This window comes from Soonwooa buanensis (assembly GCF_900167905.1).
Taxonomy (GTDB): domain Bacteria; phylum Bacteroidota; class Bacteroidia; order Flavobacteriales; family Weeksellaceae; genus Soonwooa; species Soonwooa buanensis.
In genome coordinates this window covers 1-115,343 of record NZ_FUYZ01000004.1, presented here as the reverse complement: position 1 = coordinate 115,343, position 115,343 = coordinate 1, and the positions used below count along the sequence as shown (strand labels likewise).

At 35.9% G+C, this 115,343-nt stretch carries 93 protein-coding genes (1 of these 93 running past the window's edge); 42 read left to right on the top strand and 51 right to left on the bottom strand.

The window, feature by feature from the left end:
- The 9 genes from B5X62_RS07560 to B5X62_RS07520 form a co-directional block, all read right to left on the bottom strand.
- Positions 1–1,091, bottom strand: the 5' portion of a protein-coding gene (locus B5X62_RS07560; protein ID WP_079666813.1) for a nucleoside-diphosphate sugar epimerase/dehydratase. The gene continues 847 nt to the left of window position 1, outside the view; 1,091 of the gene's 1,938 nt are visible here — the first part of the coding sequence; its start codon is at positions 1,089–1,091; its stop codon lies beyond the left edge, outside the window.
- Positions 1,092–1,160: 69 nt separating this feature from the next.
- On the bottom strand, positions 1,161–2,297 hold the full coding sequence (locus tag B5X62_RS07555; RefSeq protein ID WP_079666812.1) for an aminotransferase class I/II-fold pyridoxal phosphate-dependent enzyme: 1,137 nt from the start codon (positions 2,295–2,297) through the stop codon (positions 1,161–1,163).
- A 429-nt stretch (positions 2,298–2,726) separates the two neighbouring features.
- Entirely contained in the window at positions 2,727–3,002 is a 276-nt protein-coding gene (locus B5X62_RS07550; protein WP_144038331.1) for a hypothetical protein, read from the bottom strand.
- 77 nt (positions 3,003–3,079) lie between these two features.
- Positions 3,080–7,762 (bottom strand): YDG domain-containing protein, encoded by a 4,683-nt coding sequence (locus tag B5X62_RS07545; RefSeq protein WP_079666810.1) that lies wholly within the window; start codon positions 7,760–7,762, stop codon positions 3,080–3,082.
- A 611-nt stretch (positions 7,763–8,373) separates the two neighbouring features.
- Entirely contained in the window at positions 8,374–9,381 is a 1,008-nt protein-coding gene (locus B5X62_RS07540) for a LuxE/PaaK family acyltransferase (protein ID WP_079666809.1), read from the bottom strand.
- Positions 9,382–9,423: 42 nt separating this feature from the next.
- Positions 9,424–10,356, bottom strand: coding sequence for an NAD-dependent epimerase/dehydratase family protein (locus tag B5X62_RS07535; protein ID WP_079666808.1), 933 nt, complete (start codon positions 10,354–10,356; stop codon positions 9,424–9,426).
- Positions 10,357–10,419: 63 nt separating this feature from the next.
- Positions 10,420–10,998, bottom strand: coding sequence for a Crp/Fnr family transcriptional regulator (locus B5X62_RS07530; protein ID WP_159447637.1), 579 nt, complete (start codon positions 10,996–10,998; stop codon positions 10,420–10,422).
- 12 nt (positions 10,999–11,010) lie between these two features.
- A complete protein-coding gene (locus B5X62_RS07525; protein ID WP_079666807.1) occupies positions 11,011–11,775 on the bottom strand; it encodes a UDP-2,3-diacylglucosamine diphosphatase in 765 nt (254 codons plus the stop codon).
- A 33-nt stretch (positions 11,776–11,808) separates the two neighbouring features.
- Complete coding sequence (locus tag B5X62_RS07520) at positions 11,809–12,252, bottom strand: 6-pyruvoyl trahydropterin synthase family protein (protein ID WP_079666929.1); 444 nt, start codon at positions 12,250–12,252, stop codon at positions 11,809–11,811.
- A gap of 142 nt (positions 12,253–12,394) precedes the next feature.
- Here B5X62_RS07520 and hppD point away from each other — a divergent pair, with 142 nt between their 5' ends.
- The 5 genes from hppD to B5X62_RS07495 all read left to right on the top strand — a co-directional run bounded on the left by hppD (position 12,395) and on the right by B5X62_RS07495 (position 17,180).
- Positions 12,395–13,525, top strand: coding sequence for a 4-hydroxyphenylpyruvate dioxygenase (gene hppD / locus B5X62_RS07515; RefSeq protein ID WP_079666806.1), 1,131 nt, complete (start codon positions 12,395–12,397; stop codon positions 13,523–13,525).
- A gap of 34 nt (positions 13,526–13,559) precedes the next feature.
- A complete protein-coding gene (locus tag B5X62_RS07510) occupies positions 13,560–14,060 on the top strand; it encodes a hypothetical protein (protein ID WP_079666805.1) in 501 nt (166 codons plus the stop codon).
- A 12-nt stretch (positions 14,061–14,072) separates the two neighbouring features.
- Positions 14,073–15,326: a fumarylacetoacetase gene (gene fahA, locus B5X62_RS07505; RefSeq protein WP_079666804.1), complete on the top strand. Its 1,254-nt coding sequence runs from the start codon at positions 14,073–14,075 to the stop codon at positions 15,324–15,326.
- 108 nt (positions 15,327–15,434) lie between these two features.
- Positions 15,435–16,259 carry a flavin reductase family protein gene (locus B5X62_RS07500; RefSeq protein WP_079666803.1) on the top strand — a complete coding sequence of 275 codons (825 nt, stop codon included), beginning with the start codon at positions 15,435–15,437 and terminating at the stop codon, positions 16,257–16,259.
- Positions 16,260–17,180 (top strand): M28 family peptidase, encoded by a 921-nt coding sequence (locus tag B5X62_RS07495; protein WP_079666802.1) that lies wholly within the window; start codon positions 16,260–16,262, stop codon positions 17,178–17,180. It abuts the gene before it with no gap.
- Positions 17,181–17,269: 89 nt separating this feature from the next.
- Here B5X62_RS07495 and B5X62_RS07490 read toward each other — a convergent pair whose 3' ends face one another.
- From B5X62_RS07490 to dnaE, 4 genes are all read right to left on the bottom strand, one after another.
- Entirely contained in the window at positions 17,270–21,268 is a 3,999-nt protein-coding gene (locus B5X62_RS07490; protein ID WP_144038329.1) for a T9SS type A sorting domain-containing protein, read from the bottom strand.
- Positions 21,269–21,728: 460 nt separating this feature from the next.
- A complete protein-coding gene (locus tag B5X62_RS07485) occupies positions 21,729–23,345 on the bottom strand; it encodes a GEVED domain-containing protein (RefSeq protein ID WP_079666800.1) in 1,617 nt (538 codons plus the stop codon).
- Between the two features lie 613 nt (positions 23,346–23,958).
- On the bottom strand, positions 23,959–26,253 hold the full coding sequence (locus tag B5X62_RS07480; RefSeq protein WP_079666799.1) for a GEVED domain-containing protein: 2,295 nt from the start codon (positions 26,251–26,253) through the stop codon (positions 23,959–23,961).
- 588 nt (positions 26,254–26,841) lie between these two features.
- Positions 26,842–31,491 carry a DNA polymerase III subunit alpha gene (gene dnaE, locus B5X62_RS07475; protein WP_079666798.1) on the bottom strand — a complete coding sequence of 1,550 codons (4,650 nt, stop codon included), beginning with the start codon at positions 31,489–31,491 and terminating at the stop codon, positions 26,842–26,844.
- A 162-nt stretch (positions 31,492–31,653) separates the two neighbouring features.
- On the opposite strand from dnaE, the gene B5X62_RS07470 reads away from it, so the two are divergent.
- Positions 31,654–32,403: a peptidase associated/transthyretin-like domain-containing protein gene (locus tag B5X62_RS07470; protein WP_144038328.1), complete on the top strand. Its 750-nt coding sequence runs from the start codon at positions 31,654–31,656 to the stop codon at positions 32,401–32,403.
- Here the strand turns inward: B5X62_RS07470 and B5X62_RS07465 are convergent.
- The 4 genes from B5X62_RS07465 to B5X62_RS07450 form a co-directional block, all read right to left on the bottom strand.
- Positions 32,400–33,428 (bottom strand): L,D-transpeptidase, encoded by a 1,029-nt coding sequence (locus B5X62_RS07465; RefSeq protein ID WP_079666796.1) that lies wholly within the window; start codon positions 33,426–33,428, stop codon positions 32,400–32,402. The genes B5X62_RS07470 and B5X62_RS07465 overlap by 4 nt on opposite strands.
- A 66-nt stretch (positions 33,429–33,494) precedes the next feature.
- Positions 33,495–34,448 (bottom strand): YpdA family putative bacillithiol disulfide reductase, encoded by a 954-nt coding sequence (locus B5X62_RS07460; protein ID WP_079666795.1) that lies wholly within the window; start codon positions 34,446–34,448, stop codon positions 33,495–33,497.
- Between the two features lie 23 nt (positions 34,449–34,471).
- A complete protein-coding gene (locus B5X62_RS07455) occupies positions 34,472–34,786 on the bottom strand; it encodes a chaperone modulator CbpM (RefSeq protein ID WP_079666794.1) in 315 nt (104 codons plus the stop codon).
- Between the two features lies 1 nt (position 34,787).
- The gene (locus tag B5X62_RS07450; RefSeq protein ID WP_079666793.1) at positions 34,788–35,702 is read right to left on the bottom strand and encodes a DnaJ C-terminal domain-containing protein; all 915 of its coding nucleotides are present in this window, start codon (positions 35,700–35,702) and stop codon (positions 34,788–34,790) included.
- Positions 35,703–35,844: 142 nt separating this feature from the next.
- Between B5X62_RS07450 and B5X62_RS07445 the strand changes: the two genes are divergently transcribed.
- Complete coding sequence (locus B5X62_RS07445; protein ID WP_079666792.1) at positions 35,845–37,086, top strand: dicarboxylate/amino acid:cation symporter; 1,242 nt, start codon at positions 35,845–35,847, stop codon at positions 37,084–37,086.
- A gap of 3 nt (positions 37,087–37,089) precedes the next feature.
- Entirely contained in the window at positions 37,090–37,605 is a 516-nt protein-coding gene (locus B5X62_RS07440; RefSeq protein WP_079666791.1) for a hypothetical protein, read from the top strand.
- A gap of 24 nt (positions 37,606–37,629) precedes the next feature.
- Here B5X62_RS07440 and B5X62_RS07435 read toward each other — a convergent pair whose 3' ends face one another.
- Positions 37,630–38,151 carry a GNAT family N-acetyltransferase gene (locus tag B5X62_RS07435; protein WP_245797170.1) on the bottom strand — a complete coding sequence of 174 codons (522 nt, stop codon included), beginning with the start codon at positions 38,149–38,151 and terminating at the stop codon, positions 37,630–37,632.
- Between the two features lie 121 nt (positions 38,152–38,272).
- On the opposite strand from B5X62_RS07435, the gene B5X62_RS07430 reads away from it, so the two are divergent.
- Together B5X62_RS07430 and B5X62_RS07425 are read left to right on the top strand one after the other, a co-directional pair.
- Positions 38,273–39,820 (top strand): M28 family peptidase, encoded by a 1,548-nt coding sequence (locus B5X62_RS07430; RefSeq protein WP_079666790.1) that lies wholly within the window; start codon positions 38,273–38,275, stop codon positions 39,818–39,820.
- A gap of 85 nt (positions 39,821–39,905) precedes the next feature.
- Positions 39,906–40,298: a barstar family protein gene (locus B5X62_RS07425; protein WP_079666789.1), complete on the top strand. Its 393-nt coding sequence runs from the start codon at positions 39,906–39,908 to the stop codon at positions 40,296–40,298.
- Between the two features lies 1 nt (position 40,299).
- On the opposite strand, the gene B5X62_RS07420 is transcribed toward B5X62_RS07425, so the two are convergent.
- Positions 40,300–40,740 (bottom strand): GNAT family N-acetyltransferase, encoded by a 441-nt coding sequence (locus tag B5X62_RS07420; RefSeq protein WP_079666788.1) that lies wholly within the window; start codon positions 40,738–40,740, stop codon positions 40,300–40,302.
- 22 nt (positions 40,741–40,762) lie between these two features.
- Positions 40,763–41,170, bottom strand: a complete 408-nt coding sequence (locus B5X62_RS07415; protein WP_079666787.1) for a hypothetical protein — start codon at positions 41,168–41,170, stop codon at positions 40,763–40,765.
- Positions 41,171–41,313: 143 nt separating this feature from the next.
- Between B5X62_RS07415 and B5X62_RS07410 the strand changes: the two genes are divergently transcribed.
- The gene (locus tag B5X62_RS07410; protein WP_079666786.1) at positions 41,314–42,009 is read left to right on the top strand and encodes a DUF1826 domain-containing protein; all 696 of its coding nucleotides are present in this window, start codon (positions 41,314–41,316) and stop codon (positions 42,007–42,009) included.
- 50 nt (positions 42,010–42,059) lie between these two features.
- Here the strand turns inward: B5X62_RS07410 and B5X62_RS07405 are convergent, their stop codons facing one another.
- From B5X62_RS07405 to B5X62_RS07395, 3 genes are all read right to left on the bottom strand, one after another.
- Positions 42,060–42,722, bottom strand: coding sequence for a phosphoribosylanthranilate isomerase (locus tag B5X62_RS07405; RefSeq protein ID WP_079666785.1), 663 nt, complete (start codon positions 42,720–42,722; stop codon positions 42,060–42,062).
- A 100-nt stretch (positions 42,723–42,822) separates the two neighbouring features.
- Entirely contained in the window at positions 42,823–44,067 is a 1,245-nt protein-coding gene (locus B5X62_RS07400; RefSeq protein WP_079666784.1) for a chloride channel protein, read from the bottom strand.
- A 276-nt stretch (positions 44,068–44,343) separates the two neighbouring features.
- Positions 44,344–45,120: a hypothetical protein gene (locus tag B5X62_RS07395; RefSeq protein WP_079666783.1), complete on the bottom strand. Its 777-nt coding sequence runs from the start codon at positions 45,118–45,120 to the stop codon at positions 44,344–44,346.
- A 191-nt stretch (positions 45,121–45,311) separates the two neighbouring features.
- Between B5X62_RS07395 and glgP the strand changes: the two genes are divergently transcribed.
- Positions 45,312–46,970, top strand: coding sequence for an alpha-glucan family phosphorylase (gene glgP / locus B5X62_RS07390; RefSeq protein ID WP_079666782.1), 1,659 nt, complete (start codon positions 45,312–45,314; stop codon positions 46,968–46,970).
- Between the two features lie 167 nt (positions 46,971–47,137).
- Here glgP and aceA read toward each other — a convergent pair whose 3' ends face one another.
- Positions 47,138–48,415: an isocitrate lyase gene (aceA, locus tag B5X62_RS07385; protein WP_079666927.1), complete on the bottom strand. Its 1,278-nt coding sequence runs from the start codon at positions 48,413–48,415 to the stop codon at positions 47,138–47,140.
- A gap of 156 nt (positions 48,416–48,571) precedes the next feature.
- Positions 48,572–50,146: a malate synthase A gene (gene aceB, locus B5X62_RS07380; protein ID WP_079666781.1), complete on the bottom strand. Its 1,575-nt coding sequence runs from the start codon at positions 50,144–50,146 to the stop codon at positions 48,572–48,574.
- Between the two features lie 76 nt (positions 50,147–50,222).
- Here aceB and B5X62_RS07375 point away from each other — a divergent pair, with 76 nt between their 5' ends.
- Together B5X62_RS07375 and B5X62_RS07370 are read left to right on the top strand one after the other, a co-directional pair.
- Complete coding sequence (locus B5X62_RS07375) at positions 50,223–51,752, top strand: helix-turn-helix domain-containing protein (protein WP_245797169.1); 1,530 nt, start codon at positions 50,223–50,225, stop codon at positions 51,750–51,752.
- A gap of 104 nt (positions 51,753–51,856) precedes the next feature.
- Positions 51,857–52,501: a ComF family protein gene (locus tag B5X62_RS07370; RefSeq protein ID WP_079666779.1), complete on the top strand. Its 645-nt coding sequence runs from the start codon at positions 51,857–51,859 to the stop codon at positions 52,499–52,501.
- 27 nt (positions 52,502–52,528) lie between these two features.
- On the opposite strand, the gene upp is transcribed toward B5X62_RS07370, so the two are convergent.
- On the bottom strand, positions 52,529–53,179 hold the full coding sequence (upp, locus tag B5X62_RS07365) for a uracil phosphoribosyltransferase (protein WP_079666778.1): 651 nt from the start codon (positions 53,177–53,179) through the stop codon (positions 52,529–52,531).
- Positions 53,180–53,263: 84 nt separating this feature from the next.
- Entirely contained in the window at positions 53,264–54,574 is a 1,311-nt protein-coding gene (gene der / locus B5X62_RS07360; protein ID WP_079666777.1) for a ribosome biogenesis GTPase Der, read from the bottom strand.
- 283 nt (positions 54,575–54,857) lie between these two features.
- Here der and B5X62_RS07355 point away from each other — a divergent pair, with 283 nt between their 5' ends.
- The 6 genes from B5X62_RS07355 to B5X62_RS07330 all read left to right on the top strand — a co-directional run bounded on the left by B5X62_RS07355 (position 54,858) and on the right by B5X62_RS07330 (position 58,923).
- Complete coding sequence (locus tag B5X62_RS07355) at positions 54,858–55,319, top strand: heme-binding domain-containing protein (RefSeq protein ID WP_079666776.1); 462 nt, start codon at positions 54,858–54,860, stop codon at positions 55,317–55,319.
- The gene (locus tag B5X62_RS07350) at positions 55,319–55,747 is read left to right on the top strand and encodes a thiol-disulfide oxidoreductase DCC family protein (RefSeq protein ID WP_079666775.1); all 429 of its coding nucleotides are present in this window, start codon (positions 55,319–55,321) and stop codon (positions 55,745–55,747) included. The genes B5X62_RS07355 and B5X62_RS07350 overlap by 1 nt, the downstream gene beginning before the upstream one ends.
- An 81-nt stretch (positions 55,748–55,828) precedes the next feature.
- Entirely contained in the window at positions 55,829–56,500 is a 672-nt protein-coding gene (locus B5X62_RS07345; RefSeq protein ID WP_079666774.1) for a DUF4290 domain-containing protein, read from the top strand.
- Complete coding sequence (murA, locus tag B5X62_RS07340) at positions 56,500–57,807, top strand: UDP-N-acetylglucosamine 1-carboxyvinyltransferase (protein ID WP_079666773.1); 1,308 nt, start codon at positions 56,500–56,502, stop codon at positions 57,805–57,807. Before B5X62_RS07345 ends, murA begins: the two co-directional genes overlap by 1 nt.
- A 104-nt stretch (positions 57,808–57,911) precedes the next feature.
- On the top strand, positions 57,912–58,472 hold the full coding sequence (locus tag B5X62_RS07335) for an NADPH-dependent FMN reductase (RefSeq protein WP_245797168.1): 561 nt from the start codon (positions 57,912–57,914) through the stop codon (positions 58,470–58,472).
- A gap of 19 nt (positions 58,473–58,491) precedes the next feature.
- Positions 58,492–58,923 (top strand): hypothetical protein, encoded by a 432-nt coding sequence (locus tag B5X62_RS07330; RefSeq protein ID WP_079666772.1) that lies wholly within the window; start codon positions 58,492–58,494, stop codon positions 58,921–58,923.
- Positions 58,924–58,939: 16 nt separating this feature from the next.
- On the opposite strand, the gene B5X62_RS07325 is transcribed toward B5X62_RS07330, so the two are convergent.
- From B5X62_RS07325 to B5X62_RS07315, 3 genes are read right to left on the bottom strand one after another with little or no spacing between them, the layout of a single operon-like run.
- Positions 58,940–60,979, bottom strand: a complete 2,040-nt coding sequence (locus B5X62_RS07325; RefSeq protein ID WP_079666771.1) for a DUF2207 domain-containing protein — start codon at positions 60,977–60,979, stop codon at positions 58,940–58,942.
- 12 nt (positions 60,980–60,991) lie between these two features.
- Positions 60,992–62,932: a DUF2207 domain-containing protein gene (locus B5X62_RS07320; protein ID WP_079666770.1), complete on the bottom strand. Its 1,941-nt coding sequence runs from the start codon at positions 62,930–62,932 to the stop codon at positions 60,992–60,994.
- A 2-nt stretch (positions 62,933–62,934) separates the two neighbouring features.
- A complete protein-coding gene (locus B5X62_RS07315; protein WP_079666769.1) occupies positions 62,935–63,489 on the bottom strand; it encodes a LemA family protein in 555 nt (184 codons plus the stop codon).
- A gap of 100 nt (positions 63,490–63,589) precedes the next feature.
- Here B5X62_RS07315 and B5X62_RS07310 point away from each other — a divergent pair, with 100 nt between their 5' ends.
- Positions 63,590–64,105, top strand: coding sequence for a DUF4833 domain-containing protein (locus tag B5X62_RS07310; protein WP_079666768.1), 516 nt, complete (start codon positions 63,590–63,592; stop codon positions 64,103–64,105).
- On the opposite strand, the gene B5X62_RS07305 is transcribed toward B5X62_RS07310, so the two are convergent.
- On the bottom strand, positions 64,102–64,734 hold the full coding sequence (locus B5X62_RS07305) for a YiiX/YebB-like N1pC/P60 family cysteine hydrolase (protein ID WP_079666767.1): 633 nt from the start codon (positions 64,732–64,734) through the stop codon (positions 64,102–64,104). The two genes, B5X62_RS07310 and B5X62_RS07305, sit on opposite strands and share 4 nt — an antisense overlap.
- A 107-nt stretch (positions 64,735–64,841) precedes the next feature.
- Between B5X62_RS07305 and B5X62_RS07300 the strand changes: the two genes are divergently transcribed.
- Positions 64,842–65,840 carry an isoaspartyl peptidase/L-asparaginase family protein gene (locus B5X62_RS07300; RefSeq protein WP_079666766.1) on the top strand — a complete coding sequence of 333 codons (999 nt, stop codon included), beginning with the start codon at positions 64,842–64,844 and terminating at the stop codon, positions 65,838–65,840.
- 37 nt (positions 65,841–65,877) lie between these two features.
- On the opposite strand, the gene B5X62_RS07295 is transcribed toward B5X62_RS07300, so the two are convergent.
- Positions 65,878–66,333 (bottom strand): DUF1801 domain-containing protein, encoded by a 456-nt coding sequence (locus B5X62_RS07295; RefSeq protein ID WP_079666765.1) that lies wholly within the window; start codon positions 66,331–66,333, stop codon positions 65,878–65,880.
- Between the two features lie 87 nt (positions 66,334–66,420).
- Between B5X62_RS07295 and B5X62_RS07290 the strand changes: the two genes are divergently transcribed.
- The 7 genes from B5X62_RS07290 to proC all read left to right on the top strand — a co-directional run bounded on the left by B5X62_RS07290 (position 66,421) and on the right by proC (position 76,480).
- Positions 66,421–67,617: a pyridoxal phosphate-dependent aminotransferase gene (locus B5X62_RS07290; RefSeq protein ID WP_079666925.1), complete on the top strand. Its 1,197-nt coding sequence runs from the start codon at positions 66,421–66,423 to the stop codon at positions 67,615–67,617.
- Positions 67,618–67,717: 100 nt separating this feature from the next.
- Positions 67,718–68,734: a UDP-N-acetylmuramate dehydrogenase gene (murB, locus tag B5X62_RS07285; RefSeq protein ID WP_079666764.1), complete on the top strand. Its 1,017-nt coding sequence runs from the start codon at positions 67,718–67,720 to the stop codon at positions 68,732–68,734.
- Positions 68,735–68,963: 229 nt separating this feature from the next.
- Entirely contained in the window at positions 68,964–71,621 is a 2,658-nt protein-coding gene (locus B5X62_RS07280; RefSeq protein ID WP_245797167.1) for a TonB-dependent receptor plug domain-containing protein, read from the top strand.
- 53 nt (positions 71,622–71,674) lie between these two features.
- On the top strand, positions 71,675–72,910 hold the full coding sequence (locus B5X62_RS07275) for a DUF4876 domain-containing protein (protein ID WP_079666762.1): 1,236 nt from the start codon (positions 71,675–71,677) through the stop codon (positions 72,908–72,910).
- 11 nt (positions 72,911–72,921) lie between these two features.
- A complete protein-coding gene (locus B5X62_RS07270) occupies positions 72,922–74,439 on the top strand; it encodes a DUF6850 family outer membrane beta-barrel protein (RefSeq protein ID WP_079666761.1) in 1,518 nt (505 codons plus the stop codon).
- A 3-nt stretch (positions 74,440–74,442) separates the two neighbouring features.
- Positions 74,443–75,591, top strand: a complete 1,149-nt coding sequence (locus tag B5X62_RS07265) for a cytochrome-c peroxidase (RefSeq protein WP_079666760.1) — start codon at positions 74,443–74,445, stop codon at positions 75,589–75,591.
- 85 nt (positions 75,592–75,676) lie between these two features.
- Positions 75,677–76,480, top strand: coding sequence for a pyrroline-5-carboxylate reductase (proC, locus tag B5X62_RS07260; protein WP_079666759.1), 804 nt, complete (start codon positions 75,677–75,679; stop codon positions 76,478–76,480).
- On the opposite strand, the gene B5X62_RS07255 is transcribed toward proC, so the two are convergent.
- Both B5X62_RS07255 and B5X62_RS07250 read right to left on the bottom strand, forming a co-directional pair.
- Entirely contained in the window at positions 76,470–76,898 is a 429-nt protein-coding gene (locus tag B5X62_RS07255) for a VanZ family protein (protein ID WP_079666758.1), read from the bottom strand. The genes proC and B5X62_RS07255 overlap by 11 nt on opposite strands.
- Positions 76,898–77,269 (bottom strand): DMT family protein, encoded by a 372-nt coding sequence (locus B5X62_RS07250; protein WP_079666757.1) that lies wholly within the window; start codon positions 77,267–77,269, stop codon positions 76,898–76,900. The genes B5X62_RS07255 and B5X62_RS07250 overlap by 1 nt, the downstream gene beginning before the upstream one ends.
- Positions 77,270–77,342: 73 nt before the next feature.
- Between B5X62_RS07250 and lnt the strand changes: the two genes are divergently transcribed.
- Positions 77,343–79,001, top strand: a complete 1,659-nt coding sequence (lnt, locus tag B5X62_RS07245; protein ID WP_079666756.1) for an apolipoprotein N-acyltransferase — start codon at positions 77,343–77,345, stop codon at positions 78,999–79,001.
- Positions 79,002–79,007: 6 nt separating this feature from the next.
- Positions 79,008–79,844, top strand: a complete 837-nt coding sequence (locus tag B5X62_RS07240) for a hypothetical protein (protein WP_079666755.1) — start codon at positions 79,008–79,010, stop codon at positions 79,842–79,844.
- A gap of 112 nt (positions 79,845–79,956) precedes the next feature.
- On the opposite strand, the gene B5X62_RS07235 is transcribed toward B5X62_RS07240, so the two are convergent.
- The 3 genes from B5X62_RS07235 to B5X62_RS07225 all read right to left on the bottom strand — a co-directional run bounded on the left by B5X62_RS07235 (position 79,957) and on the right by B5X62_RS07225 (position 85,674).
- The gene (locus B5X62_RS07235; protein ID WP_079666754.1) at positions 79,957–80,337 is read right to left on the bottom strand and encodes a hypothetical protein; all 381 of its coding nucleotides are present in this window, start codon (positions 80,335–80,337) and stop codon (positions 79,957–79,959) included.
- Between the two features lie 66 nt (positions 80,338–80,403).
- On the bottom strand, positions 80,404–80,874 hold the full coding sequence (locus tag B5X62_RS07230; RefSeq protein WP_079666753.1) for an Lrp/AsnC family transcriptional regulator: 471 nt from the start codon (positions 80,872–80,874) through the stop codon (positions 80,404–80,406).
- 132 nt (positions 80,875–81,006) lie between these two features.
- The gene (locus tag B5X62_RS07225) at positions 81,007–85,674 is read right to left on the bottom strand and encodes a translocation/assembly module TamB domain-containing protein (protein ID WP_079666752.1); all 4,668 of its coding nucleotides are present in this window, start codon (positions 85,672–85,674) and stop codon (positions 81,007–81,009) included.
- A 4-nt stretch (positions 85,675–85,678) separates the two neighbouring features.
- Here B5X62_RS07225 and tsaD point away from each other — a divergent pair, with 4 nt between their 5' ends.
- Positions 85,679–86,695: a tRNA (adenosine(37)-N6)-threonylcarbamoyltransferase complex transferase subunit TsaD gene (gene tsaD, locus B5X62_RS07220; RefSeq protein WP_079666751.1), complete on the top strand. Its 1,017-nt coding sequence runs from the start codon at positions 85,679–85,681 to the stop codon at positions 86,693–86,695.
- A gap of 99 nt (positions 86,696–86,794) precedes the next feature.
- A complete protein-coding gene (locus B5X62_RS07215) occupies positions 86,795–87,490 on the top strand; it encodes an RsmE family RNA methyltransferase (protein WP_079666750.1) in 696 nt (231 codons plus the stop codon).
- Position 87,491: 1 nt separating this feature from the next.
- Here B5X62_RS07215 and B5X62_RS07210 read toward each other — a convergent pair whose 3' ends face one another.
- From B5X62_RS07210 to B5X62_RS07200, 3 genes are all read right to left on the bottom strand, one after another.
- Entirely contained in the window at positions 87,492–88,151 is a 660-nt protein-coding gene (locus B5X62_RS07210; protein WP_079666749.1) for a TrmH family RNA methyltransferase, read from the bottom strand.
- 105 nt (positions 88,152–88,256) lie between these two features.
- Complete coding sequence (locus B5X62_RS07205; protein WP_079666748.1) at positions 88,257–88,631, bottom strand: DUF779 domain-containing protein; 375 nt, start codon at positions 88,629–88,631, stop codon at positions 88,257–88,259.
- Between the two features lie 362 nt (positions 88,632–88,993).
- Positions 88,994–90,502: an aldehyde dehydrogenase family protein gene (locus tag B5X62_RS07200; protein WP_079666747.1), complete on the bottom strand. Its 1,509-nt coding sequence runs from the start codon at positions 90,500–90,502 to the stop codon at positions 88,994–88,996.
- Positions 90,503–90,750: 248 nt separating this feature from the next.
- On the opposite strand from B5X62_RS07200, the gene B5X62_RS07195 reads away from it, so the two are divergent.
- Entirely contained in the window at positions 90,751–91,674 is a 924-nt protein-coding gene (locus tag B5X62_RS07195) for a helix-turn-helix transcriptional regulator (RefSeq protein ID WP_079666746.1), read from the top strand.
- 119 nt (positions 91,675–91,793) lie between these two features.
- On the opposite strand, the gene B5X62_RS07190 is transcribed toward B5X62_RS07195, so the two are convergent.
- The 3 genes from B5X62_RS07190 to B5X62_RS07180 all read right to left on the bottom strand — a co-directional run bounded on the left by B5X62_RS07190 (position 91,794) and on the right by B5X62_RS07180 (position 96,217).
- Positions 91,794–93,065, bottom strand: a complete 1,272-nt coding sequence (locus B5X62_RS07190) for an acetyl-CoA hydrolase/transferase family protein (protein ID WP_079666745.1) — start codon at positions 93,063–93,065, stop codon at positions 91,794–91,796.
- A 354-nt stretch (positions 93,066–93,419) separates the two neighbouring features.
- Entirely contained in the window at positions 93,420–94,907 is a 1,488-nt protein-coding gene (locus B5X62_RS07185) for a succinate CoA transferase (protein ID WP_144038327.1), read from the bottom strand.
- A gap of 155 nt (positions 94,908–95,062) precedes the next feature.
- Positions 95,063–96,217, bottom strand: a complete 1,155-nt coding sequence (locus tag B5X62_RS07180; RefSeq protein ID WP_079666924.1) for a homogentisate 1,2-dioxygenase — start codon at positions 96,215–96,217, stop codon at positions 95,063–95,065.
- Positions 96,218–96,334: 117 nt separating this feature from the next.
- On the opposite strand from B5X62_RS07180, the gene B5X62_RS07175 reads away from it, so the two are divergent.
- Together B5X62_RS07175 and ybaK are read left to right on the top strand one after the other, a co-directional pair.
- Positions 96,335–98,392, top strand: coding sequence for a TonB-dependent receptor plug domain-containing protein (locus B5X62_RS07175; RefSeq protein ID WP_079666743.1), 2,058 nt, complete (start codon positions 96,335–96,337; stop codon positions 98,390–98,392).
- Positions 98,393–98,556: 164 nt separating this feature from the next.
- Complete coding sequence (gene ybaK / locus B5X62_RS07170; protein WP_079666742.1) at positions 98,557–99,030, top strand: Cys-tRNA(Pro) deacylase; 474 nt, start codon at positions 98,557–98,559, stop codon at positions 99,028–99,030.
- Between the two features lie 294 nt (positions 99,031–99,324).
- Here the strand turns inward: ybaK and B5X62_RS07165 are convergent, their stop codons facing one another.
- From B5X62_RS07165 to B5X62_RS07140, 6 genes are all read right to left on the bottom strand, one after another.
- On the bottom strand, positions 99,325–100,662 hold the full coding sequence (locus B5X62_RS07165; RefSeq protein ID WP_079666923.1) for a UDP-N-acetylmuramate--L-alanine ligase: 1,338 nt from the start codon (positions 100,660–100,662) through the stop codon (positions 99,325–99,327).
- A gap of 38 nt (positions 100,663–100,700) precedes the next feature.
- Positions 100,701–101,300 (bottom strand): response regulator transcription factor, encoded by a 600-nt coding sequence (locus B5X62_RS07160; RefSeq protein ID WP_079666741.1) that lies wholly within the window; start codon positions 101,298–101,300, stop codon positions 100,701–100,703.
- Positions 101,301–101,308: 8 nt separating this feature from the next.
- On the bottom strand, positions 101,309–103,087 hold the full coding sequence (locus B5X62_RS07155) for a sensor histidine kinase (RefSeq protein ID WP_159447636.1): 1,779 nt from the start codon (positions 103,085–103,087) through the stop codon (positions 101,309–101,311).
- Between the two features lie 213 nt (positions 103,088–103,300).
- Positions 103,301–104,104, bottom strand: a complete 804-nt coding sequence (locus B5X62_RS07150) for a lysophospholipid acyltransferase family protein (RefSeq protein ID WP_079666739.1) — start codon at positions 104,102–104,104, stop codon at positions 103,301–103,303.
- 50 nt (positions 104,105–104,154) lie between these two features.
- Positions 104,155–104,784 (bottom strand): NUDIX hydrolase, encoded by a 630-nt coding sequence (locus B5X62_RS07145; RefSeq protein WP_079666738.1) that lies wholly within the window; start codon positions 104,782–104,784, stop codon positions 104,155–104,157.
- A gap of 66 nt (positions 104,785–104,850) precedes the next feature.
- On the bottom strand, positions 104,851–106,206 hold the full coding sequence (locus tag B5X62_RS07140; RefSeq protein ID WP_079666737.1) for a TolC family protein: 1,356 nt from the start codon (positions 106,204–106,206) through the stop codon (positions 104,851–104,853).
- 144 nt (positions 106,207–106,350) lie between these two features.
- Here B5X62_RS07140 and B5X62_RS07135 point away from each other — a divergent pair, with 144 nt between their 5' ends.
- The 4 genes from B5X62_RS07135 (at position 106,351) to B5X62_RS07120 (ending at position 111,030) form a co-directional block, all read left to right on the top strand.
- Complete coding sequence (locus B5X62_RS07135; protein WP_079666922.1) at positions 106,351–107,040, top strand: ABC transporter ATP-binding protein; 690 nt, start codon at positions 106,351–106,353, stop codon at positions 107,038–107,040.
- A gap of 28 nt (positions 107,041–107,068) precedes the next feature.
- Entirely contained in the window at positions 107,069–108,298 is a 1,230-nt protein-coding gene (locus tag B5X62_RS07130) for an ABC transporter permease (RefSeq protein ID WP_079666736.1), read from the top strand.
- Between the two features lie 242 nt (positions 108,299–108,540).
- The gene (locus B5X62_RS07125) at positions 108,541–109,812 is read left to right on the top strand and encodes an ABC transporter permease (protein ID WP_079666735.1); all 1,272 of its coding nucleotides are present in this window, start codon (positions 108,541–108,543) and stop codon (positions 109,810–109,812) included.
- 24 nt (positions 109,813–109,836) lie between these two features.
- Positions 109,837–111,030, top strand: a complete 1,194-nt coding sequence (locus tag B5X62_RS07120) for an efflux RND transporter periplasmic adaptor subunit (RefSeq protein ID WP_079666734.1) — start codon at positions 109,837–109,839, stop codon at positions 111,028–111,030.
- Between the two features lie 74 nt (positions 111,031–111,104).
- Here the strand turns inward: B5X62_RS07120 and B5X62_RS07115 are convergent, their stop codons facing one another.
- Positions 111,105–112,862: an ABC transporter ATP-binding protein gene (locus tag B5X62_RS07115; RefSeq protein ID WP_079666733.1), complete on the bottom strand. Its 1,758-nt coding sequence runs from the start codon at positions 112,860–112,862 to the stop codon at positions 111,105–111,107.
- Between the two features lie 3 nt (positions 112,863–112,865).
- Complete coding sequence (truA, locus tag B5X62_RS07110) at positions 112,866–113,603, bottom strand: tRNA pseudouridine(38-40) synthase TruA (RefSeq protein WP_079666732.1); 738 nt, start codon at positions 113,601–113,603, stop codon at positions 112,866–112,868.
- 522 nt (positions 113,604–114,125) lie between these two features.
- On the opposite strand from truA, the gene B5X62_RS07100 reads away from it, so the two are divergent.
- Together B5X62_RS07100 and B5X62_RS07095 are read left to right on the top strand one after the other, a co-directional pair.
- The gene (locus tag B5X62_RS07100) at positions 114,126–114,620 is read left to right on the top strand and encodes a metallophosphoesterase family protein (RefSeq protein ID WP_079666730.1); all 495 of its coding nucleotides are present in this window, start codon (positions 114,126–114,128) and stop codon (positions 114,618–114,620) included.
- Positions 114,617–115,111: a Smr/MutS family protein gene (locus B5X62_RS07095; RefSeq protein ID WP_079666729.1), complete on the top strand. Its 495-nt coding sequence runs from the start codon at positions 114,617–114,619 to the stop codon at positions 115,109–115,111. The genes B5X62_RS07100 and B5X62_RS07095 overlap by 4 nt, the downstream gene beginning before the upstream one ends.
- Positions 115,112–115,343 lie beyond the last annotated feature (232 nt).

The window sequence follows — 115,343 nt, the reverse complement described above, 5'->3', positions numbered from 1 at the left end:
AGTACAAATACAAACTTAACATGCGGGAATTTTTCTCGCAACTGCAATTCGACTTCATACAATGGTGTTTCAGCTTGATCGACAACAACAACCAAAGAGGGAGAATATTTTGCAACTTGGTTAATAATCTCGGATCCAATAGATCCTGCGCCGCCCGTAATAAGAACCTCACGATTAAAGTGTCTTTTTTTAACCTCCTCGTTATCCAATCTAATAGGTTTTCTGTTGAGTAGATCCTCTATCTGTACAGTCTTAATAAAGTTAGCATTATCCGTACTACGTAATTTTTGTACAGATGGCGCTTTCAATATTCTTAGATCTTTCTCGAGAAGATAGCCTATCCACTCGTCCATAGCTTCTTTTTCAAAAGACTCCTTTACCATGATAACCCCTTCGATATCAAGATCCTCTTTCGTATTCTTAAGAAACCAATCCTTGCTTACAATTGTTTTTCCCAAAATTTTTGGAAGACCAATACCAACCGTGCTATCCTGTGTACTTATGAAACTCACAACATGATAAGGAAGCTTTGGATTATCAAGAATAGCTCTTGCAATAGCTATAGACTGTTCATCAGTACCCAGTACCATGATACGTTTTTTGAGATCACTCCTCGATATCTCTCTCGCAAAATGGAAAACTTCCTTCACGACAAGACGAAACATAAATAAAAACATTGCAGATATCAGAAAATACAATGCTATAAAAGAATTTAATAAAATCTTCTCTCCACGGAAAGTAATAAACGAAAGGTTTAATATAAATAAAACTGCTGCTGTACAAAGACATGACAACATTATTTTTAATAAATCTATAAAAGTAGAATGTCGGATAACGCCTGCGTAAGTTTTAAACAAATACATAAAGAGCACATTGATCCCCACAGTCATTACAGAAACTTGTGTATAATTGAAAACATCGTATGGACGCGACTTCATTTTCATTATCACAAAATAGGTTAGCAATAAAGAAACTATTAATATCGAAATATCAATAATAAAGACTACCCATCTGGGCAAATAGCGTATATCCGAAATATTAATAAGATTATCTCCTGTGTAGATACGCTTTCCTAAGCCTGTTCCTAACATAATTATTTAATTGCAAAATAAAATTAACTTTTCTTTTTTTTAACAGAATCCCTTTACATTAGCTCCTGTTTACACACCAAGTACATTTTGCAAAATAGCTTTTATACGATTTTTTTGCATCATAGTCATATTCGAACCCGAGGGTAAGCAAAGACCGTGCTCAAATAAATTTTCAGCAATACTTTTTCCATAAAATTTACAATTCTCAAAGATAGGTTGTAAATGCAGAGGTTTCCAAAGTGGCCGCGACTCAACACCTTCATTTAGCAATGCCAATCTAATGGTCTCTCTATTACAATTAGTTATCTTAGGATCAACCAATATAGCAGTTAACCAATAGTTTGAAAAATAATCTTCGTTAGGCTCTGTCAAAAGTGATACACCAGGTATATCCTTAAAAACCTCAACATAAAAATTATGATTCTCACGACGTTGCATAATGCGATCTTCAAGAACTTCCATCTGTCCACGACCAATACCAGCACTTACGTTACTTAATCGGTAATTATAACCCAATTGAGAATGTTGATAATGTGGCGCATCGTCTTTAGATTGTGTTGATAAAAATACAGCACGATCACGCTTTGCTTTATCTTTAACAATCAATGCACCGCCGCCCGATGTCGTTATTATTTTGTTACCATTAAAACTGACAATCGACAAATCTCCAAAAGTACCACACTTTCTTCCCTTATAACTACTGCCAAGCGCTTCGGCACTATCATCGATAAGCGGGATGTCGTACTTGCTAGCAATAGCTTGTATTTCGTTGACTTTATAGGGCATACCATAAAGACTTACAGCAATTATGGCTTTAGGTTTTTTCCCATGTTTTATTCGGTCTAAAATTGCTTCCTCTAGAGCGATCGGACAAATATTCCAAGTTTCTTCTTCGCTGTCAATAAATATGGGTTTCGCACCCAAATAGATTATTGGATTAGCGGACGCCACAAAGGTGAGACTTTGACACAATACCTCATCTCCCGCTTGGACGCCTAATAATATTAAAGCCAAGTGGAGCGCAGAAGTACCTGACGAGACCGCTGCAACATGCACACCCTCACCCAGAAAATCTTGTATATCTTCTTCGAAACCACAAATATTAGGACCTAAAGATGTAATCCAATTACCATCAAATGCTTGTTCAATATATTTTTTTTCTGAGCCGCCCATGTGGGGGGACGAAAGCCAAATCTTTTCTTCCATTTAGGACACAACAACATTAATTTTTACTTAATCTTCATTAAAACATTACGTTTCACTTAAAATAGATTGAATATTTTAATGGAAACAAATTTACACTATTACACGATAGTTTTCTAAAAATTTTTAATAATATTTTATAATATTTTAACGTAAGTATTAATAAATATTGTGTATTTTATAACAAATAGTTTATTCACAGTTATTAAAGGTGACAAAAGCCTACAAAAAACCAACATCACCAAGAGCCTATTGCTAGCCCTTTACAATAAAACCTCAACAAGCCCTAAAGCTAATCTATATAAAAGTAATGCTGAAAACAAAGCTATTATTGTCTTCCACTATAATTTCGTTTAGTCATTTTCTTACAGTAGAATTTTATATCATAAATAAAAAAATCCGAAACCTAGGTTTCGGATTTTATATAAACTATTAAGATTTTAGTTGTTGTTGTCGATAGCCATAATATGCAACGAGACCAATTCCTAATAACATAAGCCCTGGGATATAGTCATCGATAGGCGCATCTCCAGCATTACCTGGATTCTCACCATCATCTTCTCCATTTCCACCAGCATTAGCTGTAGCATCTGTATTAGGAGCTTGTTGTTCGACATTAGCTTTATTGAATCTATTATCTTGATCAGCATATTGTGCTGAACCTAGAAAACCAATGGTGATAAAACAAAATAGGATTAATCTATTCATTTTCTGAAAATTATTTCGGTGTAAAGATAAAAAATACATTTTAATTATCACACGTATTATTAATTTGCGCTAAAAATTTATTTTAGAACTTTCTTAACCTCAACATTTTGACCGCGACTAATCTTTAATAGATACGCCCCGTTAGATAAAGTCTCATGTGATAATTTTTGCTCTTTAGCAGCCTTATCATTGACTTGAATCAATCGACCATTCATATCATACAATTCAACTTTTGTAATAGCATCCGCTTTCGACAACACGACAAAAGCATCACTTGTTTTGTAAACAATAACAGCATCTTTGGACTGTGTATCTACAGTTCCTAAAACTGCGCCCGGTTTGTAGACAATCTCAAAACGCGTATCGTTACTGCTAGCGCTAGCATCAAAACTATAAGCCTCAGTCGTTAGGTCGATATATTTATTAAGCACTTTATCGTGTAGATAAATATTTTGTCCACCTTCGAAGACGCCATCTTTCTTAATAACTTTTATCTTATGTGTACCAGCTTTGTAATATTTAGCACCAAGCTTAACAGCATCTGTATCTGCAAAACCTCCTTTTCTACTTTGGATCGCTTGCTTGTATTGGTTATCACTTAACGAGTAGAATAGATCGCTATTGTTAGCATCCAAAATCGAAGTATCATAGATATCATTATTGTTTGTCGCCAAATCGTTATATGCGATTGCAATGGTGTTAACAATAGCACCCGGTGTTTCTAAAGCTAACCAAAAACGATCTTTATTGCTACTATTTTTATAATACGGTGTATTTGCATGTGCAGAAGCTAAACGTTGACCGTTGTTAAACTTAAGCACCTTGTCACCGCTTGTGTTGGCTCTCACCATAAAACCTTGTCCTGGCTTAACAATACCATCCGGAATTTTTGTAGGATCACCACCACTAGCAGCCCCTGTTGCTGGCACCCCCAATTCGGCATCTAGATTATAGATTGCATAATTGTTACCACTATAACTGCTACCTTGCTGCCATGTTATATTATTGTTAGTATTATCCCAAAATCTTACAAGATTCGTAATATTCTTGATACCTGAAACATTAGATGATGTATTGTCAGCATATAAAATGTTAAGATCCAAGTTAGACGGATAAGGATTACCAACCGCGTTAAAACGATTGCCTTCTACACTTAAAACTAACGGAACACTCGGCTCACCATTATTAGGCACACCTTTAAAGACTGCAGTAACAGCACCACTCGCATTATCCGCTAAACCTTTTGCAGAATAGCCTTTAGCAAAGTCCGAAGTTACGTTAGGGTTTACAATTGGCTTAAAGATATCACTCTTGGTGATATACTCCATCACCGTACCAGCTGGCACAGAACCAGCCGTACCGTATAGCTCATATAATTTTTGAGCTTTAACTGGCGAAGACCAAATATTGTATTGAGTAGATGGGACAGTTGCTTCACGATTTACAATTACATTACCGTTATTAACAGCATCCGTATCTTGCATTAATGTCGAATTATTTTCTAAGGTTAACAAAGCACCTGCAGCTACATTAACACCTTTTTTAGCAACCAAGACATTATTAGCTGCCACATTATTATTTGTTCTTGGAAGTTTTAACTCACCTGCTACAACATTAACGATATTATTAACCGTTGTTGTACCTGTTGCAGTTTTAACACCAGAACCTGAGATTGTTAGGTTATAATATGTTGAAACTGGAACCGCTCCAGTTCCATCTACTGCTATAAAGTTTTGATCCCCTAAATTTGCATATTCAACTACACCATTAAATGTTATTGACTTCATCGATATAAAAGGATTAGCGCCCTTCAACACCAAATGTCCATTTAGCGTAAGATCTCCACCAGCTTTCGTACCTGTTGCCTGAAACACCTTATTATTAGTACTAGTAGCTGAACTAATAACTGTAGCCCCAGATTCAATAGAAATATTTGGACTAATTGATGTACTTGTTCCCTGGTCTACAGATATAGTATTTGTCTTAGCATCAACATTACCTGATACAACTTTAAGGTCAGAAAACTTAACACTTGTATTAAGAAATAAGGTTTCGCCGTTATTCATGTTAATTTCAACGGGCATAAATCCAGAGGCTGGAGCGGGGGTTGTTATCATTGCACCCCACTCACCAGATACAGTTAAATTCCTTGAAGTGCCAACAACATTTAACCTACCACCAGTATTCGCCGTAAAAGGATACACACTATATCCATTAGTAGATGAAGTCCCAGGAATACCTCCAATACTAGCATAATAAGTACGAAGTTTACCATAAAGATCTAAGCTGTATACATCTAAGATAACTTTACCTAAAGTTGGGTTACTTGAGCTTGTTCCTTTAGAAATATGCAAATCTTTACAAGATTCATTTTGGGTCAATGTAACATTATGACTAGACTGTATGTAAACAACGTTATTCGCCGCTGGTGCACTAGTAGCCTGTGTCCATCCAGTTAATCCATCAGATGAAGCAAACCATGTTGTAGGATCATTCCAATTACCAGATTTATTTGAACGATAAACATCTTTATTAACCTCTACTGTAAGGTTCATTTCCTTATCCGTTGCTGCATTATAATTATCACTTCCAGCTTGTGATGCCTTAATTACAGTACTACCAATTGCCACCAAATGAATTTGATTATTAACCACAGTTGCAACAGCAGAGTTAGAACTCGTATATGTAATTGGATTTGCAGACGAAGTTGAAGTCGCTGGAGAAAAGTCTGGATTCCCTAAATATTTTGTCAATGTACCTAGCATCGTTATAACCTGTTCTGCTTTAGTAATATCTCCTAAAGCAGTAGCATCACTCAAAGTGCTATAGTTGTTTTTAAGACCACCATTGTTACCATCTGCAGTTGTATAAACTATATTTGCTGTTTTATCGACACCTACATTAGCATCAGTGTAATTACCTACTGCTGTTACACCTAACGTTTCTGAACCTACCAAACCTGTTATAGTTCCTAATGTAATTGTCCCCGTAGTTGTTGTACCATCATATGTTTTTGGAGCAATTATTGGTGTTGATATTGTAATGTTTTTAACAATAATATTGGCTGTTTTTGTTGGTTGGGTTAAGGTATAGTTAGAAGCTTTTGTACCTACCAGTGAAAATCCATTAATAGTAACTATCTTATCATTTCCTACATTTTTAGTATCAAAGGTTCCTGTAGCAGTACCAACCAATGAGACATCATCACTATCAACAACGCCTCCCAAAGTAGCAGTGCCTCCTATTGTAGCATCATTGTTTCCATCATAAGTTTTATTTTCTACTGTAAGATTTTCTACTGTGAGAGCTTTTTTAACAACATTACCAGATAAGCTAACATCATTACTTGTAACACCACTACCACTGTATGTAATTGCAACAATATCATTACTGCCATTATCATATGTACCAAAATCAAGACCTTTCTTTAATCTAACTTGAATAGTTTGACTTGTACCTGCATAGTTATTAAGTGTTATACCATTATCTGCATATGAATGCCATGACACACCATTGTCAGAAGAAATCTCCCAATGATTCCCAGGCAATAAAGAAGCACTACCCGTTCCACTTAAGCCAGCCCCTGTCAAAGTAAAGCTTTGTACTAGGGATGGTCCACTACCATATATATATGTAAAGCCTGATAAAGTTGCAGGTGTCGCAGTAAGCTTTGCACCAGTAACACTCGCATTTAAAACCAATTCTTTGATAATTGTAAACGGAGCCGTTGTACCAGTATATGTAAAAACAATTTTATCGGTGTATGTACCAATACTTTGATTAGCCTTTAATCGAACTTTTAAAGTTTTATTAATTGTCCCAGAAACAATTGGTAATTCTTCCCAATTGGTATAAGTAGTTCCTCCGTCAATAGAAAACTCAAAATGCTCAGTAGCTGAATTTGAATATGATTCTAAAATTGCATCAACATATTGCTGTGCAGAAATTGGCGTTAAATTACTGCCATTTATCACAACATCTTGACTAGTTGATGCTGGAGAATTATTAATCGCGACAAAACTCAAAGGGCCTGCAGGCGTAACATCAAGAATTGAAGTAGTTGCAGAACTCCAAGACAAGCTGACATCATCTATCGCACTTGTAGGCCTTCCTCCTGTACCAGTTGAAGCAGACAGTGCTACAATACGAATCCAAACATTTTGAGTTACATTGCTAACAGCAGCAGGTAAAGCTACAGAAACATTTGTACTTCCCCATGTAGAAGATGTTGCAAATGTAGTAGGCACTGTAGTCAAATCTACAAAAGATGTAGGGTTATTTCCTAGCCCATATTGCACTTTCCAAGTTACTGTACGTCCCGTTGCAGCATCCAAAGATTGCATTTTAAAACTAAGATTAAAATTACTCTTCCCTGTTGTATTCGCTATACGCAACATAAACGAAGCCCCAGGATCTCCAAAAGACCCAGATTGACGAACGCCTAATGCTCTATTTGTACTATTCTCTTGTTGAATCTCTGTAGATGTAGAAACAAGACTAGTTGCAGAAGCAAAGTTTGCAAATTGCGAAGCGGTTGAAGACCATTTTGTTTTAGTCGTAGTTAAAGTAGCAGACGTACCTAATGTTGTATTTGTAGCTCCGTTACTGATAGTCCAACCAGTAGGCAACCCACTTTCTATACCATCAAAATTTTGTTGATAAGGTGATGTTCCCAATGTTAATTGCCCCCAACCTTTTACTGAAAAGGACGCCAATAGAACAAAAAGAAATAGTTTTAAAGAATATAAATGTGTTTTCATATATCGTTGTTTATAACGGGCGATAAAGATATAGCTTTTATGCAATAAAAAGTATCTATAATTATAAATTTAACAATATATTGATGCAATAGCGATAAATAGGACTTTTATTTAATATTATTTATGGATTAATCTTTAAGTCCTCATACTTTGCACACTAACTTCCTCCCCAAAAACCTTAGCTAGCAAAGCTTTTCTTCTCCAATAGGTCAATAGTTAATTGCGATATTAGCAAGAATACGCGTACTGACAAAACATCAAACAAAAGAAAGTGCTTCTTTTAGTAACGCAGGATTCTGCAAAGTAAGGCAAGAAGTCAACAAGCCTTTCAGGGTTTTGAAGCCTGAAAGGCTTATTAACCATCATCGCTAGAATCTACTTTTCAAATTGTAGATTACCAAACTGTAAAGGAAGATTAAACTATTTTTGATGCAATTTCCACAAAATAAAATGAGTGTTAGTTTTCTTATCCCAACTTCAGACTAAATAATTATCCCGAAACTGCGGCCGGGATGGAACGGCCTGTTGGAGCTCGCGCCGCAGGCGCGGGCCATTGCGTTGGCGTGGCGCAGCGACTAGTGACAGCCCGAAATGCCGCCCAAATAAAAATGTTAAGACACCAAAAGACTGCAGCCGCGAATGTCGGAATGGTCGATTCTGCCCAAAACTTGGAAGCTTTTGCTAAGCGTTTTTGAATTTGGATTTTCAATGATTTTTCCTAAATCTTGCGTCGCAATAAAGCTGCAAGAATGGCGGTTGGCAAGGTCGATAATGTTGATCGCACCCATCCTACCCGACTCCATATACGACAACGGATCTTCGGTATTTCTCACCAAAATGCGCATCCATTTGGGACAATCGTAGATATTTTCGCCCATCGAATAAGCTTGAGATAGCAATTCGGTCATCGAATATTCGGAGTAGATTTTGTCGGTTTTAAATGCTTTTTGGAAAATCGACAACAACTCGTCTTTTGTCATTTCTTCTTTACGACCTTTCATACCGCCGGTTTCGATAACGATAAGATTTTCGGTAGAATTAAGTTGCAATTTCTTAGATTCCAATGTGTCCAAAAAGTCCAACAAGGCAAACGAAACGCCGAAAAGAATAACTTTTTTATCGGAGGTTTTATTTAGAATTTCGAATAAATCTTCGTGATTATAAAGAAAATAACCGTTCTCTGGTTTGCCCGATTTTTCGATAAGATAGTTGACCATATAGATCAACGACGAATTGTCGCGCTCCAAATAACTCGGCAACAAACCTAAAAAAATGAAATCTTCGGGCTTTCCTATAAACTGATCAAAGCTTTTGTAAATGCTTTCTTCGTACAAGCCAAAATCCGCAATCCAATGTTTGGAGAGATTCATCTGCGTCGTCCCCGAACTTTGAAAATACTTTTCAGCATGTTTTTCGATATCGAGAACTTGATGATTTTTGAACATTTCGATGGGCAGAAAAGGAATCGCTTCCAAAGTTGTCACCGTTTCGGGGTTGATGTTGAGATAATCTACAAACTTTTTGTAAACCTCAACATGCCAATATTGAAATCGAAAAGTCTCCAAAGCTGCTTCTAGAAAATCAGTTTCGGATTGTATATTGAAAATGTCAGTCTTCATAATAAAATCAATGCGATACAAATTTATGAAGATTAAATGGTTTTAAATTTTAGAAGCAGAACTTTTTACAATTTCTCTGATGCCTTCGTGATAATTAGTTGGCGAAAAGTTAAAGGCTTTATTAAATTTTGAACTGTCAAACACATAATTTTGATTATTTTGATACTGCATTTCTTTCAATTCTTCAATGTCTTTAGAGAACCAACCGATTATTGTTAACAACAATGGTGAAAGACGCATATACTTTGGTTTCACATTCATTTCTTCTGCAAAAATATTTACGAAATCTTTCCCCGTTAAGGCTTCGTTAGAAGTCGGAAGATGCCAAACCTGACCGTAAGCATCGTCTGTATTACCTAATATCGCCAAAGCTTTTGCGGCATCCAAAGTATATGTAAAGTTGTGAATTTTGTTAGCGTCTGACTGCCAAAAAGCACTTTTAGATTTTTTAAAATTATCATGAATCAAAATATTTAAAAAGCCATTTTTTGCATTCGGTCCATAAAAATCAGCACTTCTCCCAACAAGGATTTTCAAAGATTTTTCTCGTTGAGCTTTGTTAAGCATTTCCAAAAGTTGTGCGCGCACTTTTCCTTTTCTTGTTGTTGGAGCGATTTGACTGTGTTCGGTCATATTTGGAATTTCGGTTTTAGCATAAGCATATACATTATCCAAAAACACCAATCGCGACTGACTTGCAACACAAGCTTCGATTACATTCTTCATAATGATCGGCCATTGCTTTTCCCAAACGGCAATATCATAAGGAAGCCCCACCGCGAGGTAAACAATTTCAGAATCTTTTGTAGCTAATTTAACTTGTTCCGAATTGAGAAGATTACAAACGAATAATTCATCATTGTCGTTAACCTTCTGGGGATTTCTACTAACTAATCTAATTTTTTCTGTGTAATTTTTCAGTTCTTTTGCTAAAGAAGTTCCGATGTCTCCTCCTGCACCTAATATTGTTTGCATATCTTAATTTTTTGTAAAATTAGGAGGCGATTGGTGCTCAAAAAGATGACTTCGGTTAAGATTTTAGGATTTTGCCAAACGCTTTCTGATTCGGCTAAGACTCTCGGGTGCGATGCCCAAATACTGCGCGATATAGCGCTGCGGAATGCGTTGTAAGATTTGCGGTTTATCTTGAATAAGTTCTAAAAATTGCTTTTCCGGAGAAAATGATAGGAGTGATTTTGTTCTTCTAATGCTATCTGCTGCAACATTTTCCACCACCACAGAAAAGAATTTCGCAATGTCGTCTGACTTTTTAATCGCTTCCACCAACTTAACACAATTGGTCACTAAACAAATGCAATCTTCTTGCGCAATAATTGTTGAATGAGAAGGTATTTGTCTTGAAAAACTTTCTAAATCGGTTAAAAATTCATTTTCAAAACTGAAATTACAAATCTTCTCATTTCCATTTTCATCGATGTAAAATTGTCGAAGAGCACCTTTTAAAATAAAGAAAACCTCATGTGATACCTTTCCAGATTCCAAAAGAATTGTATTTTTTTTGTATTCCTTTTCTTCAAAAATGCTTAAAAACAAGTCTGCTGCTTCTGGAGAAAATTCAGAAGTTTTTTGAATAGTTTCTATTAAAGGATGCATCATCATACCACAACTTTATTCTTCAAAAGTTTTCAAATGGAATTCGCCATCAAAAACACCATAAGTAAAATAAGAAATCCAGTCGCCCAAATTGACATATTTGGCACCTTTCGGCAAGTCCAAAACCATCGGCAAATGGCGATGTCCATAAATGAAATAATCGATATCTTCGGTCTCTAACTTCTTTTTAGAATAGACAATCAAAAACTCTTTGTCCTCGCCCAAAAACGCTTTATCTTCCTCACCAGAAATCATTTTATTCTTTTGCGACATATACAATGCAACACGCATAGCAATGTCTGGATGCAACCATTTGAAAGCCCATTGTGCGATAGGATTGGTAAACAATTTTTTCATCCTTTTGTAACCTTTGTCGCCAGGACCAAGTCCATCGCCGTGTGCTAACAAGAAACGTTTGCCAGCAGCCGAAAAATATTGTTTTGAAAAATAAACCGTACAACCGATTTCTTCTTCAAGATAGTTTTTCATCCACAAATCGTGGTTGCCGACAAAGAAATAAATATCAATTCCTGAATCTTTAAGCTCCGCCAACTTTCCTAAAACACGAACATAACCTTTCGGAATAACGTATTGCCACTCATGCCAAAAATCGAACAAATCGCCCATTAAAAATAAGACTTGAGCATCTTTCCTTATATCGTTAAGCCAACGAATAAAGCGCTCTTCCCGAATCTTACTAGATTTGGGATCTGGCGCACCAAAATGTTGATCCGATGCAAAATAGATTTTTTTGTCTGGTGAAAGATTAATTGGCGTCATTCAGGAATTCGAAATACGATTTTAAAACTAAAATTAATTTTCTTCAGCCAACCATTCTCCATAAGAATTTTCGGTCTCGTGGAGTTTTAGATAAGCTAATTCGATAGTGTTAGGAAGTTTATTTTTGATTTTTGCAGCGATGTCGTACAACATATTTTCGCAAGTCGGCTGGTAATCGCAAAAGATAACTTTGTGTCCTTCGTCTTCTAACTTTTGACCAAGGTTTTTGTGTGGTGAAGCGCCATTTACCAAAACAGCATGATCCCAAACATCAACCACTTCTTCTTTTACAATTTTTTTAATATCACCAAAATCGACCACCATTCCGTTTTTTACATTATCCAAATTATTGATAGGATTTCCTTTTACAGTAACGAAAAGTTTGTAAGAATGACCATGCATATTTTTGCATTTCCCATCATAATTATAAAGAACATGGGCGGTCTCGAAAGTGAAAATTTTTGTAATACGAATCATATTGCAAAGATAAGCATTTTTAGTTTCAAGAATATTGGAATTCTGTTGCATGAAGCATTCGAAATTTTATGAAAAATTGGGTTTTTCTAAAAGTTTAAAAATTTGTAATTTGGCGAATAATATTTAAAAGTAGAAAAGAGACATGTCAACATTAACTTTTGCAGAAAAAATTGCGCAAGCAGAAAATTTCCTTCCTATTAACGGAACGGATTATATCGAATTTTATGTAGGAAATGCTAAACAAGCAGCCCATTTTTACAAAACAGCTTTTGGGTTTCAATCTGTTGCTTATGCAGGTCCAGAAACAGGTGTTAGAGATCGCGCTTCTTATGTTTTGCAACAAGGAAAAATCAGATTGGTTTTAACAACTGGTCTTAAATCGGATTCTCCAATTAACGAGCATGTTAAAAAACATGGCGACGGTGTTAAAATCTTGGCTTTATGGGTTGATGACGCTTACAAAGCTTTCGAAGAAACTACAAAAAGAGGTGGAAAACCTTACTTAGAGCCAACAACCATTACAGATGAGTTTGGTGAAGTTAGAATGTCTGGAATTTATACTTACGGTGAAACTGTTCACATGTTTGTAGAAAGAAAAAATTACTCTGGACCATTCATGCCTGGTTATGAAAAATGGGAGAGTGATTACAATCCTGAAGATGTTGGTTTACTTTATGTTGACCACTGCGTTGGAAATGTAGATTGGGACAGAATGCTTCCTGTAGTGAAGTGGTATGAAGATGTGATGGGATTTGTAAACATTCTATCTTTCGATGATAAGCAAATTAATACAGAATATTCTGCATTAATGTCAAAAGTAATGTCTAACGGAAACGGTTTCGCAAAATTCCCAATTAACGAGCCTGCGGAAGGAAAGAAAAAATCTCAAGTCGAAGAATACTTAGATTTCTATGAAGGAGAAGGAGTTCAGCATATCGCTGTTGCTACAAAAGATATCGTTCATACCGTAACTGAACTTAAAAAGAGAGGTGTTGAGTTCCTTTCTGCGCCGCCAGAAGCTTATTACGACATGATTCCTGAAAGAGTAGGAAGTATTGATGAAGACATCAAAAAACTTCAATCTTTAGGTATTTTGGTGGATTGCGATGAAGAAGGCTATTTACTTCAAATTTTCACAAAACCTGTAGAAGATCGCCCTACTCTTTTCTTCGAAATTATCGAAAGACACGGCGCTCAAAGTTTTGGAGCTGGAAACTTTAAAGCCCTTTTCGAAGCTTTAGAAAGAGAGCAAGAGAAAAGAGGAAATCTTTAAAAATAAATAAAAAGCTTTGTCTTATCTATAAAATATGACAAAGCTTTTTTACAAAAAAAACACTTTAATGAAAAAACTTCTTTTATTATGTTCATTAATATTTGCTACGGCTTACGTTAATGCACAGAATTACAGCATGCTAAATGACATTATCGAGAAAATCGAGAAACGAACAAAGCAGCAACAGAATGCGGTGGACTATGACATCCATAATAAAAAATTTGTTCTAGTCAAGAGCTTTGAGGATCACGATGAGCGTCACATTGTTGAATTTAATAATGATAATTCGGTGACATTAATAGAACTGTTTGATGATAAAGAAACAGGTCAGACTGCATCCAACATCTTTACTGGAGATTTTGTCAGAAAAAATAATGTCGTATCTATAAGAGCGGACAAATTAGAAGGAAAAAAAATTGGTCTCCCACTAACGTATACTTTGTATTTGATGAATGCAAAAAAAGTATGGTACCTTAAAGATTTAACTAACGAAAGCCGCTGGATTGAAAACTCCAAGCTTGGCAAGAAAAAATAAAAATTAACGATTATGAAATCATTTGTAGATTACAGTCATGACAGTGACTTTTCTATCCATAATATTCCGTTCGGTGTAGCGGTTTTTAATAAAGAATATATCGCTTGTGCGACAAGAATCGGTGACATCGTTATCGATTTAGCAAGTCTCCATGATTTTGGCTATTTCGAAAACATCAAAGGTCTAGACGAAAATGTTTTTGAAGCATATACCTTAAATGAATTTATCGAATTAGGTAAACCAATTACCAACGATGTTCGTTTAAAAATTCAAGAATTATTATTAGAAGGTTCGGCTTTAGCAAACGATGAAAAAACGAAAGAGGTTTGTTTCTTTGATTTGGACAAAGTACAAATGATGATGCCTGTACATGTTCCGAATTACACGGATTTCTACAGCAGCATTCAACATGCAACCAATGTTGGGATGCTTTTCCGCGATCCAGCCAATGCTTTATTACCAAACTGGAAACATCTTCCTGTAGGTTATCATGGTCGCGCTTCTTCGATCGTTGTTTCTGGTGTTGACATCCAACGTCCAGTTGGTCAAATAAAACCACCAACTGCTGAAAAGCCTTTCTTTAGTCCAAGTTTACAATTAGATTTCGAATTAGAAATGGGGTTTGTTGTGAACAAGAATACTGAACTTGGTGAGCACATCCCAATGGAAGAAACAGAAGATGCTATCTTTGGAATGATGATTTTCAACGATTGGTCGGCTAGAGATATTCAATCTTGGGAATATGTTCCGTTAGGTCCATTTTTAGGAAAGAATTTCGGGTCAAACATTTCACCTTGGATTGTTACTATGGAAGCATTAAATCCTTTCAGAACTGAATCTCCAAAGCAAGATCCAGAAGTTTTAGATTATCTAAAATTCGAAGGTGACAAAAACTACGATATTAATCTTGAAGTTTATCTAAAGCCAGAAAATGGCAAGGATAACCTGATTAGTGCTAGCAACTACAAATTCATGTATTGGAATATGTGCCAACAATTAGCGCATCACACCGTTAATGGTTGTAATGTTGAAGTTGGCGATATCTACGCAAGTGGAACGATTTCTGGTGAAGATCCAAAATCTTATGGATCTATGTTAGAATTAACTTGGAGAGGTCAAAATCCTATCAAATTATCAAACGGCGAGGAGAGAAAATTCGTTGAAGATAACGATACGATTACGATGAAAGCTTGGTCTGAAAAAGATGGCATTCGTGTAGGATTTGGAGAAGTAACTTCTAAAATTTTACCAGCTAGAAAGATTTAAGTTTTTTATCAATACGTTAACCACAAAAGCACTTTACATCTTAATCTTATTTTGTGGTTTAAAATATTTCAAAAACAATGTTTTAAAACCTTTTGTGGTTCAAAAAATATGAAAACATTAACACCATCGGACCTTACAAGTCCACAACTGCAATTGGTGATGCAGTCGGCAATTGCGCCACGACCAATTGCTCTGGCCAGTACAATTAACGCAAAAGGAGAAATCAATCTTTCTCCTTTTAGCTTTTTTAATATGTTTAGTACCAAGCCGCCGATTCTCATTTTTTCGCCGAGTCGTCGCGTTCGTGACAATACGACCAAACATACGCTTCATAACTTGTTAGAAGTTCCTGAAGTCGTTATTGGTAATGTTAATTACGATATGGTGCAACAAGTTTCTTTGGCGAGTACAGAATATGAGGACGGCGTTAACGAATTCGTGAAATCTGGTCTGACGATGAAGCCTGCCGAATTGGTAAAACCACCGTTAATTGCAGAATCACCTGTTAATTTCGAATGTAAAGTTTTAGAAATTAAATCTTTGGGCGAAGTTGGCGGTTCAGGAAATTTGATTATTTGTGAAATTGTAAAAATTCATATTCAGGAACAATTTTTTGGAGATGATGGCAATTTAGATCAAAACAAACTCGATTTAGTGGCGAGACTTGGCGCTAATTATTATTCGAGAAGTAATGCCGATAGTCTTTTTGAAGTTCCAAAACCTTTAGTAACAAAAGGTATTGGATATGATCAATTGCCAGAAGTTATTAAATCTAGTACTATTTTCACAGGAAATAATCTTGGGATGTTAGCCAATGTTGAAGAACTTTCTGGAACTAATTTTTCTGGTGAAGAAGCTGTACACATCCTTGCACAAGAGCAATTGCATCAAAATAAAATTGCAGAAGCTTGGGAAATTTTAAAACTTGATTAAATGAAAAAAATATCGACTTTAATTTTAGCTTGTTCTACAAGTTTAATATTCGCGCAAACGATTTCTGAAAGCAGAATCAAAGACATTGTAACAACGCTTGCTGCCGACAACATGAAAGGCAGAAAAGTAGGAACACCCGAAAATGAAAAAGCGGCGGAATATATTGCGGAACAATTCAAAAAAAACAAATTAGATTATTGCTATGGCAAATCTTATTTGGTTCCGTTTCATTATAATGACGAGATGTACTTCAATGTTTGTGCGATTAAAAAAGGAAAAACGGATAAAATAATAGCATTCGGAGCACATTTTGATCACATTGGCGAACGTACAACTGGCGAGGACAAAATCTATAATGGTGCTGATGACAACGCCAGCGGAACCTCTGCCGTTATTGCACTTTCCGACTACTACAAAGATCGAAAAGACGATTACAGTTATATGTTTTTAGGTTTTAATGCTGAAGAAATAGGATTGGTCGGTTCTGACAATTTATCGAATAATGCAGAATTCAAAAAGTATCTTCCAAATATCAAAGCGCTTTTCAACTTCGAAATGATTGGTACAACGTCAGAATTTGGAGCTAACAAAATGTTCATGACTGGTGATAATGTTTCGGATTTAAAAGATATTCTGAATCAAAATGCAGTTGGCGATTTCAAAATTGCTGGTGATCCTTATCTCGATCAAGGTCTATTCTATCGTTCTGACAATGTTGGTTTTGTTAAAAAAGACGTTGTTGCGCATTCTTTCTCAACGGTGGATATGAACCATCAAAATCATTATCATAAAGTAAATGATGATATTTCTGTTATCGATTTTAAAAACTTAACAGACTTGGTTAACAGCTTTGCAAAAACTTTAGATAAAACTTTACAAAAAGATTTTAATCCAAAGTATAACGATAAGCTTGAAAAATAAAAAAATGTCACTCAAATTTGGGTGACATTTTTTGTTTTGAAATACAGAAGAATATTATTCGATCTACTTAATTCTTTTAATAACACAAATTATTTGCTGAATTTCTTAGTAAGAACGCGATTGTTATTATCCGACTTCAAGACGTAAATTCCTTTTGGAAATGTACTGGCAGGGATTATTAATTCTGAAGAATTAACTTCTTTAGAAAAAATTAAAACACCAGACATGTTATAGATTTGAAGCTTGCCTAATCTTGATTGTGATTTAACCACAATATTCTCAACATCTGCAAAAATCATCAAATCTTGTCTTGACAAATCTGCACTTCCAAGGAATGTGCTAGGCTTGTAGACAATTTCGAAACGTGACTCATCATTACTAACAGCGGCGGATACTTGAAAGCTATAAGTTTCTTCGCTAATGTCTGTATAAGAATTGAGTAATTTGTCATGTAAATAAATCTTTTGCTCATTTTCGAAGATTCCAGTTTTCTTTATAACTCTGAAACGATGCTCACCAGCACTAAAATATCTAGCTCCTAACCTAATCTCATCGGTATCTATGAAAACTCCTTTGCGACTTTGGATAACTTGCTTGTACAGATTATCACTTAAAGAATATAATAAATCGCTTTGGTTAGGATTAAGAATTGTTGTATCATAGATATCATTATCGTTAGTTGCTAACTCGTTATATGCAATCGCAGCAGTAGTAAAAATAGCATCTGGTGTTTCTAAAGCCAACCAAAAACAATCTTTATTCGGGATTTCATTTTTAAAATATGGTGTACTTGCATTAGCAGTGGACAATCTTTGAGTGTTTTTAAAATTGAGAACATGATTACCACTTGTATTAGCGCGCACAACAAAACCTTGGCCAGGTCTAACAATGGCATCTGGAATTTTCGTTTGATCACCATTGGTAGCAGCGGTACCAGGCACTCCGACGCCAGCATCTAGATTATAAATTGCGTAATTCTGACCTTGATAACTACTACCCTGTTGCGAATAGGCGGTATTGTTGGTATTATCCCAAAAGCGAACAAGATTAGTAATATTTTTGATACCGGATGGGTCACTTGACACGTTATCATTATACAAACTATGTAAATCCAAATTCGATGGATAAGGATTACCTACAACATTAAAACGATTACCAGTAACACTTAAAGGAATCGATATATCGCCATTATTTGGTACTCCTGAAAATTTTGCCAACACATCATTGGTCGAAAGACCAACAGCGGAATAGCCTTTCCCTTGGGCAGATAGCGTCCCTTGCGCTACAGGTACAAAATAATCTGTAGTTGTATTATAAGCCATCACTTTACCAGCTGGAACCGAATTTGCGCTTCCATACAATGCGTACAAATCTTGATTGACCACTGGTGATGACCAAATATTGTATTGATTGGCTGGCACATGTGCTTTTCGCTGGACATTAATATTGCCACTATTAACTGCATCAAAATCTTGCATTAGCAAAGCATTATTCTCCAAGGTTAATGTCCCTCCTGAATTTTGAATACCTTTTTTAGCTACCAAAACATTAGAAGCGATATTATTTGCTGTTGCTGGAAGCACCATATCTCCACTTTCTAATGATAATACATTATTGACAATGCTTGTTCCTGTAGCGTTCTTTAGACCACTTCCCGATATTTTTAGATTCGCATAATTTGCCCCAGATGGAGTTGTTGTTGCCACTGCGTGTGTAATGGTTTGCGCGCCATTTCTAGAATATTCTACCGTACTATTATTATGCAAAACAATATTTTCTATATCGTTACTAATAGAAGTATTTGTCGCACCACTAAAACCGTCTTGATCACCAGTTTTGAACAAGCCGCCATCTTCAACAGTTAGCGTTTGAGTACCAATAGGGCCATCGATGGTTTGGGTATTAATCCCAAACTCTCCATTATTTTTAACTATAAAACTACCTTGATTGCGTAAGCTGATAGTTCCCGAAGTGCTCCATACGTTTTTGCCTGTCACTTCAATGTTGTAATAAATCTTAGGTCCACGAATTTTTTGTTCGCCTGCATTAGCATTATTAAATTCTATAACACCGCCTGTCAAATCATAAGTACCAGAGAGTCCTGGGTTGAAATCAGTTTTTTGTAAACGATATCGTCCTCCTATCATTTTGAGGGCTCCTAGATCTGTAGTAATAGGATTAACATCCGTAGCATCTGTAAAAGAACCCGTGCTGTTGTCAAGGACAATCCCTTTTCGGATTTCTAAGAATCCATTACTATTGATTCTTTTAAGTCCATTGGGTTGAAAAGTAAAAATATCTGAAAAAAGATCAACGATTACTTTTTTCGCAGATGCTGCACCAGGAAGTCCATTACCCGAACTTTGATTATCACGACCAATATACTTATAAGTAGCATCTCCAGAAAACACTCTTGTTGCTGCTGTCGCTCCAATCTGAATATTTCCGGTGTAAGCGTCTGCATTTGTAATCCCTTGTGGTGAAGTAATAATTAAAGTTCCGCCTGATTTTAATTCAAAACTTTGTGATATTTGATTTGATATTCTCGATATATTATTTGCCGTTAAACCATTTAGTCCAAAATCTAAAGAGCCACCATTTAAAACACTAACTTTGGTATTAGTCCCAACTTGCCATTCTTTAAGAAGTCGCACATTGGCATTGGCATTAATATTAAAAAAGAAGTTTTGTAAATCATTATTTGTGGTATTGGCGTTAGAAGAAATAGTTTGAACCGCATTGCTTGGGTTACCAACAAAATTGAAATTAACATTAACATTCCCCGCGTTTGTATTAACTAAATAGGAGATTACTGGACCTGAAGATTTCTTAAAATTACCGCCAAGATTAACCGTTGATGTATTGGGATCAGAAGTATTATTACTCATATTGAACAAACCTCCGGTAAGATCAAAATTACCTTTAATATTTAAAGTAGCAATTTTATTTCCTGCTTTCGCGAGAAGAATAAAACTTCCTGAATCTTTTTTGATGAAATTCCGATTAACTGTTAGCGATTTTGATCCATTGGCTGTTTGCATTTGGGTAACACCAGTACCACTAATAGTTAGGTCTCGTCCAACTATTATATCGCCACCATTCAGGGACATTTCATTAGTACCAGATGTATTATTTTCTACACTTAGATCATTGTGTGTAATTTGATAGTTGCCCGTGGGAAAAACTTGCTTCCAATTATGATTCGTTTTTATTGTTAAATTTCCGAATTTTGCAGAAACAGAATCATAAACATTGTTTGAAATATCTGTCGAATTAGTAAACAATAGATTATCATCCCATTTCGAAATTATAACATTTGAGTTTTCATGAAAAACTTCTACACCACCCCATAAATTTGGATTGGCTTCAGTAATAAGTAGATTCGCATTATTTTCGACCTCAAATAATGCAGTAGAATTGATACTTGTAATAGAAGCTGTGTTACTAAAACTAAGACTAGAACCAGATCGAACAATAAGTTGACTATTAGCGTTTAAAGTAATTTTTCCAGAAATGGTCAAATTACCAGAAATTATTTCCAAAGTTTTTCCAGAAGCAATTCCCAAACCAGTACCATTATCGCTAGAAAACACTCGAGCTGATGTATTAATATAGATATTATTATACAGTCTTCCTCCAGCGACATCTATAGAACTACCGCTTTCCAAAAAAATATTTTCTGGCGTCCAAGATGCTGTTTGTGGAGACACTGTTGCAGTCTGCCATCCACTGCTTCCGTAGACTTGCCAATTGTTGGGAGAGTTAAAAAAAATTGAAGCTATGGAATTGGGCACAGTTCTAAAATCGCCATTCTGAGGTGTAACTAATGTTTTATAATTGTTTTTATTAAAATTTTTAAAATCCCCAAAATACTGGTTAACCGAAAAATAATCAATGGATTTCTGAAAATTATTGGAAAATGATTTCTTCTTTAGATCGCTAAAAGAGTCTTGCTGAGCGTTTACAGCTTTGTCATTTTCTATTGATTTTAATTCTCTGAAAGCGCCTTGAATATTGAGCCAAGGCAATAGTATACACAAGGCTAACAAATAGGCAAATGCTCTATTGTTAATAGAAATAGTTTTCATCGTGTTGGTAGTTTTTAGTTTGATTAAACTTAATATATATTCAATCAACACGAAAATTAAAATTAAAAAAAAACTAAAAATACTTGTTTTCAGTGATAAATATTACACTTATTGTCAATTTAACACAATATTACGTTCAGCGATTTACTTTTAAGCTGTACTTGTCTTCGCTTCATTAATTTTTATAACTTTTGCGTGAGGGATCGACGTGGAAATCCTTTGGGTTGGCGCGAGGCGGCGGAGCGAAGCGGAGCCGTCCGAGCGTCAACCTCAAAGATTGAAACAAAGAGCCCGACCCGAGGATTTTGCGCAAAAGAAAACCTCATAGGTTTCAGAAACCTATGAGGTCAGCCTTGGCAAAAAATACGAGGGACACGCCCAAACAAAAATATGCGATAATGTCTTTAACAAAAAAAGCCGACTTCCTAGGAAGTCGGCTTGTATGAAGAAGTTCTAAAAATTATTCTTTAATAACTTTAGTTGTTTTTACTTCACCGTTAGAATACTTGATGTTTACGACATAAACACCTTTATTCAAATGTGATAAGTTAAGCTCTGCTGCTGGCTTAAGCTCTGCAACTGTTCTTCCAGAGATATCAGAAACGATTACAGAAGTCGCATCTTTAACATCAGAAATCTTTAACACATCTTTGAATGGGTTAGGATATACTGTTACATTTGACTTGTTGATATCATTAACAGCAAGATATTCATCTACCATTACATTGTAATCTTCTATTTGTCCATAATTTTGATCAGAACAAGGATCCACTAGCCCAACATTAGTTAGTAAAGAAGTTGATGCAGCTACAGTTGAATTACCTATGTATGATTTTTTAATTCTCATTCTAGTATTTCCTAATTTAGCTTCCATTGGTACTGCAATATTTCCTGTATTAGAAGTCGATTGTACTGTACTACCTGTCGCCGTTTGCTTCATCGTTACAAAACCGCCATTGGCTGCGCTAGTAAAATAAGTTTCATCTGCGCCAAAAGCACCATCTTGATTCCAATCTATAAATACAGTTACTGCATCTGTATATTGTCCTCCAACATTACCTTTTACAATAATTGGATAAGCGTTACCTCTTCTTACGCTAGCATATGTATCGCTAGACTTTAAAAAGAACTCATGACTATCAGATCCATCAAGAACATTGCTGCTTGCGTTGTTGATACCTGCAAAATCAACATTCGAGATAGGATCAACACTTTCATACGTGCTCAAAGGACCACAATATGGTAATGCTGAATTTTGTCCAGTCGTAAAATTAAATTCTGCACATACAGCCGTTTCCCCATTATCGTTAACGGATGTAACTCTATAGTAATACTTTGTATTCCCATCTAAAGGTCCTTGGAGACCTACACTAGTACCAGTTATAGGTGCATTATTAATTAGCTCTGACCCTCCTGGTGTCAATCCTAATGAAAACTTATAAGAAGCTGCACCAGTTGCAGGCTTCCATGTAAAAGTAGGTCTAACCAAAACATCGTCAGCACCATTCGCTGGACTTAATAAAGTAGTACATGCTGGAGGAAGCGGATTAACCTGCTTCACTACAAGATCATCAAAATAGATTGTTGAATTTGCAGATCCACTACGCGTGAAAGCCAACCCGAATCCATAATTAATAGTTGTATCTGTCAATGTTCCTTCTGGAATAACAGCTGTAATAGTTTTGCAATCGGCTGCACTTGATACAGTAACAGGACTACCTATGTATGTAATTGACCAAGTATTAGGGTTGCTAGGATCTGTAACATATGCATAAAACAATTGTGCAGTACCTGTTCCTGTCCCTGTAGTCTTCTTATATCCTGACGAAACTGTAATCTCCTTACCATTTGTATACTGTCCAATAGCTCCCATCTGCATCCCAACTGCAATCAACGAAGCAGATGTCGTAGCATTTTGAATTGAGGGCGCAGCCGTACAATATTGGGAATTACTTATTGCTGGAGAACCACCAAACAATAGTACACCAGCGGTTGTTTCCCAACCTTGCTTTAGATCAAACTGTGCACTCGCACCAATACCTAAGACTAAAAAGCCCGAAAGTAAAATTTTCTTCATAATTATTTAATTTAAATTGTGTTGACAAAAATATACTTTAAGACAACAAAAGCAAATATTAATTAATACAAATCATTAACAAATATTAAAAAATTTAATATAAATCAATGATACTCGCATTTTAACATTTATTAAAAAAAAATTAAATAATATAAAATCTATAACAAAAATATAAAACAGATAAATAATTCTTAATAAACATAAAATTACACAAAAAATATCTTACTCATTTTCAGAACTTATATCCCAAAACACACTTAAGAAGATTTCGTGGTTCAAAAAAACACCATCCAACCCGAATTTGCCCCTCTATCATCTATTTTTTCAACACACGCACACAACAAAACAATGATCAAATGCAATACATGACATTACAAATCGACAATGCATTTTTACCAAAATAAAGTCAATACATCTAACAGTTAAGAGACGGTCACAAGACGGTCAAACCCACATCAAAGTCTTTATAAATGAAGAAAATCCTAACAAACACATCGCCGAGACGATCAAAATAAAGAAAACAAATCTCGATTCTAAAACCAAAAAGACAAATATTAGCAAAAAAAAGCCGACTTCCCTGGAAGTCGGCTCATATTTAATAATCTAAGAAAAATTATTCTTTAATAACTTTAGTAGATTTTACGTCACCATTAGAATACTTAACGTTTACGATATAAACACCTTTATTCAAATGTGATAAGTTAAGCTCAGATGTTGGTTTCATCTCAGCAACCGTTCTTCCTGAAAGGTCAGAAACAATTACAGATGCTGCATCTTTAACATCAGAAATCTTTAACACATCTTTAAACGGATTAGGATAAACTGATAATTTCGGTTTGTTAATATCCGAAACAGCTAAAGTACCTGGCGCAAAAACCTCAACCGTGTAATCTTCAACCTGTCCATAAGTTGTGTTACCACATGGCGCTGGAGCTGTCGAACCAAAACTTAGACGAACTCTCATTCTTGTCGTACCTAGTTTCGCAGTTCCTGGAATCGAAATAGATCCTGCTGATACAGCCGCTGACGGCAATGTTGTCATCTCATCTGCTGTAAATTCGGAATCTTGATTATAGTCAACCCAAACAGCTACTTTATCCAAATCATCATAATTAGCAATATCTACAATTATTGGATACGCTTTACCTTGTTCCACTTTACCCGCTGGCGTCGTTGTAAAATCTTCATAACCTACACCACTAGAAGCAGGAGTCGTATTAGAAGCATTGTTGATACCTGCAAATTGAACTTTAGAAATTCTTTCGTAAGTTGCAGTCGTACTAGTTGCTGTTGCAGCACAATAAAGTTTTTTACCGGTTGTAAATGTAATTTCTGAACATCCTGTAGCATCGCCTAAACTGTTATAAGCTACTACTTTTGCAAAATACGAAGTATTAGGATCTAAGTTTAAAGAATGAGATACTCCCGTTGCAACAACACCATCTAAAACATCATAACTTTCAGACGCTTTACCAACATACACTTTGTATCCAGAAGCACCAACTGATGCTGACCAAGTTAAAGATGCTGGGTTAGGCGCTACATTAATTGCGTTGTTTAATGGCGCTGAAATCGTAGCACATGCCGGAACCGATGTTAAAGGCTCCACATTAATAGTATAATCCTCAACTTGTCCATTCAACATATCAGAACATGCAGTCGCTAAAGCACCATGTAAAGCTGTTGTTGAACTACTAAAGTTATACTTTATTCTCATACGTTTGTGACCATTCGTAACGCCAGCAGGCACAGCAATATTACCAGTCAGATTAACAGTTGCCCCAGTACCACCAACAAAATTAGCTGGCGTTGTGAAATACTGTTCACCCGCATCATTAAAATCACCATCATTATTCCAGTCTACCCAAACTGTCATACCAAATCTGTTAGCACCCAGACCAGTTCCTGTAACATTAAGAGGAAAACTTAAACCTGGAGAAGCCGGCATAATTGTACTTGTAAAATCCTCATAAGCTGGAGAACCTGGCGTAGCCGCTGATGTTTTGGTAACACCGTTAAAAGTTACAGAAGATATTGGATATGTATTTGCTGGATCAGTAGAAATGATTGGTCCACAATACGCAATTGTCGAATTAGTATTGAAACTCATCTCTTGACATCCTTCTGCATCACCGTTTAAGTTATAAGGCACAACTTTGGCGAAAAGATTTGCGTTAACTGGCAATGATGTATCTAGAGAAGTTCCTGCAACCACAGTATTTACAACATCAGAAGCTCCCGAAGTAGTCCCTATTGTCACTTTGTAACCAATTGCAGTTGGTGTATGAGGCCAAGCCAATTTAAGGTTACCTCCATTAACAGTAGAACCTGCTGCTGGAGCATTAATAGTTGTACAACCAGGCACCGTCGCCACAGATTCTTGTACAAAATTAATATCATCGACAAAAATATTACCCGTTCCGCTACTTTTTACAAACCAAACTCCGATACCAACTTCCTTACCTGGCGTCAATGCTCCAGAAGGAATTTCGCCAGATAATGGCATACAAGTCGTAATTGCAGACGTTGTAACATTCATCGTTGCTCCAAACGGCGTAACAGTCCACAGTCCGCTAACATCGTCTTTCACCATGTAAGCTAAACTAATTGTACCTGCTACTCCTGCTGCTTTTTTGTACATTGCAGTAACATTAGCTTTCTGGCCGTTATTAGTTTGCCCACTAATACCATTAAACTGAATCATAAAACCAGTACTTGTCGTTGTACTAGCTATAGCTAGTTGCCCTCCAAAGCCACCAGAGCAAGCTGCAGCTGCAGCTTGAGTACCGCCTCCAAATTGACCATAAATTGCACCTGAAAAATCATCTTCAAAGCCAGCATTGTAGCTAACCTGTGCAACAACTCCCATGCTTGCCATTGTCAAGCACGATAGTAAAATTTTCTTCATAAAAATATAAATTAAGTTATCGCCTCTAAAATATCATTTTAATAACAATAACCAAATATTTATTAATTGAAAAACACCAACACAACACAAAAAACCATCTCATAACAACCTAAAATAAAGATATTAACAATTTTATAAAAACAAAACAATAATATTAAATCTATATAAATAAAACATTATTAGTTAAAATATCTCAAAAATACAACATCCAAAGTGAAACAATCTGCTGGTTTTATGGTGTAATTTTTAAATTTTACCAAAAATTCAAGGCAAAAGCTAGACTTTTAAAAATTTCGAAAGTTTTTATACAAAACACCCATAAAAAACACCCATCCTAAAATCTGGATTAATGTTTGACTTTCTGCGCAGAATCCCGCGTGAGGGATCGACGTGGAAATCCTTTGGGTTGGAGCGAGGCGGCGAAGCGTAGCGGAGCCGTCCGAGCGACAAGCCCAAAGATTGCAACAAAGAGCCCGACCCGAGGATTTTGAGAAAAGAAAAGCCTCATAGGTTTCTAAGAACCTATGAGGTTTGGCCAAGGAAAAATACGAGGGGCACGCCCAAATATTTTTAACCGAGATTTATGTTTTAGTTGAGGAAAACTTCGTAATTGTTGACATCATGAATAATACTCAGTAACTCATCATTAATCTTGATCCGATGCTGCATAGACACCAATTCTATAACGCTATTATCTTCTGGATTTTTGACACAGAAGCTTAACTTTTGATCGCCATAATCGTGTCCCAAAAACGAGTTTTTGAAAAAGTCTATATCGGTCTGACGAAGACTATCGAGACTCACAACCACCGACATGCTTTTTGCAAACTTGTCAAAAGCTTCCTTCAACTCGATAACGTCATTAACATTAACGAAAACTCGACCGTCTTTAACTTGCGCAAATTTTATCTTTAAAATAACAAAACGTTGAACTTCTAATTTCTCTTTTAACTTCATATAATCGCGGTCGCCCAAACGGAAAGAATACGATCCGGTGTAATCTTCCAACGTGACAAACGCAACCTTCTCACCACTTCTAAAACCTTCCTGCACGCGATATTCGGTGATTAATCCTGCAACAGAATATTCTTTACCAGTATCTTTATCACGGTTGCGCCAATCTTTTTTGTCTTGTTCTGGCTTTGCTAGTTTTGGAAAAACATTGTCTTTAAAATAATCCAACTCATCAAGATTAAAGAAGTTAAAACTTCCTTTTGGTTCAGCATTTTTAGTTGAAGCTTCCACCAATTCGGATTCGCCATCGTGGTCTTCAACATCGATTTCAAAATCGATTTCCTCCACCTCATCTTTATCATCTTCTGCGGTCAACAAAGCTGGATTTTCTTGCGGAACATCGTCATTTTGACTTTCCAACACTGCTTTTTTCGACAACACACCTTGGATAAACTGAAACTGATATTTGAATTCGTCCAACGGATGCGCCGACAGATAGAATCCAATACTTTCTTTTTCCTTATTCAGCGTGTGCATATTTGGCCATTCTGCGCAAGGCAGAAGCTTTGGTTGTTCTATTTTAACCTCATCTGCAAAATCTGCAAATAAAGAGTTTTCCATTTCATTTTGACTTTCTTGGAAGCTTTGTCCATAACGCAATAACTTTTCAAGATTGGTTTTTCCGACTTGGTCAATATCAAAATATTGTCCACGATGGTAATTATCAACACCATCAAAAGCGCCAGCAATTACCAAACTTTCCGCCACTCTTTTGTTAACTTGCGATGCTGGTACACGCTCGAAAAAGTCATATATATTCTTGAATTTTCCTTCTTGTCGAGTTGCACAAATCGCTTCACTTGGACCTTCTCCAATTCCCTTAATCGCACCTAGACCAAAACGGATTTGACCTTTTTCGTTTACAGCAAATTTATACTGCGATTCGTTAACATCTGGCCCCAAAACATCAACACCCATCGCCTTACAATCTTCCATGAACATGGTGATTTGCTCGGTATTGTTAATGTTATTACTCATTACACTCGCCATATATTCAGCGGGATAATTGGCTTTTAGATAAGCCGTTTGATAGGCGATAAAGGCATAACAAGTGGAGTGTGATTTGTTAAAAGCATATTCGGCAAAGGCTTTCCAGTCATTCCAAATTTTCTCCAAAGGTCCTTCATCAAGATTGTTTTTACGTCCACCTTCGATAAATTTTGGATACATCTTGTTAAGAACATCGATTTGCTTTTTACCCATCGCCTTTCTCAAAGTATCGGCTTCACCTTTGGTAAAATTCGCCAACTTCTGTGACAGCAACATTACCTGCTCTTGGTAAACGGTAATTCCGTAAGTTTCCTTTAAATATTCTTCGGTTTCGGGCAAATCATAAACAATCTCCTCGATACCATGCTTACGGTTAATAAAGTTTGGGATATATTTAATAGGACCTGGACGATACAAGGCGTTCATTGCGATAAGATCAGCAAAAACCGTAGGCTTCAGCTCACGCATATATTTTTGCATCCCTGGACTTTCATATTGGAAAATCCCAATCGTACGACCCTCTTTAAATAGTTGATAAGTTTTGGCATCATCCAACGGAATCAAATCTGGATCGATATCGATATCATAACGTTGTTTCACCAACTTAAGGGCATCTTTAATAATCGTCAAGGTACGAAGTCCCAAGAAGTCCATCTTCAAAAGTCCTGCACTTTCCGCCACCGAGTTATCAAACTGAGATACTAAAATATCAGCATCTTTTGCCGCAATGGTCACTGGCACAAGGTTACTAACATCTTCAGGTGTAATAATTACCCCACAAGCGTGAATCCCCGTGTTACGAACGCAACCTTCCATCTTTTTAGCACTCGCCAAAACTTGGTAACGATCATCATTAGGATCATCCAAAACCATTTTCATCTCGTCCACCAAAAGCTGTTCTTCTGGTTTCAGTTTATCATATTTTGAAAGGGCCTTTGCAATATTCATTCCTGGTGTTGACGGAATTAATTTCGCAATATTATTGGTATCAGGTATTGGTAAATCTAAGACTCTTCCAGCATCTTTAATCGCAGACTTCCCTCCCAAAATTGAGTAAGTAATAATCTGTGCAACCTGCGTTTTACCATATTTTTCAACAACCCATTTGATAATTTTATCTCGACCTTCATCATCAAAGTCAATATCAATATCGGGCATTGAAACCCTTTCTGGATTTAGGAAACGCTCAAAAAGTAAATCATATTTAATAGGATCAACATTCGTAATTCCGATGCAATAAGCTACAGCAGAACCCGCCGCCGAACCACGACCAGGACCAACCCAAACGCCCATATTTCGAGCTTCGTTACAGAAATCTTGTACAATCAAAAAGTAACCTGGATAACCCGTATTCGCAATAACATCCAATTCAAAATCAAGACGTTCTTTAATTTCGTCGGTGATACCTGTTTCGACATAACGTTTTTTAGCCCCTTCATAAGTTAAATGCGTTAGATATGCCATCTCGCCACGCTTGCCGCCATCAACATCGTCTTCAGCATGGATAAATTGCTCAGGAATATCAAACTTAGGAAGTAAAACATCACGCTTCAATCGATAAGGCCTGAACTTAGCTAAAAAATCTTCGTAAGCTTCAAAAGCATCTGGATAAGCCATAAATGCCTTCTTAACATCGTCACTATTTTTGATATAATATTCTTGTGTGCTAAGACCTTTTCTTTTTCCAAAACCTTTACCAACAGGCGTTGACAACTTTTCGCCATCTTTGATGCACATCAAAATATCTTGGATATTTGCGTCTTCTTTGTTGGTGTAATAAGTTTCGTTTTGGGCTAAAATTTTAACCTCATATTTTTCTGCTAATTGTAAAAGGACTTCGTTAAGGTGCTCTTCTTCTGGCAATTCATGGTTCTGAAGCTGCACATAAAAATCATCTCCAAATTCGTCTTTCCACCATTTGAAAAGCTCCTCCCCTTTTTGCTCACCAATGTTAAGAATCGCATCAGGAATATCTCCATTAATTCCTGAAGTTAATGCGATAACACCTTCTTTGTATTGCGCAATCAACTCGCGACTAATTCTTGGAACGCCAAAATAAAAACCTTTTACAAAACCAATACTCGATAGTTTTGCTAAATTTTTATAACCTTCAAAATCCTTTGCTAGAAGCACAACTTGTGTTCTTTTATCAGGATCATCTTTAGTAAATTGTTTTTGCTCATAACGGTCTGAGATAAAAAACTCACAACCCAAAACTGGCATTAATGGTTCTTTCGGAGGTTCGGCGTCGTTAAATTCTTCGCCCTTTTCTTCCGCCTCTTGTTTCTTTTCAAGATAAGATTTGTAAGCTTTTTCGCGAGCGCCGTTAACATCTTCCATCGCCGAAACGAATTTGAATGCGCCCATCATATTCCCGATATCGACCATACCAACGGCTGGAAAATCGTTATCCAGCGCTTTTTTAATCAAATCATTAATACTTGACGACGCTTGCAATGTCGAATAAACACTGTGGTTATCAAAATGGAAATACTTGCCAAGGTCAATCTCGTCAAGACTTCCAAAATCTTTTTTCTTGTTTTTATTGTTAAATCCAGCAACCTGACGACGAATAACAATGTCGAAAGGCGCAATTGGATTAGGATGTAATTCTTGATAAAGACGAAGTTGATCTTCAGAAATCTTAAGTAAATCCGCAGGAATAATGCCGATTCTCATCATTTCGAAAAAAACTTGCGCCGTCGCATTAACGTCCGCCGCCGCATTGTGCGCTTCATCGAAACTTGTACCATATAATTTCTCATACAACTCACCCAATTTTGGTGATTTGTAACGACCGTTTCGTCCACCGCCTAACTTACAAAAATCGGTTCCCAAATGCATCGTATCAGCCTTTGGAAGCGCCTGCAATTTGTCCTCGATTTCTTTACGGTAAAACTCAGCACCAACAATATTGTAATCGAATTCCACATTATGTCCGGCACCAACTTTTGACCTTTCCAAAACCGCTTTGAATTCTTCTAAAACTTCCTTCAAATCTCGACCTTCTTCTTGCGCCATTTTGGTAGAAATCCCGTGAATTCTTGTCGCATTAAACGGAATATCATAGCCTTCCGGCTTAATAATATAGTCTTGATTTTCAATAAGATTACCTTCTTCATCATGCAACTGCCAAGCAATCTGCACCATACGCGGCCAGTTGTCCGAGTCTGATAAAGGGGCATTAAAATTCTTTGGTAAACCTGTGGTTTCGGTATCGAAAACTAAGTACATTAATTTGAAATTTTTGCGCTAATTGAGTGTAAAGTTAAGACATAATTTGTCAGAAAAAAAGTAGCAAAAATTTGATTTTATAAAAAAAATATAAAAGTGTTAATCATGGTTAAATATCACTTAAGTTTTAGTTTTAAATTTAATTTTAACAAAAAATATTGCGTGAAAAAAATTCTACTTTTTTGTTTATTACTAAGTTTTATAATTCACAAAGCACAAAACATTTTCGGAACTATTAAACTCAATAATTATCCAGTTGCTGGTGCTTTAATCATCAATCTGTCGAACGAGCGACGCACAACATCGACTGCAGTTGGTTTTTACAGTATAAATGCTAAAATTGGTGATAAAATAAGAATTGTTCGTGAAGGTTATGAAAATATAAATTTCTCAGTTCAAGAGCTTAATACATCTTATGATTTTAATCTCAACCCAATACCAAAAGAAATTGAAGAAGTCGTGGTTACTGCTACGCCAACTGGCGATTTAACCAAAGACAGCGAAGCTTTTGGACGTAGTTTAAAAGATAGACGTGTGAATGATGGTATCCGAAAAACTATGAAACTTAGATCCGAATTCTATGTTCAAAGCTTAAGAAAACCTGGCGATTTTGTACAACCAGTTGGAAAAGGAATTCCTGTTATGCAGGAAATAGACAACAAATGGGCGCTTCCCGATTGTGTCGAATGGCTACACAGCGAACTGACCGACGAATACTTTGCAGAATTCGGTCTCGAAAGTCAAGACGTTAACAGGTTTTTATCATTTTCATTAATGACTATGGACAAAAAAACTTACGCTGAAATCCTAAAATACGGTTATATAAGTCCTTTTAACATGGGACAAATAAAGCAAATTTTCGAAAAAACAATTTTAACTTTTAAGAAAAATCCAACGCAAAAAAAGCCTTAGACGCCGCTAATACTAAGCGAATCTTGTCTTTTCTTTTCAGCTTTTTCTATTAAAACCTGAGCCGCAACCTGATCGCGATTATCTTGCTCTTTAAGAATTTTGTCAAGTTCTGGCTGGATAACTTTAGTAATAGCATCTACCGACATGTCATTAGCCTTTGGATCGTCTATCAAGTTATACCAAGGCTTTCTACCGCCCCATTTGTAATCGCCATATACATAGACTGGCGTCCCATTAGCACGAACTGTTGCACCACCTTTGTTGAGAATCCACGTATCCGCAAAGCCGTACATCCATTTGGCATCTTCCTCCAACATCCTAAGACAAGAGTGCGACGCTGGATAACCTGGCATTTCGTATTGATGCCAACCAATACCTTGGAAGTTGCTGATGTTAAAATTCCATCTTAGTTTCCACTCATCGCTAACTGTTGAAATCGAAACTTCTTTTTTCCAATTTGCAAAATGTAAACCTCTATCTGTTTGCGACGCTTTTTTACCCATCGATGTTGGTCCCCATTTAACAAGGTTTCCGTATTCGTAAACGCCAAAAGCTTGGATAGGATATGAGAAAAACACGAATTTTTTAACATCCTTTAAGACAGGAACATTTCCTGGAAAAGGCGAATATTTTAGAAAGTCTTTTTCGACAACACTAGGCACAACTAAGGTATCAGGACGCATCATATTTTTACGATCGAGTCTATTAATTGCTAAAATCGTATAAAGTTCATCCGCAGAATATTTCTTTTTAAACTCTTTAACCAAAGAATCGTTTTTCTTCATGGCTAAAGCAGTGTAATGAAAATCTTTGTTCGGAATAACAGTTTTAGGAATTTCTTTTTTAACCTCAACTGGCTTTCCATCGATAACAGTATCGACTTTTACGACCTGTTTGTTAGGGTCGGTTGTAGTTGCTGTCGGCGTATTCGAAGAATTATCTGTCGGGACTTGGTCTTTTTTACATTGAATCAATACAAAAATTGGCATTAAAAGCCATAACTTTCCATTAAAACTGAATTTCATAACGTGTTTTTTAACGCTTTTTTAACTTTCAAAAACTAGACCAAATTTTCTAAAAACTACTTTGTATTAAGGATTTGTAATATGTTCTATAATTTTTTTAGCATGAATTCTCGAATTCTCTATAAACCACAAATGTGTATTGCGACCACCACAAACAACGCCTGCCAAATAAAGCCCTTTTACATTGGTTTCCATCGTTTCGGGATTATGAAGTGGAACTTCAGCTTCGCCTTCTAAAATAATTCCAGCATTTTTTAAAAATTGAAAATCTGGTAAATAACCCGTCAATGCTAAAACAAAATCATTTTCGATTTGATGGATTTCACTTTTAGTTTTAAACAAAACATCAGAAGTTGTGATTTCTGTAATTTCGGAATTAAAATAAGCTTTGATACTTCCTTCGGCAATTCGGTTTTCAATGTCAGGTTTCACCCAATATTTAACACGATTTCCAATTTCGGAACCACGGATAATCATTGTCACATCGCCACCTTTTCTATAAATTTCTAAAGCCGCATCCACCGAAGAATTACTTGACCCAACCACGACAACTTTTTGTTGCGCATACGGATAAGGCTCGGTGTAATAATGATGGACTTTCGGGAGATTTTCACCTTCAACATTCATCAAATTCGGAATATCATAAAATCCGGTTGCTATAATCACTTGTTTGGCTATATAACCCGTTTTCGAAGTGGTCACCGAAAATTCATTTCCATTTTTCTGAATCATCAAAACTTCCTCATACAAACGAATATTGAGTTGGCGTTGGCGCGTGATGCCTTGATAATATTCCAAAGCATCTTGGCGGCCAGGTTTGGGAGCGGTTGTTATAAACGGAATTTTGTCAATCTCCAAACGTTCTGCCGTGGAGAAAAACCGCATGTACAAAGGATAATTGTAAAGACTATTTGCAATCGTTCCTTTTTCTAAAATAACATAAGAAAGTTGGTGTTTTTCCGCTTCTATCGCACACGCAATACCAATCGGACCTCCACCAACTATGATTAAATCTAACATTTTTAGACTTTAGTTTAAAAAATTTAAAGAATCTCGTCACTTTCTTCCCAATCGAATCGTTTCACTTGGAGACGTTGCATTAGGTTTCTGTTTTCGGTTTGTAAATGTCGAACTTTTCTCAGCATATCATTGATAATTTCTATGCCTTGCAAGTTGACTTCTAAGTCGTAATGCCAATTCATAAATTTTTCAAAATCCGACAACTCGTCATGGATAATGTATCGAATGCTATTTTCGGTCTGCGGATGCAACAACTCAGAGTCGATAAGCGCATTCACAAAACTGTAATCAACTTTATATATTCTAATGATTTCTTCTATGGATATTCTTTCGTTCATCTTAGCTGTTTTTTAATTGTTCTACCAATTCTTTTTGTTTGTCATTAAGTTCTTTCGGGAAGTCAACTTTATAAGTCACAAACAAATCGCCGAATTGTCCTTCTTTTTTGTAAACAGGAAATCCTTTTCCTTTCAAACGAACTCTCGTATTGGGTTGTGTCACAGATTTCACCTTAAGTTTAACCTGACTATTAAGCGTCGGGATCATAACTTCTCCGCCCAAAAGCGCCGTGTACAAATCGATGGTAATTTCCGTTTCCAGATCATCGCCATTTCTTTTGAATACAGAATCTTCAGCAATATTAAACGTGATAAACAAATCACCATTTGGACCACCATTCATTCCGGCATTTCCATGACCTTTTAACTTAATTTGTTGGCCATCGTAAACACCAGCAGGAATTGTAATTCTTACTTTTTTGCCATTAATTTCAAAAGTCTGTTGATGCGTTTCCGAAGCTTGTTTTAAAGTCAAACTAAGCTCTGCTGAAACATCTTGTCCTTTGAATTTTCCCGAAGAACTTCCTCGACTGCTGCGACCAAAACCGCCGCCAGAACCGCCGAACATCGATTGAAAGAAATCTGAAAAATCTTCACCTTCGCCAAAATCAGCACCAGAGAATCCACCACCGCCACCGTAATTTTGAGAATATTGTCTTTGTTGCTGTTGCGCTTTTTCGTACTCTTCACCATGTTTCCAATTTTCTCCGTATTTATCGTACTTAGCACGATTTTCGGCATTGGATAAAACTTCGTTAGCTTCATTCAATTCTTTGAACTTTTTTTCAGCTTCCTTGTCGTTAGGATTAAGGTCTGGATGGAGTTTTCGAGCGAGTTTTCGATAAGCTTTTTTAATGTCATCTTGGCTAGCTTTTTTGTCTACACCAAGTATTTTATAGTAATCTATATAGGCCATATTGTTCTATGATTTTCTTAGATTTTAATCGCTATTGAAGTGCAATAATTGTTCCTTACAAAGCTTTTTCGATTATAAATTTAGTTAGCATAGCTCAATTTTCAAAAACATATTTAACTTTACTTTTACAAAAATTTTGACAATGCCATTTTTTCAATCCACTTTTTGGAATAGCTATTCTAACATTATTCTTTTGTTAATCGGCATTAGCGTCGGTAGTTGTATTGGTATTTTCTTTCCACAGACTATACATTTCCTAAAGCCTGTTGGTGATATTTTTCTCAACCTATTATTTGTGACAGTTATTCCGTTGGTGTTTTTTGCCATTGTGACTGCCGTATCATCCATCGAACAAGAAAGTAAACTTGGGAAAATCTTATTCGCAATGATGTTTACTTTTTTAACATTCGTGCTAATTGCTGCGGTTTTTAGCTTGGTTGCAGTTTATCTTTTCCCGACAGAAAGACCAACTGGAACTACGGCTGCAAAAGTGGTTGAAAACATTACAGACACCGAATCTTGGGGCGACAGAATTGTACGCTTCTTCACAGTTGGCGAGTTTTATATGTTATTGTCTCGCCAAAATATGTTGGCGCTTTTAATATTTTCATTTTTATTAGGAATATCGATTCGAAAAAGTGATCCAAGCAAGGTTAAAACTTTTAAAAGCTTTATTGAAGGTGGCAACGAAATCATGAAAAACCTTCTACTCTTGGTTATGAAAGCCGCACCAATTGGACTTGGCGCTTACATCGCTTATCAAGTTGGAACTTTAGGTCCGCAATTGGTTGGCTTTTATGCTAAACCTTTGGCTGTCTATTACGGTGCTGGTATCGTTTATTTCTTTGTATTTTTTAGTCTTTATGCTTTTATTGGTCGTGGTCCGCAAGGCGTTAAACTTTTTTGGAAAAACAACATTCTCCCTAGTTTCACTGCAATAAGCACTTGTAGTAGTCTTGCAACGATGCCTGTTAATCTAGACGCAGCAAGAAAAATCGGAATACCAGCTTCCGTTGCGAACGTAGTAATCCCGATTGGGACAACGATTCATAAAAATGGTTCGTCGATATCTTCGATTGTGAAAATATATGTTGCGTTTTTACTTTTAGGCTGGGACTTTTTCACGTTTAATAATATCATCATTGCACTCGGCATCACGGTTTTCGTGAGTGTTGTTGCAGGTGGAATCCCCAATGGCGGTTACATTGGCGAAATGTTAATGATTTCTGCTTATCAGTTACCACAAGAAGCCATCCCAGCGGTCATGATTATCGGCACTTTGGTAGATCCGCTGGCGACAGTTCTTAACTCCACTGGCGATACTGTTGCAGCAATGGTAACTGCTAGACTTATTGGCGAAAAGTATAATCCTCCAATATCGTAAATTATGTTGATTGATGCTTCCAAAATAGATTTAAAAGAAAACATTCCGCTAACCTATCAGGAAAAAGAAGAATGTATGCATCAGGTAAAAAGCCTTAGAAAAGTTGCACCATTTGTTTCTGCATTTGCGGTTGGCACAATAATAATCATGAGATTGTGGGCGAGCGATTGGCGAATTTCTAATTATGAAACTAGTGATAACATTTTATTCTTTAGTGCAATGTTGCTAAGTTTCTTCGCATTGATAGGTATATTCTACCTCTACTCTATTTTTTGGAAAAATAAATTTTTGAAAGATTTTAAAATCGGGAAGCAAATTCTAATTAGCTATATCATTGACAAAGACAGTACCGAAAACGAAACGATGCTAACTTTTGCTTTACCAAACAATAATAAAATTAGATTATCAGCAAGCATAAAGGATTATTCTCACTTTAAGAAAGGCGATTATGTACAAGTATCATTTTTGACACATGACAAATCCATCATAAAAATTTTTAGGTTAAACGAAAACTCTTAAAACAAGAGAAAGAAGTATAAAAAACTAAAAATTTGCTTTTAATTCAAATATTAAATTATCCTCGTTACCGTCGTCTTTTCTGGTTTCGTTTAATTCAAAATTAAATCGCTCTAGCAAAGCAATAGATGACTTATTTTTAAAACTTGTGAAAGCTTCAATCTGATTTAATTTTAAAACATTAAAAGCATAATCAATCACCGCTTTCATCGCTTCGGACATCAAACCTTTGCCATGTAATTCGTGTCTAAGATCATAGCCAACTTCTGCCGTTTTTCTATCTTCCGAAAACTGCCAAAGACAAATCGAACCTAACAATTCGCCACCGTCTTCATAACGCAAAGCCCAAGTTATCGATTGATCATTTTGGAATTGTTCAAAGTTCATATTAATAAAGTCAACAGCTTGCGAAATGTCGGTATAAGGCGCTCTTTTGATATATTGCATCACTTCATGGCTCGAACGCTGCACAAAAACAACGGGCGCGTCATCTAAAGTGTAGGGCGACATAGTTAATCGATCAGTTTTTAAAACAGGAAAAATTTTCATATTCAAGAAAAATATTCGTTAAAAATACAAATTCATTTAAAATAAAAAGCATTCGTTACAAACTTTGTAAGCTCACTTTATATCCTTAACTTGAAAGCTTAAATGTATAAAAGAAAAGTGTATGAAACTTAACATGAAAATGACACTTGCGGCTCTGCTTCTTTCTTCACAAGTTGTAGTAGCACAGCAAAGTAATGCAACCGAAAAACTTGATCCAATTGTCCAAAGTATCGTTAACGAAACCAACAATAATTCGCAATTAGAAAACCTTGCTTTTGAGTTACTTGACGTTATTGGACCACGATTGGTCGGTACGCCAGAAATGGAACAAGCTAATGATTGGACGATCGACAAATTCAAATCTTGGGGCATCGATGCTAAAAAACAACAATTCGGAGAATGGGCATCTTGGCAACGTGGCATCACGCAAGTCGAAATGACGTCTCCTCGTGTAAAAAGCCTAGAATCTATGCAACTGGCTTGGTCACCTGCGACTAAAAAAGCTATCGAAGCAGAAGTAGTCGTTCTTCCGAATGTTAATAATCCTGCCGAATTCACCAATTGGTTAAAAAGCATTAAAGGTAAAATCGTGTTAATGTCGCAATACCAACGTACAGGTCGACCAGATTATCAGGTTAAAGAATTTGCACTTCCCGAAAATTACGAAGCTTATAAAAAACAAAAAGAAGAAGATACTGAAGCTTTCAAAACTTTAGTAAAAAATACAGGTTATGATAACACAACGCTTCCCGAAGCTTTAGAAAAGGCTGGCGCAGCTGGTATTGCTATTTCTAACTGGACTGGCATTATGGGTGCTAACAGAATTTTTGGAGCTAAAACCAAAAACATCCCGATGATCGACATCGCTTTAGAAGATTATGGCATGCTTTACAGATTGGCTAAAAATGGGAAAGCTCCAAAAGTGAAAATCAATACACAATCTAAATCTCTTGGGACCGCGAAATCATTTAACACCATTGCAACAATTCCTGGAAAAGAAAAACCAAATGAGTATGTGATTCTTTCAGCCCATCTAGATTCTTGGGACGGCGCACAAGGTGCAACAGATAACGGAACAGGAACTATTACAATGATGGAAGCCGCTCGTATCCTCAAAAAATATTATCCAAACAATAAAAGAACCATCATTATTGGACTTTGGGGAAGTGAAGAGCAAGGCCTTAATGGTTCTCGTGGTTTCGTGTATGATAATCCCGAAATCATCAAAAATACACAAGCAGCTTTCAACCAAGATAACGGAACTGGTCGTGTTGTAAGCATCCAAGGTCAAGGCTTTGTAGATTCTTACGATTACCTGACAAGATGGATGGCAGCACTTCCGAAAAAGGTTTCAAAAAACATTGAAACGTCTTTCCCTGGAATGCCTGGCGGTGGTGGATCCGATCATGCTTCTTTTGTAGCTGCAGGAATACCTGGTATTTCTTTAAGTTCAAATAGCTGGGGTTATGGTGGTTACACTTGGCACACCAACAGAGACACTTATGACAAAATTATGTTTGACGAAGTTAGAAACAATGTTATCGCCGCAGCAGTAATGGCGTACATGGCTTCGGAAGATCCCGAATTGGTAAGCCGCAAAAAACGTGTTCTTCCTGACGGACAAAAATGGCCAGAGGTGAAAGAACCAAAACGTAAAGGAACTAACTAAACAATACACAATGCAAATCTTCGGGTTTGCATTGTTTGTTTCTAAATATTTTTAAAATTAAATTAGCTTAATAAAACATCAAAAAGTGAAAAAGGAAATCCTAATTGACGGATCAAAAATTTTGGACAAAACCAGCTTGTATACAGAATTAAACAACAAACTAATGCCAAACGAAGATTGGAAATTAGGAGAAAGTCTCGACGCATTTAACGACCTACTATATGGCGGTTTTGGAGAAATAAATGGCAATGAACCCGTTCGGTTAATTTGGAAAGATTTCCTTAGAATGAAAGAACTTTTCGGACATGACTTTACATTAAATTTTTATCACGAAAAACTCAAATACCCTAATAGTTACAATAATAATCTTATTGAAAATTCAATTAAAGAGTTAAATGCAGGAACGGGAAAAACTTACTTTGAAATTATTTTAGAAATTATCGCTGATCATCCCAATATTGAATTGGTTGCAGAATAAATTAAACTTTTTGAAATTCAAAATGTACGAGTGGATAAGGTTTTCCCATACCATCAACTTGACTACGTCCAACTTTCTTATATCCCACTTTCTCGTAAAAACCTATGGCACGAGGATTTTGCTCGTTAACATCTACTTTCAAAATTTTCAATATCTCGACAACATAAGTCACAGCTTGCGTGCCCAGTCCTTTTCCACGCGCTTCATCATGAACAAAAAGCATTTCTAAATTATCATCAGAAACACTAAAAAAAGCATCGATTTGTTTATTTTGCTCCAAAACAAAAACTTGTAATTGTGGTAAAAACTCTGATGGAATTAATTGTTTAAACAATTCAAAATCTTTCTTTTTCAAAAAATCATGCGTTGCCAAAACTGCACTTTCCCAAATTTCCATAATTCGTGGATAATCATGCAGAGTTGCTTGTTTTATATTGTACATTACTGTATAACTTGCTACTTTATTAACTTCCTTGTAATAAAAAACAAAACGGAACGCCAGAAAAATCGGGATGATCCTCCTTCCATAATTCTAAACCTTCAAAAAAAATATGATCATCATTAGCAAGACTTTCACAAACTTCGTTATGAATTTTGAAAAGCAACTCGCCTGTCGTAAAATTAGACGCATTATTCGCTTCCACAAGAAAATCACGCTCGATATCATCATCTTCCTCCTCATTCCAATAAGAATATTGAACCACAATTTTAGGGCAATTAAGTATAATTTCCGACAAATCTACGTTCTCTTTCCCTTTCGAAATCAACTCGTTATAATTGACCAATTCGTTCTCAAAATCCTGTTGAGATGAAAATTTATCTTGATTAAAATTCCAAAAAAGATTTTTTAATAGTTGTTGCGGTGGATTCATTTTTTAATTTCTAATTTGGCTTAAATATAAAAATTAATTTATAAAACTGTCCATGAAGGATATTGTGTTTCAATTAACTTTAAAGAGAAAATATGATTTCTAAAAAGCTTAATTTTGCAGCCTAAAATAGTCGTTAAATAATCATGAAATCGGAGTTTGATCATTTTAATCAAATAAAAACTGTATCGTCTTTTCCAGAGTTGGTGAACACAAAATTTTCTGGGAAAAATAATGCACTTTGTTGGCAAAGACCTCTGGAGGGTAATTTTGAGGAAATTGTCAATCTATTGGAATTAAAAGAAAATATCACAGTGATTTCGGAAGCTGATTTATTAAATTTAAACTTATCGGAACAAGGTCTTCTTGCTCGAGAAATTATCTTAAACGACATCAAACTTTTAAAAGAATTCGGTGCTTCGCCGACGCTCAACCTTCTGAAATGTTATGAACGTGATGATGAGTTTGATTACATCTCAACCGACGTTTATTCGTTTCATGTAGACCGCTCTCCTATTGCAACAGACACATTTTTGTGTACTTATTTTGGTGCCTCTAGCGATATTATTGCTAATGAAGAGGTTGCTCAAAAAATCCAAATTCCTGAAGTTCGAGAAAAATTAAAAACGCTGCACGACGCTCAAGACGGTGATATTGAAAGCTTTTTGGAAGATAATTTTTTTGATCTTCATTATCAGCCAAATGCAGATGCAAAACCTATCAATCTAGAAAATGGATACCTTTGGCGATTAGCCGTTGACCATCCCGAGCAGCAAGTTCCGCCCTGTGTTCATCGTGCTCCAGAGGAAAATGGGCAATTACGTCTTTTATTAATTTGTTAATTTTTTATAATTGAATTTAGGACAACTTTTGAAAGTCAAATTCCTACAAACTAATACTCAACCGAGTTAACTGCTTCGAAAAATGCTTTTAATTTAATAGCATCAAGCTTTCCATCCGTACGAACACTACTACACAAATCAAGGCCAAAAGCTTGTACCTTTTCGATTGCTTCTACAACATTATTTTGATTAATGCCTCCCGCCAAATACAGAGGAATATTAATAGATTCACGGATTTGTCTGCTCAAATCCCAATTGTGTGTACGTCCAGTTCCGCCTAATTCTTTCACTTTTAAATTCGGATTTCCGCTATCCAAAAGTAGAGCATCAACATACTGTGACACTTCAACAGCTTCCCGTACAGAAGTCTCATCGATCACATGAATAACTTGCACAAGTTTAACATGAGGAAGTGCTTTTTTAATGATGTCGTAATCAGACACTTTGAGTGCATCTACAATCTGAATGGTCGTCGTGTTAACTCGTTGATAATGTTTAATAATATCTTCAGCTTTAGTCTCACTGGTTAACAAAAAAGTTGAAATCGGTGACGGAACAGTTTTAGCAATTTCATATATCAAATCATCTGCTATCACGCCAGGACCGCTAGGCATATTGCCAACCAAACCAATTGCCGAAGCACCATAATCTATTGCCATTTTAGCTTCTTCAATACTGCTGATACAGCAAATTTTCACGTGCGGCTTTACCATATTTTTGTTCAAAAATAATGTTTTTAAAAGATATTAATCTTATTTAAAACAAAAACAGTATGCTAACTTTCCAGGCTAGTATATTGATTTTTTTAGAAAATTATTTCATCTGATAAGTGTACACATTATACGGAAGTAGCTTTCCAGCAAAATACCTTGAAATAAAACTCGCCATTAAAAGTGGAAAAAAAAGAACATAGGCATTCGGTGCTAGATTACATACCAAAAACAACGCTGTTAATGGCGCGTAAATAGAGGCTGATAAAGTTGCCGCAGCGCCAACCAACATAAAGTTAAGGTAGATTAAAGAAGTTCCTAAATAATTATTGCAAACATAAGCAAACAAAAAGCCCAAAAAGCCTCCTACCACAATACTTGGAGCGAAAACGCCGCCATCTCCTCCTGCTCCCAAAGTTAGTGCGGATGCTAAAGGTTTTAGAACCACCAATGACAATAAAAACAACATCGAATATTGTGTAGGATGCTGCAACAATGGTGCTAAGGCGTGGTAACTATCGCCATACAAAAACGGAAACACCAATATCATCAAGCCTACTGTAGTTGCACCAAGGTTAACACGAAAAAAATTGTTATTAATACCCGAAAAAAAGTTTTTTAATCGTGTCACCAACAAGGTGAAATACACCGACAATGTACCACCTAACAAACTTAAAACAATGAAAAACGGAAAGGCCGACCATTTCCAATCCGTAATATGATAGTCAAGAAAAATATCTGGTTTCATTACTAATAAAAATCCCCACGCCACCATCGCCGACATCGTGCAACTCACAAAAATACTTTTGTTAAGCTTTTTTGCAATCACTTCGACCGCAAATAGCCAACCGACTATTGGACTTCCAAAAAGAATTGAAACGCCCGCTACAACGCCTGCACAAATCAATTCTAGTTTATAAAGATTTGGTGAAAATCGATTTTGATAAATATTGTTCCCGATTGTTGCACTCGCCACCACAGTAGAAACTTCGATACCCGTGGAACCACCAAAAATTACAGTCAAAAAACCATTAATAAAATGCGATGGAATCTTAAACAAAGGCAAATGATCTTTTCTTTGATCGACAGTTTTGTAGATTTCTGTGATACCTTTATTTTTTCTATTTTTAAAAAAGTACTTTCTTAAAAAATAAATACCCGTTATCCCAATCGTTGGAAAAATGACAAACAGAAACTTCTTTTCAAGCGCTGTTTCGTATAAAAAGTCTTGACAAAATATTGTAATCGTTTTTAATAACAAAGCCAGTATTGACGCTAATCCACCAACAAGCGCACTTGTGATTATTAATCTAAAATAGAAATGTCGTCTTACTTTTTGTCTATCCATTATTCATTTTTCTAAAACAAATTTAGTTGATAGACAGTACTTTTCATAATTTTTATTTTAAAAAATGAAAACCGATGTCGTTTTGGGGATACGACAAAGCGATGGCGTAGATTGCTAATAAGCACTACGCTGTTGTGAAAACATTTGGGTCACCTCCTGTTCGTAATCAGGAGGTTTTTTTATGTCCAAAAGTTAAATTCACCAAATTTTGGTATGATGAATTAGCTTATAAAATTAAGTAAATACTACTTCTATTCGATTATTTTGAAACGCCGCCTACTTTATCATCAACATCTCACTAAAAAGATTCTCCAAATGCAATATCCGTTGGAAAGGACTTTTAACAGCTTTCAACACTTCAGGTCTTTGGATGTAACTATAGCGCGAAGACATATTATGCATATTCGACACGAGGATTAACCAACACTCATCAATCTTATTTCTGTAAAGAGGATATTTAATATTTTTCTTTTCTATAATGTTCAAGATTTTATTCGCGTGCAACTCATCAAACAAAGACAAGTTGTAGTCTAAAACCAAAAGAACGCCCTTATCATAAGGCGTTCTTCTAATCGATGTCACATATTTAGTCGTTTTTTGTTGCATCACAGCATTACAAATATCTTTCACTACTTTTTCTTCATGTTTAGTACCAACAAGTCGAGAGTCTAAACCAAGGTGGTAAATACCACAAGCTTGATCCGAGGTCAACAACCAATCCTCTACCCATCTGAAATATTGATTGATAAGCGCCTCCCTTTTCTTTAATTCAAAATGATTAATAACTTCTGAAATCTCTAAGCCGATACGCTTACCGTTAATTCTCACAATAAAATCTGGACTTTCACCTGTTAGATTTTCGATTTCGATATCGGGATAATGTTGCAGCAAAGTACTTAGGAGAAGCACTTCGGTTTTCTTTTGATAAGCTTCGCGCTCAGATAGTCGCTCGCGGTCAATCTCGCGACACCAATAGCTCAACTTTTCGGCAGCATCTTTATGTCGCAACATACATAAAGCTAGAGATTTTCCAAGATCTTCGGTGAACAACATAACAACCTAGTTTACAATTAATCACATCTTAAAGCTAAGCATTATTTCTGCTAAGTAATTGATTATTAATAAAATTTAATACCAAGACTCGCATAACATTTAATCCTATTTAAACGAAATACAATGCTTTTTCTAAAACTATTTTTATTCTAAATTCTTAAATTTGCCCACTCTAAACAAATGATAACTTAATGGATTTTAGAAACTTTAAGATGCCATACAGCATCAATCCTCAATATTCTAAAAAAACCGCTTACTTCTCTATGGAGTTTGCGATCGATCAATCGCTTAAAATATACAGTGGTGGACTTGGCTTTTTAGCAGGTTCTCACATGCGAAGCGCTTACAATTTAAAACAAGATTTAGTCGGCATCGGCATCCTTTGGAAATTTGGATATTATGACCAAGCGCGTAATCACGACCAAACGCTTAATCCAGTTTGGACTAAAAAAATGTACTCTTATCTTGAAGATACTGGCATCCAATTCCAAATCGAAATCCATAACGCGCCAGTTTGGGTAAAGGTTTGGTATCTTAATCCCGAAACTTTTAAGACTTGCCCAATGTTCTTTTTGAGTACTGATGTACCAGAAAACGATCATATTTCTAAAACAATCTGCCACAAATTGTACGACGCCAACGAGTCTACCAAATTAGCGCAGTATATTTTATTAGGAAAAGGCGGCGCTAAGCTTTTAGACGAAATGAATTTCGAGCGCGATGTTTATCATCTTAACGAAGCGCACGGACTTCCTGCAGCATTTTATCTTTTAAGAAAATATGGTGGCGATCTTTTTAAAGTTAAAGAAAAATTAGTTTTCACAACGCATACGCCAGAAGAAGCTGGTAACGAAAAACACGATCTTGGGCTTTGTCATAACATGTCTTATTTCTGTGGACTTAGCATGAAAGAAGTAAAACAAATCGAAGGTACTGACGACGAAAGATTCAACCATTCGCTTTGTGCGTTAAAGATGGCGAGAGTTGCCAATGGCGTTTCTCAACTGCATGGTGTGGTTTCTCGTGCAATGTGGAATAAATATCCTAACATCTGCGAAATAAAATCAATTACCAATGCGCAGGAATTCAAATATTGGGCGGACAAATTATTATACATTTCTAAAGACGATGGCGATACGGCAGCTTTCGATTTTAGAAAACACTATTTAAAGAAAAGAATGTTCCGCAATGTTGCTGACCAATGTGGTAAATTGTTTGATCCAAATATCTTTACCATTGTTTGGGCAAGACGTTTTGCAGGTTACAAAAGAGCCGATTTGTTACTAGAAGACAAAGAGCGTTTCCGTCGTTTATTAGAGAATAAAGAATTCCCAGTTCAGATTATTTGGGCAGGAAAACCTTATCCAATGGACTATTCAGCGATTTCGACTTTTAATAATTTGGTGGAAGAAAGTAAGAATTACAAAAACATGGCAGTTCTTACAGGCTACGAATTATCATTAAGTAAATCTCTAAAACAAGGTTCTGATCTTTGGTTAAATAATCCCCGCGTTCCTCGTGAAGCTTCCGGAACTTCTGGCATGACTGCCGCAATGAATGGTTCTGTCAACCTTTCTACAGACGATGGTTGGATTCCGGAGTTTGCAAGACATGGCGAAAACTCGTTTGTCGTTCCAAAAGCTGATTACGATAACATGACCACTTTGGAGCAAGACCAATACGATTTGCATAAGCTTTATGATATTTTGGAAAACGAAATCATTCCGACTTATTACAACGACAAAAATAAATGGCGCAAAATTGTAGCTAACGCTATGGACGACGTACGATTCCAATTCAATAGCGATCGTATGGCAGACGAGTATTACAAATTGCTTTACAATAATTAAATTTTAAACATAAATAAAAAGCTAGCAGAATTTGACAACTGCTAGCTTTTTTATTATTTCAGTATTCACAAAAACCCTTTCAGAGTTTTGAACTCTGAAAGGGTTCTACAATTATAATTAAGACTACCTAATCGCTAGAAGCTAGCAGCCATAAGCTAATCGCCTATCTAAAACTGCGCTGTTTCTGTAGAATCTTTCATCGCAACCGTTGCAGCCATTCCGTTGGTAACCACATTTTGTACTTCGTCAAAATAACCAGTTCCCACAAAACTTTGGTGTTTCACCGCACGAAAACCTTTCGCCTGCAAAGCAAATTCTCTTTCTTGCAACTCCGAATAACCTGCCATGCCACGTTCTTTATAAGCCAACGCCAACTCAAACATCGCCGTGTTCAACGCATGGAATCCAGCTAATGTTATAAACTGGAATTTATAGCCCATTTTCGCCAACTCTTCACGGAAGCATTCCATTTCTTCAACACTTAATCGTGCTGCCCAATTAAACGATGGTGAGCAATTGTACGCCAACATTTTATTTGGAAACTTTGCATGGATGCCTTCTGCAAATTGTCTTGCTTGCTCCAAATCTGGATTCGAAGTTTCCATCCAAATCAAATCAGCATAAGGCGCATAAGACAAACCACGATCAATGCCTTGCTCTACGCCATTTTTAACAACATAAAAACCTTCTGACGTTCTTTCTCCTGTAACAAATTTTTTATCTCTATCATCAATATCCGAAGTTAAAAGATCCGCTGCATCAGCGTCTGTTCTTGCAATAATCAAACTCGGAACACCCAAAACATCGGCTGCCAAACGTGCTGCAATCAACTTATTAATCGCTTCTTGCGTCGGTACCAAAACTTTTCCGCCAAGATGTCCGCACTTTTTCGCTGATGACAATTGATCTTCGAAATGAACGCCCGCAGCGCCTGCTTCTATCATTTGTTTCATCAATTCGAAAGCATTAAGATTTCCTCCAAAACCAGCTTCGGCATCTGCAACAATCGGCACCAAATAATCTTTGTCACCGCCATCATTTACCGACTGAATTTGATCTGCGCGCAACAACGCATTGTTTATTTTCTTTACAACCGCTGGAACCGAATTCGCTGGATACAAAGATTGATCAGGATACATTTCGCCAGAAAGATTCGCGTCCGCCGCCACTTGCCATCCAGAAAGATAAATCGCTTCTAGACCCGCATCAACTTCCTGTACAGCTTGGTTTCCTGTTAAAGCGCCCAATCCAGCAACGAAATCCTGAGTATTCAATTTATCCCAAAGTAACTCCGACATTTGCGTTGCAATCGTATAATCGAGTTTGTACTTCCCTCTCAGTTTTAAAACTTCCTCCGCAGAATAAGGTCTTGTGATACCTTTCCAACGTGGATTATTTAACCATTCTTGCTCTAAAATTTGGATTTGTTCTTGTTTTGTTTTCATAATATTTTGTGATTTAATGTGATTAAAATGTTTAGTATTTTGTTTTAAATCTTGAATAAAATCTCCCCTGTCACTCATTTTAGACTGAGTGATATTTATAAATTATCTTTAAAAATTATTTGCTATTCCTTATTAAGAAAAAGTTTATTTAAAAATTTAAGCTAAATATGGATAAGCTTTTAAGGTTAAAAACTCGTCGAAGTTTTCGGAGAAAACCATGTCATTAAATAGTTCCACAGCTAAATCAAATTTTCCACTTTCAAATCGAGTTTCGCCAACATAAGTTTTGATATTATTTAATTCTTCTTTTTGAAGTTTTAAAATCAAATCTTTAGTTACAACTTCTCCACTCTCCAACTTCACCAAATGCTTTAACCACTGCCAAACTTGTGATCGCGAAATCTCCGCCGTTGCCGCATCTTCCATCAAATTGTAAATCGCTGCTGCGCCAACACCCATCAACCAAGATTCGATGTACAGAATCCCGACATTAATATTTTTGCGAAGTCCTTTTTCAGTAATCGTCCCAACAGGAACTTCCAACAATTGACTTTCAGAAATTCCGTAGTCAAACAACTTATGAATCTGATTAGAAGTCGGCATATATTGGTCAAAAACCTCCATCGCAACTGGCACCAAAGCAGGATGCGCTACCCAAGTTCCGTCGTGACCATTTCGCACTTCACGCTCTTTGTCTGTACGCACTTTCTCAAAAGCTTCTTCGTTGGCTTGTGGGTTATCTTTCACAGGAATTTGTGCTGCCATTCCGCCAATTGCAGGCACACGACGCTTATGACAAATTTCAACAACTCTTTTGGTATAAGCGTCCATAAAAGGCGAAGTCATGGTCACTTGATCGCGATCGGGCACTAAAAAATGCAGAAGATTTCTAAATTTTTTGATGTACGAAAAAATATAATCCCAACGCCCACAGTTAAGTCCAGCGCTATGTTCTTTTAATTCAAATAAAATCTCATCAAGCTGGAAGGACGCCGTAATTGTTTCGATAAGAACCGTCGCTTTGATGCTTCCAGAAAGGATTTTAAGATAATCTTGAGCAAATAAAAATACATCATTCCACCAACGTGCTTCTTCGTAATGCTCCAATTTTGGAAGATAGAAAAATGGTCCACTTCCCTTTGTTAAAAGCTTCTTAGCATTTCTGAAAAAATAAATCCCAAAATCTACCAACGAAGCTGACATCGGCTCGCCATCAACCAAAATATGTTTTTCGTCCAAATGCAATCCTCGAGGTCTAACTAATAAAACTGCTGTTTTTTCTTTTAATTGATAGTGTTTGCCGTTGGTTTCGAAATCGATTGTTCTGTTAATCGCATCCGAAAGATTAATTTGACCTTGCATACAATTCTCCCAAGTCGGCGAATTACTATCTTCAAAATCCGCCATAAAGATTTTCGCACCAGAATTAAGTGCATTAATGACCATTTTTCTATCAACTGGTCCGGTAATCTCCACACGTCTGTCATGCAAATCGCGAGGAAGTGGCGCGCACACCCAAGCCGATTCGCGCACGTCCTTAGTCGCATCCAAAAAACTTGGTAATTTCCCACTATCAAATTCTTTTTGAATCGCTTCTCTCTGTTTTAAAAGACGTAAACGCTCAGGATTAAACTTGTGATGCAATGCTAAAAGAAAGGCTTTCAATTCTTCAGTAAATAATTGGCTGTAAGAATCTTGCGCTTCTATTGTTAAACTTTCTAAACTTGTCATTCGTACTTTTTATTTGTGATTGATTTGACAAATCTAATAAAAAAACTTTCACAATTAGCGAACGTTCGCTAATTTTATGAAAAAATTATTATGCCGACAATCGCAATTATTTTATATTTGTTATATGAATGCCGATAGCGACTACATCCGTGTAATTTTTGGACTCAAATTAAGACAACAACGTCAAAAGAAAAATTGGTCGTTGCAAGATCTAGCAAACCAAACTGGCTTGTCGAAATCTTATCTTAACGAAATCGAAAACGGAAAAAAATATCCTAAACACGACAAAATAATCCAAGTTGCCGAAACCTTAGGATGCAGTTTTGATGACTTGGTGTCGACAAAACTTGATCGAAGTTTAGCACCAATTAATGAGATTTTGCAATCGGATGTTTTCAAAGAAATCCCGTTAGATCTTTTCGGAATCAATCGCAACAACCTTATCGGGATGATAAGTGAGGCACCCAAAAAAGTGACCGCTTTCATTACAACGCTCATAGAAATTTCGCAAAATTACAACCTCGGAAAAGAACGGTTTTTCTTTGCGGTACTTCGATCATTTCAGGAATTATACAACAATCATTTTCCTGAAATTGAAGAAAAAGCAGAAGCTTTTTATCAGCAATACAACCTCAATCCTCGCGAACTAAAATCTGCTGAGCTAGAAAAGATTTTAATAGAAAATTTTGGTTATCAAATCCATTCTGAAGATTTTGACAAATTCGGGACTTTGCAACATCTTCGTTCGCTTTACATTCCTGAAAAGAAAAATCTTTTACTCAACCAAAGATTAGACGAAAATCAAAAAACTTTTATTCTAGCGAAGGAAATTGGGTTTCAGGTTTTGGATTTAAAAGCGCGTCCCAACACTTATTCTTGGGTGGACATCAATAGTTTCGAAGAAATATTGAACAATTATTACGCCTCTTATTTTGCTGGTGGACTACTTATTCCTAAAAAAGAATTGGTTAGAAAAACAGCAGATTTCTTTGATCATAAAGAATGGAATCCCACACATTTTGAAGATTTAATTCAACATTTTACCAACTCGCCAGAGACTTTATATTATCGTTTGACCAATATTTTGGCATCCGAATTTGGGATTAAAGATTTGTTTTATTTATGTTTTGTACAAAAGAAAAACAGTCCAAAAGTTCAGATTCTTAAAGAGTTGCATCTCAACCAACAACAAGCGCCGCGCTCTAACGCGATGAACGAGCATTATTGTCGTCGCTGGGTCGCGCTTAAAAATATGGAGCAACTCGAAAGCAGCGATGCGCAATTAACTAACGCACAAATCTCACATTATAAAGATTTTGGATTGAGTTATTTGGTGATTTCGACGTCGCAAAAAAATCCATTTTCTGATGGTAGCAACCGCAGTTATTGCCTCGGAATTTTATTAAACACCAACTCCCTCAAGAAAATTAATTTCGCAAAAAGCGCCAATCTACAGACTGTTGAAGTCGGTGTCACCTGCGAACATTGCAGCATTAGCAATTGCGATGTGAGACAAGCGCCTGCAACACGTCTTGACAAAGAACTTTTCAACAACGATATGAAAAAGTCGATTGATAAAATTAGAAATCAAATTTTAGGAAAATAATTTTTTTAGAAAATCCTCAGTTTGCTTCATTATTAAACCACAAAAGTTTAAATTAAAAAAAAATCTCTACTAAAAATTCTTATATTTAAGTAAAGAATTTTGCCATGTTTTTGGATTTATTTTTTCCGAATCGATGTTTGGCTTGCGAAGAAATTATCTCAGCAAATACAATTCTTTGTGATATTTGTGAAGAAAAACTGAGTTTTAGCCATTTTAAATTTGATTCCGAAAATCCTTTAGCTCAAAAAGCGAAACTCCTTTTTCCTATCGAACAAGCTTATGCTTTATTCATTTTTAAAGAAGAAAATTTAGCACAAAATCTTCTTCATCGACTAAAATATGGCGATCAAGAATTCATTGGAAAACATTTTGCACACTGGATTTTTGACAAAATTAAAATCACAGAAATTGACGAAATTGTCAGCGTTCCGCTTCATCCAAAAAAGTTAAAAAGGCGCGGTTACAATCAATTGACTTTATTTGGAAACGAATTATCAAAACTTTATAAGATTCCGATAAATCATCAACTTCTCAAAAGAAACTTTCACAACAAAGCGCAAGCTCAAAAAGACAAACAACATAGAACCGAAACCGAAAGTCTTTTTTCAGTAATCGAAAATCCTGAAAATAAACACATTCTTTTAATAGACGATGTTTATACAACTGGGAATACGCTCGCAAGCATTGCATGGGAAATCCTCAAACACCCGAATACAAAAGTTAGTATTTTGGTAGTTGCAATGGATTAAAAAAATTTACGATTTACGATTCTAAAATTAGCGTTGTAGTTTTTCGCCGTAAGATAAATCGCCAGCGTCGCCCAATCCTGGCGTGATATAACCTTTCGAAGTTAAAGAAGCATCGATGACACCAACCCAAATTTTAGCATTTGGAAAAGCCGATTGAATAGCATCAACACCTTGTTGACTTGCAATTGCTGCAACAATGTGCATTTCTGTCGGCGTTCCGTTAGTCAACAAATCTTTAATTGCTTCAATCAACGAAGCACCCGTCGCCAACATCGGATCCGCCACAATCAACGGACGACCATCTAGATTAGGACAAGTTAAATAATCTTGTTTAATGGAAAAATAATCGTTAGCATCATGCTTTCGGTAAGCGGCTACAAATCCGCAATCTGCTTTATCAAAATAGTTAAGAACCCCTTGAAATAACGGAACGCCAGCTCTTAGAATCGTTGTAATAACTGGTTGTACTGCAATTTCTTTAGCTGCAACTTTATCCAAAGGCGTGGTAATTTCGACGTCGACTTGCGCCATACCTTTACTAATTTCGAAAGCTGCAATCTCACCAATGCGTTCAAGATTTCGACGGAACTTCATGCGATCTTGTTGTACATCGACATTTCGCAAGTCATTAATCCATGAGTTAACTAAAGAAAATTCTTGGGACAATTCTGTTATCATAAAAGAGGAATTCTTTTTAAAAATATAAATTAGCTTTAAAGTTAAGAAATAAAAAGCCTTCCGAAAAATCGAAAGGCTGATATTTTATTTTTGTCTGAAATAAACTTCAATCGGAACACCCGAAAATCCAAATTCTTTACGCAATTGGTTTTCCGTAAACCTTTTGTAAGGCTCCTTAACATATTGCGGAAGATTACAGAAAAACACAAACTGTGGCGACGGCGTCGGCAATTGCACACAATATTTGATTTTCACATATTTTCCTTTGATAGCTGGTGGTGGCGTATTTTCAAAAATCGGCAACATCACTTCGTTAAGCTTAGACGTTTTGATTTTTTGTTTACGATTTTCATAAACCTCCATTGCTGTATCGACAGCTTTCAGGATACGTTGCTTGGTTAAAGCTGATGTAAACAAAATTGGAACATCACTAAACTGACCAATCTTGTGACGAATTGCAGCCTCGAAATCACGCATTGTATTCGTTTTTTTATCCTCAACCAAATCCCATTTATTGATAACAATCACAATACCTTTACGGTTTCTTTGGGCAATCCCGAAGATGCTCATATCTTGCGCTTCCCAACCTAAAGTTGCATCCACCATGATGATGACAACATCCGAATTTTCGATAGCACGAACCGAACGCATCACCGAATAAAACTCTAAATCTTCAGAAACTTTATTCTTCTTACGCATACCAGCCGTGTCAACCAACACAAACTCGTGACCGAATTTTTTATATAGACTCTGTACAGAATCTCTCGTGGTACCAGCAATATTGGTTACAATATTTCTTTCGTTGTCAAGCAAAGCGTTTGTCAATGTCGATTTACCAACATTCGGACGACCAACAATCGTAATTTTTGGAAGTCCTTCGAAAGGATCATTGTACTCTGTCGTAGGAAAATCCTTAACAACATCATCTAGCAATTCTCCAGTACCAGAACCAGTTGCAGAAGATAAAGTATAATATTTATCGATTCCTAATTGATAAAATTCTGTTGCAGCCAATTCTTCTTTTGAAGAATCAACCTTGTTAATAACGATGTATACTGGCTTGTTCGCTCTACGAAGCATTTCGTAAATCTCTTGATCAGTCTCTGTAAGACCTTCCTCAACATTTAGCATAAATACGACAGAAGTTGCTTCGTCAATCGCTAATTGTACTTGTTTCGAAATCTCTTCTTGGAAGATATCGTCATTATTAACGTCATAACCTCCAGTATCGATCACCGTAAATTCTACACCGTTCCAATCAGATTTTCCGTAATGACGGTCTCTGGTAACACCTGCAGTCGAGTCAACAATAGCTTCTCTTCTTTCTAGTAAACGATTAAACAACGTAGATTTCCCAACATTAGGACGGCCAACGATGGCAACAATATTTGACATAAAAAAATGTTTAATAATCCTTAGCTTTTAGTATTTGCATTAGGACCTGATTATTAATGAGTCTCTCCGACTTTCGGAGCCCAATTTTTTTGCAAAGATAAACTTTTTCAAATAAAATATTTTGTGTTAAATATTAATTATCAACTAAGTGCTAGAATATTAATAGCTTAAGCATTTATTTTAAATTTAATTCAAAGTAAATTTCGAAAATGATTAATAAAAAAGAAATAAAACTATTAGTTGAAATTTTCTTAAATTCACTTTTTTAAAAAAGCTTTCGGAAATGAAAAAAGTAATTACGGTACTTTTGGTCGCTTTTATCATGATTCAGTTTTTTCCAATTGATAAAATTAATCCTGAGATCAATCCGCAAATGGATTTTGTAAACACGAAAAAACCATCAATAACAGTTGCTAAAATCCTGAAAACATCTTGTTATGATTGTCATTCTAACGAGACAAAATATCCGTGGTATGCGGACATTGCGCCAGCATCTTGGTTTGTGAAAAATCATATTGACGAAGGTAGAATTAAATTAAACTTCTCGACTTGGGCGACTTACGAACCAAAACGCCAAGCTCACAAATTGGAAGAATCGATAGAAATGTTGGAGAAAGACGAAATGCCTTTGGAGTCTTATCTTCTCGGTCATCCAGAAGCGAAATTAACGCCAGAAACTAAGAAATTGCTTATCGAGTATTTCCGACAAGTTAAACAAGATACCGAAGAAGCTAATATTTTTTAATGGAAAAATTACCAGACAATTATCGCGATAAATACATTGTTTTTTATGATGGTGATTGTGGATTTTGCAACTTTTGGGTGCAATGGATTTTGGATAGGGATAAAAAAGACCAATTTCTGTTTGCGGCTTTACAATCTAATTTTGGACAAGCATTTTTAAAAGAAAGACAACTCGAACAGCAAGATTTTGACAGTATTTATCTTTGGAAACCGAATGCATTTTATTTTAAAAAATCTGATGCCGCTATAAAAATCGCAAGAACATTAGGCGGAATCTATCATACAGCAATTCTTGGAAAATTGCTTCCTTATTTTATTAGAGATTTTTTATACGACCAAGTTGCAAAACGACGCAAAAATCTGATGTCTCAACATTGCAGAATTCCGTCAGAAAAAGACCGAAAAAAATTTATCCCCGACGAATTTTAGTTAAAAAAACGACCGATAATTTAACATCTTGATAGAATTTTGAGCTATCAAAAATTTCTATTATTTCCTATATTTGCAGTTATGGAATATAACACCCAAAGAAATGCGCTTCAGATGCCAGAATATGGCAGAATGATCCAAGAGATGGTAGAAATCTGTAGAACACTACCAACCAAAGAAGAGCGAAATGATGCCGCAAGATCCATTATAGAATTTATGGGACAACGTAACCCGCATCTGCGTGACGAAGAAAATTACAAACACAAACTTTGGGATCATCTATTTATTTTAGCCAATCATGATCTCGATGTAGATTCTCCATATCCGATTTTGACACCAGAAGAATTAACGACCAAACCTAGAAAAATGCCGTATCCGTCTTATGATAACGAATACAAATTCTATGGTAAAAGTATTTTGCAACTTATCGAACGCGCTATTGTTCTTGAAGATGGAGACGAAAAAGATGCGTTGATACAAGTAATCGCAAATAACATGAAAAAATCTTACAATGTTTATAATAAAGAACATGTACAAGATGATGTTATTATCCGTCATCTAAAGGATTTATCACAAAATAGACTCGATTTGACAGGTATAGATTCTTTGGATAAGAGTAAAATCTATTACAACAACAATCGTAATAATAACAACAAGAATAACAGAAACCAAAACACCAATAACAACGCGAAAAAAAGACATCACCACAACAACCAGAATAATCAAAACAATCAGAAAAATAACAGAAAATAATGAACGGAGCTTTTGAAATACGAGGAGGAAAACAACTACATGGCGACATAACACCGCAAGGTGCCAAGAATGAAGCGCTTCAGATTTTGTGTGCTGTATTGTTAACGGATGAAGAGATCAGAATCAACAATATCCCCGACATCCATGATGTTAACCGTTTGATTGAAATTTTGGGTGACTTCAATGTGAAAATCACAAAAAATGGTCATGGCGATTACACCTTCAAAGCGGACGAAGTTAATTTTGATTACATAAAATCTCCTGAGTTTAAAAAAGATGGTGCAAAACTTCGTGGTTCTGTTATGCTGTTAGGTCCAATGCTAGCACGTTATGGCGAAGCTTATATGCCTACGCCTGGTGGTGACAAAATCGGAAGACGTCGTCTGGATACGCACTTCCAAGGTTTTGTTGAATTGGGTGCTGAGTTTTCTTATGATGAGGAAGAACAATATTATTCTTTAAAAGCGAAAGAACTACAAGGAAAATTCATCCTTTTAGAAGAAGCTTCTGTTACAGGAACTGCCAATATTATTATGGCCGCGGTTTTAGCAAAAGGAAAAACAAGAATCTACAACGCTGCATGCGAGCCTTATCTGCAACAACTTTGTAAAATGTTGAATCGCATGGGCGCTAATATTTCAGGTGTTGGATCTAATCTTTTAACGATTGAAGGTGTGACGTCACTTCGCGGGACAGAACATACGATGCTTCCTGATATGGTGGAAATCGGCTCTTGGATTGGTCTTGCTGCCATGACTAAGTCAGAAATTACCATTAAAAATGTTAACTGGAACCAGCTAGGAATTATTCCTGATACATTCAGAAAACTTGGGATCCAGTTAGAGAAAAGCGGTGACGACATTTTTATCCCAGCGCAAGAACATTATAAAATTCAAAAGTTTATTGACGGTTCTATTTTAAATATTTCGGATGCGCCTTGGCCAGGCTTTACGCCAGATTTATTGTCTATTATTTTGGTAGTTGCGACACAAGCGAAAGGTACTGTTTTGGTACATCAAAAAATGTTTGAATCAAGATTATTTTTCGTTGATAAATTGATTGATATGGGAGCGCAAATTATCCTTTGTGATCCGCACAGAGCCACAGTTGTTGGACTAAACCATGAAACACCTTTACGTGGAACAACGATGGTTTCGCCAGATATTCGTGCAGGAAATGCCTTGCTAATTGCAGCGCTTTCGGCAGAAGGAAAATCAACCATCCACAACATCGAGCAAATTGACCGTGGTTACGAAAACATCGATGGTCGTCTAAAAGCTTTAGGCGCAGATATTCGAAGAATTTAATTCTACAAAATAAACAAAAGACATTCTGAAAAGGATGTCTTTTTTGTTTTAAAACAAATATGTTCCAGTAAAATTCATTAATTTTAAATCAATAAAAAAATAAAATGATGGACAAAAAACATATTGGCATTTTCGTAGGAAGTCTTAGAAAAGAAGCTTTTTCAAAAAAAATTGCAGAGCAACTAATTGCTTTATCACCAGAAAATTTGACTTTAGAAATTATCCCAATTGGGCAATTAGCTTTGTACAATCAGGATTTTGATGACCATGATGAAGCACCAGAGAATTATAAAGAATTTCGTGAAAGCGTAAAAAAATTAGATGCTTGTATTTTTGTAACGCCAGAATACAATCGCGGCGTACCAGCAGTTCTTAAAAATGCCATCGATGTGGCTTCGCGACCAGGTGGAAAAGGCGTTTGGGGCAAAAAACCTGGCGCAGTTATCAGTAGTTCTCCCGGCATGTTGGGCGGATTCGGGGCTAATCACCATCTACGTCAGAGTTTGACATCGGTCAATATCTACACGATGCAACAGCCAGAAATTTATTTAAGCCAAATCGGAAAAGCTTTTGATGAAAACGGAAAACTGGATGAACGTACAACTGAATATCTTAAAAAATTTATGACCGCTTTTGTTGATTGGTGTACGATTTTTTGGAAATAAACTTTGAATTAAACATCTTTTGAAACGTTTCAAATTTGTTTTAATAACACTAAGTCTATTAGTTATTTTGCTGATAGGCTTCTTTTCATTTTCGAAACCGAAACAGATTCTCATTGCAGAATACAACCCAAACTATCTGTCGATTTATCCAAAAACAAACTTTATAAAATTTGAAAATAAAGATTTTTTAATTAAAGAAATTTATAAATATCAGTTAAATCTTTTGACGGAAATTCAGTTTTCGGGAAGTGAAGGTTTTGCAACTCAAAAAGTAGATGTCTCTGATTTAATTAAAACCAAAGAAAAAGCAGGCTTTCCAAAATTTTTAAAATTTAAAAAGAAAGACCACGAGATTATTTACAATTCCCAATCTTATCCAATTACAGAGCAACGTCTAGACAGTATTCTTTCAAAAAATAATGAAAATAAAATAATCTTGTTTATCAACTAGATAGCAATGATAAGGCTTACCAACCGCCGCCACCGCCGCCACCGCCGCCGCCGCCAGATGATCCACCGCCGCTAGAACCGCTAGAGCTAGAACCGCCGGAATAAGAACTCGACGAAGATGATCTAGAAGATGAGGACGAATAAGAGGATGAATCTGATGAGGAAGACGTAAAACTAGCTGGTGCAGGAGGATTACTAGACTCTAAGACCGACATCGAAAATGCCGAAGCAAAAGTAGAATCAAAAGCAAATTCAGAAAACTCAGTTGTGTCAACCAAAGACGATTTTAATGAACTTCGGAAACGCTGTCCCCAAATATCTTGAACATTCAAAACAATGGCGTAAGGCAAGAATTTTTCATATAAATCCGTTGTCATTTCTGGCGGATTATGGAACTTCAGTTGCGCTTCTTCCGCTGTCCCAAGATACATTTTGAAACCTTCTATCTCGGATTTCATTTGCACTTTTTCGTCAGAAGGTCGTTTAATAAAATATTTAAAAATAAGTAAACTAATCCCTCCAAAAATTAAAAATTTAAAACAATCCGAACCCAATCTGGTCATATCTTCTGAGCCGCCAAACGCAAAAAGAAATAATGGCACACAAAAAAGAATTAGAAAAATGAGTAATACAAAGACAATAAAAGTCTTGTAAAACTCCTTCCAAAGCGATAAAACCAATAAGATAATAAGCCCATCGAAAAAGACAAACATGGCGCCGATACCAAACATTTCGAAATTGTTATTATCCGCCAAAGATGCATACAATAAACCCAAAAGAAAAGTCCCGACAATCATCATCAAGGCATTATAAACAAAACGCATATTCGGAATATCTACCGTAAATTTTTCGAGATTTTTGCGTAATAATTTATGAAGATCTGCGCTGGCATTTTTCAAGCGTCTATCGTAGGTTCCGTCAATTTTAAGCTTGGAAGTTTTCTCTCCGAAAATATCATTAAAAATTAACTTTTCATCATCTAATAAAGCCTCTGTATTATCCGTCAATTTTTTAATATCATAAACTCGAAACGTGTTAAAAGTCTGCTGATGCGATGTATCTTCCTTTAAAGAAATCACTTTTTTAATAGCCATATCAACAAGATTGGCAGCAAGATGAGAAGCGTCATACTCGCCTTTTTCGATATAACCAATTGCAGCGGGAGACAAATTGTAAGGCGCATCAAACTGAGGAATAACAATAGGCTTGTTGGTAACGCGTCCATGTCTAAACCAAGTTTTAACAAAGTAAAAAACTAAAAAACAAGCCACCAAAATCAAAGGAATTCTATCCTTATTTTTTCTAAAAAGCTTAGAAAAAGCTGATGGCGCTTCTAGAATATTTGGTTTGAAACCAACTGCAATCGTAAGATTTTCTTTAAGTTTAAGATTAGAAGCTTCAAAAAACATTTCGGTTGGGCCAAGCGTTTTTGGTGTACAATTTTTCTCCTGACTTCCGTGCAGTCCTGTATAACAAGAATTTTGTAAAATATCTGCACCAGCTGGCAAAGTAATTTTTGCGCTGATATGCTCAATCGGGAAACTCCAATCTGTTCCATTTACATTCCAATAAAACTCATCATAGGTTTTAAAATACCCAATTTGATCGGTTGTTTCGTAAGTTATTTCGTAGGTGTAATTTCCAGAACTTAATAAATAATCTTTTGAGCCGATATAGATATTAAAAACTTCGTTAAGCCTTTCGATATGATATGGTTCTTTGGATCCATCTTTTTTAATAGAAATAATGTTGTAATCGACATCTTCGCGAATTCCATTAATATTTCTAATCATTGGTAGCGCGCGAAAAAGTCCACGTTTGATCTCGTAACCAGCGGCATAGACTTTAATAGTTTCTGTAACCCTAACAACCGATTTTTTAGAAATAACAATATCCGAATGGAAGTCAATAACCCGCTCTTTATACGCATTATAATTCTGAAGACTATCTTGATAATCTTCAGAATCTATATCTTCTAACGATATAATTGCAGGTCTTCCTTGCGAAAAAACAACTGAATTAATCGCTAATACAAATATTAAAAATAAATACTTCATGACGATTGTATCTTACCAGCCGCCGCCGCCGCCGCCACCGCCGCCACCGCCGGAAAATCCACCGCCGCTAGAACCACTTCCGCCAGAACTACTGTTAGATGGCGCAGTAGAACCAGAGCTGATAGAATCTGTCAAGCCTGAGTTGAGCGTGCTTCCGAAATTATTAAAGCCTACAAAATTACCAACATACCAAGATGCCGTATAACCTGTAGCCATCGCTAATAATGCGGTTTCAAACTTTTTGCCCCAAATATCGTCAACACCCAACACCATGGCGTAAGGCAAGTATTTTTCGAAAATTTCGGGTGTCATTTGTGGTGAATTATGAAATTTTATTTGTTCATTTTCTGCCGCACCCATGTACATTTTGAAACCGTCGATTAAGGATTGTTGTCTTAATTTTTCTTCGGACGGTCGTTTAATAAAATACTGGAAAGCCAACAGCAACAACAATGACAATATTGCAAACTGGAAGCAATACCTATAATCTTGTGGTAATGCCGAAGAAAAGCCCATTGTCAAAAATGGTAATATAAATGAAAGTGCAAAAAATAATACAAAAATACTCACGCAACCTTTTATCTTAACTTTTCCTAAAAATCGGGTTGCTACAAAATAAATAACAATGCTGATAAAGTATGGGAAAATACCTATGATACTAAACATAAAGTCATCATCTTTGAAACCAGCAAGTATTAATCCCGAAAAATAAACCGCAGACGCAAAAAGAAATAAATACAAAACAAATTTTTGATTATTTCCTTCTGTTAAAAACTTTTTGTGTTGGTATTCGATGTTGCTTTCGAAGTTGTCAACAGCGCTTTCTATTTTAGAATCGTAAGAACCATCCAAAGTCACCTCATCTCTATTATTGAAAAGATCGTTCATAACGCCAATTTCTTCTTTGGCTAAACTTTGATCAGGTTCTTTAACTTTCTGAATCGTATAATTTTTAGAAGAAGACAATCCTAAAAAGCCTTTGGATTCGGTTTCAACAATTTTAGTAAAACCTTTAATGGAAAGATTAACCAAAGTTGCGGTCAAGAATTTATTATTGAAAGATTCTTTTTTAATATAACCTAAAGTCGCTGGCGACATATCTTCTGGAACATTAAACTGTGGATAAACAGTAGGTTTTGGTGGATCGACACCATATTTTTTCCAAAGACTAAGACCATAACCAATCATACCCAACATCGACAATCCCAGCAATAACAAAACACCGTTTTTCTCAAGAAAACTTGGCGGCGGCGGCGGTACAAAAACACCCTTGTTAAAACCAACCGCGATTGTTAAATTCTCTTTAGCATTAAGATTTTCAGCGTTCCATTCGATAGTGTGGCTATCAATTTCTTTAGAAGAACAATTGCTTTCTTTACTACCTGAAGCCCCTGTATAACAAGCGTTTTGCAAAATTTTAACATTGGCTGGCAACGTCACTTTTGCAGAAATTTTATCAACTGGAAAATCCCAATCTAGACCGTTGACATTCCAATATAATTCATCAAATTTAGAAAAGAAACCAATTTGTTTCGCAACTCTATAGGTAATTGCAAACACATATTGACCTGCGGGCAAATCCGTCTCTTTGGAACCAATATATATTTTATAATAACCTGAACCCGTCTCTGTGTGGTAGTTTTCGGTCTTTCCGTCTCGAGTAACAGAAGTTATCTTGTATTTAACTTTTTGATTCTTGCCATTGAGTTGTCGCTCCGTCAAAAAAGTTCTAAAAATCCCGTGACGAATATTCTGTTCTAACGCATTGACTTTTATTGTTTCCGTTACTTCTAAGTCACCACTTACATCAACTTTAATATCCGAATGATAGTTAAGAATCCGTTCAGATTGACTATAATAGTCACTATTTGTATTAGTTTGTTCCTCATTAACATCTTGGGAAAATCCAAAAACTGAGAAACAAAATGTAAATATTAGCAGTAAATATTTCATTCCTAAAACTTTACAGTTGGCACTTCGCGTTCTGCAGCATTTTGAAGTTCGAAGAATTGTGCTTTTTCAAACTTATACATATTCGCCACGATATTGCTTGGGAAAGACTCAACCGCCGTGTTATTCTCACGAACTGTTCCGTTATAATAACGTCTAGCTTTTTCGATATCTCCTTCAATATTAGAAAGTTCGCCTTGCAATTGTTGGAAGTTGGCATTAGCCTTAAGATCAGGATATTGCTCTGCAACAGCCATCAAATTCATCATCGCTTGGCTCAGATTTTTCTCTGCTGCTTCTTTATCGTGTAGATTATTTGCGTTAACAGCGCTAGCTCTTGCTTGGATCACGCTATCCAAAGTCGACCGTTCGTGGGTTGCGTAACCTTTAACCGTCTCAACCAAATTAGGAATAAGATCGTGACGTTTTTTTAGCATAACGTCAATACTACTCCATCCTTCTTGGACAAGATTACGAAGTCTAACAAGTTTGTTATAAATAGAAATGGCATAGAAAGCCACTAGAACTGCGATAATAATAATTATCAATAATATAGTCATAACTTAGGTTTTAGATAAAGTTAAACATTTTCTATTAATAGCATAACTTTTCATAAATTAATTTTTAATTACTATTTTTGGCTTAAAGCTTTTAATCAAAATGAAATTATTATTGTTATTTGTATGTTTTATCAGCATTCAAATATGTAAATCGCAGACCAATTATCCGACGCCTGACAAAAAAGGAAATCATCTTTTCTACATCCAACATAGTGATAATCACAACACTTTTATGTACGATGCGGTGATGGATGGCAAGAATATTTCGGAGAAAAACCCTATTAATATTTATAGAATTCTATACAACGAAAACGCAGAAGTAAAACCATTAACCATGATACAAAACTCGATGGCGTATGGTATTAATTTTAAGAAAATCGATGATAATTTTTTTGAATTTTCATTAAAAGGACAAAAGACACTCAAACTTTATTTAGCTTTTAACAACCAACAAAAACCTGCAGTATTTTTAACGGTTAATGGCAACAAAATCTATCTTGAAAAAATGTTCATCCAATTAAAAAACTCAGGATTAAAGCCAAGTGCAGACTATATTCTCCTAACTGGAAAAGATTTTGAAACAGGTAAAAATGTCAGCGAAAAGGTAAAAATTTAATCTAAAACTTTGATGCGTTCTAACTTTTCAGAAGCCGCCAATCCATTGGGATTACAACCTAACTTCCCTTCCGGAACTTCGAGATTTTTCTTTTGATAAAAATCTTTCCAGAAAACATTAGTTACACCAGTTTTTGGATCGACAAATGTCATAGGTTCAAGTTTAAAAATATCGTCTTTTCTAAAAGAGCGTTCGATAAAATCTGAGCAATAATAAGCGTTTTCACTTAAAATATAATCAAAATTATAAGGTTTTCCGACCAAAGAATTCGCTTGTTTTATCGCATAAGGAATACTTTTCTGAAATGGATTTTTTAAACGATAGACCACAATATGTTGGCCTTTTTGCTTTTGTTCTTTCACAAAATCGGACATCGCTTGTCGTTGAGAACCGCCTCGTGGCGCAGCATGCAGCACAAAATAATCTTTGCCAGCTTTTTCTACCAAGCCGATGTGATCAAAATTGGCGCGTTCTTCTTTTTGCGTCACATTATTAATTGCCCCAGAAAGTCCCTCCTGTTGCGCCGTTACAAAAAGCAAATCTCCGTTTTCCACACCTTTATATTTTACATGAGAAGCACAACTTACCAGTATTAAACATAGCCCAACAAAGAATAATTTCAGTTTCATATTGCTTCATTTTTACGATTGCAAATTTACAAAAGCATTTTAAAACTTTTGAAAACTGACGCTTTAAGCGTTTAAATATTATTAAATTTGATGCAAATCCTTTTTTTATGAAAAAACTCTTACTTCCTTTTTTACTGATTAGTGCTATGACAATGGCTCAAAAAAAATATGTTATGGTCATCCACGGTGGCGCTGGCACGATAACTAAAGCCAATCTAACACCCGAAAAAGAAAAGGAATATCGTGATAAACTTATTGAAGCTTTGCAAAAAGGCTATTCTGAACTCAAAAACGGAAAATCTTCATTAGACGCAGTAACAACCGCAATTATGGTGATGGAAGACTCGCCTTTATTTAATGCAGGAAAAGGCGCCGTATTCACCAACGAGGGCAAAAACGAGTTGGATGCATCGGTGATGACAGGCAACAATTTAAAAGCTGGCGCAGTGGCTGGTGTAACCACGATTAAAAATCCTATTCTTGCGGCAAAAGCTGTTATGGAAAAGTCAGAACATGTAATGATGGCTGGCAAAGGTGCAGAAGATTTTGCAAAATTACAAGGTTTAGAAATTGTTGATCCTAACTACTTTTGGACCGAAAAAACTTGGAACAGTTTACAAAAAATGAAAGCTAAAGAATCTGAAAAGAAAACTTCGGCAACGCAGCAAAAACAACCTGATTATTTTTTAATCGATCAAAAATTCGGGACAGTTGGCGCTGTCGCTTTGGATAAAAATGGCGTTATCACCGCTGGGACTTCAACTGGAGGCATGACCAACAAAAAATATAATCGTATCGGCGATTCTCCAATTATCGGCGCCGGAACTTATGCTAATGAACAAGTTGGACTTTCAGGAACAGGCTGGGGCGAATTTTTCATCCGCACAGTGGCATCCAAAACTGCAGCAGATCGTATGAAGTTTTTAAAAGAAAATGTTAAAAATGCCAGTCAAGCAAGCATCGATGAAATTGGAAGATTAGGCGGAAACGGCGGAATTATCGCTTTGGATAAAGACGGAAACATTGCAATGCCTTTCAATACAGAAGGTATGTATCGTGGCGCAGTAACCGACAAAGGCGAAATTGAAGTCTTGATTTACAAATAAATTCAAAACAAAAAACTCAGCTAAGCTGAGTTTTTTTTTATCGTTTATAGTTTGATTCGTAACAGTTAATCCAATCTTTAGCTGTCATTTTTTGACAAAGCTCCGCGATTAAATCTAACGGAATATCATCCATCTTTTTGAACCGAATGCAAGATTTTCCCATGTCTAATTTTCTTTTAGAATGCTTTGGATATTCTTCCACAAACCAATCTAGCAAATCAGGTTTTGCATAAATCCCCATGTGATACAAAGCGATAAAATTCTTTTGCGAAGCTAAATTAATGAATGGTAAAGGCGTCCCAGGCGCGCAATGATAACCCGCTGGATAATCTTTTAAAGGGACAGCCCAACCCAGCATTCCGTAGCTTGTGATATTTTCAAAACCTTTTGGGAGATTTGTATTGATGACATCAATCATTTGTCTAATAATCTCTTGACGTTCTTCAGGAATTTTAGAAATATAATCTTCAACAGTTGTCGCTTCTATTTGCATACTGGTTCTAAATTTTAGTTTAAGGAAAAAATGAAGTTTAAATTTAGAAAATTAAATCTTATTTTTGCCATACAAATTTTTGAAATTATGCCAAAAATATCACAACGCGCTAAGCACATGCCTGCTTCGCCAGTTAGAAAATTAGTTCCTTTCGCTTTACAAGCAAAACAAAAAGGTACAAAAGTATACCACCTTAACATCGGTCAGCCCGATATCGAAACACCTCAAACAGCTTTAGATGCTATTAAAAATATCGATTTAAAAGTTCTAGAATATGCACTTTCTGAGGGAAATCTTGACTACAGAAAAGCCTTAACGACTTATTACAACACTCTTGGTTTCGAAGATATTACACCTGATAATTTTATTGTAACTAACGGTGGATCAGAAGCTTTAAACTTTGCAATCTCAACGCTTTGTGATGACGGTGACGAAGTCATTATCCCTGAACCTTATTATGCGAATTACAATGGTTTCACAAGTACATTTAATGTGAACGTTGTGGCTATCCCATCAAGTATTGACAGTGGTTTTGCGTTGCCACCGATGGAAGAATTTGAGAAAAAAATCACGGATAAAACGAAGGCAATTATCATCTGTAATCCTGGTAACCCAACTGGATATCTTTACACCAAAGAAGAATTGCAACAATTGGCGGACATCGCTCTTAAACATGATATCGTTGTGATTTCGGATGAAGTCTACAGAGAATATGTGTACGATGGCAAGCAACAGATTTCGATGTTATCTTTCCCAGAATTGTCAGAAAACTGCATCATAATTGACTCTGAATCAAAACGTTACTCAATGTGTGGCGTAAGAATCGGCTGTATGATTACACGTTCTAAAAAAATACATGATGCTGCAATGTTGTTTGCACAAGCGAGACTAAGTCCAGTATTATTGGGGCAAATTGCTGCTGCAGCGGCACACGTTAACGACGAAGCTTACATCCGTGGCGTTCGTGAAGAATATACAAAACGTAGAAATCTTTTAGTTGACTTGCTAAACGAAATCCCAGGTGTTATTTGTCCAAAACCAAAAGGTGCTTTCTATTGTGTTGCAGAACTTCCTGTTGATGATACAGAAGAGTTTGCACAATGGCTTTTGGAGAGTTACTCTAACAATGGAGAAACTATTATGGTAGCGCCAGCTGGAGGTTTTTATAGCGATCCAGAATTAGGAAAAAAACAAGTAAGAATTGCTTACGTTCTAAAATCTGAAGATCTAAAACGTAGCGCAGAGATTCTTCGAGATGCTCTTAAAGTCTACAATGACAGATAAAATAAATAGTGAAGCGGGAAAATTTTCCCGCTTTTTTTATGATGCTTTATGAAGTCAATTTCTTTTAATTTTGATAATTTAGCAGTTTCAAATTCTAAGAATGATTCAGAAAAATCTTTCCCTAAAAGCTTTCAACAGTTTTGGTGTTGAAGCGAAATCTAAATATTTTGTAACAATAAAATCTGTTGAAGCGCTTCGTGAAGTACTTCAAAATCCCGAAATCCAAAACGAAAATTTATTGTTTTTGGGTGGCGGCAGCAATATTCTTTTGACCAAGGATTTTGATGGTTGCTCAATTCAATTAGATTTAAAAGGAATTTCTGAAAAAAAACTAGACGACAATCATGTTTTGGTGACCGCCAATGCTGGAGAAAACTGGCATCAATTTGTGCTTTATTGTTTAGAAAAAAATTATGGCGGTTTAGAAAATTTATCTTTAATTCCTGGAAATGTTGGCACTTCGCCGATGCAAAATATTGGCGCTTATGGCACCGAGATAAAAGATATTTTTGAATCTTGTGATGTTCTTAATCTTGACACTTTAGAAGTTGAAACTTTCGATTTAGAAAAATGCAGATTTGGTTACCGCGATTCTATTTTTAAACAAGAAGGAAAAGGTAAATACGTTATTCTGAATGTTACTTTTCGTTTGACAACGCATCAACATCAAATCAAAACCGAATACGGCGCTATAAAAGCTGAACTCGAAAAAATGAATATCGAGAATCCGAGCATCCAAGAGGTTTCTAAAGCTGTGATTGCGATTAGAGAAAGCAAACTCCCGAATCCTAAAGAAATCGGAAATGCTGGAAGTTTTTTCAAAAACCCGACAATTCCTTTAAGTCAGTTTGAGATTTTAAAAGATAAATTCCCGAACATACAAGGCTATCCAAACGGCGATTGGGTGAAAGTCCCCGCAGGTTGGCTCATCGAACAATGCGGTTGGAAGGGCAAACAAATCGGAAATGTAGCGACGCACCATCTTCAATCTTTGGTGATTATCAACAAAACGGGAAATGCGACCGGCGAAGAAATATTTAATTTTTCCGCTGAAATCATCAATTCGGTTAAAGAAAAATTCAAGATTGAGCTAGAACGCGAAGTAAATATTCTTTAACTAAATTTTTAATTTAAAAATATCAAAGCACTCATAGACAGTGCTTTTTCTGACATAAATCAATTATTTAAATTTATTCTAAATTAATTTTTATTTAAACTAACAACTTCTTACTTTTGTCGTTTATTTATAATTATTAAAAATAAGCGTGTTAAGATTTTTTAGTTTTTTAATACTTATTTTGTTTCCGGTTGTTGTTGTAGCTCAAAAAATTGAGCTAAAAATTATAGTGACTGACAACAAAAATAAAAGCTTAGAAAATGCAACTGTAAAAGTTTCAGAAAACAAGCAACAGTCAACAAATCCTAATGGTGAAACTAATTTTTTAGTTGAGAAAGACCACTCATATTCTATTGTTGTTAAGCATCCATCCTACCAAGAAAGGGTTTTAAAATTTCATGCTAAACAACATCAAACATTAACAATAAAACTTCTTTCCGAAAATAATATTCAAGAAGTTATTGTTACTGCAAAAGAAGGAAAAGGCTTAACAAGTAAATCCGTCATCACGACAAAAGCCATGGAACATCTTCAACCATCGAGCTTTGCTGACATTATGGAACTTGTACCAGGAGGATTAGCAAAAACGCCAAGCTTGACGTCTTCTAACAGAGTTTTGTTACGAGAAAACGATTCTGCACCAAGCAGTTACAACACAAGCGCTCTTGGGACACAATTTATTATCGACAATAATATTTGGAATACAAATGCGGATATGCAGTTATCTCTTAATGACAGTCAATTTTTAGATGGTCCAAAATACAAGGCTTCTGCTGGCATTGGCGTTGACATGCGAACCATCTCCACCAACGACATCGAAAGAGTTGAAATTATCCGCGGGATTCCTTCTGCATCTTATGGTGATCTGACAACTGGCGTTATAAAAATTGATAGAAAAATTGGTAAAACGCCTTTACAAGCTCGTTTCAAAGCAGATGGTTTTAGTAAACAATATTACATTAGTAAAGGTTTTGCTTTAAAACAAAACTGGCAAATGACGGCTAGTATGGACTTGCTAGATGCAAAGGTAGATCCAACTGATTCCTACGAAAACTATCAACGCTTAACGGGATCTGTACGTTCTCGATTAAAAACAATGTTATGGAACAAACATCTCGAATGGCGTTCTAATATTGATTTTTCTAGTAATATTGACAAAGAAAAAAATGATCCCGACACTGGTTACGCGCCTGTTGATGTTTACAAAAACTCGAATAATCGATTGAGTTTAACTAATAATTTCGTTTATATCTTAGGCAAAGAAAACTTTTTTAATAAATTGACTTTCAACACGGCGATCCGTCAAGGCTTTGATAAGATTGAACAAACGAAACTTGTTCAACAATCTGGTCCTCGATCTGTTTCTATTGCCACAATCCAAGGTGAAAATGTAGGTTTTTTTCCTCAGATAAAATATATTTCAGATTTCTATACAGATGGTAAACCTCTCGATTTGTCAGCTCTTTTACAACTAAATGGAGTTAAAAAGTCTGGTCTTCTACTCCATCAATATGAACTTGGACTGGATTGGCGTTTCTCTAAAAATTTTGGAAAAGGTCAGCAATATAATCCTCTTACACCACCAACTGCTACGATGAGTGTGCGACCGCGTGCATACGATGACATCCCTGCTTGGCAAGTGATGGCAGCCTTTGTTGGAGACCAAATGTCTTATCAAATCGATGATCATAAACTGAATCTTTATGCAGGTCTACGTGCGTCTAAGTTATTGGGCGTGGATGAAAGTTATAGCATTAGCAAACAATTATTTTTTGAACCAAGATTAAATTTTCAATATGGTCTTCCAAAAATATTTATTGGTAACCACGCCCTAAAAGCTGATTTAACATTAGGTTATGGTCAATTCTACAAACAACCGACCTTATTGATGCTTTATCCCAACTCAAAATATTTGGATTATACGCAACTCAACTATTATCATAATGATGAACGATTCCGCTACGTCAACTTTATGACTTACGTTCAATCTTTAGAAAACAAAAATATAACTGCTGCTAAAAACACAAAATACGAAGCGAGAATTGATCTTAGTTATAAAAACCATGAATTTTTTGTAACCTATTTTCAGGAAGAAATGGCCAACGGATTCCGTAATACATTACAAACTACAACGCATACTTACAAAAAATACGACGCCTCTTTTGTCGACATTAATGATTGGAATAACGGACCAAATCTTGCCAATATTCCTTATCAAATGATCTCAGAATTCGGGAGCTACACATTAACCGAAAACGGTAGCGCAACGCTAAAAAAAGGAATTGAATTCGGATATACTTCACCGAGATTTGACGGTATTAATACGAGATTTACCTTAACTGGTGCCTATTTCCACACGGAATACCGAAATACAATCCCTGTTCACCAAAAGCCAAGTACTTCCATCGGCGGTAGTAATTTTCCTTACTATGGCATTTATAAAAATGATGATGGCTTTGTCAACTCCAATCTCAACTATAATTTCTTTGTTGACACTTATTTAGAAAATTTGGATTTAACAATATCTGCATCTTTTCAAGGATCAATTTTTGACCACAGAAAACGTGACCATCGTATGGCAGAACCGACTTCTTATTACGGTATCGACGGCGTTATACACCAGTTTACGGACAATGACAAGACCGACATTTACAAACAATGGCTAATTCGAGATGTGTCGAAAACGGATAATTTAGAAACCAAATACACTTATACCTTGAACGCTAATTTTAAAGTGACAAAAAAAATCTACAAAGCTTTGAGAACCTCAATGTTTGTTAATAAACTTTTTGGTTACGCGCAACCCTATTATATGAACGGCATCAAGATCGACAGAAAAAACCTTTCGACACCCTATTTTGGGATGGAACTTAATTACAATTTCTAAATAACAATTCTAAATAACAATTCTAAATAACAATATCTCTAATTTTTAAACTTATGAAAAAAAAGCTTTTACTACTCGGTCTTGTGGGACTAACGATTAGCTCGACCATTGTATCATGCGCAAAGGACGACGATGATTTTGGTTTTGAACAAAGTCAAAAAAGCACAGTTAATCTAACATTTTTAGGAACTGAAATTTCTAATTACAAATCTTTAGAAGTTGAAATTCTTGAAAACAATACAGGAAGCCTTGTAAAAAAATTGGTTGAAAATAACAATATCCTGAACTTAGAATTAGCTTATGGTTCTTACAAAATTACAGTTAATGGTAGCGTGGTAACTGCTTCTGGCGAAACTGTCGATGTTGCAGCTACAATGACGGCTGATATAAAAACTGCTTCTAGCGCACTTTCTATTCCGTTGTTGGTTAAACAATTCGGTAGCGATTTTATCATTGAAGAAGTATTTTACACGGGTGTAAAAACGCCTGAAGGGAAAAATTACAATTCTAGCCGTTATTTCAAACTTGTCAATAACACCGACAAAATCTTGTACGCTGACGGACTTATCATTGGTCAATCTGAGTTTTTGACAAGTGTTAACAACAACGTGACGCCATATACTCCAAACGAAAAATTTGCAATCAAAGGCATGATGCAACTTCCTGGTTCTGGAACTAATCATCCTGTTAATCCTGGTGACTTCATAGTGATTGCCGACAATGCTGTTAATCATAACGCCAATACAAGTACAGCTTTCAATCTTCAAAATGCTGACTTCGAATTTCCTTCAATTAAAAATGCAACATTAGCACAAGTTGATAATCCATCAGTCCCAAATGTTAAGATAATTTATACTTCGATGGCGTTTGACGATATGATTTATCTACACAGCAGCGGCGTTGAGTCTTATGTTATCGCGCGCTTCCCAACTGGTGAAAATGCCGAAAACTTTTTGCAAAATCATAAATACACTTATTCTTACACCAACGCAGCTGGTAACATCACCAACAAGAGCGCTTACGCAATCCCAAATTCTTGGATTGTAGATGGATTTAATAATAGTGTCGTTGACAAATTTCAACATATTCTAACGTCAACAACAATCGACTCTGGATGGACTGGCGTTGGCGAATTTTGGAACGACCCAAATCGTTTGGGAAAATCTGTTCGTCGTAAAGTTTTGGGTAAAACAAATACTGGAAAAAACATATACAAAGACACCAACAATTCAACAGAAGATTTTATTAAAAACGCTGAACCAAGCCTTAAAAACGGTATTGTTCATTAATATTTTTAAATATGAAGTTACGACACATACTATCTAGTTTTATCATTTTTACTTTCGGAATAACAAGTCTGAAAGCCCAAGACAGCATTCGTTTGTTTCCTAAGATTGAACAACAATATAGTATTAAACGACAACTTCAGAATAATCTTTACTATAATCCGGCAACGATGTCGGATTATAGTAACTTTTCATTTTCAGATTTTAATATCGGTTATGAAAACGAAAAACGAAATATCTACCGACAACAAGATGGTTCTGGCCAAAATGGACTTAGTATAAAAGTCAATTCTTATAAAAAACAAAACAAAAATCGAAGCATTTGGGGAAATGCAAGCTATCAAAATCTAAAACTTACTTCTGTAAAATGGAACGAAAACCTCGACTATGATCGCATTGCGCCATACAGCATTGCCGATTCTGCGGGTGGCGACACCAAGTTGGAGCGTTATCAATTTTCGGGCGGAATTTCTCAAAAAATAGATCGTTGGACTTTGGGATTAGAAGCGAGCTATCTTGCGCAGTTGGGTTCTCGCAATCGTGATCCGCGTCAGAAAAGCACAACGTCTGATCTTAATATTAATCTTGGAGCCAATTACCGTTTTTACAAAGATTTCGAAATTGGACTTTTCGGAAATCTTAACAAGTATACACAAAACACATCGATAAAATTTGTTAGCGATCTGGGACAAGCATTAATGTATCAAATGACGGGTTTCGGGTTTTCTAATTATTTTTTCAATGGAGGAAGTCCTGCAGCCATTTACGAAGAATTTGGCTACAAGTTAGGCGGACAAATTTTTAGAAATTCTAAAAATCCTTTTTACATCACAGGTTTTGTTTCTGAAGCTAAAAATCAAAAAAGTGTAACGCCATCCAATCGTTATTTTGACATTTCGGATCTGGACAAAAAACATTATCAAATCGAAGCTGCAAAATTCTTAAACTTCAATCATCACAGTTTTGGTATCGTCGCCAATTATCAAGCTTTTATAAAAATCGGCTCTGAATATGGCTACACCAACCATACCGAAATGATCGAGCAGATTTATAAAAGAAAAACCTATAAAAAAGAAGATTACATCACAACTGTAAAAGTGCTTTATCAATACAATTCGGACAAGTTTGTCGTTGGCGCTACACCTCATTTTCAATATCAAGAAACGATTGAGCAGCGTATGTATCCATTCAGTGGGCAAAAATTTAAAAATTATACTTTAGGATTTGATGCTTTTTACAAACAAGAAATTTTGAACAATCAGGTTATAAGTTTTTCGACCAATTTTTATTCTAAAAACATTCTTAAAACGACCAATGCGATCTCAATCGATCTTCGTCCGAATATCCTCGATTGGTTAATATCCGATTATAATTATCTGGCAAGTGACATCACAAACTATGGTGCAAAAATTCGTTACGACATAAAACTATCAAAACTACCAGCTTTCTACGTCGAAGGCGCGTGGCAACAATATAAGATGCAGAAAAAAAGCAATAACTTTGCACAATTAATTTTAGGAATTACATTTTAGATCATGAAGAAAATAATGCTTTTGGGATTGGCAACAATCGTGATGTTTTTGTTGAGTTTTGCGCCTAAAGTTAACCGTGAACTTTTAGAAATCCAAGATCCAAGTTTTCAAGATATCGTTAACAGCTACAAAAAAGCAATTTCGAAATGGCCAAAACCCAACATCGAAGAAGGTGTCTCTTGGAAAGAATTTTCTTCTATTAAAAGAGATTCTAACTACTTCAAAGAGCAAGAAAAACCAATTGTTGTATTGGGCAAAATGCTTTTCTTCGATCCTAAACTTTCCAAAAGCAACCAAATCTCTTGCAGCACTTGTCATGATCCAGAATTAGGCTGGACAGACCGTCGTCGCGTGTCGCTTGGCAACGACCATCTGGAAGGAAGTCGCAACACAATTAGCATTCTTAATATTGCTCAACGCCAATCTTTCTTTTGGGATGGCCGTTCGCAAACATTAGAAGATCAAGCTATTTCGCCGATTGCCGCACACCATGAGATGAATATGGAACCGCCTCAACTAGCTGACAAATTAGAAAAAATAAAAGGCTACAAAAAGCTTTTCGTTGATGCTTATGGTGACGAAAAAATCAACTTTGATCGCATTACAAAGGCCTTAGCGGAGTTTCAAAAAACTGTAAAAAGTCAGCCAAGTCGTTTTGATCAATTTCTTGATGGGAAATACGATGCGTTAAGCGATCAAGAAATCTACGGCATGCACATTTTCCGAACCAAAGCTCGTTGTATGAATTGTCACAACGGACAATATCTTTCGGATGAGCAGTTCCACAACATTGGACTAACTTATTACAAAAGAAAATACGAAGATCTAGGACTTTACACCACAACAAAAAAAGCAGAAGATATTGGTAAATTCAAAACACCGCAACTTCGTGATTTACTATTGACAAGACCTTGGATGCACAACGGACTTTTTGACGATCTAGAAGGTATTGTTAACATGTACAACAGCGGTATGCACATGATTGATCCGAAACCTGAGCAAAAACAAAAAGATCCACTTTATCCCGTAACAGATCCACTACTCAAAAAATTAGATTTATCAAAAGAAGAAACCCGTGCTTTAGTTTTATTTTTAGAATCAATGTCAGGAACTAAATTTAAAATGAGAAGGCCCGATTTCCCAACAGAATAATTTTCTTATTAATTTAAAAACAAAAGGATAAAATCACTATTTTTAAACAAAATTAAAATACAATTATCCAAACTATTATTTAAACATGAAAATCTGTGTTCTCGGAGCTGGCAATATGGGCGTCTCCTTTTCTAAATCTTTTTTAAAATATGAACTTATCAAAGCTTCCGACCTCGAATTAATCGTTAGAAGCGATAACAAAGCCGAAAAACTACAATCAGAATTCCCGAAGTCTCATGTTAGCACTTTTGATAAAGTTGAAAACATCGAGGCTGACCTCATTATTTTAGCCGTAAAACCGCAAGATTTTCAATATGTTGTAGAACATCTTCCATTCAAAATAAAAGAAAACCAAATGCTTTTATCGATTATGGCTGGTGTCAAAATTGAGAAAATTCAGAAAGCATTTAATCATAAATTAGTGGTTCGTGCGATGCCAAATTCGCCAACGCTTCTCGGCATGGGCATTACAGGCTACACTGCTGCCGACGGCATTAGCTTTAGTCAACTTATCAATATCGAACGATTACTTAACAGCACTGGACGTTCGGTTTATTTGGAAGATGAGGAGCAATTGGACGCTGTGACAGCGCTTTCGGGAAGTGGACCAGCTTATTTTTATTACATTATCGATGCAATGATAAAAGCTGGAATGGAAATGGGCATCGAAGAAAATCTTTCGAAACTGTTTGTTAAACAAACGATGTTGGGCGCTTATCACCTCATCAACAATTCGGACAGAAGTTTGGAAGATTTAATAAAAGATGTTGCATCCAAAGGCGGTACAACCGAAGCTGCACTTAAAAACTTTAATGAAAACGAACTAAAATCTACCATCGAAAAAGGAATTTTAGCCGCCGAAAAAAGATCAAAAGAACTTAATGCTTAACAGCAAAAATCCGCTCAAGAAAATTCATCAATAAAAATCCAAGACTCATCCCAATTGAGTTAAGGATAATATCATCGATATCAAAAACACCAAGCCTTGTGAAATATTGCAAGGCTTCAACAATGATTAAAACGAATAAAAAACTAAGAATCAAAGTTTTGAAATCGTAAAATTTTGGAAAAATCCAAGCTAAAAATCCGAAGGGTAAAAACATCAAAAAATTCCCGATAATGTTGATGAGAATATCTTTTAAAAACAATGAATTCTCAACAAATTGTATCGTCGACGCCAACGGTGTTAATCTTACAATGTTAATTGACATCACTTCTCGACCAAAGCCCAAAAACATAAAGTACAACAACAAAATCGTGTACGGAATAATGAGAATTCGATAAGTTGTTTTTAAAAATTTGAGCATTATTTTTTAAAGATAAAATAAACTGCGAGAATCAAAAAACCAAAACCGATAAGATGATTCGTGCGAAGTGTTTCATTTTTAAAAACGAAAATAGCGAATACTGTAAAGACACTTAATGAGATAACTTCTTGTATCACTTTCAGTTGCCAAAGATTAAAAGGGCCGCCATTTTCTTTAAAACCCATTCTGTTTGCAGGAACTTGCAACACATATTCAAAAAAAGCAATGCCCCAACTTATCAAAATAATGCTGATAAGGCCGAGGTTTTGAGACCAATTCATGTCCTTGAATTTGAGATGCCCATACCACGCCAAAGTCATGAAAGTGTTGGACAAAATCAAAAGTCCAGTTGTTAAAATTACTTTTCCCATAAACGTTTAAATATCATTGCAAAAATAAAGTTTAGAAGATTATATTATCGTATTTTTGAGTCAAATTTTAGCAATGAAGTACATAATTCTTAGCTTAATCTCCGCATTACTATTCTGTGTATCTTGGCCAACTTACGGCGTACCTTATTTTATATTTTTCGCGTTTGTACCTTTACTTCTTGTCGAACATGAGATTTCAAAATTTAGTAAAATAAAACATAAATCTTGGGCAGTTTTCGGTTTGTCCTATTTGGTATTTATCATTTGGAATATTGTCACAACAGGTTGGCTGTACAACTCACTAAATCCTGATGGAAGCCACTCTATGATGGCGGTTGTTTTCCCAGTTGTAGTCAATTCTTTGTTGATGTCGTTGACGTTTCAGTTTTATCATTGGTATAAAAAAAGTCAAGGGACTTATTTTGGATTGGTATTTTTCGTGGCGATTTGGATGGTTTTTGAGAAATTCCATTTGAGTTGGGAATTGACTTGGCCTTGGTTAAATCTCGGAAATGTTTTTGCTGATCAACATCAGTTTATCCAATGGTATGACACTTTGGGCGCAACTGGTGGTAGTCTTTGGATTTTGTTAGTTAACGTTTTAGCCTTTTACACCATCAGAATTTGGGAAGCTGGTAGACAACGAAAATCTTTGATTATTAATAGTTCTTTGGTTGTTGGATTGGCGGTTTTCCCGATGTTGATTTCGTACTTGATGTATATTAATTACGAAGAAAAACCTGTGGGAAGTGTCAACGTAGCGATGTTGCAGCCCGACCTCGATCCGTACCACGAAAAATATGAAAAAGATAGCGTTGCGATTGTTTCAGAATTGTTGAGTATTGCAGGACAACATTCGGTGCTGAAGGATAGTCGCAATCCAGAAAAAATAGACATTTATCTCGCTCCCGAAACTTCATTTCCTGGCTACGGAAGCATTAGCGAACGCGGTTTTCATAATAGTTTATTGATTAATGACATCAAATCATTTTTAGCACAACATCCCAAAACTTTATTTATGGGAGGCGCTTCCACTTATTATATTTATCAAAACGAAGAAGAAAAAAATCAAAAATCGAAAACTGCAAGTTTCGTTGAAGGACGCAATTTTTGGGTTGACGATTACAATTCGGCGGTGCAAATTATCCCGAATCAAAATGTAGAAGTCTATCACAAAGGCAAATTGGTGCCCGGTGTCGAGATTTTCCCTTACATGAGTGTTCTAAAACCTTTACTAGGCGATGCAATGCTTAATATGGGCGGTACCATTAGTTCGCTGGGTATTGACAAAGAGCGCAAAGTATTTTCAAATCCTTTTAACAAAGCGAAATTAGCGCCAGTTATTTGTTATGAAAGCATCTATGGTGAATTCACTAATGATTATATTAAAAAAGGCGCAAACCTACTAGCCATCGTCACCAACGACTCTTGGTGGGGCTACTCGCAAGGTCACAAGCAGTTGTTGGCCTATGCAAAACTTCGCGCTATCGAGACTCGTCGAGAAATTGTCCGTGCTGCAAACAGCGGAACTAGCGCCCACATCAACGCGCGGGGCGACATTGTTGACGAACTTCCGTATGGTGCGCAAGGCGCTTTAACTGCGCAAGCTAATCTTTTGGAAGGCGAAACTTTCTATGTGAGAACAGGCGATTTGTGGTCGCGACTTTGCATGTTTGTTGTCGGGTTTTTGATTTGTTTTATTCCTGGAAGAAAATACCTGAATCGTAAATAATATAACTTGGCATTACAAGATTTTATCACGCAAATTTGGACTAAATCGACTGGTCGACAGCTCAATTCTCCAGAAGACGATTGGTTGCTTGGACCGATTGGCGATTCGGATTTACAAATAAATTATGCTGACAAAATCGCAAAAGAAGACAATTTGTATTTGGATGAAAACAGTCTAGAATCGGGATTAATGGAAGATGATTTCTTTTTTAAAACAGAATCTGATTTAAAAATTGATCCTAAGATTTTAGATTTTTATCAAAAAACTTCGAACTACAATTTTGGAATCGAAGCCAGTTGGAATCCTTTTTTTAAAATCTTTTCGAATCTGTTACAATTACTTTTTAGTAACCGATTGCAACAACTTAATTTGCCATCAAAATCTGCTGACCTCAACACCAGTTTGATTAGTAGCATTTTGAAACTTAAAAATAAATCCGACGATAAAACAGTTTGGACCATTTGGAATCGTAAATCCGCGAAAACCCAAAAGTTAATTTTTTCAGGAATTTATACATTTTGTAAAATTAAAGACAAAGATTTTTTCAAAATCATTTTTCCGTTACCGAATGGCAATGCGAGCGTTCTTCTGGAAAAAGAAATCTTAAAAGATGGAAGTTTGGTTTTAAAATCGAATGGGAAAAAATTTGGAGAGTCTGGTTTTTATTTTGTTTTAAAAGATAAAAAAGACCAATTCTATGGACGTTTTGTAAAGACGATGCACGAGCGATTAGATTTAAAATTTAATAATGACAAACAACAAATCGATGCTTTACACCAATTTTCTATTTGGGGAATTACTTTCTTAAAACTGAAATATACGATTAAGGAGAAAGTGAATTAACTTTGATTTTTCAATAAAACCACAAAAGCTACTTGCTTAATTTCATCAAATTAAATAAAATCTCCTTAGATTTTTAATTCAGAAAAAATATAGGAAAATTTAAAACTAAAATTTACTTAAAAGTATTCCAACGTGGGATAATTGCTAAAAGTCCGAGCCCAACGAAGAAAAATAATACACTGACATCCGAATATAAAAACGTCGACAAAAAGTAATTGTGTATTAAAAAATGGGCAACCATGAATATCGGAAATGCATAAACGCCAATCTTTTTCCACATCGCAATAAGCACCAAACTAAGCAATACCAACGCATCTACAACAAAAACGATATAGAAATACCAAGTCGGGATGTTAATGTCTTTATGTTGGGTAAACTCCGCCAAATCGGTATTAATTGACAAATAAAAATGTAGCGCAAGGAATATTAAAATTCCGTAAAAAAATCTGTTTGAAGCCCAGCTTTTATCGTATGTTGTCGTCGTCTCGTTCATGCTATAAAGATAAAAAGGGCATTTGAATAAACAAAGCCCTTTTCATTAAGTTTTGGATGATAAAAATTATATCGATACCGCGTTAATCAATCTGTTTTTGTCACTTAGGTATTCTTCCATAGAAATCATACTTTCGGTTCTCATAACATCTTGGATATCATCAATTTGATAAATAATACGCTTAGCATCTTCTGTATTTTTTGCTCTTACTTTACAAAAGATATTGTACTTTCCAGAGATAACACTTGCTTCAACAACATTCGGAATTAAAGAAAGTTCTTTAAGAACATCTTGCGTTCTGTTAGATTTTGTTAAAAGGATACCTATAAAAGCTGTAAAATGGTAATCTAATTTGCCATAATCGATATTAAGAGACGAACCCAAAATAATCCCTGCATCTTCCATCTTCTTCACTCTCACGTGGATTGTACCCGCAGAAACGTCCATTTGCTTAGCAATTTCCGTAAACGGCATTCTCGTGTTTTCTACCAAAAAATCTAATATTTTTTTATCGATCTCGTCTAGTTGGTAATTCATAACTATTTAAATATTGTATTGTTAAAAATTCTAAGAATCTTTTGCAAATTTATAAAAAATCATTAAAATAAAAAAAATACGAAATAACATTAACAAGATTTAACGTAGTTTCACAATTTTTCTACTAAAAATTTATTTAATCGTATCTTTTTTTAAAGAATCAATTTTAATGACTTGATTTTTATCATCTTTTTTCTTTGCATTTTTTTCTTTTCTTTCATTCTTAAATAAGTATTTGAAAGAATCGAAACTCTTACTATACACTACCCCAACACCATAACTTTGGTTAAGTCCTGCCGAAGCGACACCAACGCCAATATTTGATGGTTTAGAATAGGCTCTTAACAATCGCGAACCGTTATTACTTTTACTCCAGTCATATTCGATAATACCTTCCCCAGACAAGAAGTTATTGGTAGAAGCATTGTCTGATCTAGCCACAGGAATCCCGAGACCCGTTTTAATTTTAACCCTTGGTGAAAGCGCAAAACTTACACTTGTATTAACACGGTCACCAGTATTAGAACCTGCGTCACCTTGGATGTATCCTAAGTCAATTTGGTAGACATTACTAATGGTATTAAGTACAGAACCTAGTTGCTTGAACAACATATTGTAACCTGCATTTTCTCCCATTCGGCCGATATTAATATCAAAACCAGCAGCATTAGAAACGTTAAAACTATTCATGGCAAGGATGGATCCGAACTGAACAATCTTTTCACTTTCGTCAGACATCTTACTTGCTAAAGCTTCTTTAACTTGAGACGAAACATCTGGCGCACCAACCCCGAACGCAATTTCTGGTTTTGTAAGACTTCCTGTAATATCGGCTGTCAACTGTACATTAATCGGTTGAAGACTTAATCCCAGATATTCACCAGCATTGGTCACGGTTCTCATATAATTAGCCGTAATTCCTAAATCTGGCGTCATCGGATTACCATCCCAACGGATGCTACTACCTTTTGCAATTTGGAAGGTTCTACTAAGAATTGCTTTAGAAACGAAAGTTCCGTTGTCTACGATGTAGGTTCCGTTGATACCGACATTTCCGTTACGCTCCATTCGGAAACGTAGAGGATTTGCATCACCACGAACGCTGATATCACCAACGTCATCACCAACCAACACATTAACTGTTGTGCCTTTATCTACAACAAGGTTAAAATCGATTAGCATATTTGCGCCACTTTTTTTCTTTTCTTCAACGGCAATTACACCCGCTTCGTCACGTTTCAAAAATCTTAACATTTTGAATTCTTCAACATGCGAGGTCGAGTTACTATTAAATGTAAAATTACTCATGTTAAGTGCTTTCATCCTTGGTGTTGTAATCTCCAAGCCAGAAACTGGTCCCGATACATACAAGTCACCTTGCGCATAGACTCTTCCCCAGAAAAGGTCGTTATCATCTTGCGTACTATTTAACACTAAAAGATTATCTGCTTCCAGGATTAAGTTGATCGCCATCGATGATAAGGTCTCAAATTGAATCATCCCCGAAATACGTCCTTTAGAATTAGCGCGACCATCGTTAACTTCGACACTGTTGATAAGCGCTTGTCCACGCGATAGGTTGATAACAGTATCCGCAAATTTATAATCTACACCAGTAAATAAAAGCTTAAGCCCAAAACCTTTTAAGGCAACATCGCCACTATAATCTAAATCTGCCAAAGTCCCAGAAATTTTAAGATCTCCCGAAGCTTTTCCACGGAAGTTTCCGAAAATAGATTTTACGAATTGTTGCGCAAAACGAAGATCAAACTCGTTCATTTCGGCAGTCATATCCAGCGTTGGCGACTTGGTGTTATTATCAACAGTTCCTGTTACATGCAGATTATTACTACCAAACATTTCGCTAGATTTTGCTTGGATATCGATATCAAAAACATTAGGACGAGTGCTTTTGGTTGCATTAATAACGAAATTACCCATCGCTTCACCATTCATAAAGATATCTTCAACTTTAAGATCTATTAAAGGCTCAAGGTTTTTATCATTCATTTTAATCTTGATGGATCCGTTAGCCGTTCCTTTAATATCAAGATTATTATCGCTGTCACTAGATGACGTTAGCGCCAAAATTTTACCAATGTCAAAATTGCTAACCTCAGCATCAGCATCGAAATCTTTTGCTGATTTAAAAATAGCATCTTTCACCAACAACGAGCTGTCATCGGAATAAACCCTCAGATTATGAACCTGAAAATCTTTCTCCTTCAATCGATAAGTTATCGAATGATCTAGCTCTGGGTTGGTATCGATACTCCAAGCGACATTATTAATTTTAACCTCAGTTGGCTCAAATCTAAAGACATAATCGCCACGAGGATTGGTCGTTTGGTTAAGATTGACAGCATATTCTTTTAGTTTATCATCAGCTTCTTCATCCAAAGTCCCCAACTTGAAATTAGTTGCGATATGAAGTTTTTGATTATTCTCGTTATTGGCTTTTAATTGTAAATCTTTAATAACATTTTTATTGTACTCAGCTCTTTTGACAGAAGCCAAGACTTGTTGTTCAAGATTTGCGGTATTAACACGAAGTTGAAGACTATCAACCATCGCGCTATCAATTGTTTTTTTAAGTTCGGGTTTGTAATGCTCGTCGGTTTCAGCCAAGAATTTCTCTGCTTCGGTTAGCTCTTCTTGTTTGGTCATAATATATTTGATATACGGTGCATCAGCATCCAATACCAAATCATTAGTTGATCCTTGATAATTTCCTTTAACCAAAGCGCCTTGCGGAATTTTTAGTTCAGGCATAAAAAACGCAACCAAACCTTGTTTAACATCGAAATCAAAATTAAAATATTGACCGTTGTAAGTCTTACGTGGTGGATTACCAACCAAAATTTTATTAATACTATTGGTCACCATCTTGCCAATATCTTCAAGATTGAAACGTCCTTCTACTCGACCATTAACAGCACCTGGCGCGTCCACAGAGACAATGCGATTTCCGTTTTCAAAAAAGGCTTTGACATCGGACGTTGGCAACACCAATTTTTGTTTTGATGATACTAAAGTCAAATTTTTAACATTAGCATCGAGGTTAAGATCATTAAGATCTGTCATAGCAATTTTCCCATCGATATAACCGCTAACACTATTCATATCACCAGCTGCAACACCAAAATGTTTAAGATCGACATATTGTAAATCTGCGATGATATCCGCTTTTAAACGTTTAGTAGAAAAATCAACAAGACCTTTAACTTTAGCTTTCGCATGTGGGTCGTTGACGTTTACCAAACCGTTGTAAGTTTTACGATCCAGAACACCGTCCAGCACAACATTTGTGATATTTTTACCCATCAGCTCGATACGAGCAATCTCAGATTTGGTACGCAAATGCATGGTGTTGATATCAAAACTTCGTCCATCCACATTGAATTTTCCAGTAACTAAACCAACTTGTTTATTCTTTGTAAAAGCAGTAACATTAAGATCTTTAACATCGAAGTAACCACGATAACGAGGCGTTTTTGTGCTATAATCTGTTAAGTAAAAATTCTTGATTTTCGCTTGTCCAATTCCAGTAATCGCTTCACCATTAGCATAGATTTCTTCAGGTTTTGCACTTATTGCACCCTTGTATTTTAAACGTCCAAAATCGTCCGCAATATTTCCTAAGCTTTTAGCAATAAAACTCGGCAACATCGCTTTAAGACCTTTATATGTCATATCTGCGTCAAGTTGATCGCTTTCTACAAGAAATTTTTTATTGAGAACTTCAGAAATTTTTAAACTTTTAGAATGTAAATTAACGTCCTGCGAGCGCACTTGGAAGTTTTGCAAATGCATTTTATTAAGCGGGCCAGTCATTGTCCCCGACATATTAATTGGCGTATAATTATCCCAATTGGTTACAAAATAACTCAAGTCGTAACCGCTTAATTGACTTCCGGGTTTAAACTCCAAATCCCAATTAACTTTATCACCAAAATCTGCAAAACCCGTTTTTGGATCAAGGTTAAGCGTTACGCCACCCATTAATAAAGAATGATCGGTATTAAAAACTAAATCAGCTAATTTTAAATGTTTTTTTGTGATTTCGAAATTGGTGGAAAATTGATCAACAACATGCTCTTTCCCCCAACGTTTAGTAATTAGAGAAAACTTTCCAATATCGGCTTTAACGTCCGAACCATCGATATTTACCTCTTTAGAATGAAGATAAATATTGCGAGCATCTAACCAACGACCTTCTTCACCTGGATGATTTTCGTTAACGATACTTGCTTTACCGTTGATGATGTCGATCACCATTTTCATCTTGAACTTTTTGTTCGGATCCGATGGTTTATCACTACTAAAATTATCGATATAACGAATAAAATTACTGATGCTATCGCCTTTATAAGTTATAACTTTGATGTCTGGTTCGACTAAAGCTACTTTATTAAATTTAAGATTACTCGTGTTAAATGCCAACGCAAACCAATCCGAATTCGCTTGAATTTCTTTAGCCTTTACGAATTCAAAATCTTTGTAGTCGTTCATTTTAACGCCTTTCAATCGGACATCACCAAAAAAATTAACATCTACATCATCGATTTTAAGTTTCATTTTAAAATCGTTGTTCAGAAGTTCTATCGCTTGACTAGCAATATAACGTTTGGTAACGGGAAGATTAATTGCGATAAAAATTAACAGTACAAGTCCGAGTATCGTTAGAATAAGGTAAAGAGGAATTCTTACCCAAAGCGAACTTTTATGCTTCTTGATAACCTGCTCCGTTTTTTCCGGATTTGGTTGATTTGTGTTTTGTTTATTTTCTAACTTTGCCATTCTTATGAGCGAAACAATTATTTTAGGAATTGAGTCATCTTGCGACGACACTTCTGCTGCAATTATCAAAGGAAATCAAATTTTATCCAACATTGCTGCCAACCAAACTATTCATAACGAATATGGTGGCGTTGTGCCGGAGTTGGCTTCCAGAGCGCATCAGCAAAACATAATTCCCGTGGTTACAAAGTCTTTTTCAAAAGCAAATATACAACAAAATGATATTTGCGCCATAGGTTTTACACGAGGACCAGGACTTTTGGGTTCACTTTTGGTCGGAACATCCTTTGCTAAGTCTTTAGCAATGAGTCTTAATGTGCCTTTAATAGAGGTTAATCACCTACAAGCGCACATCTTGGCGCACTTTATCGACGATGCGAATCCGCAACCTCCGAAGTTTCCATTTTTGTGTTTGACGGTTAGCGGTGGACATACAATGATTGTTTTGGTAAAGGATTATTTCGATATGGAAATCATCGGAAAAACTATTGACGACGCCGCTGGCGAAGCTTTTGATAAAATCGGAAAAATATTTGACCTCGATTATCCTGCAGGACCAATTATTGATAAACTTGCAAAAGAAGGAAATCCCAATGCTTTCCAATTTAACAAGCCAAAACTAGACAATTACGATTATTCGTTTAGCGGTATTAAAACTTCAGTTTTATATTTTATTCAAAAAGAGGTTAAGAAAAACCCGAATTTTATTCAAGAGAATCTAAAAGATCTTTGCGCCTCGATTCAAAAAGCGATTATTGAAATTCTGATGAAGAAACTGGAGAAAGCAGCAAAAGATCTCAACATCACAGAAGTTGCGATTGCTGGTGGCGTATCTGCAAATTCGGCTTTGCGCAAAGCTATGCAAGCGAATCACGAAAAACTAGGTTGGAATATCTACATCCCAAAATTTGAATATACAACAGATAACGCAGCAATGATCGCTATGGTTGCAAAGTTAAAATACGAACGCGGCGAATTCACCGATCTTCGGACAACTGCAACTTCGAAGTATGATCTGTAAAAATTTAGAAATAATAAAACTTTTTTCTCAGAAAAATTGGTAACAAATTATTAAAAAATAAATAATAATTGACAAATTTGGTCAAATAAAAAGAACTCAATGAAACTTTTCTACGGCGACATATTTCCTGATATCAAAATTAACGAAGAAGAACAACAACACATCACCAAAGTGCTTCGTATAAGAGAAGGTGAAGAAATCTATTTGACAGATGGTTTGGGAAATTTGGCTTTTGGAACTTTAAAATTGGAAGGTAAAAAAGCGAGTTTGGATGTTATCGAAATTAAAGAAAAACAAGCCGAGTTTTCGCCAAAACTTCATATTGCCATTGCACCAACTAAAAATATTGACCGCATCGAATTCTTTATTGAAAAGGCGACGGAAATGGGCATTTCGGAAATTACACTGATCAATACTGAAAAAACCGAGCGTAAAAATCTTAATATCGACAAACTTAGAAAGCAAAGTATTGCAGCGTCTAAACAGAGTTTGAGATTTCACTTCCCAATTGTAAATGATTTGACGAAGTTTTCTGATTTTATAAAAACTTTAAATCCTGAAACAACTTTCGTTGCCCATTGTCACGAAAATTTAGAAAGAATAGATTTAACGACAATACAAAACTTTAATTTACAAGAACTTACATTTCTTATTGGTCCAGAAGGCGACTTCTCGGAAAGAGAAATCCAAATGCTGGCAGACAACAACATCAAAGCGGTAAGCCTTGGTCAACAAAGACTGCGAACCGAAACTGCTGGTGCTTTCGTTGCCGCTTGGAATTATTCTCTTATGTAATTTAGAAGTTATTTTTAAGATATTGTTCTAAAATCTGTGGTCCGCTTTTAATAGAATTAACTGCCCAATTAATCTTAGTTTCTAGAAGTTTATCGCCTGTCAATTTGTAGTCAATATTAGACTTTATCAATTTTTGTTTTAAATCGTACATACAGATTGCAGCAGCAACTGACACATTAAAACTTTGTGTAAAACCATACATTGGAATGGCTAAAGTTTCGTCAGCAAAATCCAAAAGTTCGTCTGTTGTGCCTTCCCATTCTGTCCCGAAAACCAAAGCCAAAGGCTCGTTTGGTTGATAATCGGGAAGCATCGTCGCATTACGCTCTGGAGAAACCGCTACGATCTTGTAACCACGATCACGAACTTTTTGTAAAGATGAAATTTCGCGAGGCATTTTCTCAACTTGCACCCAAGTATCTGCCCCTTTTGTAACACGAAGATTGGGATCAAAAATATTTTCTTTTTCTAAAGCGACAACTTTATGAAATCCACACGCCTCCACCGATCGAAGAATTGCAGCGGCATTTCTGAACTGATAAACATCCTCAACAACGGGCAAAATAAAGTCGGAGCTTTCCGCTGAAAAGTGCTCAATTTTTTGAAGGCGTTCTTCGGTTAAAAACTGTTGTAAATATTGATAAGTCGCTTCTAAATTCATCGTGCAAAGATAAAACTTTGCATATTGATTACAAGTTATCTATTATTTAAAATTTAGCTAAGAATCTTGTTTAGTATTTTAGTCAATGGAAAACAAAATAGCTGATTACTCATTTCTTTTTACAGGTTCTAGATCTGCAAGTTCCTCGGTTGAGAAAAGTCGATAATGTACTTTAAAAGTCTTTCCCAAAGGTGTTTCCAAAGAAAAGCCACCAGGACCAAAACCGTCGAGCACATCTAATGTAAAATGCGAATACTGCCAATATTCGAAGAGATCGCGGTCTATCCAAAATTCAAAATCTTTGATGTGACCAAGAAGAACATCGTTCATGCGCGGGAAAAAACCGCCTTTCTCAAAACATTGTGGCTGAGTGCCTTCACAACAGCCACCTGCTTGATAAAACATCAACGGTCCGTGTTGCGCTTCCAAAGTATTAATGACTTCCAAAGCTTTATCTGTAACATCTAATCGAGATATCATCTTTTTTAATTTATTTAAAGTTAAACATTATTTCTGGGAACAAAAAAACCTGACTCTATTAAAGTCAGGCTAAAAACACAAATTATATAAGACAAATTAAGTATAAATTATTAGGTATTAAAAATATAAAATCTCTCTTCTCTGTCCTATTGATATCTTTTGTAACCTCATCTGCGTGAGGGCGAAGCACATTGTCGGAGCTCTTTCTTGCGGTGGCTGAGCGAAGCCGAAGCCCCGAAAGAAAAGCGACTGTGCGTAGACCGACACTTGATTGCTTTGACTAACAAAAAAACACACCAAATCACAAAATATCAAACCTATCTAAGGATGGCAACCAAGTGACACGCCCACAACATTTGTCTCTAGAAGAAGCCTAACTTATTCTTGTTATATGAGATTAACATATTTTTTGTCTGACGGTAATGATCGAGCATCATCTTGTGGTTTTCGCGACCGATTCCCGATTGTTTGTAACCTCCGAACGGCGCGCCTGCTGGATAAGAGTGGTATTGATTAACCCAAACTCTACCCGCTTGGATCGCTCTCGGCACCATATATAATTGATGCGCGTCTCTTGTCCAAACGCCCGCTCCAAGACCGTAAATAGTGTCATTTGCAATCGCGATAGCTTCCGCCTCGTCTTTGAAAGTTGTCACCGCTAACACTGGTCCAAAAATTTCTTCTTGGAAAATTCGCATCTTGTTATGCCCTTTGAACAAAGTCGGCTGAATGTAATATCCGTCCTCGATGTCGCCACCCAAATGGTTAGCATCGCCACCAGTTAATACTTCTGCGCCTTCTTCTTTTCCTAATTTGATGTAAGACATAATTTTGTCTTTCTGGATTTGAGAAGCCTGAGCACCCATCATCACCGTTGGATCTAACGGATTACCAACTTTAATTGCGTTAACTCGTTCTACAACTCTTGCGATAAATGCATCGTAAATATCTTCTTGAATCAACAATCTTGAAGGACAAGTACAAATTTCACCTTGATTTAAAGCAAATAATACTGCACCTTCTATCGCTTTGTCCAAAAACTCATCATCTTCGTCCATCACCGAACTAAAGAATACATTCGGAGATTTTCCTCCTAGTTCTAGTGTTACTGGGATGATATTTTCAGTTGCATATTGCATCACCAAACGTCCTGTCGCTGTAGAACCCGTGAAAGCTGCTTTTGCCACTTTTGGATTTGTTACCAAAGCACGTCCAAGTTCCGCTCCGAAACCATTAACGATATTAATAACGCCCGCAGGGATCAAATCACCGATTAGTTCCATAAGAACCATGATAGAAATCGGCGTGCTTTCTGCTGGTTTCAGAACCACACAGTTACCTGCTGCTAAAGCTGGCGCTAGCTTCCAAACCGCCATAAGGATTGGGAAATTCCAAGGGATAATTTGTGCAACAACACCCAAAGGTTCGTTAACGATTAAAGAAACCGTGTCTTTATCCAACTCATTAAGTGATCCTTCTTCTGCACGGATAACGCTTGCAAAATATCTGAAATGGTCAATCGCTAACGGAATATCTGCCGCCAAAGTTTCACGAACTGCTTTACCATTATCCATGGTCTCTACAGAAGCAATGTATTGTAGATTATCCTCGATACGGTCAGCGATTTTATTAAGCATAATGCTACGTTCTGTAGCAGACGTATTTTTCCAAGTTTCGAAAGCTTTAGCAGCTGCATCAACAGCCAACTCCAAATCTTCTTTAGTCGAATGTGCAGCTTGTGTAAAAACTTTACCATCTACTGGTGAAACGACATCAAAATATTTTCCTAGAACCGGTGCAACGAATTTGCCACCGATGTAATTATCATATTTAGCCTTAAAGTCAGGTCTTTGTATTGCATTTGTACTCATAATATATATGGTTTTAAAATTTATTTTAATTAAACTTTTAATCAATAAACATTAAATCTTGTTAGTTTTTTTGTTATTGATAATTCGAAATTAGTTTTATAAAATCCAAACCAATAGCACAATCCTACACATTTATAGTAAAATCCTCTTTATGTTGCAAACTTTAGAATTTTCTTAACAAAATATTAGAAGTTTATTAAAAGATTATTCCTTATTTTTAACAAAAGCCATTTTAAAAGAAGGATAATATGTCGCTAGAAAAATCATACATACACCAACCTGCACTACTAAACGAAAAGCAGCTTGGTAGCATGGTAGAAAATAAAACCTCTTACACGTTAAAAAATTGCGAGTTTAATATTTATGAAACCCATCGTAGTGCTTTTGATGTTAAATTACATTTTAACGATGTGGCTTTTACAGCAATGTTACGCGGCAAAAAAAAATTAAAACTAGATGGCAAAACGGATTACTTCGACTATCTACCTGGCGAGAGTGTATTGGTAGCACCTGGCGAAACGATGGTCATCGACTTTCCTGAAGCGGACGAAGCGCCTTCACAATGTTTGTCATTAAGTCTAAATTCGGAGTTTATTGAGAATACACTCAATTATCTTAATCTTCATGAAACAAAAGTTGACGACACAAGCTCTTGGCAACTTCAAAATCATGAATATTATCTTTTCAATACAGAATCTTTGACCTCGGCAACCAACAATATTATGCGGATCGCGATGGATAATAACACGCACAAAGATCTGATGGCAGATTTTGCTCTCAAAGAATTATTGATAAGATTAATGCAAACCCAAGCGAGCACCATGATACAATTGCAACTTTCTAAAAACCAATCGCGACTCGGTTACATCATAGATTTTATTAAACAAAATCTCCATCAAAAACTGAATATCGATCAAATGGCAAAAATGGCTTATGTCAGCAAGTCTAATTTTTTCAAAATGTTTAAAGAAGAACTTGGCATTTCGCCCAACGATTTTATTATGAAAGAACGTATTAACCTTGCTAAAGATTTATTAAAAAAACGAGAAAGCATTAAAGAAGTTGCCTATCAAACGGGTTTCACAGATACTAATTATTTCACAAGGGTTTTTAAACAACATGAAGGGACAACGCCTAAGTCATTCCAAAATGATAGTTTGATAATACAATAAGATTGCGGGACATAAAAAAAGTCTACTGAAAAAAATCAATAAACTTTTTTTATCATTAATAATTAGCTGAAAAAAAAAAGGTTTCACTAATTATTTAAATCTTTTTTAAAACTAAAATTTTATTTAAATCTTTCAAAAGCAGCTCTTTCTAACATTTCGCGATCATCAGGATGCGATATTTCTATAAGCGCTTTAGCACGTTGTCTCAAGTTTTTTCCGTAGAGATAAGCAGTTCCATATTCTGTACAAACATAATGAATATGTCCTCTAGTCGTCACTACGCCTGCACCTTCTTTAAGAAAAGGCACAATTCTCGGAACTCCTTTTTTTGTTCTCGATGTTAGCGCCATAATCGGTTTGCCTCCATCACTCAAAGCAGCGCCTCGCATAAAGTCCATTTGTCCACCAATACCGCTGTATTGAAATGTTCCAATGGAATCTGCACAAACCTGACCAGTTAAGTCAATTTCGATTGCTGAGTTAATCGCATGCATCTTTTTGTTTTTCATAATGTTAATCGGAAAGTTAACATCTGTCACTTCTTTAAATGAAAAAACAGGATTATCATCTACAAAATCATAAAGCTTTTGTGTGCCAAAACAGAAACTTGTAATGTTTTTAAAATCGTTATAACCTTTGTACTTATTAGTGATAACATCATTTTTGATTAAATCAATAACACCATCACTCAACATTTCGGTATGAATACCCAAATCTTTATGATTGCTCAAACACTTAAGAACCGCATCAGGAATAGTTCCGATTCCCATTTGCAAAGTCGCGCGGTCATCGATAATTTCGGCAACATTTTTACCAACCAATAACTCTTCATCACCAACTTTGGCACTATAATCTATGGTTGGAAGTTCTGATTCATGATAAATCATTTTATCAATTCGGCTGACGTGGATCATCCCATCACCTTGCGTTTTTGGCATTTTTGGATTGATAATCGCAATCACTTTTTTGGCACAATCGACGGCAGATTTTGCAATATCGACTGAGGTTCCTAATGTACAATATCCATGATTATCGGGTGGCGACAACATTACTAAGGCTACATCAATCGGCAAAATATTTTTCTTAAATAAAAGTGGAATTTCACTTAAAAAAACAGGGACAAAATCACCGTTATCCGAATTAACTGCCGCACGAACTGGACTCGAAACAAAAAACGAATTAATAGCAAAATGTCCTTTGTATTCTGGTTTTGCAATTTCGATATTGCCTTGCAATGTTATAGAAACTAATTCAACATCTTGCAATCTCGAAGCTTGCCTCGCCAACTCATCGATTAAAAAATTAGGGGTTGCGGCACTTCCGTGTGAAAAAACTCTGTCACCACATTTAACAATAGAAATTGCTTCTTCCGCACTTACGTAATTGTACATTATTGGCTAAAATTTGTATTAAACATCTCTAACAAATATACTATTTATCAGCAGATTAAGACTTCTGCTAAAAGATGATTTGTTCACAGGTTTGTTAATTTTTAATAGTTCTAGTCAATAATTTTCCACATGCAAAATCGACAATGTAAAGCCTACGAAAAAATATACATTTTTTTAAGTAAAAAGTTATTTTTTAATAAAGAATAAAAAGCTTGACAAGCAAAACTCAAAAACAAAAAAAATCTGTGAATATCTTAGGTTGTCAGCAAATTAATCAACCAACAAATCTTATCGATTTCACAGATTTTAAAATATATTTGAAAAGTTTAAATCAAAAACTTTTCGTTTACAAATCTATTTTTTCATAATTCCTTTTTCGGCCAGACGCAGATGCCAGCTGAAAGCTTCTTCTAATAAATGTGGCGTATGTCCACCTCTTTCGCAAGCTCTATCAAAATAAGATTGTAATTCTTCCTTATAATCTGGATGTACACAATTATCAATAATTTTTTGAGCACGTTCGCGTGGCGCAAGACCTCTTAGATCTGCTAATCCAACATCTGTTACCAAAATATCAACATCATGTTCGGTATGATCGGTATGCGACACCATTGGTAAAACGTGAGAAATTTTATTTTCTTTAGAAGCAGCTTGCGTCACAAAAATACTTAGATAAGCATTTCTTGCAAAGTCGCCAGAACCTCCAATTCCGTTCATGATTTTAGTCCCACTGATGTGCGTTGAATTAACATTACCGTAGATATCAAACTCAATTGCGGTATTAATTGCGATAATTCCTAATCGTCGGATAAGACCTGGCGTATTCGAAATGTTTTGAGGTCTCAAAACGATTTTCTCTCTATATTTTTGAAGGTTGTCAAAAACACGGTCGTAACATTCTTTAGAAACAGTAATTGATGAAGCTGAGGCAAAACTTAATTTTCCAGCATCAATTAAATCGAATGTACTGTCTTGCAACACTTCCGAGAACATTGTCAAATCGTAGAAATTACTATCCTTAAATCCTGTAAGAACAGCATTGGCTACTTTTCCGATTCCGGCTTGGATAGGAAGTAAACGATCGGTTAATCTTCCTAAAGCTACTTCATTTTCGAAGAAATGCAAAAGGTGATTAGCAATCGCGATGGTCTTATGATCTGGTTTGGCGATATCTGCTGGACTATCTTTAATGTCGGTAAAAACAATTGCTTCAATCTTTTCTGGATCTACCGGAATGCTTCTACGTCCAATCTTATTCCAAGGTGCAACGATTGGGATAACGTTTCTGAAAGGATAATCTTCTGCCTGGTAGATATCGTGGATGCCATAAACATCTTCTGGAACTTGGGTATTAATCTCGATAATCACCTTTTTTGCCATCGCAGCAAAGGTTACAGAATTTCCGACAGAGGTTGTAGGAACAATACTTCCGTCACGTTCAATATAAGCCGCTTCTATCACCGCAACATCCAACTGTTGAAGATTTTTAGCATGAAGAAGTTCGGCACTTTCGCTAAGATGTTGATCAATAAAAAGAATATCTCCTGCATTAATTTTGTTCCTCAAAATAGGATCAACCTGGAAAGGCATTCTTTTTTTAATAACATTAGCTTCGGCAAGTTTCCCGTCGGTACCATGACCTAGAGAAGCGCCTGTCATTAATGTAATTTTTAGATTTTCATTTTTTCCGCGTTCTGCAAGAGCTGCAAGAACGGCTTTGCTGTCACCAGCTTTTGTAAAACCACTAGAGCCAATGACCATTCCATCTTTGATGATTTTTGCGGCTTCTTCAGCTGTGGTTACTTTGTTGTGTAGATTTTCTAATCTAATTCTCTCTAACATTGATTTTAAATTTAATTCAAAACCTTGAAACACAAAGGCATCAAAGTTTATCCCTATATTTTATACAAGAAAAGAAATGCTTAACAATTAATAAAGCATCTCTTATCTGTTTGGTTTAAAAAATAACTTTTAGGATTTGTTACAATATCTTATTTCTAAGGCTCTAACCAAGATGTAAGATACGATGGATCCTCAACCTTCATAGCTTCCTCTGTCAATAACAAAGGACGGAAAGGATCAACCATTACGGCGTATTCATGCGTTTCTTTAACACCGATACTACGCTCCATCGCACCTGGATGCGGACCATGTACAATTCCACCTGGATGCAAGGTAAAGTCCATCAAATCGATATGATTACGACTCATAAAATCGCCTTCGGTATAAAATAATACTTCATCCGAATCGATATTAGAATGGTTGTATGGCGCAGGAATTGCCAATGGATGGTAGTCAAAAAGTCGTGCTACAAAAGAACAAACGACAAAATTGTGCGCCTCAAAAGTTTGATGTACTGGAGGCGGTTGGTGTACGCGGCCTGTAATAGGTTCGAAATTTTTGATGTTAAATTTGAACGGATAAAAGAAACCATCCCAACCAACAACATCGAAAGGATGCGTTGCATAAGTGATGTCCCAAATCATATCGTCTTTTTTAACCTTTATTAAAAACTCTCCTTTTTCGTCTTTTGGAGCATTAAGTGTCGGTAAAATAATATCTCGCTCACAGAATGGCGAATGTTCTAACAATTGTCCGAACTCGTTTCTGTAACGTTTTGGCGTATAGATCGGTGAATTACTTTCAATGAAAAATAAAACATTATTCTCAGTTTCAAATTCCATTTGATAGATTGTTCCGCGCGGTATAATCAAATAATCTCCAACCCCAAATTCTAAATCTCCAACAAAAGTTTTAAGAACACCTCTTCCCTCATGTACAAAAAGCAATTCGTCCATGTGGGCATTTTTATAGAAATACTCGGTAGATTTTCGAGGTTTGGCAAGTCCCATTTTCAGGTCATTGTTTAACATCAAAATCTTTCGGCTCTCCAAAAAGTCATCTTCTGGCGTCACATCTTTCCCCTTAAACATCCTTGGCTGTATGTTTTTGGGAACTGCAATTTTGGGAGTTGCGTCCTTGTAAAGCTTAACTTCCTTTATCTGAGTCGGACGGTGGATATGATATAATAATGAAGAAATCCCGTGGAAACCCTCTGTACCAAACAATTGTTCGTAATAAAATTTATCTTCTGGCGACTTAAAAATCGTATGTCTTTTCTGTGGAATATTTCCAGAACTGTGGTATCTCATTTTACTTTTCGCTTTTTTCAAATTTAATCATTTTCGAGCAGTTATTAAACATTAAAAATTATGAATAAATTTTCTTACTCAAATATTTTTGTTAGATTTGTCTAACTTTAAAATAATATGACTAAAACTTATTTAATTTTATCACTTAGTTTATCCGCTTTTTCATATTCGCAAGAGCTTGATAGTTTGCAAATTGACAGTGATACATTAGCTGTAGGCCCAACTTTTAATTCGAAAAAAATAGAAGGCGTTAACATTATTAAACATCAAAGACCACAAAAGAAAACGAATAGTATTATACCAATAGAAGTCTATTCATCGGCTTTTTTACGAAAAAGTAATACTAACAACATTTTCGATTCGGTGGCGATGATTAACGGTGTCAAACCTCAACTTAACTGTTCTGTATGTAATACGGGCGACATCCACATCAACGGCATGGAAGGTCCTTACACGCTCATGCTTATCGACGGAATGCCAATTGTCAGTTCATTATCAACTGTATACGGACTTAGCGGAATACCAAGCAATTTGGTTGAGCGCATTGAAGTTATAAAAGGTCCCGCCGACGCAACTTATGGCGCCGAAGCTATGGGCGGAATCATTAATGTCATTACAAAAAATCCATTAACTTCCCCAAAACTAAGCCTTGACTACTCCTCTTCGTCGGATGCAGAACTGAATCTCGATTTAGCGACGAGTTTTAAAATTAATCCTAAAATATCGAGTCTACTGAGTCTCAACCATTTTTATTTTGGAAACAGAATCGATCTTAATAAAGACAACTTTACCGATACGCCTTTACAACACAGAATTTCTGTTTTTAATAAATGGAATTTTAAAAGAAATAAAAACAAAAAAGCAAGTCTAGGATTACGTTATTATTATGAAGACCGTTTCGGTGGTGAATTAAATTGGGATAAAACACATCGTGGAAGTGACCAAATCTATGGCGAAAGCATCTATACCAACCGTGTGGAAGCTTTTGCATTGTACGACTTACCAACTTCCGAAAACATCACAACATTATGGTCTTATAATTATCATCATCAAGATTCTTATTATGGCGACACATCGTTTTTGGCAGAACAACAAGTCTTTTTCGGTCAAATCCAATGGTTGAAAAGGTTAGGAAAACATCAATTAACTTCTGGCATTACAACAAAATTGACTTCTTATGATGACAATACTGTTGCTACAGAAACCAATCTAGCTACATCGTCTTTACAAAACCGAAATCTTTACGGCGCTTTTCTACAAGACGAATGGCAAGTTTCGAAATCGAATGCTTTACTTCTCGCCTATCGACTAGATTACGATAATCAACATGGCGCGATCCATTCGCCACGTTTGGCTTGGAAATTTAATCCTAACGAAAATCACACTTTCCGAGCAAGTTTTGGTAAAGGATTTCGTGTGGTACATGTTTTTACAGAAGATCATGCTGCTTTGACAGGTTCTCGCGATGTTGTAATTTCCGAAGACCTGAAACCCGAAGAATCCTACAACGCATTTGCAAATTATTTAACTAAAATCCCGATTGGAGATTCTAAAATCAATATCGATTTGTCTGGTTTTTATTCTTATTTCACGAATAAAATTATTGGTGATTTTGATACCGATCCTGATAAAATTATTTTTGAAAACTTGGATGGTCACGCCATTTCTAAAGGTTTGTCATTAAATATGGATCTACTTTGGTCTTCTCCTTTAAAAATAAATTTAGGACTTACCTACATGGATGTTTATCAAAAATCGGACAATGAAAAAATACAACAATTGCATGCTCCAAAATGGAGTGGCATCTATAATTTGAGTTATTATTTTCCAAATAATTGGATTGCTGATTTCACGGGACAATTTTATGGACCGATGCGTTTGCCGATTCTGGAAAACGACTTTCGACCAGAATATTCTCCGTTTTTTACATTGGCGAATATTCAGGTTAGGAAGCAATTCAAGCATTTTGAAATCTATGCAGGTGTAAAAAACCTTTTGAACTTCCGACCAAAAAATCCAATTATGCGTCCAAATGATCCGTTCGACCAACAGATTGATGATACTGCAAACAACCCAAACCATTATACTTTTGATACGACTTATGGTTATGCACCTATGCAAGGCATCCGAAGTTTTATTGGTGTGAAATGGGAATTAAAATCAAAAAAGTTTTAAATTTAGGTTTTATTAAATATTATTAAACCACAAAAGCGTAAAGATTACTCATAAAAAATAAAGTTCACAAAAAAAAATTTCTTTTGTAAGCTTGAATTAAGCTACGCCTTTTATGGTTAACTCATAACTAAAAAACAAAAAAACTTAGTTTTAAATATTCGAAAATGTCTAAGAAAACAAATGCTGTACGGATTTTAGAATCGCAAAACATCGCCTTCGAACTTCGAGAATATGAGGTTGACGAAAACGACCTCAGCGCAGAACACGTGGCAGAATCTTTAGGAATTTCGGCGGAGAAAATTTATAAAACTTTAATACTGAAAGGTCAAAAAGATCCTTTTTTGGTGGCTGTTATTCCGGGTGATGCGCAATTGGATTTCAAAAAGCTAGCAAAAGCGTCAGGCAACAAAAACTGTGAAATGCTTCCGCTTAAAGATTTACTAGCGACAACTGGTTATATCCGAGGTGGCTGCTCGCCGATTGGTATGAAGAAAGCTTTCCCAACTTACATCGAAGAAATAGCAACTCTCGAAAACGAAATTATCATAAGTGCTGGGAAACGTGGTTTGCAGATTATTCTGAATCCAAAGGATTTACAAATTGTTACCGAAGCTAGTTTTGCTGATTTGTGTAGCTAAATTTCTTATCAAAAACTAATGTGAACTATTAAAAGGCTTTCAGGGTTTTGAACCCTGAAAGCCTTCTTGTCTTATAACACTACATCCCGCGTGAGGGATCGACGTGGAAATCCTTTGGCTTGGCGTGAGGCGGCGGAGCATAGCGGAGCCGTCCGAGCGCCAAGCTCAAAGATTGCAACAAAGAGCCCGACCCGAGGATTTTGGCAAAAGAAAACCTCATAGGTTTCTAAAAACCTATGAGGTTTGGTAAAGGAAAAATACGAGGGACACGCCCAAATAATTCTTCTTTAAATTTTATTTTGTTAAATCAAGTCCTCCAAAATTACCAGAACTCATCATCAAAAAGACGCCATCTTTCTTGTCCAAAGTCGCCCAATAATGATGAAGATCATCGGCATTGGTGAAAACTTTCAAGTTTTCATTTTTGAATTTTTCTTTGATAAAATCTGGAGAAATGGCTTCCATTCTTTTAATTTTCAAAGCGTCTTCGGAATAAAAAACAATAGCATTGTCCAATCCGTCCATCGCATGGTCGTACTGCTCCAAGAAAATCGGGTTAAGACTCGAATAGGTGTGAAGCTCTAAAAATCCGTTTTTAGTTTTGTTAGGAAACTGTTCTACAAAAGCTTTAACAGCAGCTTTTACCTTGCTCGGTGCATGCGCAAAATCTTTGTATAAAGTTCCGCCATCGGGACGTTCAACTTTTTCTAAACGCTTAGAAGCACCTTTGAAACTCATAATCGCTTCATAGAATTCTTCTTCCATAATGCCCAGTTGTTGGCAAATATGTCGAGCGCCTTCAAGATTTAGCAAATTATGTGCTCCAAAAATCGACAACGGAATATCGCCCATTTCGGTTTTTAAATAAACGGTATCGTCAACAATCTCGTAGTCTGGCGTCTTGTAAGGGATTTTTCTGAAATAATTTTCTGCAGATTCTACAACTTTTACAACCTCAGCATCTTCTTCGTTATAGACCAAAACACCGCCAGGCGTAATACTCGCCACAAATTTTCTGAACTGATCAACGTAATCGTCAAAGGTTTTGAAAACGTTGATATGATCCCACGCGATTCCAGAAATAAGAGCGATATTTGGTTGATACAACAAAAATTTAGATCTTGGATCAAGCGTTGAAGATAAATATTCGTCGCCTTCCAAAATCATGAAATCGTTATCCTCAGTGATTTTCACCATACAATCGAAACCTTCCAATTGTGCACCAACCATATAATCGATGTCCTTTTTATTAAAATTAAGAACATGCAAAATCATAGATGTAATGGTCGTTTTCCCGTGAGAACCGCCAATAACAACTCGTGTTTTCTGTTTGGATTGCTCGTACAAAAATTCGGGATACGAATATATTTTAAGACCTAATTCTTTAGCTTTTGCCAATTCTGGATTGTCAGCGTACGCGTGCATTCCTAAAATAACAGCGTCGATATCAGATGTTATTTTTTCTGGAAACCAACCCAACTCTGCGGGAAGAATTGCTTTCTTTTCTAGTCTAGAACGCGATGGTTCAAAAATAGCGTCGTCCGAACCTGTTACTTGATATCCTTTATCTTTAAGCGCAATCGCTAAATTGTGCATCGCACTACCTCCGATTGCAATAAAATGCGTTTTCAATTCAATTTTAATTTGAAACAAAAGTACTAAAAATTAGTCTAGACATGCTCATTTAAATCTATTTTACTGAGTTGAAGAGCAGATTTAGCACCTGTTTTTCGACCAATATTTTTGCGATGGGTATCAACGGTAAAGACACTTAGTTTTAATAATTCTGCAATTTCGCGGCTACTTTTCCCATCGATGATGAGTTTTATGATTTCAACTTCGCGCTGACTTAATTGCTTTTTCTGAAAAAATTTAGAATTAATACTACTTGGGAAATAATCTTCTCCTTTTAAAATCTGATTAATTGCGGTTTGTAAATCTTCATTTTCAAAAGATTTCGGAATAAAACCGTTGACTCCTATTTTTTTCAACTTTTCAATAACGGTCAAATCTTCGTTCATGCTAACCACCAAAATCGGAATACTCGAGTATAAATTTTTAATCTTTAAAGCGGCATCTAGTCCATTTAACTCAGGCATATTAATATCCAAAATAATAAATGTTGGATGACAAGAGTTAAGTTTTTGAAGTAACTCTCGACCATTACTCGCTGTGGCAATGACTTCGCCTAGCTGATGCTCTTTGATAATATCGCTAATACCCTTGACGAGAATAGGATGATCATCGGCGATTATAAATTGAGTTTTCATGATGTTATTTAGTTTATTGGTAAGCTGATGATAAATATACTGCCATCTTTATTGCTTTCGATATTAATGTTGCCTTTAAGATAATTGATGCGACTTTTTACAGATCTTAATCCGATTCCTGAAAAATCCGAATCTAGATTAAAACCAATTCCGTTATCTTCCACCGTTATTTCGAGATGCTTGTCTTCATAATAAATTTGACAGTTAATCTCTGTACATTCAGAATGTTTTATCGCATTGTCGACCAGCGCAGTAATCATCCTATAAGTGTGCAAACGCTCTGTTTGTGAGAGTTTTGCACCTTCGATATTTTCCTGAAATCCGAATCTGATGTTCGGAAACTGTCTTTGATATTGTTCGAATTTATTCGTCAACAAATCATTAATCTTGCTATCTTCTATAAAAGCTGGCATCAATTGATGGCTAATATTCCTTAGGTCTTCATAAATGTTTTTCATTTGTCCTAAAATATCAGATTTAACATCTTCTTCAATTGGTTTTTTAGATTCAAAAATATTCTGAATATATAATTTCAATCCAGATAAATGACTTCCAACACCGTCATGAATTTCTTGTGCAATCTCTTTACGTTCTTCTTCTTGTAAATTAAGCATCATTTTGGAGAGCTTCTGATTTTCAATACTTTTCACTTCAAACTGTTTCCTATTCTCTCGACTTTGTTTAACAATTATTACTATAAAAATGGCTGTCAAGAGAGAAACTTCCACCATCATACCAACCAAAATATTTCCTGGCTGAAAGTAGAATAACTGCATTTGCCATATGGCATCTAGCATATAATTGATAAATGCTATTAAAATAAAAAGTGATGCTACTAGAAAATAGATACTATTCTTATCGCCTCTAATACTTTGATAAATTATTGAAACGAAAACCAAAATTGATACAACCAGTAATAAAGAATCAGAAAAAATCGAAAACTCGTACGCGATTGTGTCTTGCACATTCAAAAAAACACACAATAAAAATTGTACGACAACCGTAACAATAATCAAATTCCGACAGAAAAAAAGAACCCTGTATAATCTAGGAAAATTCCTTTTTTGATCTGTAAATAACTGAAAAACTTTTATACAAAATATCAACGAAACCAGCAGCCAAAACATCTTAGGGAAATTCAACAGAAAATGATAAAGCCACTTTGGTAGCAGTAGAACATCTACAATGTTCTCGTTAAGTGTAAACAAAATAATACTGAAAACATAGAAACCATGCCATAAATGCACCTCTTGTTTTAAGATAAAAAAAAGGAAAATATTAAATAAACACATGAAGCCAAAATATCCCAAAAATTGCCCAACTGTCATGGCATAATTTTGCTCCCAAAATAACATATCTTCTACCGTTGTAACGTCCGACAAAAAATAGATTTGATTAGCATTTGTAATATTAATTTTAGCCAGAATTTTTTTGAATTCTTTTGGTTTTAGAGTAAAAGGCAGACATAAAGCACGCGAGTCAAAAGGCCTTTCATCAATCATTTGTTCTGGTGAAACTTGAGCTAATAGTGTCGCATTATTCGCTTTCGTTATATCATAAAAATCGACATTGAAATTGTTATTGTAAAAACTCCAAACCAATTGCAAATCTTTTTCGCTTACATTCTTAATAGGAAGGACAAACCAAAAGTCTGATCTTGTATATCTACTGTTGAATACTCGATATTCTTTCTTTTTTCTAAACTGATGATTGCGCTCTAAAGTCAAAACTTCATCTAGGGAAAGCTTGTGGGACCTATCTTCAAAAAAACTCACATAGTCAGCCATCTGCTCCCAGTTAGCACCTTTAATTAAAAAAGTGTCACGAGACTTTTGTTGTCCGAAGAAAAACGAACAACTGATAATTAAAAAAAATATGAAAAATCGACTATACGAGAACATATGTAAATCTAAACATATATTCACATATGCAACATACCGAATATTAGGTATTTACATTAATAAAAAAAACCTGCGAAAATTTCGTAGGTTTTTGATTTATTAGGCTTTAGGATCGTCCTTAGCTTTCTGGGCTTTTAGTTCTTCATCGTACTCGTGGAGTAAGTTGTGTTCGGGCGTTTGCTCAATTGCGACCATAATTTTGTCAAGAATTTCTGCAGGTGATTCGTTGTCGTAATCGATATATAAAGCAGGTTTAAACTCCAAAGTTGGTTTAGTCCCAGTGACTTTTATTTTCAAACCTTTTTTATCAAAAGCTCTACGAAAACCGTTTATTTTTATCGGAATAACAATTGGTCTTTGATTTTTCACTAATCTAGCGGTTCCTTTTCTCCCTTGTGCAAAAGCAGACGTTGTCCCTTGCGGAAAAGTAATTACCCAACCATTATCCAAGGCTTTCATGATGTTTTCAACTTCGCTCATATCAACCATTCGGTTAACATTTTGTCCCTCGGCACGCCAAGTTCTTTTAACAGTCACCGCACCTGCGATTTTAAAAATTCTTGCAAGAAGTCCTTTGTTCATCGTTTCTTCCGCAGCAACATAATAGAAGTCAACTTTGGGATTTAACAGATAAATTGGATTTTTGATGGTGTTAAGATAACCGTTATTAACTGAGCAAAATGCATGGTACATTGCAGCAACGTCAGCGAAATAAGTTTGGTGATTCGACACAAAAAGCACATTGGTTTTTGGTAGATCAACAAGGTTTTCGGAACCTGTAATTTTTAGTTTATTAAAACCATTAAAACGGCGATACGACACCAAACCTAATATAAAAATTATAAAACGTTTGAGGACATAGATATTCCCAAAAGAGTCAGTAAAAATATTTTTTTTCGCCATTTTTTGCAGTTATAACTCAGCGCTAGTCTGATTTTTTTCGAAGCGCAAATTTAAACATTTTTCAATAACAAGCTAAACTCACTCAAAATCATTGAGGTTGCACCCCAAATAAGATAACCATTAAAATCGATAACAGGAACGTCGTATCCTCTGCTGGTCGCCATTGTCATCATTTTTGGTTTGTCTGGCAACGCCAATAAAGAACTCACCGGAAACTCGATTAACTCTACAGCTTCGCTCTCTTGTAAAATGAAAGTTGGATTTTTTTTAGTAAACGAAATAAATGGATGAACATAAAAATTGCTCGGCGGAATATAGATCGGAGAAATCTCACGAATAATTCTGATGTAATGCGGATCAATACCCATTTCTTCTGAGGTTTCGCGTTTCGCAGTATCAGCAAAATTAAGGTCTTGCTCTTCCCGCTTTCCTCCTGGCAAAGATATTTGCCCACTATGGCGATCGTGCTCATTTTCGCTACGCACCATCAATGGGAAATACCACTCATCATTTTTTAAGTACAACAAAATATTAACCGCCGCAAACTTAGGATTCTTGGTCAAAATATCATCGTAAGAAAACAGTGGTCGGTAAGCTGGCGAATAGATACAATGCGCATCTTCGCCCTTTAAATCAGCATTTTTTAGATTTATTAATAAATCTTTTCCAAACTTTCGCATGTCTCAAATTTAATCAAATAATAAACAAATCAAAAGCTTAAAATTTAACTTTTTAAAGAAATTTATTTATAAACTTAAAGGAATTCCTGAATAGAAATCTAGCAATTTTTGACTAAATAAATAATTGAATTTCGCTTGTGCAACGCTTCCCTGCGCATTTGCATAATTATTTCTAGCAATATTGAGATCATAGATGCTTGTACGACCAGCTTCATAACTTTTTTCTGCAAAATCTAAAGCCAGCTTGGTACTTTTTTCCGCTTCTACAGATGTTAAAAAAGTTTGATAGTTAGCATCTGCGTCGAAAGCTGCTTTTTGTACATTTTGTTTAACATCCAATTTTTGCTGATCAAGATTATTTTTTGCAATGTCTTGGTTGATTTTGGATTGCTCTACCTGTAGCTTCGTTATACCTTTATTAAAAATCGGAATGTTTGCAGAAATCCCAACTTGTTGACCAAAATTATCTTTGTATTGTTGGAAAAAACCATGCTCTTTAATTGGCGTACCATCTGGGTTAATCCCAACTGTGTTGGTTGCTAAAGAATTGAAATAAAACGAACCAACTCCTGCATTAGCTGTAATCGTCGGCCAAAAAGCAGTTTTAACAACTTCAGTTTGGGCTTCCGAAGATTTGATACGGCTTTCAGCAGCTTTTATCTGAGGTTGATTTCCGTAGGCTTTGTCCAAAACTTGCTCGACACCCAAATCTGGCGCTTGTGGATCAAATAGTATCGGAACATCAGCAACGTCAAATTCTTTATAATCGGTTAAAATCAAAAGTTGAGCAAGCGCAAATCGGCTTCTATCACGATTAACTTCCGCCACTTTTAGATTTTGTTTTTCTCTAGCTAAAGCAGCGTCAGCTTCTGCCAAGATCGTTTGTGCAGTTGTCCCAACATCGGTAGTTATTTTTGCGCGATCACGTAATTTTTGGGCATTTTGCAAAGCGCTTTGCGAAATTTTAACAATTTCCTTATTTAATAAAATACTTAAATATTGTTGCGCAATTTGTAACGAGATATTATTCTGAACCGTCTCCACATCAAACTGCGAAGCTTCGACATCAAACTGAACTTTTCGAATATTCTTTTCTAAACGTCCATTGTTATATACCAAAATATTAGCACCGACATTCGCATTGTTATTAAAATTATCATTACGTTGCGACACTCCAAATACATCTTGGCTTTGTCCAAAAGTCGCCGTATTAGAAATACTTCCGCTAACATTCGGTAAATATTCTTTTTTTGCAATCGTTAAATTCGATTCTTGTACTTTTTTATTGTAAGAATTTTGGATAACCTGAAGATTGCTTTTTGCTGCATAGTCCACGCATTCTTGCAAAGTCCAAATCTTTTGACCATATCCAAAAACGCCAAAACAAATTACCGAAGCTGCTAATACATTACGAAGTGTCATAATAATAGTTTATACACAATAAGACTCAATAATTGATAAATTGTTACGCAATAATTAAAAAAAATATTTTTTTTGAAAATAATTGTAACTTTTTAACAATCTCAATTACCTATTAGAATATAAGCCGAGAATATGTCGAATTTAATTTTAAAAATTGAAGAACTCAACAAATCCTATGATATTGGTAAGAGCAAATTACATGTTCTGAAAGGTATCAACCTTAATATTTCGGAAGGTGAGTTTGTATCGATTATGGGTTCTTCTGGTTCGGGAAAATCTACATTATTGAATATTATCGGTATCCTCGACGAAGCCGACACTGGTATTTATGAACTAGACGGCGTCCCGATCAAACATTTGACAGAAAGTCGCGCAGCAGAATATCGAAGCAAGTTTTTAGGATTTATATTTCAATCCTTTAATTTGATTAATTATAAAACAGCAGTCGAAAATGTTGCACTTCCATTATATTATCAAGGTGTTGGTCGTAAAGAAAGAAGCCAAAAAGCATTAGAATATCTCGAAAAAGTTGGACTTGGACAATGGGCAAACCACCTACCAAGCGAAATGTCAGGTGGACAAAAACAACGTGTGGCGATTGCTCGCGCACTAATCACCGAACCAAAACTTATCTTGGCGGATGAGCCAACTGGTGCATTAGATTCGCAAACGACGCATGATATCATGAAGCTTTTGCAAGACATTAACAACGAAGGAAAAACGATTGTTGTCGTAACCCACGAACCTGATGTTGCCGCACAAACCAAACGTAATGTTGTCTTAAAAGATGGCAAAATCGAAAGCGATGAGTTTATTAAACAAATCGTTTTATAAGAATTAAAATTAAATAACTAAAGTAAATATGTTTGACATAGACCGTTGGCAGGAGATATTTAGTTCCATTCGTAGCAATGTGTTGCGGACGGTGCTTTCTGGCTTTACTGTAGCTTTGGGATTATTTATTTTCATTGTTCTTTTCGGTATTGGTAATGGGCTTAACAACTCTTTTGCACAGGCTTTTACAAGAGACGCAGCTAATCTTATCATGGTTTTTACGGGTCGTACCTCAGAAGCTTACGCTGGCTTGCAATCTAACAGAACAATTACACTTGACAATAAAGATTTTGACGATATCGAGAAAAATGCAAAAGGTAGAACCGAATATGCATCGCCTCGATATACTGCCAATTGGATGGTAAAATACGGTCGCGAAAGTGGAACTTATCAAATACAAGGCGTTAATCCTGATGAAAAGTTTTTGGAAAACCGAAACATGATGGAAGGTCGTTACATAACCCCAATGGATATCGACCGCAAAGCTTATGTAACATCCATCGGGCGAATGGTGCAGCGTGACCTTATCAAAGATGGAAGCCCAATCGGGAAAATGATTCAGATTAACGGGACGATGTTTCGAGTGGTTGGCGTCTTTTCGGACGCAGGAGGCGACTGGGACGAGCGTCATGTAGTTGTACCGCTTTCGACTTTACAACAGATGAAAAAAGGATCTGATAGTTTGAGTACCATCATGTTGTCTTATGATCAAAAAATGTCACCAGACCAAGCCATAAAATACGGTGATGAAATTGAGAAAAAAATAAAAGACCGCCACAGCATTTCGCCTAATGACAAGCAAGCGGTAATTGTGAGAAATAATGCTAAAAACAACCAAGAATCTTTTATGTTTATGTTCGTTATCTCGGCGGTTGTAGGGTTTATCGGGCTTGGGACACTTTTAGCTGGAATTATTGGGATTAGCAACATCATGGTATATATTGTTAAAGAACGTACTAAAGAAATCGGAATCCGAAAAGCGATTGGCGCTAAACCAGCAGGAATTGTCGCTTTGATTCTTCAAGAAAGTATTGTAATTACGGTAATTTCGGGATTGATAGGCGTTGGTGTTGGTGTTTTAACATTAAAATTAATAGGCGATAGTTTGGAAGATTATTTCATCACCGATCCATCGGTTGGTTGGGGACTAATTTCGACCGCATTTTTCTGTTTGATTTTTGCAGGCGCAATTGCCGGATTTATCCCTGCTTATCGAGCTTCTAAGATTAAACCTATTGAAGCCCTAAGAGCAGAATAATTTTTTTAAAAAAGAAAAGATAAAAAGAAAATGTCGTCAGTTCGAGTAGATTTTGTAAAAATCATATCGAGAGCTAAAAGTGATTTTCTGATAAAAGTTCTCGATACAAAATCTCTTAGATTTTTACTCGAACTGACGATTACTAAAATATAACTTAAAATAAAATCGAATTTTTAAATGTAAAATCTCATGAGACTGGCATTTAAAATTTAATAATAAAAACAAAAAGCTTCGACCACAGAATGAAAATTTTATTCAGTTTAGATACATGGCAGGAGATTTATTATTCGTTGAGTAATAATAAACTTCGGACATTCCTCACCATGATTGGCGTAGGTTGGGGCATGTTTTTGTACGTCAGTCTTTTGGGTGCAGCAAAAGGTATGGAAAACGGTTTCAACAAAGCTTTTGCGGGATTTGCAACCAATTCAATTTTCCTTTGGGCACAGAACACGACTATTCCGTTTGATGGTTTTCCGAAAGGTAGAACGATGAAACTTCACCTTAAAGACATTGAACTTTTAAAATCAAAAATCACGGAAATCGATTATATCTCGCCACAAAGTGCCCGCGGAAATTTTGGAAATCCACCCGAACAAATTTCTAGAAATGGCAAGTCGGCAACTTATGTATTGACTGGTGACTTTCCTGTTGGGAATTTAATCTCGCAAAAAAAATTACTTTTCGGACGATACATTAACGATGCTGATGTATCGAGTAGCAAAAATGTTGCGGTGATTGGTGAAGAGATTTATAAAAACTTTTTTGATGCTAATAAAAGCGAAAACCCAATTGGGAAATCGGTTAACATAAAAGGCATGTTTTTCACGGTGATTGGCGTTTTCCGTGTTGGGAAATCTGGCGGTCCGCTAGAAAGTGATCAATCAGCCTACATCCCGTTTAGCACCTATAACAAAATGTATAATGCGGGCGATGTTGTCGACTTTTTTGCAATTGTGAGTAAACCTGACGCTGATGTTAAAATTGTTGAAAATCTAGCAAAAGACGAACTTAAAAAAGAATATCACGCTTCACCAGAAGACACCAATGCTTACGGAAGTTTTAACCTTGGCGAAGCTTTCAAAAAGTTGACAGGCTTCTTAACTGGAATGCAATTTTTGACCATCGTTGTCGGAACTTTGACGATTTTGGCGGGCGTTATTGCGATTTCAAATATCCTTTTAATTACTGTTAAAGAACGAACTAAAGAAATCGGAATTCGTCGAGCGCTAGGTGCAAAACCAAGTGAAGTCCGAAACCAAATTTTATTAGAAAGTGTTGTTATCACCTTATCATCGGGACTTATCGGATTTTTGTTCGGGATTTTCCTACTGATGGGACTCGATTTAGCAACGAAAAATAATGACACTTTCCCATTTTATAATCCAACGGTTGATTACAGTAATGTATTTTCGGCATTAGCGATTATGTTGGTTTTAGGCTTGTTAATCGGGATGATTCCTGCACAACGGGCTGTTAAAATACGACCAATCGAAGCCTTAAGAACCGAATAATTTTTAAATAAATAAACTACTATAATGAAAAAGAAGTTCAACATCAAAAAGATTCTTTACATCCTATTTGGACTTATTGTCTTTGCAGCTTTGGCGATGGGCGTTAGCTATCTTATTAAATCGAATTCTTCAGAAAAAGAGCTTTTCTTAACTAGAAAACCATCGATATCGACGCTTGAAGATAAAGTAATGGCAACGGGTAAAATTGTACCGCGCGAAGAAATAGAGATTAAACCCAATATGTCGGGAATTATCACTGCGATCGAAGTTGAAGAAGGTGACAAAGTGGTTGCTGGTCAGCTTTTAGCAACTTTGAGAATTATCCCAACAGTGTCAGACGTTAATGGTGCCATGCAAGATATCAACAACGCGCAGATTCAGGTTAAAAATGCCCAAATCAACGTATCGAATCAGCAAAAACAATTTGCGATGCAAGATAAATTGTTTAAGCAAGGTGTGATTTCTAAACAAGAATATATCACGGCGCAACAACAATATGAATCCACAGTTCAGCAACAAAAAATCGCAAATCAACAACTGAATGCGGCTCAAAAAAGATTACAAATTGTAAAAACTGGAGCAACGCCAGAATTGCAAGGTATGGCAACAACACAAATCCGTGCAAAAGCTGCAGGAACAGTTTTAGAAATTCCTGTGAAAGTTGGTAGCCAAGTTATCGAAGCCAATGCTTTTAACCCTGGGACAACAATTTGTTCGATTGCAGATTTGGGTTCATTAATCTTCCAAGGAACAATTGACGAAGCGCAAGCCGGAAAACTAAAAGAAGGTATGGACATGAACATCGTGATTGGCGCACTTCAAAACAAGACTTTCCCTGGTAAATTGACGCTGATTGCACCAAAAGGTAAGGAAGAAACTGGTACGATAAAATTTGCTGTAGAAGGCGATGTTTACAATAAAACTAACGAATACATCCGCGCTGGTTTTAGTGCGAACGGTGAAGTTGTATTGAGCAGTCAAAAAAATGCTTTGTTACTTGACGAATCTTTGATTCAGTATGAAAAAGTAAACAATGTTGACAAATCTTTTGTTGAAGTAAAACAGCCAAACGGAAGCTTCAAAAGAGTCTATGTTAAACTTGGCGCAAGTGATGGCGTGAAGGTTCAGATCCTTTCTGGCATTGATAAAAATGCAGAAGTTAAAGTCTGGAATCCTTCTGACAAAGACAAAGAAGAACTTAAAGAAAAGAAAAAATAAACTTCAGTTGTTATAAAGAAAAAAGCGATTTCGAGAGAAGTCGCTTTTTTTATTTTGTAATGATTAAATAGATTCTAAATTTCCTCAATATCTTCTGCACTTTCCGAATCACGCGATTGATTATTATACAACAAAGCATAATAACCATTAAGTGCAAGAAGCTCGTCGTGTTTGCCTTCTTCAACGATTTTACCTTTTTCCATCACGATGATTTTGTCCGCTTTTTCGATGGTCGAAAGTCGATGTGCGATGATTATTGACGTTCTGTTTTGCGTAATTTTTTCTGTGGCGCGTTGTATTAATTTTTCACTTTCGTGGTCAATGGAAGACGTCGCTTCATCAAGAATTAAAAGTTTAGGATCCGACAAATAAGCTCTTAAAAATGATAAAAGCTGACGTTGTCCTAACGAAATGGAAGAACCTCTTTCGCTCACCACATAGTCGTATCCACCAGGAAGACTTTCGATAAAATCGTGAACTTCAATGTCTTTCGCCACTTTTTTAATCTGTTCCAAAGTAATGCTTTCATCGCCCAATGTCAAGTTTTCAAAAATAGAACCGTGGAACAAAAACACATCTTGCAACACAACACCGATATGGCTTCTAAGATTGTACAATTCATAATCTCGGATTTCGATATCATCGAGTAAAATTTCACCAGAATTAATATCGTACAAACGCGTAATCAAACTAATAATCGTGGATTTACCAGCGCCAGTTGCGCCAACAATAGCAACGGTTTCGCCAGGATTAACTTTAAAACTAATCCCTTTTAAAACCTCTTGTTTTTCATCATAAGAGAAATGAACATTTTTAAACTCAATTTGTCCAGCAAATTCGTGTTTAATAATTTTACCATCATTCGGCATCGCGTTATTTTCGTCCATCACGCCAAGTACACGTTCTGCGCCAACCAAACCTCGTTGAATGTTGTTGAAGCGATCTGCAATCTGTCTCAACGGACGAATCAACATATTGATAAACTGAATAAATGCGATAATTACCCCAGCTTTAACCTCGATAAAACCGCCATAAAAAAGAATGAATCCGATAAATAAGGACGAAATTAATTCAACAACTGGAAAGAATAAAGAGAAGATAAAAACTGTTCTCAGCAAAGCCGCTTTCAGTTGAATATTAATATCATCAAATTTCTTAAACTCCGCTTCTTGACGATTAAAAACCTGAATAATCGACATCCCCGAAAGTCGCTCTTGCACAAAACTATTTTGGATGGCTGTCCAACTTCTTTCGTCACCAAATGCTTTCTTCAATCGTTTCTGGAAGAACCTTGTGATAACGACCATCAACGGTAAAATCACCAACGAAATATAACTTAGTTCCACATTCACTTGGAACATCATAACCAGCACAAAAACCAATCTAAGAATGTCGCCAAAAACCATCAAAAAACCGTCTGTGTAGACCACAGCAATGGTTTCGACATCACCAACAGCGCGCGTTACCAACTGTCCCAAAGCTGTTTTGTCAAAGAAAGAAGTTTTGAAATAAATTAATTTATTGTACAACCGCTCACGAATGTCTCTGATGACATTCTGCGAAATAAAATTCGAAAAATAAACAAGGAAAAAATTCAGCAACATTTCCGCAATCACCAATCCGATAAGGATGTAGACATGCTTCATCATCAAGCCTGTATCTTTTAGGCGTGTAATATCGTTGTCAACAATTTCCATCGTTAGATACGGACGATAAGTTGACACCAACGATAGCAAAATGGAGATAATCAACGTCAAAATAAACCATGACCGGAACTTCATCCCAATCATAAAAAGTCGTTTGACAATCTGCCAAGTATTTTGTTTTTCCATTCTTTAATCTAAAAAATCATAGCCAACATCTACTAAAAATAATCCGTGCGCAGGTGCTGATGTCCCCGCAGAATTGCGATGTTGCTCTGTAATAACGCGGTGCATATCTTCGGGTTTCAACTTCCCATCGCCAACTTCTATCATTGTCCCAACAATTGCTCGAACCATATTTCTAAGAAAACGATCCGCCGAAACCGTAAATTTCAACAAACTTCCGTTTTGTTCCCAATTCGCTTGATAGATTTTACAAATATTCGTTTTGTTATCGGTATGTAATTTCGCAAAACTCGTAAAATCCGAATATTCAAAAAGGATTTTGCAAGCTTCATTCATAGCGTCAACATCTAATTTTTTGCGCCAAAGTTGCCACGCCAAATCTTTTGTAAACGGATCTTTTTCCGTTGATATAAAGTAATTGTAAGTTCTGTAAGTCGCACTAAATCTTGCGTGCGCCTCACTTTTAACTTCGAAAATTCTTTTAACAGCGATACTTTCAGGCAAAAAACTATTAAGTCGATGTACAAGATTGTCCATCAATTCGCCTTCAAAATCAAAATGTGCAAATATCTTTTTGGCGTGTACGCCAGTGTCCGTTCTGCCCGCTCCTGTCGTTTTTATCGGTTCTCGCAATAAGGTTGACAAAGCTTTTTCCAAAGTTTCTTGAACCGAAATTTGGTTGGGTTGTACCTGATAACCAAAGTATGGTGCGCCATCGTAAGCAAATTCTATAAAGTATCGCATCTGCTGCAAATTTCCTGATTTTTTTTCAATTAACCTTAGAGCCCATTTAAAATTCTACCGAAATATTTTTTTTTAAAAATACATCAACTCTTCTTTGCTAAATTTTATAACTCTTTGAGCACCTTTTCCACTTAATATTCTCGATTTATCCCGATAAATCTTCAAATATTAAGCAAAAAATTTATCTCAAATTGTTTATAAAAATTTTAGCAATAGAATTTAAACAGTCTCTTAACTTTTTGGGCATTCCTTTTTTGCCCAAACTTTAGCCATCGCAAAAAAAGTCGGGCTGTCCGCTCTATCTTTAGGTTTGTCGCTCGGACGGCTCCGCTACGCTCCGCCGCCTCAATCCAACCCCAAAGGATACCGCTTCCATCCCTAACGCAAAATTCGTGGTAGAAGACAAGAAGGCTTTCAGGGTTCAGAACCCTGAAAGCCTTTTTAATACAGACATTTCTGCTTATTAAAATCATTAAAAAAAATCCATTTTCAAAACTCAGGAAAAAATAAGACCTTTGCTGTATGAAAAGGATTTTGTTGCTTTCTGATAGTCACTCTTACATCGACGATCGGATTATATCTTACGCCAAAGACGTGGACGAAGTTTGGCATGCTGGCGACTTTGGAAGTATGCAAGTCATTGAAGAACTCGAAAAACTAAAACCACTACGAGGCGTCTACGGCAACATCGACGAAGCCAAAATCCGAACAATCTTTCCAGAAGTCAACACTTTTATGTGCGAAGATGTTAAAGTCCTAATGATCCACATTGGTGGTTATCCTAACAAGTACACGCCACTTGCTAAAAAACATATTGCGGAAGAACAACCGCAATTATTCATTTCTGGGCATTCGCATATTTTGAAAGCGATGTACGATGAGAAAAATAAATTGTTGCATCTTAATCCAGGTGCTTGTGGCAAGCAAGGTTGGCACAAAGTCCGCACAATGATGCGCTTCTCAATTGTCGGATCAGAAATCAAAGATTTAGAAATAATAGAACTCGGACCAAAATGAAAATCGGAGACGCAGTAAGTATTTTGGATGACGATCTTCGTGGGCACATAACATCGGTTAAACCTAATGGTTACGATGTAAAAGACGAATTTGGTTTTGTTTATTTCTTTCCAAAAGATAAAGTCTTGCTTTTAGATAAAAGTCTTTATGATGACATCAAAGTTTCTGTAAAAAAGGAAAACACAAAACCAGTTTCCAAAAAGCATAAAAAAGAAGCATTTCGAATCGATTTACATTTCGAAAATCTTGTCAAAAATCCTCACGACTACGAATCTTTTGAACGACTGATGATTCAGAGAGAGAAGCTACAAGAATCTATCGAGTTTTGTCGAAAACACAAGCTAAAACGTATGATAATCATCCACGGAATTGGCGATGGCGTTTTACAAAATATGGTCTATGACGTAATCCGCGGTTTAGCCGATGTAGAATATGATGACGACGGATTTTTCTACCATCAATCTGGCAGTATCGAGCTTATTTTTAAATAACATAACTACATCAGTATATAGTATTTATCTTTTCTCGGCGGCGTCTCTTCGATTTCTATGACATATGCAAATTAAAATTATACACAGATTCGTTTTTTATTAAAGCATATATTCTGTGTATAATTTTGTTTCTAATTGCGTTGAGTATAGACATCTTGTTTTTTCCTTCCGCAACCTTTCTTTGGAAGTAAATTGCAAGGTCATTTTTTAATCTTATCGAGCTGAGCGCCGC

Bases quoted from the DNA above. Each gene is read 5' to 3' on its own strand.
- fahA (WP_079666804.1), top strand. From the start codon at position 14,073: ATGAAATCATTTGTAGATTACAGTCATGACAGTGACTTTTCTATCCAT.
- B5X62_RS07355 (WP_079666776.1), top strand. From the start codon at position 54,858: ATGAAAAAAGTAATTACGGTACTTTTGGTCGCTTTTATCATGATTCAG.
- B5X62_RS07400 (WP_079666784.1), bottom strand. From the start codon at position 44,067: ATGGATAGACAAAAAGTAAGACGACATTTCTATTTTAGATTAATAATC.
- B5X62_RS07445 (WP_079666792.1), top strand. From the start codon at position 35,845: ATGCCATTTTTTCAATCCACTTTTTGGAATAGCTATTCTAACATTATT.
- B5X62_RS07465 (WP_079666796.1), bottom strand. From the start codon at position 33,428: ATGAAATTCAGTTTTAATGGAAAGTTATGGCTTTTAATGCCAATTTTT.
- B5X62_RS07255 (WP_079666758.1), bottom strand. From the start codon at position 76,898: ATGCTCAAATTTTTAAAAACAACTTATCGAATTCTCATTATTCCGTAC.
- B5X62_RS07495 (WP_079666802.1), top strand. From the start codon at position 16,260: ATGAAAAAAATATCGACTTTAATTTTAGCTTGTTCTACAAGTTTAATA.
- B5X62_RS07335 (WP_245797168.1), top strand. From the start codon at position 57,912: ATGATGGACAAAAAACATATTGGCATTTTCGTAGGAAGTCTTAGAAAA.
- B5X62_RS07410 (WP_079666786.1), top strand. From the start codon at position 41,314: ATGAAATCGGAGTTTGATCATTTTAATCAAATAAAAACTGTATCGTCT.
- B5X62_RS07350 (WP_079666775.1), top strand. From the start codon at position 55,319: ATGGAAAAATTACCAGACAATTATCGCGATAAATACATTGTTTTTTAT.
- truA (WP_079666732.1), bottom strand. From the start codon at position 113,603: ATGCGATACTTTATAGAATTTGCTTACGATGGCGCACCATACTTTGGT.
- B5X62_RS07160 (WP_079666741.1), bottom strand. From the start codon at position 101,300: ATGAAAACTCAATTTATAATCGCCGATGATCATCCTATTCTCGTCAAG.
- B5X62_RS07405 (WP_079666785.1), bottom strand. From the start codon at position 42,722: ATGGTAAAGCCGCACGTGAAAATTTGCTGTATCAGCAGTATTGAAGAA.
- B5X62_RS07375 (WP_245797169.1), top strand. From the start codon at position 50,223: ATGAAAAAATTATTATGCCGACAATCGCAATTATTTTATATTTGTTAT.
- tsaD (WP_079666751.1), top strand. From the start codon at position 85,679: ATGAGCGAAACAATTATTTTAGGAATTGAGTCATCTTGCGACGACACT.
- B5X62_RS07315 (WP_079666769.1), bottom strand. From the start codon at position 63,489: ATGACTATATTATTGATAATTATTATTATCGCAGTTCTAGTGGCTTTC.
- upp (WP_079666778.1), bottom strand. From the start codon at position 53,179: ATGATAACAGAATTGTCCCAAGAATTTTCTTTAGTTAACTCATGGATT.
- B5X62_RS07230 (WP_079666753.1), bottom strand. From the start codon at position 80,874: ATGAATTACCAACTAGACGAGATCGATAAAAAAATATTAGATTTTTTG.
- B5X62_RS07550 (WP_144038331.1), bottom strand. From the start codon at position 3,002: ATGAATAGATTAATCCTATTTTGTTTTATCACCATTGGTTTTCTAGGT.
- B5X62_RS07140 (WP_079666737.1), bottom strand. From the start codon at position 106,206: ATGACACTTCGTAATGTATTAGCAGCTTCGGTAATTTGTTTTGGCGTT.
- B5X62_RS07490 (WP_144038329.1), bottom strand. From the start codon at position 21,268: ATGAAAACTATTTCTATTAACAATAGAGCATTTGCCTATTTGTTAGCC.
- aceA (WP_079666927.1), bottom strand. From the start codon at position 48,415: ATGAAAACAAAACAAGAACAAATCCAAATTTTAGAGCAAGAATGGTTA.
- B5X62_RS07120 (WP_079666734.1), top strand. From the start codon at position 109,837: ATGAAAAAGAAGTTCAACATCAAAAAGATTCTTTACATCCTATTTGGA.
- B5X62_RS07510 (WP_079666805.1), top strand. From the start codon at position 13,560: ATGACAAAGCTTTTTTACAAAAAAAACACTTTAATGAAAAAACTTCTT.
- B5X62_RS07440 (WP_079666791.1), top strand. From the start codon at position 37,090: ATGTTGATTGATGCTTCCAAAATAGATTTAAAAGAAAACATTCCGCTA.
- B5X62_RS07555 (WP_079666812.1), bottom strand. From the start codon at position 2,297: ATGGAAGAAAAGATTTGGCTTTCGTCCCCCCACATGGGCGGCTCAGAA.
- B5X62_RS07460 (WP_079666795.1), bottom strand. From the start codon at position 34,448: ATGTTAGATTTAATCATAGTTGGTGGAGGTCCGATTGGTATTGCGTGT.
- B5X62_RS07175 (WP_079666743.1), top strand. From the start codon at position 96,335: ATGACTAAAACTTATTTAATTTTATCACTTAGTTTATCCGCTTTTTCA.
- B5X62_RS07215 (WP_079666750.1), top strand. From the start codon at position 86,795: ATGAAACTTTTCTACGGCGACATATTTCCTGATATCAAAATTAACGAA.
- B5X62_RS07420 (WP_079666788.1), bottom strand. From the start codon at position 40,740: ATGTACAATATAAAACAAGCAACTCTGCATGATTATCCACGAATTATG.
- B5X62_RS07180 (WP_079666924.1), bottom strand. From the start codon at position 96,217: ATGAGATACCACAGTTCTGGAAATATTCCACAGAAAAGACATACGATT.
- B5X62_RS07455 (WP_079666794.1), bottom strand. From the start codon at position 34,786: ATGAACGAAAGAATATCCATAGAAGAAATCATTAGAATATATAAAGTT.
- B5X62_RS07325 (WP_079666771.1), bottom strand. From the start codon at position 60,979: ATGAAGTATTTATTTTTAATATTTGTATTAGCGATTAATTCAGTTGTT.
- B5X62_RS07545 (WP_079666810.1), bottom strand. From the start codon at position 7,762: ATGAAAACACATTTATATTCTTTAAAACTATTTCTTTTTGTTCTATTG.
- B5X62_RS07430 (WP_079666790.1), top strand. From the start codon at position 38,273: ATGAAACTTAACATGAAAATGACACTTGCGGCTCTGCTTCTTTCTTCA.
- B5X62_RS07295 (WP_079666765.1), bottom strand. From the start codon at position 66,333: ATGCAAATAGAAGCGACAACTGTTGAAGATTATATTTCTAAAATTCCT.
- B5X62_RS07320 (WP_079666770.1), bottom strand. From the start codon at position 62,932: ATGAAATATTTACTGCTAATATTTACATTTTGTTTCTCAGTTTTTGGA.
- B5X62_RS07270 (WP_079666761.1), top strand. From the start codon at position 72,922: ATGAAGTTACGACACATACTATCTAGTTTTATCATTTTTACTTTCGGA.
- B5X62_RS07435 (WP_245797170.1), bottom strand. From the start codon at position 38,151: ATGAAAATTTTTCCTGTTTTAAAAACTGATCGATTAACTATGTCGCCC.
- B5X62_RS07235 (WP_079666754.1), bottom strand. From the start codon at position 80,337: ATGAACGAGACGACGACAACATACGATAAAAGCTGGGCTTCAAACAGA.
- B5X62_RS07125 (WP_079666735.1), top strand. From the start codon at position 108,541: ATGAAAATTTTATTCAGTTTAGATACATGGCAGGAGATTTATTATTCG.
- glgP (WP_079666782.1), top strand. From the start codon at position 45,312: ATGGATTTTAGAAACTTTAAGATGCCATACAGCATCAATCCTCAATAT.
- murB (WP_079666764.1), top strand. From the start codon at position 67,718: ATGATTCAGAAAAATCTTTCCCTAAAAGCTTTCAACAGTTTTGGTGTT.
- B5X62_RS07115 (WP_079666733.1), bottom strand. From the start codon at position 112,862: ATGGAAAAACAAAATACTTGGCAGATTGTCAAACGACTTTTTATGATT.
- B5X62_RS07265 (WP_079666760.1), top strand. From the start codon at position 74,443: ATGAAGAAAATAATGCTTTTGGGATTGGCAACAATCGTGATGTTTTTG.
- B5X62_RS07450 (WP_079666793.1), bottom strand. From the start codon at position 35,702: ATGGCCTATATAGATTACTATAAAATACTTGGTGTAGACAAAAAAGCT.
- B5X62_RS07095 (WP_079666729.1), top strand. From the start codon at position 114,617: ATGAAAATCGGAGACGCAGTAAGTATTTTGGATGACGATCTTCGTGGG.
- B5X62_RS07525 (WP_079666807.1), bottom strand. From the start codon at position 11,775: ATGACGCCAATTAATCTTTCACCAGACAAAAAAATCTATTTTGCATCG.
- B5X62_RS07190 (WP_079666745.1), bottom strand. From the start codon at position 93,065: ATGTACAATTACGTAAGTGCGGAAGAAGCAATTTCTATTGTTAAATGT.
- murA (WP_079666773.1), top strand. From the start codon at position 56,500: ATGAACGGAGCTTTTGAAATACGAGGAGGAAAACAACTACATGGCGAC.
- B5X62_RS07195 (WP_079666746.1), top strand. From the start codon at position 90,751: ATGTCGCTAGAAAAATCATACATACACCAACCTGCACTACTAAACGAA.
- der (WP_079666777.1), bottom strand. From the start codon at position 54,574: ATGTCAAATATTGTTGCCATCGTTGGCCGTCCTAATGTTGGGAAATCT.
- B5X62_RS07100 (WP_079666730.1), top strand. From the start codon at position 114,126: ATGAAAAGGATTTTGTTGCTTTCTGATAGTCACTCTTACATCGACGAT.
- B5X62_RS07480 (WP_079666799.1), bottom strand. From the start codon at position 26,253: ATGAAGAAAATTTTACTATCGTGCTTGACAATGGCAAGCATGGGAGTT.
- aceB (WP_079666781.1), bottom strand. From the start codon at position 50,146: ATGACAAGTTTAGAAAGTTTAACAATAGAAGCGCAAGATTCTTACAGC.
- ybaK (WP_079666742.1), top strand. From the start codon at position 98,557: ATGTCTAAGAAAACAAATGCTGTACGGATTTTAGAATCGCAAAACATC.
- B5X62_RS07520 (WP_079666929.1), bottom strand. From the start codon at position 12,252: ATGATTCGTATTACAAAAATTTTCACTTTCGAGACCGCCCATGTTCTT.
- B5X62_RS07225 (WP_079666752.1), bottom strand. From the start codon at position 85,674: ATGGCAAAGTTAGAAAATAAACAAAACACAAATCAACCAAATCCGGAA.
- B5X62_RS07145 (WP_079666738.1), bottom strand. From the start codon at position 104,784: ATGCGAAAGTTTGGAAAAGATTTATTAATAAATCTAAAAAATGCTGAT.
- B5X62_RS07345 (WP_079666774.1), top strand. From the start codon at position 55,829: ATGGAATATAACACCCAAAGAAATGCGCTTCAGATGCCAGAATATGGC.
- B5X62_RS07415 (WP_079666787.1), bottom strand. From the start codon at position 41,170: ATGAATCCACCGCAACAACTATTAAAAAATCTTTTTTGGAATTTTAAT.
- B5X62_RS07395 (WP_079666783.1), bottom strand. From the start codon at position 45,120: ATGTTGTTCACCGAAGATCTTGGAAAATCTCTAGCTTTATGTATGTTG.
- B5X62_RS07530 (WP_159447637.1), bottom strand. From the start codon at position 10,998: ATGATGCATCCTTTAATAGAAACTATTCAAAAAACTTCTGAATTTTCT.
- B5X62_RS07485 (WP_079666800.1), bottom strand. From the start codon at position 23,345: ATGAAGAAAATTTTACTTTCGGGCTTTTTAGTCTTAGGTATTGGTGCG.
- B5X62_RS07200 (WP_079666747.1), bottom strand. From the start codon at position 90,502: ATGAGTACAAATGCAATACAAAGACCTGACTTTAAGGCTAAATATGAT.
- B5X62_RS07540 (WP_079666809.1), bottom strand. From the start codon at position 9,381: ATGAAGACTGACATTTTCAATATACAATCCGAAACTGATTTTCTAGAA.
- B5X62_RS07290 (WP_079666925.1), top strand. From the start codon at position 66,421: ATGCCAAAAATATCACAACGCGCTAAGCACATGCCTGCTTCGCCAGTT.
- B5X62_RS07300 (WP_079666766.1), top strand. From the start codon at position 64,842: ATGAAAAAACTCTTACTTCCTTTTTTACTGATTAGTGCTATGACAATG.
- B5X62_RS07205 (WP_079666748.1), bottom strand. From the start codon at position 88,631: ATGATATCTCGATTAGATGTTACAGATAAAGCTTTGGAAGTCATTAAT.
- dnaE (WP_079666798.1), bottom strand. From the start codon at position 31,491: ATGTACTTAGTTTTCGATACCGAAACCACAGGTTTACCAAAGAATTTT.
- lnt (WP_079666756.1), top strand. From the start codon at position 77,343: ATGAAGTACATAATTCTTAGCTTAATCTCCGCATTACTATTCTGTGTA.
- B5X62_RS07500 (WP_079666803.1), top strand. From the start codon at position 15,435: ATGAAAACATTAACACCATCGGACCTTACAAGTCCACAACTGCAATTG.
- B5X62_RS07150 (WP_079666739.1), bottom strand. From the start codon at position 104,104: ATGGCGAAAAAAAATATTTTTACTGACTCTTTTGGGAATATCTATGTC.
- B5X62_RS07310 (WP_079666768.1), top strand. From the start codon at position 63,590: ATGAAATTATTATTGTTATTTGTATGTTTTATCAGCATTCAAATATGT.
- proC (WP_079666759.1), top strand. From the start codon at position 75,677: ATGAAAATCTGTGTTCTCGGAGCTGGCAATATGGGCGTCTCCTTTTCT.
- B5X62_RS07535 (WP_079666808.1), bottom strand. From the start codon at position 10,356: ATGCAAACAATATTAGGTGCAGGAGGAGACATCGGAACTTCTTTAGCA.
- hppD (WP_079666806.1), top strand. From the start codon at position 12,395: ATGTCAACATTAACTTTTGCAGAAAAAATTGCGCAAGCAGAAAATTTC.
- B5X62_RS07185 (WP_144038327.1), bottom strand. From the start codon at position 94,907: ATGTTAGAGAGAATTAGATTAGAAAATCTACACAACAAAGTAACCACA.
- B5X62_RS07370 (WP_079666779.1), top strand. From the start codon at position 51,857: ATGTTTTTGGATTTATTTTTTCCGAATCGATGTTTGGCTTGCGAAGAA.
- B5X62_RS07250 (WP_079666757.1), bottom strand. From the start codon at position 77,269: ATGGGAAAAGTAATTTTAACAACTGGACTTTTGATTTTGTCCAACACT.
- B5X62_RS07130 (WP_079666736.1), top strand. From the start codon at position 107,069: ATGTTTGACATAGACCGTTGGCAGGAGATATTTAGTTCCATTCGTAGC.
- B5X62_RS07305 (WP_079666767.1), bottom strand. From the start codon at position 64,734: ATGAAACTGAAATTATTCTTTGTTGGGCTATGTTTAATACTGGTAAGT.
- B5X62_RS07155 (WP_159447636.1), bottom strand. From the start codon at position 103,087: ATGGCTGACTATGTGAGTTTTTTTGAAGATAGGTCCCACAAGCTTTCC.
- B5X62_RS07275 (WP_079666762.1), top strand. From the start codon at position 71,675: ATGAAAAAAAAGCTTTTACTACTCGGTCTTGTGGGACTAACGATTAGC.
- B5X62_RS07210 (WP_079666749.1), bottom strand. From the start codon at position 88,151: ATGAATTTAGAAGCGACTTATCAATATTTACAACAGTTTTTAACCGAA.